The 115,343-nt window shown below is 73.3% G+C and carries 70 protein-coding genes, 1 pseudogene and 2 riboswitches (1 of these 73 running past the window's edge); of the genes and pseudogenes, 49 read left to right on the forward strand and 22 right to left on the reverse strand.

The window, feature by feature from the left end; translation table 11 throughout:
* Positions 1-703, reverse strand: a 703-nt coding sequence (locus ADK41_RS35910) for a maltotransferase domain-containing protein (protein WP_030828598.1), incomplete at its 3' end; no start/stop codon positions are given.
* 981 nt (positions 704-1,684) lie between these two features.
* Between ADK41_RS35910 and ADK41_RS35915 the strand changes: the two genes are divergently transcribed.
* Positions 1,685-4,303, forward strand: coding sequence for a glycosyltransferase family 1 protein (locus tag ADK41_RS35915; protein ID WP_030828601.1), 2,619 nt, complete (start codon positions 1,685-1,687; stop codon positions 4,301-4,303).
* A 331-nt stretch (positions 4,304-4,634) separates the two neighbouring features.
* Here ADK41_RS35915 and ADK41_RS35920 read toward each other — a convergent pair whose 3' ends face one another.
* The 8 genes from ADK41_RS35920 to glgX all read right to left on the reverse strand — a co-directional run bounded on the left by ADK41_RS35920 (position 4,635) and on the right by glgX (position 19,358).
* On the reverse strand, positions 4,635-5,156 hold the full coding sequence (locus ADK41_RS35920; protein WP_030828604.1) for a DUF1990 family protein: 522 nt from the start codon (positions 5,154-5,156) through the stop codon (positions 4,635-4,637).
* A gap of 121 nt (positions 5,157-5,277) precedes the next feature.
* A complete protein-coding gene (locus tag ADK41_RS35925) occupies positions 5,278-6,933 on the reverse strand; it encodes a M4 family metallopeptidase (RefSeq protein WP_030828607.1) in 1,656 nt (551 codons plus the stop codon).
* A 286-nt stretch (positions 6,934-7,219) separates the two neighbouring features.
* The gene (locus ADK41_RS35930; protein WP_030828610.1) at positions 7,220-9,259 is read right to left on the reverse strand and encodes a M4 family metallopeptidase; all 2,040 of its coding nucleotides are present in this window, start codon (positions 9,257-9,259) and stop codon (positions 7,220-7,222) included.
* Between the two features lie 378 nt (positions 9,260-9,637).
* A complete protein-coding gene (locus ADK41_RS35935) occupies positions 9,638-11,434 on the reverse strand; it encodes an ABC transporter ATP-binding protein (RefSeq protein ID WP_030828612.1) in 1,797 nt (598 codons plus the stop codon).
* Positions 11,431-13,152 (reverse strand): ABC transporter transmembrane domain-containing protein, encoded by a 1,722-nt coding sequence (locus ADK41_RS35940; RefSeq protein WP_030828614.1) that lies wholly within the window; start codon positions 13,150-13,152, stop codon positions 11,431-11,433. Before ADK41_RS35940 ends, ADK41_RS35935 begins: the two co-directional genes overlap by 4 nt.
* A gap of 29 nt (positions 13,153-13,181) precedes the next feature.
* The gene (locus ADK41_RS35945) at positions 13,182-15,032 is read right to left on the reverse strand and encodes an ABC transporter ATP-binding protein (protein ID WP_030828617.1); all 1,851 of its coding nucleotides are present in this window, start codon (positions 15,030-15,032) and stop codon (positions 13,182-13,184) included.
* Complete coding sequence (locus ADK41_RS35950; RefSeq protein WP_078662001.1) at positions 15,029-16,948, reverse strand: ABC transporter ATP-binding protein; 1,920 nt, start codon at positions 16,946-16,948, stop codon at positions 15,029-15,031. Before ADK41_RS35950 ends, ADK41_RS35945 begins: the two co-directional genes overlap by 4 nt.
* Before the next feature lie 148 nt (positions 16,949-17,096).
* Positions 17,097-19,358 (reverse strand): glycogen debranching protein GlgX, encoded by a 2,262-nt coding sequence (gene glgX, locus ADK41_RS35955; protein WP_030828623.1) that lies wholly within the window; start codon positions 19,356-19,358, stop codon positions 17,097-17,099.
* A gap of 186 nt (positions 19,359-19,544) precedes the next feature.
* Here glgX and ADK41_RS35960 point away from each other — a divergent pair, with 186 nt between their 5' ends.
* The 3 genes from ADK41_RS35960 to ADK41_RS35970 all read left to right on the forward strand — a co-directional run bounded on the left by ADK41_RS35960 (position 19,545) and on the right by ADK41_RS35970 (position 23,804).
* Complete coding sequence (locus ADK41_RS35960) at positions 19,545-20,780, forward strand: L,D-transpeptidase (RefSeq protein WP_030828626.1); 1,236 nt, start codon at positions 19,545-19,547, stop codon at positions 20,778-20,780.
* A gap of 150 nt (positions 20,781-20,930) precedes the next feature.
* Positions 20,931-22,181 carry a L,D-transpeptidase gene (locus ADK41_RS35965; RefSeq protein WP_199822394.1) on the forward strand — a complete coding sequence of 417 codons (1,251 nt, stop codon included), beginning with the start codon at positions 20,931-20,933 and terminating at the stop codon, positions 22,179-22,181.
* A gap of 354 nt (positions 22,182-22,535) precedes the next feature.
* Positions 22,536-23,804 carry an MFS transporter gene (locus ADK41_RS35970; RefSeq protein WP_030828631.1) on the forward strand — a complete coding sequence of 423 codons (1,269 nt, stop codon included), beginning with the start codon at positions 22,536-22,538 and terminating at the stop codon, positions 23,802-23,804.
* Between the two features lie 9 nt (positions 23,805-23,813).
* Here ADK41_RS35970 and ADK41_RS43745 read toward each other — a convergent pair.
* Both ADK41_RS43745 and ADK41_RS35975 read right to left on the reverse strand, forming a co-directional pair.
* Positions 23,814-23,970 (reverse strand): annotated as a pseudogene (locus tag ADK41_RS43745) (GntR family transcriptional regulator); the annotation flags it as partial.
* 177 nt (positions 23,971-24,147) lie between these two features.
* Positions 24,148-24,741 carry a DUF4291 domain-containing protein gene (locus tag ADK41_RS35975; RefSeq protein WP_030828633.1) on the reverse strand — a complete coding sequence of 198 codons (594 nt, stop codon included), beginning with the start codon at positions 24,739-24,741 and terminating at the stop codon, positions 24,148-24,150.
* Between the two features lie 233 nt (positions 24,742-24,974).
* On the opposite strand from ADK41_RS35975, the gene ADK41_RS35980 reads away from it, so the two are divergent.
* From ADK41_RS35980 to ADK41_RS35990, 3 genes are all read left to right on the forward strand, one after another.
* The gene (locus tag ADK41_RS35980) at positions 24,975-25,742 is read left to right on the forward strand and encodes an enoyl-CoA hydratase/isomerase family protein (RefSeq protein ID WP_030828635.1); all 768 of its coding nucleotides are present in this window, start codon (positions 24,975-24,977) and stop codon (positions 25,740-25,742) included.
* A gap of 168 nt (positions 25,743-25,910) precedes the next feature.
* Complete coding sequence (locus tag ADK41_RS35985) at positions 25,911-26,519, forward strand: ATP-binding protein (RefSeq protein WP_078662002.1); 609 nt, start codon at positions 25,911-25,913, stop codon at positions 26,517-26,519.
* A 154-nt stretch (positions 26,520-26,673) separates the two neighbouring features.
* Positions 26,674-26,886: an EF-hand domain-containing protein gene (locus ADK41_RS35990; protein WP_030828641.1), complete on the forward strand. Its 213-nt coding sequence runs from the start codon at positions 26,674-26,676 to the stop codon at positions 26,884-26,886.
* Between the two features lie 25 nt (positions 26,887-26,911).
* On the opposite strand, the gene ADK41_RS35995 is transcribed toward ADK41_RS35990, so the two are convergent.
* Entirely contained in the window at positions 26,912-27,469 is a 558-nt protein-coding gene (locus ADK41_RS35995) for a glycoside hydrolase family 25 protein (RefSeq protein WP_030828644.1), read from the reverse strand.
* 225 nt (positions 27,470-27,694) lie between these two features.
* On the opposite strand from ADK41_RS35995, the gene ADK41_RS36000 reads away from it, so the two are divergent.
* From ADK41_RS36000 to ADK41_RS36015, 4 genes are read left to right on the forward strand one after another with little or no spacing between them, the layout of a single operon-like run.
* Positions 27,695-28,732, forward strand: a complete 1,038-nt coding sequence (locus ADK41_RS36000; protein WP_051843220.1) for a sugar-binding transcriptional regulator — start codon at positions 27,695-27,697, stop codon at positions 28,730-28,732.
* A gap of 8 nt (positions 28,733-28,740) precedes the next feature.
* Positions 28,741-29,406 (forward strand): type VII secretion system-associated protein, encoded by a 666-nt coding sequence (locus tag ADK41_RS36005; RefSeq protein WP_063756548.1) that lies wholly within the window; start codon positions 28,741-28,743, stop codon positions 29,404-29,406.
* On the forward strand, positions 29,403-32,783 hold the full coding sequence (locus ADK41_RS36010) for a hypothetical protein (protein ID WP_051843222.1): 3,381 nt from the start codon (positions 29,403-29,405) through the stop codon (positions 32,781-32,783). The genes ADK41_RS36005 and ADK41_RS36010 overlap by 4 nt, the downstream gene beginning before the upstream one ends.
* A gap of 54 nt (positions 32,784-32,837) precedes the next feature.
* On the forward strand, positions 32,838-34,106 hold the full coding sequence (locus ADK41_RS36015; protein WP_030828654.1) for a hypothetical protein: 1,269 nt from the start codon (positions 32,838-32,840) through the stop codon (positions 34,104-34,106).
* Positions 34,107-34,160: 54 nt separating this feature from the next.
* On the opposite strand, the gene ADK41_RS36020 is transcribed toward ADK41_RS36015, so the two are convergent.
* Positions 34,161-37,493, reverse strand: a complete 3,333-nt coding sequence (locus ADK41_RS36020) for a right-handed parallel beta-helix repeat-containing protein (RefSeq protein ID WP_051843223.1) — start codon at positions 37,491-37,493, stop codon at positions 34,161-34,163.
* A 74-nt stretch (positions 37,494-37,567) separates the two neighbouring features.
* Between ADK41_RS36020 and ADK41_RS36025 the strand changes: the two genes are divergently transcribed.
* Positions 37,568-38,797: a S8 family serine peptidase gene (locus tag ADK41_RS36025; protein ID WP_234318857.1), complete on the forward strand. Its 1,230-nt coding sequence runs from the start codon at positions 37,568-37,570 to the stop codon at positions 38,795-38,797.
* Positions 38,798-39,065: 268 nt separating this feature from the next.
* On the opposite strand, the gene ADK41_RS36030 is transcribed toward ADK41_RS36025, so the two are convergent.
* The gene (locus ADK41_RS36030) at positions 39,066-43,046 is read right to left on the reverse strand and encodes a type VII secretion protein EccC (protein ID WP_037804490.1); all 3,981 of its coding nucleotides are present in this window, start codon (positions 43,044-43,046) and stop codon (positions 39,066-39,068) included.
* Between the two features lie 301 nt (positions 43,047-43,347).
* Here ADK41_RS36030 and eccD point away from each other — a divergent pair, with 301 nt between their 5' ends.
* From eccD to ADK41_RS36105, 14 genes are all read left to right on the forward strand, one after another.
* Entirely contained in the window at positions 43,348-44,745 is a 1,398-nt protein-coding gene (gene eccD, locus ADK41_RS36035; RefSeq protein WP_030828663.1) for a type VII secretion integral membrane protein EccD, read from the forward strand.
* A 17-nt stretch (positions 44,746-44,762) separates the two neighbouring features.
* A complete protein-coding gene (gene eccB, locus ADK41_RS36040) occupies positions 44,763-46,235 on the forward strand; it encodes a type VII secretion protein EccB (RefSeq protein WP_030828666.1) in 1,473 nt (490 codons plus the stop codon).
* A gap of 362 nt (positions 46,236-46,597) precedes the next feature.
* Positions 46,598-46,948, forward strand: coding sequence for a hypothetical protein (locus tag ADK41_RS36045; RefSeq protein WP_030828669.1), 351 nt, complete (start codon positions 46,598-46,600; stop codon positions 46,946-46,948).
* Positions 46,949-47,016: 68 nt separating this feature from the next.
* Positions 47,017-47,337, forward strand: a complete 321-nt coding sequence (locus ADK41_RS36050; RefSeq protein WP_030828671.1) for a WXG100 family type VII secretion target — start codon at positions 47,017-47,019, stop codon at positions 47,335-47,337.
* A gap of 28 nt (positions 47,338-47,365) precedes the next feature.
* Positions 47,366-47,812: a type VII secretion system-associated protein gene (locus ADK41_RS36055; protein WP_051843224.1), complete on the forward strand. Its 447-nt coding sequence runs from the start codon at positions 47,366-47,368 to the stop codon at positions 47,810-47,812.
* Positions 47,813-47,824: 12 nt separating this feature from the next.
* Positions 47,825-50,653, forward strand: coding sequence for an AAWKG family protein (locus ADK41_RS44440; RefSeq protein ID WP_432422511.1), 2,829 nt, complete (start codon positions 47,825-47,827; stop codon positions 50,651-50,653).
* Positions 50,654-51,214: 561 nt separating this feature from the next.
* Positions 51,215-51,727, forward strand: a complete 513-nt coding sequence (locus tag ADK41_RS36070; RefSeq protein ID WP_078662006.1) for a YbaB/EbfC family nucleoid-associated protein — start codon at positions 51,215-51,217, stop codon at positions 51,725-51,727.
* 2 nt (positions 51,728-51,729) lie between these two features.
* Positions 51,730-52,077 (forward strand): hypothetical protein, encoded by a 348-nt coding sequence (locus ADK41_RS36075; protein WP_030828680.1) that lies wholly within the window; start codon positions 51,730-51,732, stop codon positions 52,075-52,077.
* Positions 52,078-76,467 carry a lonely Cys domain-containing protein gene (locus ADK41_RS36080; RefSeq protein ID WP_037804491.1) on the forward strand — a complete coding sequence of 8,130 codons (24,390 nt, stop codon included), beginning with the start codon at positions 52,078-52,080 and terminating at the stop codon, positions 76,465-76,467.
* A gap of 40 nt (positions 76,468-76,507) precedes the next feature.
* Positions 76,508-77,077: a type VII secretion system-associated protein gene (locus ADK41_RS36085; RefSeq protein WP_234318858.1), complete on the forward strand. Its 570-nt coding sequence runs from the start codon at positions 76,508-76,510 to the stop codon at positions 77,075-77,077.
* A 192-nt stretch (positions 77,078-77,269) separates the two neighbouring features.
* Positions 77,270-78,511, forward strand: a complete 1,242-nt coding sequence (locus ADK41_RS36090; RefSeq protein WP_030828693.1) for a sensor histidine kinase — start codon at positions 77,270-77,272, stop codon at positions 78,509-78,511.
* Positions 78,508-79,200 (forward strand): response regulator, encoded by a 693-nt coding sequence (locus ADK41_RS36095; RefSeq protein ID WP_030828700.1) that lies wholly within the window; start codon positions 78,508-78,510, stop codon positions 79,198-79,200. The genes ADK41_RS36090 and ADK41_RS36095 overlap by 4 nt, the downstream gene beginning before the upstream one ends.
* A gap of 235 nt (positions 79,201-79,435) precedes the next feature.
* Positions 79,436-80,836, forward strand: a complete 1,401-nt coding sequence (locus tag ADK41_RS36100) for an MFS transporter (RefSeq protein WP_030828706.1) — start codon at positions 79,436-79,438, stop codon at positions 80,834-80,836.
* Entirely contained in the window at positions 80,833-82,053 is a 1,221-nt protein-coding gene (locus ADK41_RS36105) for an FAD-dependent monooxygenase (RefSeq protein WP_030828708.1), read from the forward strand. The genes ADK41_RS36100 and ADK41_RS36105 overlap by 4 nt, the downstream gene beginning before the upstream one ends.
* A 28-nt stretch (positions 82,054-82,081) precedes the next feature.
* Here the strand turns inward: ADK41_RS36105 and ADK41_RS36110 are convergent, their stop codons facing one another.
* The 4 genes from ADK41_RS36110 to gcvT form a co-directional block, all read right to left on the reverse strand.
* Complete coding sequence (locus ADK41_RS36110) at positions 82,082-83,449, reverse strand: L-serine ammonia-lyase (protein WP_030828712.1); 1,368 nt, start codon at positions 83,447-83,449, stop codon at positions 82,082-82,084.
* A 161-nt stretch (positions 83,450-83,610) separates the two neighbouring features.
* The gene (glyA, locus tag ADK41_RS36115) at positions 83,611-84,870 is read right to left on the reverse strand and encodes a serine hydroxymethyltransferase (RefSeq protein ID WP_030828715.1); all 1,260 of its coding nucleotides are present in this window, start codon (positions 84,868-84,870) and stop codon (positions 83,611-83,613) included.
* A gap of 15 nt (positions 84,871-84,885) precedes the next feature.
* Entirely contained in the window at positions 84,886-85,263 is a 378-nt protein-coding gene (gene gcvH / locus ADK41_RS36120; protein WP_030828718.1) for a glycine cleavage system protein GcvH, read from the reverse strand.
* 114 nt (positions 85,264-85,377) lie between these two features.
* Positions 85,378-86,511 (reverse strand): glycine cleavage system aminomethyltransferase GcvT, encoded by a 1,134-nt coding sequence (gene gcvT / locus ADK41_RS36125; RefSeq protein WP_030828722.1) that lies wholly within the window; start codon positions 86,509-86,511, stop codon positions 85,378-85,380.
* A gap of 73 nt (positions 86,512-86,584) precedes the next feature.
* A riboswitch (glycine riboswitch) is annotated at positions 86,585-86,716 on the reverse strand.
* Positions 86,717-86,817, reverse strand: a riboswitch (glycine riboswitch). It abuts the riboswitch before it with no gap.
* A 222-nt stretch (positions 86,818-87,039) separates the two neighbouring features.
* Between gcvT and ADK41_RS36130 the strand changes: the two genes are divergently transcribed.
* The 10 genes from ADK41_RS36130 (at position 87,040) to ADK41_RS36175 (ending at position 97,624) form a co-directional block, all read left to right on the forward strand.
* Positions 87,040-87,708: an AAA family ATPase gene (locus ADK41_RS36130; RefSeq protein WP_030828724.1), complete on the forward strand. Its 669-nt coding sequence runs from the start codon at positions 87,040-87,042 to the stop codon at positions 87,706-87,708.
* 53 nt (positions 87,709-87,761) lie between these two features.
* Positions 87,762-88,541, forward strand: a complete 780-nt coding sequence (locus ADK41_RS36135) for an enhanced serine sensitivity protein SseB (RefSeq protein ID WP_030828733.1) — start codon at positions 87,762-87,764, stop codon at positions 88,539-88,541.
* Between the two features lie 228 nt (positions 88,542-88,769).
* Positions 88,770-89,519, forward strand: a complete 750-nt coding sequence (locus ADK41_RS36140) for an enhanced serine sensitivity protein SseB C-terminal domain-containing protein (RefSeq protein ID WP_051843228.1) — start codon at positions 88,770-88,772, stop codon at positions 89,517-89,519.
* Between the two features lie 400 nt (positions 89,520-89,919).
* Positions 89,920-91,590 carry an ABC transporter substrate-binding protein gene (locus ADK41_RS36145; RefSeq protein ID WP_030828735.1) on the forward strand — a complete coding sequence of 557 codons (1,671 nt, stop codon included), beginning with the start codon at positions 89,920-89,922 and terminating at the stop codon, positions 91,588-91,590.
* 107 nt (positions 91,591-91,697) lie between these two features.
* A complete protein-coding gene (locus ADK41_RS36150) occupies positions 91,698-92,702 on the forward strand; it encodes an ABC transporter permease (protein ID WP_030828737.1) in 1,005 nt (334 codons plus the stop codon).
* Between the two features lies 1 nt (position 92,703).
* Entirely contained in the window at positions 92,704-93,663 is a 960-nt protein-coding gene (locus ADK41_RS36155; RefSeq protein ID WP_030828750.1) for an ABC transporter permease, read from the forward strand.
* 6 nt (positions 93,664-93,669) lie between these two features.
* A complete protein-coding gene (locus ADK41_RS36160) occupies positions 93,670-94,671 on the forward strand; it encodes an ABC transporter ATP-binding protein (RefSeq protein WP_030828753.1) in 1,002 nt (333 codons plus the stop codon).
* Positions 94,668-95,927: an ABC transporter ATP-binding protein gene (locus ADK41_RS36165; protein WP_078662007.1), complete on the forward strand. Its 1,260-nt coding sequence runs from the start codon at positions 94,668-94,670 to the stop codon at positions 95,925-95,927. The genes ADK41_RS36160 and ADK41_RS36165 overlap by 4 nt, the downstream gene beginning before the upstream one ends.
* A gap of 122 nt (positions 95,928-96,049) precedes the next feature.
* Entirely contained in the window at positions 96,050-96,706 is a 657-nt protein-coding gene (locus ADK41_RS36170) for a trimeric intracellular cation channel family protein (RefSeq protein ID WP_030828758.1), read from the forward strand.
* A gap of 60 nt (positions 96,707-96,766) precedes the next feature.
* Positions 96,767-97,624, forward strand: coding sequence for a thioesterase family protein (locus tag ADK41_RS36175; protein ID WP_030828761.1), 858 nt, complete (start codon positions 96,767-96,769; stop codon positions 97,622-97,624).
* 103 nt (positions 97,625-97,727) lie between these two features.
* Here the strand turns inward: ADK41_RS36175 and ADK41_RS36180 are convergent, their stop codons facing one another.
* Positions 97,728-98,375 (reverse strand): TetR family transcriptional regulator, encoded by a 648-nt coding sequence (locus ADK41_RS36180; protein ID WP_053670358.1) that lies wholly within the window; start codon positions 98,373-98,375, stop codon positions 97,728-97,730.
* Between the two features lie 112 nt (positions 98,376-98,487).
* Here ADK41_RS36180 and ADK41_RS41455 point away from each other — a divergent pair, with 112 nt between their 5' ends.
* From ADK41_RS41455 to ADK41_RS36190, 3 genes are all read left to right on the forward strand, one after another.
* A complete protein-coding gene (locus tag ADK41_RS41455) occupies positions 98,488-98,661 on the forward strand; it encodes a hypothetical protein (RefSeq protein ID WP_030828765.1) in 174 nt (57 codons plus the stop codon).
* A 52-nt stretch (positions 98,662-98,713) separates the two neighbouring features.
* Entirely contained in the window at positions 98,714-98,980 is a 267-nt protein-coding gene (locus tag ADK41_RS36185) for a hypothetical protein (RefSeq protein WP_030828769.1), read from the forward strand.
* Between the two features lie 70 nt (positions 98,981-99,050).
* Positions 99,051-100,220: a cysteine desulfurase family protein gene (locus ADK41_RS36190; protein WP_030828771.1), complete on the forward strand. Its 1,170-nt coding sequence runs from the start codon at positions 99,051-99,053 to the stop codon at positions 100,218-100,220.
* Here the strand turns inward: ADK41_RS36190 and ADK41_RS36195 are convergent.
* Entirely contained in the window at positions 100,217-100,921 is a 705-nt protein-coding gene (locus ADK41_RS36195) for an N-acetylmuramoyl-L-alanine amidase (protein WP_030828774.1), read from the reverse strand. The genes ADK41_RS36190 and ADK41_RS36195 overlap by 4 nt on opposite strands.
* A 60-nt stretch (positions 100,922-100,981) precedes the next feature.
* Here ADK41_RS36195 and mnmA point away from each other — a divergent pair, with 60 nt between their 5' ends.
* Together mnmA and ADK41_RS36205 are read left to right on the forward strand one after the other, a co-directional pair.
* Entirely contained in the window at positions 100,982-102,112 is a 1,131-nt protein-coding gene (gene mnmA / locus ADK41_RS36200; protein ID WP_030828777.1) for a tRNA 2-thiouridine(34) synthase MnmA, read from the forward strand.
* Between the two features lie 422 nt (positions 102,113-102,534).
* Positions 102,535-104,082 carry an adenosine deaminase family protein gene (locus tag ADK41_RS36205; protein ID WP_078662008.1) on the forward strand — a complete coding sequence of 516 codons (1,548 nt, stop codon included), beginning with the start codon at positions 102,535-102,537 and terminating at the stop codon, positions 104,080-104,082.
* A gap of 72 nt (positions 104,083-104,154) precedes the next feature.
* Here the strand turns inward: ADK41_RS36205 and ADK41_RS36210 are convergent, their stop codons facing one another.
* Both ADK41_RS36210 and ADK41_RS36215 read right to left on the reverse strand, forming a co-directional pair.
* Positions 104,155-104,934, reverse strand: coding sequence for an alpha/beta fold hydrolase (locus ADK41_RS36210; protein ID WP_030828783.1), 780 nt, complete (start codon positions 104,932-104,934; stop codon positions 104,155-104,157).
* 80 nt (positions 104,935-105,014) lie between these two features.
* The gene (locus tag ADK41_RS36215) at positions 105,015-105,338 is read right to left on the reverse strand and encodes a DUF427 domain-containing protein (RefSeq protein WP_030828786.1); all 324 of its coding nucleotides are present in this window, start codon (positions 105,336-105,338) and stop codon (positions 105,015-105,017) included.
* Positions 105,339-105,479: 141 nt separating this feature from the next.
* Between ADK41_RS36215 and ADK41_RS36220 the strand changes: the two genes are divergently transcribed.
* From ADK41_RS36220 to ADK41_RS36255, 8 genes are all read left to right on the forward strand, one after another.
* Positions 105,480-106,019 carry a TIGR00730 family Rossman fold protein gene (locus ADK41_RS36220; RefSeq protein ID WP_030828789.1) on the forward strand — a complete coding sequence of 180 codons (540 nt, stop codon included), beginning with the start codon at positions 105,480-105,482 and terminating at the stop codon, positions 106,017-106,019.
* Between the two features lie 18 nt (positions 106,020-106,037).
* Entirely contained in the window at positions 106,038-106,736 is a 699-nt protein-coding gene (locus tag ADK41_RS36225; RefSeq protein ID WP_078662009.1) for an SDR family oxidoreductase, read from the forward strand.
* A 173-nt stretch (positions 106,737-106,909) separates the two neighbouring features.
* Complete coding sequence (locus ADK41_RS36230) at positions 106,910-107,911, forward strand: methionine synthase (protein WP_030828796.1); 1,002 nt, start codon at positions 106,910-106,912, stop codon at positions 107,909-107,911.
* 14 nt (positions 107,912-107,925) lie between these two features.
* Positions 107,926-110,121, forward strand: a complete 2,196-nt coding sequence (gene ligA / locus ADK41_RS36235; RefSeq protein WP_030828799.1) for an NAD-dependent DNA ligase LigA — start codon at positions 107,926-107,928, stop codon at positions 110,119-110,121.
* Positions 110,122-110,381: 260 nt separating this feature from the next.
* Complete coding sequence (locus ADK41_RS36240) at positions 110,382-112,688, forward strand: putative bifunctional diguanylate cyclase/phosphodiesterase (RefSeq protein WP_030828802.1); 2,307 nt, start codon at positions 110,382-110,384, stop codon at positions 112,686-112,688.
* A 642-nt stretch (positions 112,689-113,330) separates the two neighbouring features.
* Positions 113,331-113,627, forward strand: coding sequence for an Asp-tRNA(Asn)/Glu-tRNA(Gln) amidotransferase subunit GatC (gatC, locus tag ADK41_RS36245; protein WP_006130840.1), 297 nt, complete (start codon positions 113,331-113,333; stop codon positions 113,625-113,627).
* 6 nt (positions 113,628-113,633) lie between these two features.
* Positions 113,634-115,130 carry an Asp-tRNA(Asn)/Glu-tRNA(Gln) amidotransferase subunit GatA gene (gene gatA / locus ADK41_RS36250; RefSeq protein ID WP_030824588.1) on the forward strand — a complete coding sequence of 499 codons (1,497 nt, stop codon included), beginning with the start codon at positions 113,634-113,636 and terminating at the stop codon, positions 115,128-115,130.
* Positions 115,127-115,343 carry the 5' portion of a hypothetical protein gene (locus ADK41_RS36255; RefSeq protein WP_030824592.1) on the forward strand. The gene runs 23 nt beyond the window's last position, so 217 of the gene's 240 nt are visible here — the first part of the coding sequence; it begins with the start codon at positions 115,127-115,129; its stop codon lies off the right edge, out of view. Before gatA ends, ADK41_RS36255 begins: the two co-directional genes overlap by 4 nt.

The raw sequence follows: 115,343 nt of genomic DNA on the forward strand, positions 1-115,343 counted from the left end.
CCAGCAGCGGCAGCGGGTCGCTGCCGCTGACCGGCTCCCGCAGCGGATGCGCGGCCAGCACCGCGTCCACCTCCGGCGTCAACGCCGCCGCCAGCCGGGACGCGGCCGGGCGGCTCTCGTCGCGCAGGGCGTCCACGGCGGCGAGCAGGACGCCCCTGGACCCGGAGTCGGGCACCCCGGCCGCCGCCCGCTCGTGCAGCCGCGCGCCCTCCTCCAGGACGACCTCGGTGTCCATGCCCGCCGGGATCTTGATCCCCGCGTGGTGCCGCCAGGTGGTGACCGGATCGCCCCACGCCTCCACGGCGTACGTCCACAGCCCCGGCTCCCCGGCGGTGACGGTCGCCCCCCACCTGTCCGTGCCGGGCGCGAGCTCCCGCATCGGCGTGAACGGCCCCGGACGCCCCTCGGGGTCCCTCAGCACCACGTCGGCGGCGACCGCGTCGTGCCCCTCGCGGAACACGGTCGCCGAGATCTCGAACGACTCCCCGGCCACGGCCTTGGCCGGCCGGCGTCCCTGCAGGACCATCGGCCGGACGTCGAGGACGGGGATGCGCCCCACGGCGGTCGCGGGGCCGGGCGTCACGGAGGGCGGCGGGGGGCCGGTCTCGGCCGGGCGGGCCGGAGAGGATCCGGCGCCGCGCTTCACGGGGGTCCGGGCGGCGCCTGGTGTCGGAGGGGAGGACGAGTGGTGCTTGGCGGGCATGACCGCTCCTGTCCGCGTCAACGTGGGTGGGCGGATGACTGTGGGGAGGTGGGTCCTGCGTGGTGCTGTCGAGGGAGTACCCGCAGGAGCCTTCCCACACTGTTCGGGTGGACAACCCGGCACTTTGTTAACTACTCACGCGTATGTCGACACACAAGACCGGCCTCGTCCGCGCGGGCCGGAGCCGGTCGCCGGTGGGCCCGCTCCCACGGCCGCGACGCCGTTCCGGGCGGTCGGCGCCGGGTGTCGCGCGGGGGCGCCGCCACGCGGGCGGAACCTGGGGCAGCCGGTTCGGCGAGCCGAGCCCACGCCCGGCCGCCTTCCCGCTCGCCGCGCCCGTGACCAGCGCGTTCGCCACCTGGGCCGGGGTCGCCCGCCGGTGTTCGGCGAGGTGCGGCGCCGCCGCGCCCGCTCCGTGCGGGGACGTCATCGGGGTACCGGAGCGGGTGGGCCGCGCGGTGGCGCCCGCGGTACGGACCGAGGGCCCGGGGTGGAGGGACCGAGGGCGGAACCGGAGCGGGAAAAGGCCGGTTTCTTGTCCTGCCGGCCGGTGGCGCCGACCGGGAGGGCCCGTTCCCACCCGCCGTCGAATACAGCGCGGCAGGCCCGCCCCCGTCGCCCGCGGCGACCGGGTACGTGACACCGGAGGCGAGGGAGGCGAGGGAGGCGAGGGAGGCGCGGACGGCGGCGTTCGGCCGCGCGTGCGGGGAGCCGCCGAGGCCGGCGGCCGCGGGCCCCCTCGGGTTCCGGGTGACCCGGCCGGCGCCGGCGGTCATCCGGGCGGTGGTGCCCGGGCCGGCGCCGTCCAGGACGCCCACGAGGGCGGAATCGGCCACACCCGTCCCGAGGTGAATCGTTTGACCGGGGGTACGGAGGTACCCGTGTCCCCCGGCTTCCCGCGCGACGCGTGTCCGCGCCGGTACTGTCGGCAACGATGCCCGGACGCACACCGCGTCTCTCACGAACCCGCCGAGGTGGCTTGTGAAGGCGATCCGTCGATTCACCGTCCGACCCGTGCTCCCCGAACCCCTCCGGCCCCTGAGCGATCTGGCCCGCAACCTGCGCTGGTCCTGGCACGCCGGGACCCGTGACCTGTTCCGCTCCGTCGACCCCGAGCGCTGGGCCGCCGCCGGCTGCGACCCCGTACGGCTGCTCGGCGGCGTGGCGCCCGAGCGGCTCGCCGAGCTGGCCGGCGACCGTGACTTCCTGGACCGCCTCGACGCGGTCGCCGGCGATCTGGACGCCTACCTGACCGGCGACCGCTGGTACCAGGCGCAGACCGACCGGCTGCCCGCCGCCGTCGCCTACTTCTCCCCGGAGTTCGGCATCACGGCCGCCCTGCCGCAGTACTCCGGGGGACTCGGCATCCTCGCCGGCGACCACCTCAAGGCCGCCAGCGACCTCGGCGTCCCCCTCATCGGCGTCGGCCTGCTCTACCGGCACGGCTACTTCCGGCAGTCCCTGTCCCGGGACGGCTGGCAGCAGGAGCACTACCCCGTGCTCGACCCCCACGAGCTGCCCCTGGACCAGCTCGAGCAGCCCGACGGCACCCCCGTCCAGGTCACCCTCGCCCTGCCCGGCGACCGCTGCCTGCGGGCCCGGATCTGGCTGGCCCGGGTGGGCAGGATCCCGCTGCTCCTGCTGGACTCCGACGTCGAGGAGAACGACCCCGGCGAACGCGGGGTGACCGACCGGCTCTACGGCGGCGGCAGCGAGCACCGGCTGCTCCAGGAGATGCTGCTCGGCATAGGAGGGGTCCGCGCGGTCCGCGCGTACTGCGAGCTGACCGGGCATGCCGCACCCGAGGTGTTCCACACCAACGAGGGACACGCCGGCTTCCTCGGCCTGGAGCGCATCGCCGAACTGCGCGCCGAGGGGCTGGACTTCGACACGGCGCTCGAGGCGGTGCGCGCGGGGACCGTGTTCACCACGCACACCCCCGTCCCGGCCGGCATCGACCGCTTCGACCGCGAACTGGTCGCCCGGCACTTCGGCCCGCACGCCGAACTGCCGGACATGGAGGTCGACCGCATCCTCCGGCTGGGCAGGGAGAGCTATCCCGGCGGCGAGCCCGGCCTGTTCAACATGGCCGTCATGGGCCTGCGCCTGGCCCAGCGCGCCAACGGCGTCTCCCTGCTGCACGGCCACGTCAGCCGTGAGATGTTCGCCGGGCTCTGGCCGGGCTTCGACCCGGAGGAGGTGCCCATCACCTCCGTCACCAACGGGGTGCACGCGCCCACCTGGGTCGCCCCCGAGGTGTTCCGGCTCGGCGCCCGGCAGATCGGCGCCCAGCGCACCGAGGAGGCGCTGAGCGTCGGCGACTCCGACCGTTGGGACTCCGTCGCGGACATCGCCGACCAGGACATCTGGGAGCTGCGCCGCTCCCTGCGCGAACTGCTGGTGCTGGAGGTGCGCGAGCGGCTGCGCGCCTCCTGGCGGCAGCGCGGCGCCGGCACGGCCGAGCTGGGCTGGATCGACGGGGTGCTCGACCCGGACGTGCTGACCATCGGCTTCGCCCGGCGCGTCCCGTCGTACAAGCGGCTGACGCTGATGCTGCGCGACCGGGAGCGGCTGACGGACCTGCTGCTGCACCCCGAGCGGCCGGTGCAGATCGTGGTCGCGGGCAAGGCGCACCCGGCGGACGACGGCGGCAAGCGGCTCATCCAGGAGCTGGTCCGGTTCGCCGACGACCCGCGCGTACGGCACCGGATCGTGTTCCTGCCCGACTACGGCATGGCGATGGCGCAGAAGCTCTACCCCGGCTGCGACATCTGGCTGAACAACCCGCTCAGGCCGCTGGAGGCGTGCGGCACCAGCGGGATGAAGGCCGCGCTCAACGGCTGCCTCAACCTGTCCGTCCTCGACGGCTGGTGGGACGAGTGGTTCCAGCCCGACTTCGGCTGGGCCGTCCCCACGGCGGACGGCGTGGGGACCGACCCGGACCGGCGCGACGCCATAGAGGCCGCGGCGCTGTACGACCTGCTGGAGCAGCGGATCACCCCGTGCTTCTACGACCGGGGGCGCGATGGGCTGCCGGACCGGTGGATCGAGATGGTGCGGCGGACGCTGGGCCTGCTCGGGCCGAAGGTGCTGGCCGGGCGGATGGTCCGGGAGTACGTGGAGCGGCTGTACGCGCCGGCCGCGCACGCGCACCGTGCGATGGACCCGGACGCCGCGCGTTCCCTCGCCGAGTGGAAGGCGCGGGTGCGCGCGGCGTGGCACGGTGTGACCGTCGACCACGTCGAGACGTCCGTGACGGGGGCCACCGCGGAACTCGGCAGCACGCTCGGGCTGCGGGTGCGGGTGGGGCTGGGCGGTCTGAAACCGGAGGACGTCGAGGTGCAGGCGGTGTCCGGGCGGGTGGACGGGGAGGACCGGATCGCCGACGCGACGGCGGTGCCGCTGAAGCCGGTGGGGGCGCCGGATCCGGAGGGACGGTGGGTGTACGAGGGGCCGCTGGCCCTGGACCGGACGGGGCCCTTCGGGTACACGGTGCGGATCCTGCCCGGGCACCGGCTGCTGGCGTCCGGGGCGGAGATGGGGCTGGTCGCGGTGCCGTCGGAGGACGTGGTGGAGGCGGCGGGCTTATTGATGAGGTGAGGTGGTGGCGGCCCGTCCGGCTGGACTCGGCCCGCCCGGCTGAACCCAGCCCCTCCGGCGTTTGAGGAGCGAGGGCCCGGGGGCAGCGCCCCCGGGGGACGGGAAGGGAAGGGGCGGCGGGGGCGACCGACCGGGGCGCGGCCTGCTGAGGCGGCGGCGGGGTGGTGGCGAGGCCCGCTGGAGGTGCCTCCCCCAGAGGGGGACCCCCAGCGCCCACCCTCGGCTGCGCTCGGGCGGGGGGACCCCCATCGCCCTGGGGGCACCTCCCAGGCCCTTGAGGCACTGGGGGAGGCACGACTGCCCGCAGGCCAGGGCGTTGGTATGGAGGACGTCAGTCCTGTTCGATGCCGCTCGTGGCCAGGCGGCGGAGGACCTTGCCGCAGCGGCGGGCGTACGCGTGCTGCATCGCGCGGGTGGCCGGGCCGCCCGCGCGGGAGTACCAGCGGGCCGGCCTGCTGAACGCCTCCACCGTCAGCCACACCGTCCCGTCGCCGGTGCGGTCCACGACGAACGACTCCTCGCCGCACTCGGGGTGCCCGTCCAGGGTCCCGTACGCCCAGCCGGCCCTGCGGTGCTCCTCCACCGTCCACACCACACGGCAGGGCGCCTTCACCACCCCGGCGAGGGTGATGGTGACGTCGACGTCCGGGGCCGCGCGGTCGGCGGCGGTCTCGACGCCGACCCCCAGCTCGCGGTGCAGCTCCCAGGTGAGCAGCGCCCGGGCGGCCTGCCGGAAGACGTCCTCGCCCTCACCGAGTCGTGTGCGCACGTGCATCGGGTGGAAGCCGGGAGGACAGAAGCCCCGCTCACGGGTCCCGCCGACGTGGTCGTAGGTGAAGTCCGCCGAAGACATGGGACCCAAGAGTAGAGGGGACCCGGGACCAGGGGGCCGAAGCCCCCGGGGACGCGGCCGGGGCGGCGCCCGGAGCGGGAGGAACGCTCCGGGCGCCGCCCGGTGGGCGAGGGGGACGGGATCAGCTGACGTTGATCGCGGTCCAGGCCGCCGCGACCGCCTTGTACTCGGTGCTGGTGGAGCCGTACAGGGCCGACGCCGCGTTCAGGGTGCCCGTACGGGCCGCCTTGTAGTTGGTCGTCGACGTGAAGTACGTGGTCAGCGCCTTGTACCAGATCTGCAGCGCCTTGGCGCGGCCGATGCCGGTGACGGTGGAGCCGTTGTACGTCGGCGAGTTGTAGGCCACGCCGTTGATGGTCTTGGAGCCGCTGCCCTCGGCCAGCAGGTAGAAGAAGTGGTTCGCGGGGCCCGAGGAGTAGTGCACGTCGACCGAACCGAGGCCGGAGGACCAGTAGTCCTTCGAGGCGCCGTCCTTGCTCGGCTTGTCCATGTAGCGCAGCGGGGTGCCGTTGCCGTTGATGTTGATCTTCTCGCCGATGAGGTAGTCACCGGTGTCGGCGGAGTTGGCCGCGTAGAACTCCGCGCCCGTGCCGAAGATGTCGCTGGTCGCCTCGTTCAGGCCGCCGGACTCGCCGCTGTAGTTGAGGCCCGCGGTGTTGGAGGTGACGCCGTGGCTCATCTCGTGGCCGGCCACGTCCAGCGAGGTCAGCGGGTGGGTGTTGCCGGAGCCGTCGCCGTAGGTCATGCAGAAGCAGCCGTCGGACCAGAAGGCGTTGACGTAGGAGCTGCCGTAGTGGACCCGGGAGTAGGCCGCCGCGCCGTTGTTCTTGATGCCGTTGCGGCCGAAGGTGTTCTTGTAGAAGTCCCAGGTCACCTGGGCGCCGTAGGCGGCGTCCACGGCCGCGGTCTGGTCGGTGGAGGAGCTGGAGGCGGTGCCGGTGCCCCACGTGTCGTCCGCGTCGGTGAACAGGGTGCCGGTGCCGGAGGTGCCGCGCGCCAGGTTGTAGGTCTTGTGGCCGCCGCGGCCGGTGTCGTACAGCTGGTACGTCGAGCCCGACTTGTAGGTGCCCAGGGTGACCGTGCCCGAGTACAGGCCCTTGCCGGTGCCGGTGTGGACGCCCTGCCACTCGTGCAGCTTCTCACCGGTGGCGGCATCGGTGATCACGTGCAGCTCGTTGGGGGTGCCGTCGTCCTGCAGGCCGCCGACCACGGTCTCGTAGGCCAGGACGGGCGTGCCGCCGGCGGCCCAGACCACCGTGCGGGGCGCGGAGTCGGCCTCCGTCCTCTCCGACCCGGCCGCCTCCGCGGCGGCCACCGCCTGCTTCTCGGCCTTGCCCGCGGCGATCTTCGGCGTCACGGAGGACACCTTGACGGCTGCCTCGACGGCCTTGGTCACGGTTCTGGCGCCGCCGGCGGCCGGCTCGTGCACGACCAGGTCGCCGCCGAGCACGGGCAGCCCGTCGTAGGTGCGCTCGTAGCGGGTGTGGACGGTGCCGTCGGCGTCCTTCACGACGTCCTTGACGACCAGCTTCTCCTTGGCGCCGAGGCCTATCTCGTCGGCGGTCCCGGTGGCCGACGCCTGCTGCTCCTGGATGAGGGAGGTGCGGGCGGCGGCGGACAGCGGCACCGGGGCGCCGGCCGGGGCCGGCTTGCCGGCGGGCGCGGAGTCGGCGGCTGCGGTACCGGTGGTCAGACCGGTGGTGAGCAGGGCTCCGGCCACGACGGTGGTGGCGACGGCCAGAGCGGTGCGCTGGTGACGCGCGTAGAGGGGAGTCACTCGAGCTCCTTGTGTCAAGTGGGGGCCCGGGCGGTTGGGGGCCGGCCGGGGTGGTGCGGTGGTGCGGTGGTGCGTCGAGCGAAGGAAGAGTGACATCAACGACGCGTACATGTCATGAGGGTCGAATGATGTTGGCCGAAAACAGTCGTCGAGGTGAACATTGCGTGCGGGTAAAACGGCCTGACCTCGGTAAAGGTCCAACCAGGGGAGTGCATGGGCTCGGCAAAAAAGGGACGTCGCCCCGGGGGTGCCTGACCACCCGGGGCGACGCTCTGACCACGGCTCTTTACGGGAAGGTGAGCTTCCAGCCGTTGATGTAGCCGGTGTCGTACCGCGCCCGGTCCTGTACGCGCAGCTGCCAGGTGCCGTTGGCGGCCTCGGAGGAGGCGTTGACCGTGAAGGTCTGGTTGATGTTGTCCGCGGAGCCGCCGCTGCGGTTGCGCAGGTTGTACACCGTGCCGTCCGGGGCCAGCAGGTCGACGACCAGGTCACCGCTGTAGGTGTGCACGATGTCGACCGAGACCTGGAGGTTGGACGGCGCGTTGCCGGTCCGTCCGGAGACGGTGATCGAGGAGGTCACCGCGGAGCCGGCGTCCGGGATCGACACGTCGGCGGTGTTCTCGAAGGACGTACCGCCGCCGCCGTCACCGGAGCGCGAGCCGACGTTGATGGCCGCCCACGCGTCCTGCACCGCCTTGTACTCGGCGCCGTCCGTGCCGTACAGCTCACCGGTCGCCGCCAGGGTGCCGGTGCGGGCGCCCGCGTAGTTGGTGGTGGAGGTGAACTTGGTGGTCAGCGCGCGGAACCAGATCTTCTCCGCCTTGGCGCGGCCGATGCCGGTGACCGGGAGGCCGTCCGAGGTGGGCGAGTTGTAGGTGACACCGTTGATGGTCTTGGTGCCGCTGCCCTCGCTCAGCAGGTAGAAGAAGTGGTTGGCGGGGCCGGACGAGTAGTGCACGTCGACGCTGCCGATGCCGGAGTACCAGCTGTCCTTGGACGCGCCGTCCTTGCTCGGCTTGTCCATGTAGCGCAGCGGGGTGCCGTCGCCGTTGATGTCGATCTCCTCGCCGATGAGGTAGTCACCGACGTCGGAGGAGTTGTTGGCGTAGAACTCGACGGTCGAGCCGAAGATGTCGCTGGTCGCCTCGTTCAGGCCGCCGGACTCGCCGCTGTAGTTGAGGCCCGCGGTGTTCGAGGTCAGACCGTGGGTCATCTCGTGCGCGGCCACGTCGATCGCGGTGAGCGGGTTGGCGTTGCCGGAGCCGTCGCCGTAGGTCATGCAGAAGCAGCTGTCGGACCAGAAGGCGTTGACGTAGTTGTTGCCGTAGTGGACCCGGGAGTAGGCGCCCACGCCGTCGCCGCGGATGCCGCTGCGGCCGTGCACGTTCTTGTAGTAGTCCCAGGTCAGCGCGGCCCCGTAGTGGGCGTCGGCGGCGGCCGACTCCGCGTTGGACGGGCTGCCGTTGCCCCAGACGTCGTCGGAGCCGGAGAAGAGCGTGCCGGTGCCGGAGGTGCCGCGGTTGAGGTTGTACGTCTTGTGCCCGCCGCGCGCCCCGTCGGTGAGGTTGTACGACGACCCGGACTGGGTGGTGGTCAGGTCGACGGTGCCGCTGTAGACGGTGTTGCCGGTCCCGTTCTGCACGGCCTGCCACTCGTACAGCTTCTCGCCCGTGGTGGCGTCGGTGACGACGTGCAGCTCCTGCGGGGTGCCGTCGTGCTGGAGACCGCCGACGACCGTCTCGTACGCCACGACCGGCTCGCCCTCGGCGGCCCAGATCACCTTGCGCGGGGCCCGGTCGACGTCGGCGCCCTCGGCCTTCTCGGCCTTCGCGGCGGACAGCGCCTGCTGCTCGGCCTTCGCGGCCGGCACCTCGGCGGTGGTGGTCGCGGGCTTCACCGCGGCCCTGGTGGCCTTGACGACGGAGTCGGCCGCGCCGGCCGTGTCGCCCTGGACGACCAGGTCGCCGCCGAGCACGGGCAGACCGTCGTAGGTGCGCTCGTAGCGGACGTGCACGGTGCCGTCGCGGTCCTTGAGGACGTCACGGACGACGAGCTTCTCCTTCGCGCCCAGGCCGAGGTCCTTCGCGGTCCGCGCCTTGGTGGCGTTCGCCTCGCGGATCAGCTCGGCGCGCTGGGCGGGGGTGAGCCTGACCGACTCCGAACCCGGCTTCGCCTTGCTCGCCGCCGCCGGCGTCCGCTCCGGGGCGGCGGTCGCGGTGCCCGACTGCACGGCCGTGGCGATCAGCGCGGCCACCCCGGCGAGGGCGACGGCGGCGGCACGGCGGTGCGTGGCGTGGGGGGTGCGTCTGTGGGACCTGCTTCTCAACGCTGACTCCTTCTGCGCGGCCGCGGGTCGCGCGGCCTGGGGAGACCGGACGGCGGGTGGGCCGCCCGGGCAGAACGGAAGTGCTGTGAGCCGTGACCGCCGGACAACGCTGCGATGACGCTGTGAGGTTGCTGTGGAGCGGCCGTGGGAAGAGTGGCAGGGGAGCGCGGTTCCTGTCAGGAGCGCGTCAGAACTTTGGCCGGAAACCGTTCGTTGTCCGGGAGTTCGCGTTCGGTATACGAACAGTTGAGGAGGCTGCCGTGGCCGTGACGGAGCGAAGGGGTGCGGGTCCTCGGATGCCGCCCCCGCCGCCCCTTCCCTTCCCGTCCCCGAGGGCCGTGCTCTTGGCCCCCCTTCGGCCCTGGACGGGCCTCGTCCTCAGGCTCCCCCGGAGGGGGCGCCCCCGGACGGGCCGGTCGTGCCGGACGGCCGGTCCCCGTGCCAGGAGCGCCACAGCGCCGCGTACGCCCCGCCGGCCGCCACCAGGGCTCCGTGCGCGCCGAGTTCGGTCAGGCGGCCGTTCTCCATGACGGCCACGCGGTCGGCGTCGTGCGCGGTGTGCAGCCGGTGCGCGACGGCGATGACCGTACGGCCCTCCAGGACGGCCGCCAGCGCGCGCTCGGTGTGCCGGGCGGTGGCCGGGTCGAGCAGGGCGGTGGCCTCGTCGAGGACCAGCGTGTGCGGATCGGCCAGCACCACCCGCGCCAGCGCGAGCTGCTGCGCCTGTGGACCGTCGGTGGTGCGACCGCCCTCGCCCAGCTCCGTGTCCAGGCCCTCCGGCAGCTCCCGCACCCACGCCTCGGCGCCGACCACGGCCAGCGCCGCCCACAACTCCTCGTCCCCGGCGTCCGGTTCGGCGATGCGTAGATTGTCGCGGACCGACCCGAGGAACACGTGGTGCTCCTGGGTGACCAGGACGACCTGCCGGCGCAGCCGCTCCGGGTCCAGACCCGCCACCGGCACCCCGCCCACGGTCACGCTCCCCGCGGTCGGCGCGTCCACGCCCGCGAGCAGCCGGCTCAGCGTGGTCTTGCCCGCACCGGACGGCCCCACCACCGCCAGCCGCTCGCCCGGCGTCACCGTCAGATCGACCCCGCGCAACACCTCGACGCCTCCGTCGTAGGCGTAGCGCGCCCCGGTCACGTCGATGCGGTCACCGGCCGGATCCGCACCGTCGCCCCGCCGGGCCGCGCGCGGAGCCCGGGCCACTCCCTCCACCCGGGCGAAGGAGGCGCCGCTGCTCTGCAACTGCTCCAGCCGCATCAGCACCTCGTCCAGCGGACCGCTCAACTGCAGCAGATACAGGGAGACGCTCACCACCGCGCCGAGGCTCACCGCGCCCCGCTCGTGCAGCACCCCGCCGATCAGCAGCACCCCGGCCACCGGCACGGCGTACGACACCTCGACCACCGGGAAGAACACCGAGCGCAGGAACAGCGTGCGGAACCGGGTGCGGCGGGAGGTCTCCAGCGCCTCCCGGCTCGCCCGGATCCGCCGCTCCTGGAGCCGGAACGCCTCCACCGTGCGGGCCCCCGCCGCCGTCGACGCGATGATCTCCGCCACGTCCGAGTTCGCCGCGCCCTCGGTGAGGTAGGCGTCCCGGGCCCGGCGCAGGTACCAGCGCACCGCGAGCCAGATCGGTGTGAGACACAGCAGCCCGAGGGCGCCGAGGAGCGGATCCACCACGACGACCGCCGCCATCACGAACAGCGACTGCACCCCGTTGACCAGCAGCGAGGGCCCGGCATCGCGCAGGGTCGTGCCGACGGCGGTCACATCGGCCGTCCCCCGCGCCGTCAGATCACCGGTGCCCGCCCGCTCCACCACCGACGACGGCAGCGCCAGGACCCGCTCCACGAAGCGTTCCCGCACCCGCGCCAGCGTCCGCTCCCCGAAGCGGTGCCCCACGTACCGGGCCCAGCGGGACAGCAGCAACTGCGTGACCGCGCACAGCAGGATCACCGGCGCCAGCCGGTCCACCACCGCCACCCCGCCCCCCTCGCGCACCTCGTCGACGATCCGCCCCAGCAGCCAGGGCCCGGCCAGCCCCGCCAGGGCCGCCAGCGCGTTCAGGACCAGGACGCCGGCGAAGGCCCGCCCGTCCGCCCGCACCAGTTCCGCCGACGCCCGGCGCACCTCGGCGGGCCCGGCGAGGGGGAGTCGTTCCCCGTTCATCCCACGACCTCCTCGGTGGCGCTCCGGGCGGCGTCCCTGGCCACCAGCTCCCGGTAACCGGGCTCGCCGTCGAGCAGTTCCCGGTGGCCGCCGCTCGCCACCACCTTCCCGTCGGCCAGGAAGAGCACCCGGTCGGCCCGGTCCAGTACCAGCGGCGAGGTGGTGGCCAGCAGCGTCGTACGTCCCTCGCGGGCGGCGCGCAGCCGGTCGGCGACCATGGCCTCGGTGTGCGCGTCGAGCGCCGAGGTGGGCTCCACCGCCAGCAGCACCTCCGGGTCGGCCAGCAGCGCTCGCGCCAGCCGGACGCGCTGCCGCTGACCGCCGGAGAGGCTGCGGCCCCGGGCGGACACGACCGAGTCCAGCCCGTCGGGCAAACCCTGCACGACGTCGGCGGCGGCGGCCGCGCGCAGCGCCCGCAGCACGTCCTCGTCGGACGGGTCACCGCGCCCGGCCACCACCTCCCGCAGCGGACCGGCGAACAGATCGGCCTCGGGGTCGGCGACCAGGATCCGCTCCCGCACCCGCGCGAGCGCGATCTCGTCCAGCCGGACTCCGCCCCAGGTGACAGCCGACGGCGCGTACCGGCCGAGGCGGTCCACCACGGCGAGCGCGTCGGCGGGACGCGCGGCGGCGAGCGCGGTCAGCCGGCCCGGCAGCACCCGCACCCCCGACTCCGGGTCCTCCAGCACGGACGGCTCGGCCGGCGGATCGGCGGTGGCGGCGTCGGCCGGCGGCTCGAGCCGCAGCAGCGCCGTCACCCGCCGGGCGGCCACCACACCCCGGCTCAGCTGGTGACCGCACTCGATGAGGAACATCACCGGCCACACCAGGGTGGCGACGTAGCCGTACACCGACACCAGCTCGCCCACGCTGATGTGCCCCTGCGCGGCCTGCCGCGCCGCGATCCAGGTCACCCCCGCGAGGAACAGCGTCGGCAGTCCGGCGGCCAGCGCCTCCATCCAGCTGGTCACCGCACCGACCCGGTAGCCCTGTTCCCGCAGCCGCCCCGAGTCCCGGCGGAACGCGTCGGCGACCAGGTTCTTCCCGCCCAGCCCGCTCAACACCCGCAGCCCGCCCGCCAGGTCCCCGATCCGCGCGGTCAGCACGCCCTGCCGCTCCCGGTACTCCGTCTCCGCGCCCTGCAACCGCCCCACCAGCGGCCCCACGACGAGGCCGATCACCGGCACCCCCAGCAGCACCACCACCGCCAGCAGCGGCGAGACCGCCAGCAGCAGTCCGGCCACCACCGCATACGCCACGACCGCGCCCACCCCGGGCCCGACGACCGTCAGCGCCCCGGCGATCGTCTGCACGTCGCCCACCCCGATGGTGACGACCTCCCCGGCCCCGGCCCGCCGCTCCAGCGAGGCGCCCAGCCGCACCGTCTGCCCGACGACCACTTTCACGGTGCGGAAGTTGGCGTCCATCCGCACCCGCGTCATCGTGCGGTGCCGCATCGTGCTCAGCCAGGAGTTGAACCCGCTCACCAGGAACAGGGCACCGGTCCACAGCGCCAGCGCGCCCATGTCCCCCGGCTCCAGCCCGTCGTCCACCGCCCGGGACATCAGATACGGCGTCGCCGCCAGCAGCACCATCCACACACTGCCGAACACCGCCCCCGCCGCACACCGCCCCGGCTGCCGCAGCACCAGCCACCACAGATACCGGGCCCCGCCCCGCCGGTCGGGCGTGCCGGGGTCCTCGTACGCGTCGATCACCGCTCGTTCCCCCCTGTACGCCGTCGCGGTTACGCCAGACTGTCCCGCCAGGCCCGGTGCAGGTCGGCGAACCTGCCCGTCCCGGCGATGAGTTCGGCCGGGCTGCCGTCCTCCACGATCCGTCCGTGCTCCATCACCAGCACCCGGTCCGCGATCTCCACCGTCGACAGCCGGTGCGCGATCACCACCGCCGTACGTCCCTTCAGCACCGTCGCCATCGCCCGCTGCACCGCCCGCTCACCGGGGACGTCCAGCGAGCTGGTCGCCTCGTCCAGGATGAGGACCGCCGGATCCGCCAGCAACGCCCGTGCGAAGGAGACCAGTTGGCGCTGGCCGGCCGAGATGCGGCCGCCCCGCTTGCGCACGTCGGTGTCGTAGCCGTCGGGCAGGGCGGCGATGAAGTCGTGCGCGCCGATCTCCTTCGCCGCCTGCTCGATCTCCTCACGGGTGGCGTCCGGCCGGCCGATCGAGATGTTCTCGGCGACCGTGCCGGAGAACAGGAACGCCTCCTGCGTCACCATCACCACCTCCCGCCGCAGAGCGCGTCCCGCGAGGTCGCGCAGGTCCACCCCGTCCAGCAGCACCCGGCCGTCGGTGGGGTCGTAGAAGCGGGCGAGCAGCTTCGCCAGGGTCGACTTGCCCGCGCCGGTGGAGCCGACGACCGCGACGGTCTGCCCGGCCGGGAGGGTGAGGCCGAAGCGGGGCAGCACCTCGCCGCCGGTGCGGTACGCGAACCGGACGTCGTCGAAGACGACCTCGCGGCCGGGGAGCCCGGTGCGCCGGGCCGGCAGCTCCCGGGGCGCCGACGGCTCGGGCACGGACGGGGTCTGCGCCAGCAGCCCGGCGATCTTCTCCAGCGAGGCCGCCGCCGACTGGTAGGAGTTCAGGAACATGCCGAGCCGGTCGATCGGGTCGTACAGCCGGCGCAGGTACAGCACCGCCGCCGCCAGCACGCCCAGCTCCAGCGACCCCTCCGCCACGCGGTAGGCGCCCCACAGCACGATCAGCGCGACGGTGGTGTTGGCGGTGACCCGGGAGCCGACGACGTAACGGGCCATCTCAAGGAGCGCGTCGCCGTTGGTCCGCTCGTGCCGCCGGTTCAGCACCGCGAAGTCGGCGTCGTTGGCGGCCTCCCGGCGGAAGGCGCGCACCGGCCGGATGCCGTTCATCGTCTCGACGAACTTCACGATCACCGCCGCGATGGCCGTCGACCGCTTCCGGTACACCCGCCCGGCCCGCCGCTGGTACGACCGCACGAGCAGGTACAGCGGCACGAAGGACGCCACCGCGACGGCGCCGAGCCCGAGGTCCAGCCAGAGCAGCAGCGCCGAGATGTAGACGGCGGAGAGGATGACCATGACCAGCTCCTGCAGACCCTCCTCCAGCAGCTCCCGCAGGGACTCGACGTCGGTGGTGGAGCGGGAGATGAGGCGGCCCGAGGTGTAGCGCTCGTGGAAGTCGACGCTGAGCGCCTGCGCGTGCCGGAAGATGCGGCCGCGCAGATCGAGCAGCACGTCCTGGCTGACCCGGGCGGAGGCGGTGACGAAGCCGTACTGCAGCGCTCCGGCCGCCCCCGCGCACAGCAGGTAGCCCACCGCCACCGCGATCAGCGGCCCGTTGTCGTCGTCGCGGAACGCGGGCACGGCCCGGTCGATGGCGTACGCCACCAGCAGCGGCCCGGCCTGCACGGCGGCCTGCTGGAGCAGCAGCAACAGCGCGGTGACGAGCACCCTGCCGCGCAGGGGCGACAGCAGGGAACGCAGCAGTACGCCGGTGGCGCCCGGGGGAGTGGGCAGCCGGTCCTGGTCGAAGGGGTCGCCGGACGGCGGGGTCCGGTCGTCGTCCTGGTCCCGGACGGGTGCGGTGGTGGCCGCCGTCATCGCTCGTCCTCCTGTTCCCCCGCGGGGGCGCCGGACATGAGGTGTGCGTACTCGGGGTTGTCGCGCAGCAGTTCGTGGTGGGTGCCGACCGCGGTGATCCGGCCGCCGGAGAGCAGGGCGACGCGGTCGGCGAGCAGGACCGTGGAGGGGCGGTGGGCCACGATGAGGGCGGTGGTGTCCGCGAGCACCCGGCGCAGGGCCGCCTCGACGGCGGCCTCCGTGTGCACGTCGAGCGCGGACAGCGGGTCGTCGAGGACCAGGAAGTCGGGGCGCCCGACGACGGCCCTGGCCAGCGCGAGCCGCTGCCGCTGACCGCCGGAGAGGCTGAGCCCCTGCTCGCCGACCTGGGTGTCCACGCCCCGCGGCAGCGCGTGCGCGAAGTCGGCCTGGGCGACGGCGAGGGCGCGCTCCAGGTCCGCCGCGCCGCTTCCGCCGCCCATCAGCACGTTCTCGCCGACGCTGGCGGAGAAGAGGGTGGGTTCCTCGAAGGCGACGGCGACGCGGGACCGCAGCTCCTCGCGGGACATCTCGGTGATGTCCGTCCCGTCGAGGGTGATCCGGCCGGAGGTCACCTCGTGGAGGCGCGGCACGAGGGCGGTGAGGGTGGTCTTGCCGCTGCCGGTGGCGCCGACGAGGGCGAGGGACTCGCCGGGGCGGATGTGGAGGTCGACGCGGTCGAGGACGGGCGGGGAGTCGGAGGGGGCGTCGGGGTAGCGGAAGCTGACGTTCTCGAACCGTAGGCCTTCGGTGGTGCTGGTGCTGGTGTCGGCCGGGGGGTGGATGCGCCGCTCGGCGCTGCGAGGTGCCGCCGCGCCCACCCGTGCCGCCCCAGCGGCACGACTGCCCGCGGCTGCGGGGGAGTCCGGTGCCGCCGCGCCCGCCTGTGTCGTCCCAGCGGCACGACTGCCCGCGGCTGCGGGGGACTCGGGCTCGGCGTCCATCACCTCGAAGTACCGTTCCGTGGCCGTCGCCGCCTCCTGGCTCATCGCCAGCAGGAAGCCGATCGAGTCCACCGGCCAGCGCAGCGCCAGCGCGGTCGACAGGAACGCCACCAGCGTCCCCGCGGACAGCGACCCGTCCGCCACCCGCACGGCCCCCAGCACCAGCGCCGCCCCGATCGCCAGTTCGGGAAGCGTCACGATGACGCCCAGGATCGTCGCCAGCAGCCGGGCCTTGTGCAGCTCCGTCCCCCGCAACTTCCCCGACAGCTCCCGGAACGCCCGCGCCTGACTGCGGTGCCGCCCGAACCCCTTGACGATCCGGATGCCGAGCACACTCTCCTCGACCACCGTCGTCAGGTCGCCCACCTGGTCCTGCGCCAGCCGCGCCGCCCCGGAGTACCGCTTCTCGAACACCACGCACGTGACCAGCACCGGCACGGCCGGGACCAGGATCACCAGCCCCAGCGTCCAGTCCTGGACCAGCATGATGATCACGCCGACAAGGATCGTCACCCCGTTGACCAGCAAAAACGTCAGCGGGAAGGCCAGGAACATACGCAGCAGCATCAGATCCGTCGTGGCCCGCGACAGCAACTGCCCCGACGGCCACCGGTCGTGGAACGCGACCGGCAGCCGCTGCAGGTGCCGGTACAGAGCCGCCCGCATCTCCGCCTCGACGTGCGACAGCGGACGCGCCACCAGCCACCGCCGGAGCCCGAACAGCAGCGCCTCCGCCAGTCCGAGCAGCAGCAGGTACAGCGCGCCGAGCCACACCCCCGCCGGGTCCCGGTCGGCGATCGGCCCGTCCACCATCCACTTCAGGACGAGCGGGATGACCAGCCCGATGCAGGAGGCGACGATCGCGATGAACGCGGCGGTGAACAGCCGCGCCCGCACGGGCCGTACGAACGGCCACAGCCGCAGCAGCGTCCGCACGGTGGAGCGGGATTCCGGGGGAGAAGGTGTAGTGGACATCAGCAGCGAGCCTACGGTTCGCCGCTGACCCTGCCCACCGGGTTTCGGCCGGACCGTTCTCCGCCGCCGGTCCTACGACCTGCGCCTACGGGAAAGCCGTACGCACGCGTCAACCGATCGGCCGATACCCGTTCGCGTGCACGGGCGGTCAGGCCCGCACCCGCAGCAGCAGCACCGTCCGGCCCGGCACCGTGATCCGCTTCCCCCCGCGGTGCTCCACGGCCGGGGCCCGGTCCTGTTCCTCCCGCGCGGTGTCGACGACCACCTCGTACCGCCTGGCCCACGGCGGCCCCGGCAGCTCGAACTCCACCGGCTCGTGCCCCGCGTGCAGGACGGCCAGGAAGCTGTCGTCGAGGACCGGCGCCCCGTCCTCGTCGCGCCCCGGGATGTCCCGCCCGGAGAGGTACATGCCGAGCGTGGCGGCCGGCGCGTACCAGTCGTCCTCGGTCATCTCCGTGCCGCGCGGGGTGAACCAGGCCAGATCGCGCAGCCCGTCCGCGGAGTGCGCCCGGCCGGAGAAGAAGGCCCGGCGGCGCAGCACCGGGTGCCGGTGGCGCAGGGCGATCAGCCGGGAGGTCAGCTCCAGCAGGGGCCGCCAGTCCGGGTCGTCCACGAGCGCCCAGTCCACCCAGCCGATCTCGTTGTCCTGGCAGTAGGCGTTGTTGTTGCCGCGCTGGGTGCGGCCCATCTCGTCGCCCGCGACCAGCATCGGCACGCCCGTCGACAGCAGCAGCGTGGTCAGCAGGTTCCGCAGCTGCCGCCGCCGCAGGGCCCGTACGTCCTCGTCCTCCGTCTCCCCCTCCGCACCGCAGTTCCAGGACCGGTTGTCGTCCGTGCCGTCCCGGTTGCCCTCGCCGTTCGCCTCGTTGTGCTTGCGCCCGTACGACACCAGGTCGCGCAGGGTGAAACCGTCGTGCGCGGTGACGAAGTTGACCGAGGCGTACGGCCGCCGCCCGCCCCAGGCGTACAGGTCGCTGGAGCCGGACAGCCGGTAGCCCATCTCCCGCACGTCCGGCAGCGCGTGCCGCCAGAAGTCCCGCACCGTGTCGCGGTAGCGGTCGTTCCACTCCGTCCACAGGGGCGGGAACGCGCCCACCTGGTAGCCCCCGGAGCCCACGTCCCACGGCTCGGCGATCAGCTTCACCCGGCGCAGCACCGGATCCTGCGCGATCACCGCGAGGAACGGGGAGAGCATGTCGACGTCGTGCATCGAGCGGGCCAGCGCCGCCGCCAGGTCGAAGCGGAAGCCGTCCACGCCCATCTCCGTCACCCAGTAGCGCAGGGAGTCGGTGATCAGGCGCAGGACGTGCGGCTGGACGACGTGCAGGGTGTTGCCGCAGCCGGTGTAGTCGGCGTACCGGCGGGCGTCCGGCTGGAGGCGGTAGTAGCCGCGGTTGTCGACGCCCTTCAGGGAGAGCGTGGGGCCCAGCTCGCCCGCCTCCGCGGTGTGGTTGTAGACCACGTCGAGGATCACCTCGACGCCGGCCGCGTGCAGGGCGCGCACCATCCGCTTGAACTCGCCGACCTGCTGCCCCCTCGTCCCGGACGCGGCGTACCCCGCGTGCGGCGCGAAGTAGCCGATGGAGTTGTAGCCCCAGTGGTTGCGCAGCCCCCGCCGCAGCAGGTGGTCCTCGTGCGCGAACTGGTGCACCGGCAGCAGCTCCACCGCCGTGACGCCCAGCCGCACCAGGTGCTCGATCGCGGCGGGGTGCGCGAGACCGGCGTAGGTGCCGCGCAGCTCCTCGGGGACGCCCGGGTGCCGCCGCGTGAAGCCCTTGACGTGCAGTTCGTAGATCACCGAGTCCGCCCACGGCGTCTTCGGCCGGCGGTCGTACGTCCATTCGTCGTCGGGTCCGCCGTCGTGGACGACCACGCCCTTGGGGACGTACGGCGCGGAGTCCCGGTCGTCGCGCACGGTGTCCGCGACGTGCTGCTCCGGCCAGTCGCGGACGTGCCCGTACACCTCGGGCGGCAGCCGGAAGTCCCCGTCCACCGCGCGGGCGTACGGATCGAGCAGCAGCTTCGCGGGGTTCCAGCGGGCGCCGGTCCACGGGTCCCAGCGGCCGTGCACCCGGTAGCCGTAGCGTCGGCCGGGCAGCACCCCCGGCACGAAGCCGTGCCAGATCCCGTGCGTCAGCTCGGTGAGCCGGGCCCTGCTCTCCCCGCCCCGCTCGTCGAACAGGCACAGTTCGACCCCCTCCGCCCCGCCCGCCCACAGGGCGAAGTTGGTTCCCGCCACCCCGTCCGGGCCGACCCGGAACCGGGCGCCCAGCGGCGTCGGCCGGCCCGGCCGCACCGCCACCGTGGGCACGGGCGGCGCGGACCGCGCGCCGTTCACGACGGCCGCCGGGCGCCCGTCCCCGGTGGCCCGCTCCGCGGCCACCGCCTCCTGCTCGGCTGCGCTGGACACCTGTCAGCCTCCCGCGGCTCGTGGGGGACGGCGGCGGACAGGGGTGCACGGCCCGTTCATCGGCTCGGCCGCGGCTCCCCGGCGCGTCGTCCTCCCAAGGTTCTGCCCAGAGGGCGCCTCGCACTCACGTTTCCCCGGGAGGCGGCATGGTCGTTTCCCGGAGGGAGGCCCGTCGTTGGGTACCGCGTGAGGTACGTACAAGGGCGCGCACGGCGCGCGAGGGCCGCGCTGGCCGCCGTAGTGACATGGGCAGGACTGCTGACCGGAGCCGCCGGCTGCACCGCGGACGGCCCCGTCGGCGGGGCGTTCGGGCCCCCGGCCGCCGAGGACGTCATCCGCGTGTCGCCCGACGACGGCAGCAAGGACGTACGCCCCGACGCGGCGCTGCGGGTGCGCGTGCCGGACGGGCGGCTGGAGTCGGTGAAGGTCGTCGCGGAGCAGGACGCGCGGGAGTCGCCCGTCCCCGGGCGGATTTCCGGCGACGGACTGACCTGGAAGCCCGACGACGCGCGGCTGGCGCCGGCCGCGAAGTACACCGTCGACGCGGTGGCCGTGGACGGCGACGGCCGCCGCTCCGCCCGGCACACCACCTTCACCACCCGCGTCCCGGAGGAACGCTTCATCGGCTACGTCGCGCCCGAGGACCGTTCCACGGTCGGCACCGGCATGATCGTCTCCCTGGAGTTCAACCGGAAGATCGTCCACCGCGCGGCCGTCGAACGCGCCGTCCGCGTCACCGCCCGCCCGGCCGTCGAGATCCGCCCGCACTGGTTCGGCGACTCCCGCCTCGACTTCCGCCCCGAGGAGTACTGGAAGCCCGGCACCGAGGTCACCGTCGACCTGGACCTGCGCGACGTCGAGGGAGCGCCGGGCGTCTACGGCCTCCAGCGCCGCACCTTCGCCTTCACCGTCGGCCGCAGCCAGGTCTCGGTGGTCGACGCCGCCGCGCACACCATGCGGGTGCGCAGGGACGGAGAGCTGCTGGCCACCGTGCCGATCACGGCCGGGGCGCGGAAGACGCCCACGTACAACGGCAAGATGGTGATCACCGAGATGCTCGAGGTCACCCGCATGAACGGCGCGACGGTCGGCTTCACCGACGACGACGGCAAGGGCGAGTACGACATCCCCGACGTCCCGCACGCCATCCGTCTGACCAGCTCCGGCACCTTCCTGCACGGCAACTACTGGGCCGACGCCGGCGTCTTCGGCGACTCCAACGTCAGCCACGGCTGCGTCGGACTGCGTGACGTGAAGGGCGGCGGGGCGGACACCCCGGCGGGCTGGTTCTTCGACCGCAGCCTCGTCGGCGACGTCGTCGAGGTCGTCCACAGCAAGGACGAGAAGGTCGCCCCCGACAACGGCCTCGGCGGCTGGAACATGAACTGGAAGAAGTGGAAGGCGGGCGGCGCGGTGAAGTGACTCCCCCGGCGGGCCGTTGAACTTGGAACGGAACGGTGACAAACCCGTCGCCCCGCACCCCTCTGGCCTGTGGTTACTATGCCCCAGCGCGCGAGGGGCGCGCGGGGGCGCGGGTCCGGCAGGGACTGGGCCCGCCGAGGGGAGAAACAAGTGAACGTGGGGCCCATATCGGGGGCGGCGCCGGGTGGCGCACGGGGGCGCGGCGGCAGGAGGCTGGCGGCGCTGGCGCTCGGCGTGATGCTGGCGGTGACCGCCTGCGGCGGCGGAGGCGCGGAGCCGGGAACCGGCTCGGGCGACGGCAAGGGCAAGGGCAAGGACTCCACCGCCGCGCAGAGCAAGCAGTCCGAGGCCGTGGTCGGCATCGTGCCCGAGGACGGCGCGAAGTCCGTCGAGACCAGCGGCGCGCTGAAGGTGAGCGCGAGCAACGGCAAGCTCACCGAGGTCGTCGTCAAGAACCCGGACGGCGACCGGGTCGAGGGCGAGATATCCGGCGACGGCGCCACCTGGACGCCGTCCACCCACCTGGCCGCCTCCACCCGGTACACGGTGCACGCGGTCGCCAAGGACTCCGAGGGCCGCACCGCCGCCGAGGACTCCGGCTTCACCACCCTGACGCCGAAGAACACCTTCATCGGGCACTTCACCCCCGAGGACGGCTCCAAGGTCGGCGTCGGCATGCCGTTCTCGCTCCGCTTCACCCGGGGCATCACCCACCCCGAGGACGTCGAGAAGGCCATCCGCATCACCACCGAGCCGGCCGTCGAGGTCGAGGGCCACTGGTTCGGCAACGACCGCCTCGACTTCCGTCCCGAGAAGTACTGGAAGGCCGGCACCAAGGTCACCGTCGACCTCAACCTCGACGGGGTCGAGGGCCGCGACGGCGTCTACGGCGAGCAGTCCAAGAAGGTCTCCTTCACCATCGGCCGCGAGCAGGTCTCCGTCGTCGACGCCAAGAAGCTCACGATGAAGGTGAAGCGGGACGGCAAGGTCCTCAAGACCGTCCCGGTCACCACCGGCGCGCCCGGCTACGAGACCTGGAACGGCAAGATGGTCATCACCGAGAAGCTGGCGGTGACCCGGATGAACGGCGAGACGGTCGGCTACGGCGGCGAGTACGACATCAAGGACGTCCCGCACGCCATGCGCCTGTCCACCTCCGGCACCTTCATCCACGGCAACTACTGGGGCGGCGACGCCTTCGGCAACCGCAACGCCAGCCACGGCTGCGTCGGCCTGCGCGACGTCCGCGGCGGCTGGGACAAGGAGGCGCCGGCCGCCTGGTTCTTCAACAACTCCCTGATCGGCGACGTCGTGGAGGTCAAGAACTCCAACGACGCCACCATCGCCCCGGACAACGGCCTCAACGGCTGGAACATGTCCTGGGAGAAGTGGAAGGCCTAGCCCCCGCGCGCGACGCGTCCGGCCCCGGTGCGAGGTACCGCACCGGGGCCGCTGTCGTCCCCGCGCGGGCCGCGTCCGGGGCGCGGGGTCGCACGGGGACTCCCGCCCCGGCGCTCAATCGGTTCCGTGCCGGGGGGCCGCGGGCTACTGTGCGGGCAGTGGATGCCCCACGAGGAGCGGAGAACATGGTCGGTCGCCCGAGCACGCGTTGACGCCGTGGGCCGTCGTCGGCCCGTCATCGCGTGCCGCCCCTGATCCGTGGCACAGCGAGCCCTTCCTCCGCCCGAACCGTCGGTGCGCCCTGTCGTGCGCCGGACGGCGGGCCTCGTCTCCTCGGCCACTCAAGGGGTCCGCGTGCCGTCCGATTCCTCCGCTTCCCGTCGCTCCCTGTGGCGGGACGCCGACTTCCGCAGGCTCTGGGTGGGCCAGAGCGTCTCCCAGCTGGGCGAGCACACGAGCCTGGTGGTGCTGCCGCTGATCGCCGTCCTGACGCTCCACGTCGACGCCGGCCGGCTGGGCGTCCTGCGCGCGGTGGGGCAGGCGCCGATCCTGCTGCTCTCGCTCTTCGTCGGCGCGTGGGTGGACCGGTGGCGGACCCGCACGGTGATGGTGCTGGCGGACGCCGGCCGGGCCGTGGTGCTGGGCGCCGCCGTCGCGGCCGGGCTCCTCGGCGTCCTCGGGCTGCCGTCCCTGCTCGTGGTCGCCTTCGCCGTCGGGGCCCTGTCCGTCTTCTTCGACGTGGCGTACCAGACCTCCCTGGTGCGGCTGGTGAGGCGCGATCAGCTGCTGCCGGGCAACAGCGCGCTGGAGGGCAGCCGGTCCGCGGCCCAGATCGGCGGCCCCGCTCTCGGCGGTGCGCTGGTGTCCCTGCTGTCGGCGCCGGTCGCCCTCGCGTCCGGCGCGCTGTTCTTCGTCCTGTCGTTCCTGTCGATCCGGCGGATCCGCCGCCCCGAACCGACGCCCGGACGCGGGGAACGACCCGCCAAGGTGTGGCGGCGGATCCAGGAGGGCCTCCGCTTCGTCGTCGCCGACCCCGCGCTACGGGCCGTGGGCCTCGCCTCCGCCGCCTTCCAGTTCTCCTTCGCGGCCATGACGACCGTCTACCTGCTCTTCCTGCCCAGGGAACTGCACCTGTCGGGCACCGCCGTCGGACTGGCGCTCGCGGCGACCGGGCCGGGCGCGCTCCTGGGGGCGCTGCTCGCCGCCCGCCTGCCGGGCCGGTTCGGCCACGGCGCGGTGCTCGTGTCCGCGGCGGCGCTCGGCGACGGCGTACTGCTGTGCGTACCCGCGCTGCACGGCCCCGCCGCGGTGACGGTCCCCGTGCTCGTGGCCGTCAACCTCGTGTTCGGGGCCTTCGGCCAACTGGTCAACGTCACGGTCATGGCCGTCCGGCAGGCCGTCACCCCGGACGGGATGCAGGGCCGCGTCGCGGCGACGATCACCTTCGCCGGCATGGGCCTGGCCCCGCTCGGCTCCCTGCTCGGCGGCCTCCTCGCCGAGCGGTGGGGCCTGCGCACCGGCCTCCTGGTGACGGCCGCCGGCATGCTGCTGTCCCCCGCGCTGATGGCCCTGTCCCCACTCGCCCGCCTGGGACGGACCCTGCCGGCGCCGCCATCGGCGTGAGGAACGGACTCAGCCAGGCGTGAACGCGTACCGAAGCTCGTACAGATGAACCGCCTTGACCGTGACGGTGGCTTCCGCTGGGCAGGTTCAGCGCCCGGTACTGCTCCTGGGCGGGGACCCCGGCCGAGATCCGGTCCACGCTCAGACGCGGTGAGGGCCCGGTCTCTGTGTGCCGGAGCCGGTGACGAACGCTCTGCCGCACGGTGTCCCGCCGGGGCGCGGATTCCTCCTGGTGCTGACCGGCGACGGCTTCCTCGTCCGTATCGAAGTGCGTGACGGCGACGAGGGGAGTTCACAGGTGAGGGATGCGAAGGCGGAGGGCCTCTCAACCGGTGGTCCCGGCTTATGTGCGCAGGCGGTCCAGGATCTCGTCGCTCACGGGGTAGGGGCGTTCACGCGGCAGGAGCCGCCGGGCGACGTCCAGTTCTCCGTCTCGTACATGGGCGTGGATCATGCGGGCCAGCGGTGTGACGTCGGCCATGGAGACGATCCACTCGTCGGCGTAGAGACGTGCGGCTTCACCGGTGAGGCCGAGTTGCAGCGACCGGTGGGCAAGCGGTTGAAGGCGCAGGTCGCGTTCGGGGTCCCATTGCACACGGGCAGGAGCCCGCTTCAGTTGGCGCTTCCACGTGGCGTGGTCACCGTGGAGTTCATGCTCGTAGTGGGACAGACAGGCGTGTCGCAGTGCCCATTCGAAGCCTTCCCGGGTGATCTCGACGGCGAGGACGCTCTCCTGGCCTTCCTTGCCGCTCCACCCGCAGCGGTACATCATCCACAGGAACGACGGCTTGATCCACGTCATCCGGTCCCGCTTCCACTCCGCCGGGAAACGGCCGTCCCGGGCCGCCGCCAGGCCGATCGTCGGCGGGTACGCCTGGTAGACGGTGATCGTGGAGTCCGTGTGCAGGGCTCGGATCCGGTGCTTGGGTTCTGTCACCGGATCAGGGTGATCACACGTCGTCGCGCGCGCCATCGAATTATCGCGGCGGGAGCCCGCCGGGTCCGCGGTGACGTGGGTCCTGGCGGGACCGGGTCGGGGGTGCCTTTCACGAACGGGACGCAGCCGACGGGACCGGGGGCGAGTCCGTGCGCGGTGGCGCGAGGCCCGGTGGAGGCCGGCCGGGCGGCCCGCGGTGTCCCCGCGTGTGAACGGCCGCTAACCTGCGGAGCATGACCGTACATCTGGAAGTCGCCGAAGGCGTCGGTACGCTGCGGCTGGACCGGCCGCCCATGAACGCGCTGGACATCGCCACGCAGGACCGGTTGAAGGAGCTCGCCGAGGAGGTCACGCGGCGCGAGGACGTGCGCGCCGTGGTGATCCACGGCGGGGAGAAGGTGTTCGCGGCGGGCGCGGACATCAAGGAGATGCAGGCCATGGACCATGCGGCGATGGTCCTGCGCTCCAAGGCCCTCCAGGACTCCTTCACGGCCGTGGCCCGCATCCCCAAGCCGGTCGTGGCCGCCGTCACCGGTTACGCGCTCGGCGGCGGGTGCGAGCTGGCGCTCTGCGCCGACTACCGGATCGCCGGGGAGAACGCCAAGCTGGGCCAGCCCGAGATCCTGCTCGGCCTGATCCCGGGCGCGGGCGGCACCCAGCGGCTGTCCCGGCTGATCGGGCCCTCCAAGGCCAAGGACCTCATCTTCACGGGACGCCAGGTGCGGGCCGACGAGGCGCTGGCGCTCGGCCTGGTGGACCGGGTGGTGCCCGCCGACGAGGTCTACGCACAGGCGCACGCGTGGGCCGCGAAGCTGGCGCAGGGGCCGGCGATCGCGCTGCGCGCGGCGAAGGAGTCGATCGACGCCGGTCTGGAGACGGACATCGACACCGGCCTCGCCGTCGAACGGAACTGGTTCGCTGGTCTGTTCGCCACCGAGGACCGTGAGCGGGGGATGCGCAGCTTCGTGGAGGAGGGGCCGGGCAAGGCGAAGTTCCGGTGAAGAACCCTCCGGAGTCTTGCCATTGACGCGATGTCTGATACGGGACCCTCGACGGGGCGGATTGTGGGAGCCTTGGGGCACCCTTAAGTCGCTTGTGTCGAGGGAGCCCGTCGATTGCCCGAGAGTGAGCCGTTTCCCCAGGCAGGAAAGGTTCTTGAGGGCTTCGACGTGCCACCGGCGCATGCCGTCGGCCCCTTGCCGGGCGGGGGTGCGAGGGGGGCGCGTTCCCCCGGAACGGCCCTCGGGGACTCCCCGGACGGCCATGATGGGGGCATGGCGGGGCTGGAGGGCGGGGAACAGCCGCGGGGAGACCGGCGTACGACCGTATCGCGCTGGTCGCCGACGGTCGAGGACGAACGCGCACTGAAGGCGCTGGAGTCGTTCGGCAATCCGACGGAGGCGGAAGTTCCGCTGCCGTCCCGGCCCGAGTCCGCCGCCACCGCCCGCCGGATCGTCCAAGTGGTCGTCCTGCGGGAGTGGGGTCTCACCGCCAGGACCGCCGAGGACGCCGTCCTGCTCGTCTCCGAACTGGTCGGCAACGCCGTGCGGCACACCGGAGCGCGGGCCTTCGGTCTCCGCATGCGCCGTCGGCGCGGCTGGATCCGGATCGAGGTCCGCGACCCCTCCCGCGGACTGCCCTGTCTCATGCCGGTCCAGGACATGGACGTCAGCGGCCGGGGCCTCTTCCTCGTCGACAAGCTCGCCGACCGCTGGGGCGTCGACCTGCTGCCCCGCGGCAAGACCACCTGGTTCGAGATCCGCGTGACGGACCGCTGAGGGCTCCCGCGGTGTGTCACCACCCGCGCTCCTCGGGTCTTCCCCCTCCGCGGGAGGGCCCACCGGTGGGTGGTCGCCGCGCCGGAGGCTCGGGCGGCCGGATAATCTGGCCCGCGTCAGCAAGACGGCACAGCACGAGACGAGGGGCGGACCGGTGGCGGACATCGAGGAAGCGCGCAAGCAGTTCGAGCGGATCGACACGGACGGGGACGGGGCCATCACCGCCGCCGAGTTCAAGGCCGCCCTGGCGCAGGGCGGTGACTGGAACGTCACCGAGTCGGTCGCCGAGGCCGTGATCAGGTCCCAGGACCTGAACGGCGACAAGGTCCTGTCCTTCGACGAGTTCTGGACGCACCTGAACAAGTAGGCGCGGTCCGGGAGCGGGCCGGGGGCTAGACGCCCTCGGCCCACTCCTGCAGCGCCGACCTGCTGGAGAAGTCCGCGACGTTCCTGTCCAGCGGGTCGTCGGTGTACTGGTGGAAGCGCCACTCCGCCTGGATGCGGGGCTCTCCCGCGGTGACGTAGTCGGCGATCCAGAGGCCGTCGCCCGCGTAGGACGTCGTGTCGACGGTCAGCCAGAAACTCCGATTGCAGTACAGGATCACCCTGTGGTGCGGCCGCAGTTCCTTCACCTTGCGGATGAAGCGGTCCTTCTCCGCGTTGCTCGCCCGCGTTCCCTCGCCCGTCGTCTCCCAGTCGACCGCGAGGACGTCGCCCCGCTTCTCCGGGGTCCTGCGCACGAAGTACTCCGCCTGGGCCGTGAGGTCGCCCGGCCAGAGGAAGTGGTAGAAACCGACGACCAGGCCGGCGTCGCGGGCCCTCCTCGTCTGGGCCGAGAGCTTGGGGTTGGTGTACGAACGGCCCTCCGTCGCCTTGACGAAGACGAAGGACAGGCCGTCGGTGTCGTACGAGGACGACTGGTACGCACTCACGTCGATGCCGCGCAGCATGGGGCTCCCTGAGGTGCCGGTGGGGGGAGGGGAGTCGGAATGATTTCTTCCCCGCCCTGGCACGGGCGACCCGTCCGGGACCGGGAAAGTCCGGTCCCGGAGGTCACTGACGTCTCCGGTGTCACTTCGATGTCGCTTCTCCGTCATGTTTCGCTCACTTCGTACAGATGAACTAGCCGGAGAAGTGGCGTGACATGACGAACGATGAGAGCGCGGAGAGAAGAAATGGCCGAACCGGTTGAGGCGGTGGCGTTACCCGCCCCGATCGACACGCTCCTCGCCGCCGCCGTCGCCCGGCGCTTCTACCTGGAGCAGCGGTCGAAGGTGGAGATCGCCAAGGAGTTCGGCATCAGCCGGTTCAAGGTGGCCCGCCTCCTCGACGCGGCCGTGGCCCACGACATCGTGCGCATCGACATCACCGTCCCGGCCGAGATCGACGTCCCCCTCGGGCGGGCGCTCACCGAGCGCTTCGGACTCCGGCACGGCGTCGTCGTCAACCTGGGCCGCGGCGAGGGCGGTGCGGCGGCGACGGCGGACCAGCGGCAGAGCGGTCGCTGGCTCGGTACGGCGGCGGCCCGGCTGATCTCGGAGATCGTCGAGGAGGGCGACGTCCTCGGGCTGGACGGCAGTCACGCGGTGGACGCGCTCAGCGAGGCGGTCACCCGGCTGCCGCTGTGCGACGTGGTCCAGCTGACCGGGGTGCACGGGCGGGACCTCGCCCGTGACGCCGCGATCACCGCGGTCCGCCGTACGGCCGCGGCGGGCGGCGGCCGCGCGTTCCCGCTGCACGCCCCGTTCCTCCTGCCCGACGCCGTGACGGCCGCCGTCCTGCGCAGCCAGCCCGCCACCGCCGAGACGCTGGACCGGTTCGGACAGGTCACCAAGGCCGTCGTCGGCGTCGCGGCGTGGGACGCCCCGCACTCCACGGTGTACGACGCCCTGTCCGAGCGGGAGCGGGAGACGCTCCGGGAGGCGGGGGCGTGCGCCGAGGTGGCCGGACACGTCCTGGACGCCGAGGGCCGGGTGGTCCCCACCGAGCTGAACGCCCGCACGATCGCCGTCAGCGCCGCGGAACTCCGGGGCGTCACGGAGCTGATCGGCGTCACGGCCGGTGGACGCGGCACCGGGGCGGTCCGCGCCGCGCTGAGGTCCGGACTGCTCACCGGAGTCGTCACGGACGCCGCGACCGCGCGCCGCCTCCTCTGGCACGACGACCCGGACGACCCGGCACGGACCGCACCGTCGTCCCGATCCACCGAATGAGGACAGCGATGAGCCAGCAGGACGAGGCGCTTCCGCCCGTTCCGGACGACATCCGCGAGGCGGGCCGCCTCGCCCCGGACCACTGGCTGGGGGTGGTCGACCCGATGTGGTCCGGGGAGGGGAAGCCCCCGGAGTGGGCGATGACCGGCCGGTGGCGGTCCGGCCTCGACGGGGAGATCGTCGAGTGGGAGGACAACCCCGAGTACCGGCCGTCCCCGCGCGCGCTCGGCTGGCCCGAGCCGCAGGACGAGGTGGACCGCGCCGTCCAGCTCGCGTCGACCGGGTACGGGCCCGGCGAGGCGGTGCCGACCGCGCTGGTGGGACGCGAGGTGGCCGTGCTGACGGCGCCGGACGGCGGCCCGCTGAGTGCGGCGGCGCCGGACGGGACGCCGGTCGTCCCGGTGTTCACCTCGTCGGTGTTCCTGCACACCGTGGGCCGTTTCGCGTTCGAACTCGTCGGCGCGGACGACCTCGTGGCGCGCGTCCCCGAGGGGCACGCGCTGTACCTGAACCCCTCGGCCGCGGTGAGCATGCTGCTGGACCCCGGCGCCGTGCGCGACGCGGTCCGAGGCGGCGCGGACGCGGAGGCGCGGACCTCCGCCGCCGCGCCCGCGGGCCGTACCGCGCGGGTGCTGACCGAGGCCGTCCACCCGGTGCGGGGGACGGACGCGTGAGCCGCTGGTCGTCCGTGATGCCGGGCCGGGGACGCAGGTCCGGCTCCGGTACGGGCCGCCGCGGCACGGCGCGCCCGGCCGGCGGCGCGAACGGCACGGGGAACGGCACCGCGAACGGCACCGGGAACCGGGGCGTCGGCGGCCCGCCGGTCGAGGACGTCGACGGCGTGCTGCTGGTGCGCTCGGTCGAGGACGACTCGTTCCCGCTGGACGTCGTGGCCGAGGTGGCGGGCGCCGTCGGGCGGGAGGAGGACGTCGTCACGGTGATCGTGGGCTCCGCCGCCGGGGGCGGGGGGCCCGACGCCGACCACTGGGCACGGCTGGGCGCGCTGCTCGACTCCCTCCGCGCGCGGGGCACCGAACGGGTCCGGCTCGTGATGTCCGGCGCCGGTGACGACCGGCCGGACCGGCCCAGCGTCGCCCGCCGGATCGCGGACGCCTGGGAACTGGAGGTGACGGCTCCGGACGGGGCCGTCCTGATCACGCCCGGGGGAGCGCTCTTCGTCCACGGCGACTCCCGCCCCGGATGCGCGTGGTGGCGGTTCGCGCCCGGCGCGGAGCCCCGGAAGGCGGGCCGGCGTGCCCCGGCGCCCGTCTGGGAGGAGGCGCTGGACGGGGTGCCCGCGCGCACGGCCGGCGGCTGTGTCGTGGACCGTGTCCCGGCGGGCGTGATGATCCGCCCGGCCGGGGCGCCCGGACCGGCCCCCGACGACCTGTGCTTCTCCGTGCCCGTCGACTTCGAGCGGCTGACGGTGCTGGTCGGCGCCCCACAGGCGGAGGACGTCGCCGCCGACGAGGTCGCCGCCGTCCTCAAGGGGCTGCCGGAGGAGGAGCGTGCCCGCACCCGGCTCGCGCCCGGCGGCCGGCGCGACCTGCTGCGGCTCGGGCAGTCGGTCGCCGATCTGCTGGGCGCCGAGGTGGAGGTGCTCACCGGCCTGCCGCTGCTCGACGACCACGCACCGCCCGGAACACCTCCCCGGCCGACGCTGGTCGGACTGGACGGCAGGCCGAGCTGGCGGCCGTTCGTGTCGTCCGTGGTCTGCGGCCCGGTCGACTCCGAGGGGCGGGCTCCCGTCCCCAGGCCGGTGGAGCTCCACCCGCCCGACTGGATCCTCGGCGGCGGCGAGCGGGGGACGGTACGGCTGACGGACCGCTGGCAGGCGACGGTGACCCGGGCCGGCCTCGCCCTGTGGACACCGGACGGCCCCCGGCCGGGGCCGCTCGGACCGGCCGTCGACCCGGAGGTGTGCGCCATCGAACTGGGCATGCCGGGGCAGCCGTTGGACGACTCCCTGCTGCCCGCGCTGTCCCGCCTGGTGCGCGGCCTCGGAACCGACGTCCGCTCACGCACCACCCTGCTGGTCCGCGGCAGGCTGCTGGCGGGCGACGGCGCCCTGCGCCGCCTGGCCGCCGAACACGGCATACCGGGCATCCGCTACGTCACCGCCGGCCGGCCCGCACGCCCCGGCCCGGCCGCCGGCCGGCCGGGCCCGACCGCGGAGCCCGGCCGCGTCCCACCGCCCGGGCGGGCGGCCCACGGGCCCGGCCGGGCGGTGCCGACCGTGGCCCACGGTCCCGGTGCGGCCGCCGCCGGGGTGGGCCGTGCTGTGCCGTCCGGTGCGGGTGCCGGTGGCCCGGGAGCTGTCGAGCCCGGCCGGACCTCGCCGGTCGGTGGGGTGGTTCGTGGGGCGGGTGGGGCTGCTGTTCCGTTGGTCGCGGGGTCCGGTGCCGGGGTGGGCCGGGGGCCCCGCGGGCCCGTTGTCGGTCCGTCGGCCGTCGGTCCCGGTGAGGCTTCGCCGGTCGGTGAGGCGGTCCGTGGGCCGGGGACGGCCGCTGCCGACCCGCAGGCCGGCGGACCCGGCGGGGCTCCGGGGCCCGGTGGGGTGGTTCAGGAATCCGGTACGACCCCTGCCCTTCCGGCCGCCGGGCCCGGCGCCGGAGCGGCCCGTCGGCGGACCGGTGCGGCGGTGAGCGGTCCGTCGACCGCCGGGCCCGGAGGAGGAGCGGCCCGCCCCGACGGCGTGCTCGCCGCCGAGCCGCAGGCTGCCGGGCCCGGGGTGCCGGCGCTCCCGCCCGTCGTGTCCTCGGGCGCCCCCCGGGACGGCGGGACCGCCGAAGCGAACGGTCCGTCGGCCGCCGGGCCCGTCGTGTTCCCGGAGGTCCGAGCGGACGTGGACGCCCCCGGCCGGCCGGTCGCCGGTGCCGGGGGACCTGTGCCGCCGGGATCCCCTCGGGAGGGCGGGCCCCTGCCCTCGCCGGATTCCCCTCCGGATCCGGACGGCGGGACCGCAGGCTTCGAGGGAGCGGAACCCGGGGCGTCCGTGCCCGCCGCGTCCTCGGAGTCCGGTCCGCGGGGGCGGTCCGCCGAGGGGGCCGCGACCTCCGAATCGCCGGAGGCCGGGGACGGCGGCGGGAGCGAGCGGGAGGCTTCCGGACCCGGTGCGGCACCGGAGGGCGGGACGCGCCCGGGGGCCACGGAGTCCCGGTCCGTCTCCTCGGTCGGGCCGCGCCCCGCAAGCGCCGGTGAGGGAAGCGGCCCGGCGCCGGACAGCGGCCGTGCCGGGACCGGACCGCGCGGGCGGAGCGGCGAGGCGCCCGCCCCGCACCGCGCCGCCCTTCCGTTCGCGCCCGGACACGTCAGCGGGGCCGCCGAGCGCGCCGCGTTCCGGGACGCCGCGGCCGGCGCCTGGGAGAGGCACGCCGCCGCCGTCTCCCGGGTGCTCACCCGGATGCCCGCCCTGCGCGGTCACGAACTGGAGGCGGCGCGCACCGACCTCGTCGCCGTGCACGCCTACCTCACCGCCGGGGAAGGGCCGCTGCACCACCGCGAACTGATCCGGGACCTGCACACCGGCGAGGGGCGCCTGCTGCCCTACGCCGGCTGTCTGGCGTCCGCCCTGCGCCGGCTGCCCTCCTACCGGGGCGTGGCCCTGCGCGGCGGGGACGCCGACGGTCCCGAACCGGCGGTCGGCACACTGCTGCACGACCCCGCCCCGGTCAGCACCCTGGCCGGGACCTCGGCGCTCCCCGCCGGGGCCCCCGTGCGCTACGCGATCTGGTCCGTCACCGGACGCAAGGTACGGCAACTGCTCGACCGGCCGGGCGGCTCCACGGAGACGCACGAGGAGATCGTCTTCGTGCCGGGGACCGGCTTCCGGGTGCTGGGGGTACGGACCGCGCCCGCGGGCCCCTCCGTCGTACTGCTGCGCGAGCTCCCCGGGAACGCGACCGCCTACATGGACGGGTCGGAGGAACTGAGCGGCCTGGACCTCAAGGCCCTCACGCACCTCGAGGAGGCGCTGGCCAAGGGCTTCCGCGTCGGTGACGGTCCGCAGTGGCCGGAACGCTGTTCCGGGCCCGTGGGCCAGGACGGATAGCGAGCGACGGGGAAGGCACCACCACCCATCCCCCCCCACAGTCCAAGGAGAACGATGGCAATACGCGATCAATCGCCCCCCGACGGGCCCGACGGCACGGGCGGTTCGTCCGTCCGCAGGGCCGTCTCCCTCGGGTCGGCGGCGGCCGACCCCGGCCCGATGCTGGCGCCGGCCGTACGGCGTACGGCCGCACCGGAGCCGGACGAGGGCGGCACCGGGGAAGCGGGGACCGCACGGCCGGCCCCGGCCACCGCCGGGAGCGAGGCAGCCCCCGAGCGGCCCGCCGCCACGGGCGGTACGGCCGCCACGGGCGGTACGGCCGCGACGGCCGCCGCCCCCGACGCGTCCGCCGCACCGCGGCGGCCGGAAGCGGAGAGCGGGAGCGCCGCCGAGCCGGCCACCGCCGTCCGGGCCGTCCCGGACGCCACAGCCGACGCGGCCGGCGGAACCGGAACCGCCGCCGCCGGCGCCGGTGCGGACGGGCCGCCGTCCGGGAAACCGAAGAAGCCCCTGCTCGCCGCCGCCGGCATCGCGGGCGTCGTCCTCCTCGCCGTGCCGCTGCTGATCTGGGCCACGGACGACTCGCAGCAGAGGAAGAAGGACGACGTGGCGGTGGCCGCCGGGTCCGACACACTGCTCGAGGAGGAGTCCCTGGAGGTGCCGAAGGGCGACTACGCCCCGGCGGAGCCCACGCCGGAGCCCTCCACGAAGAAGCCGTCCGCCGAGCCGAAACCCGTCGTCGAGAAGGCGGTTCCGGTGACGACTTCGGAGGCCCCGGTCAGCGAGTCGCCCAAGGCGACGGAGAAGAAGCCGGAGAAGAAGCCGGAGAAGGTGGAGACCCGGGTCGAGGAGCGCGAGGCTCCCAAGCTCCCGCCGAACACCGCCGCCTACGCCGTCCAGCGGCTGGCCGCCTCGGATTCCGGCCGGCACATCTGCTACCGGGTCCACAGGAAGGGGGCCGGCTGGACGAACCCGAGGTGCGACGGGGCCATGGCGGGCAAGGGGCTGCCGATCACGGCCATCAACATCGCGGTGGTCGGCGCCAAGAAGGTGTCCGCCAACGAGTACGTCCAGAAGGACGGCTGGACGACCCCGTGGTCGAGTGCGGCCGACGCGACGGACCTGACACTGGGCAGCGACTCCCCGAACGCGCCGAACCTCAGCGGCTACGCCATCGGCGTCGACGACGGCAACGTCTGCCACCACCACAAGCTCGGCGGGCACGACTGGGGCGCCTATCTGTGCGAGTCGTCCCAGGGCTGGAGGTTCGGCGGGTCGCTGAAGCCGGACGTGTGGCTGGAGAGCGTCAAGTTCAACCTCTGAGGGACGCGACAGCGCAGCGGACGCCCGCCGGCACCGGCCGGCGGGCGTCCGTCCTCACCGGGAGGACTGCTGACCCAGGCCCCGCCGGACGGGCAGATCCTCCGGCAGCAGGGTCGTGAGGTCGGCGAGGCTGGGCGAGGCCAGCCCGCCCAGCCGGCGGGCCTGGCTCGTCATCATCGTCTCCAGCAGCTGCCGGGCGAGCCGCGCGTTGCCGAAGGACCGGTCGCGCGGGATGGCGTCCACATGGGCGCGCAGCGCCTCGACGGTGGCGTCGGCGCACTCGTACCCGGAGGCGGCGGCGTGCCGGGACACGATGGTGACCAGTTCGTCCGTGCTGTAGTCCTCGAACGTCACGAACTTGGAGAACCGGGACGTCAGACCGGGGTTGGAGTCGAGGAAGCGCTGCATCTCCTCGGTGTAGCCGGCGACGACGACCACGATCTCGTCGCGGTGGTCCTCCATCAGCTTCAGCAGGGTGTCGACGGCCTCCCGGCCGAAGTCGTTGGACGACCCCTCGGGGGTCAGGGTGTAGGCCTCGTCGATGAACAGCACCCCACCGAGCGCGCTGGTGAAGACGTCCTTGGTGCGCTGGGCGGTGTGGCCGACGTACTGGCCCACCAGGTCCGCCCGCGCCACCTCCACCAGGGAGTCGCGGGGGAGCACCCCCAGCGAGTGCAGGAGCCTGGCGTACAGCCGGGCGACGGTGGTCTTGCCGGTGCCGGGCGGTCCGCTGAAGACGAGGTGGTTGCTGATCCGGGGGGCGGGCAGCCCCGCGGCGATCCGCTGCCGGGCGTTGGTCAGCAGACTGACCAGGTCGGCGACCTCCCGCTTCACGGCGGCGAGCCCCACCATGGCGGTGAGTTCGGCCATCGGGTCGGACGCGTCCTCGGCGTCCTGCGCCGTGCCGCCGCCGACGGCCGCCGCCTCCGCGTCGCCGACGTCCTGCGGCAGCAGCAGCGTCAGGTCGCTCTCCGCCGGGTCGGTCATGGCGGCGAGCCGGAACGCCTGCCGGTCCACCATGTCCTCGAACACGCCGCGGGCCGCACGGCCGTTGCCGAAGGTCGCGTCGCGCGTCATCTGCTCGAAGCGTACGGCGAGGGCCTCCCGGGTCAGCGGCCCGAGCTCGAACTGGTGCCGGTGGCAGAGGCTCTCGGTGATCGTCACCAGTTCCTCCACCGCGTAGTTGCCGAACTCGATGGTGCGGGTGAACCGGGAGGCGAGGCCCGGGTTGGCGGTGAGGAACGACTCCATCTGCTCGGAGTAGCCGGCCGCCACCACGACCACGTCCTCGCGGTGGTCCTCCATCAGCTTCAGCAGGGTGTCGACGGCCTCGCGGCCGAAGTCGTTGGACGTCCCCTCGACGGTGAGGGTGTAGGCCTCGTCGATGAACAGCACCCCGCCCAGCGCGCTGTTGAACGCCTCGGTGGTCTTGATGGCCGTACCGCCGATGACCTGCGCGACGAGATCGGCGCGGGCGACCTCGACCAGGTGTCCGCTCCTGAGCACGCCCAGGTCCGCGAGGATGCTGCCGTAGAGACGGGCGACGGTGGTCTTGCCGGTGCCGGGCGGCCCCGCGAAGATCAGGTGCCGGCTCATGGACGGGACCGGCATGCCGAGCCGGCGCCGGCGCTCCGCGAGCTGGTTCAGGTTGACCAGCGTACGCACCTGGTGCTTCACGTTCTCCAGGCCGGTGAGCGCCTCCAGTTCGGCCAGCGGGCCCTCGGGCTCCCGCTCCTTGCCGGGCCCGCCCGGGGCGCCGTCCTCGCCGGCCGTCCCGGCGGACTCGCCCCAGCTGTCCGGCAGGCCGTTGTCCGCGCTGGTCAGCAGCTCGACCGTGAGCCGTTCGCTCGCGAGGCTCTGGCGCAGTCCCGCGCCCCGGTTGTCGCGCACGACGCACCGGGTGACGTCGACCGGTTCGGCGCTGTCGACCCGTACGCCGTCGCCCGTGCTCCCGGTGATCTCACAGGCGTCGAGGACGGCCCGGCCGCCGCGCGACACCTGGACGCCGTGGGCCCTCGAACCGTGCACCCGGACCCGCTCCAGGGTGATCTCGGCGCCGTCCCGCACCCCGACCCCGGCGTCGGCGCTGTCGCCGATCTCGCAGTCCCGCAGGGTGCCCCGGCCGCGTTCGCCGACGAGCAGGCCCGAGCGGGCGGCGGAGCTCAGCACGGTGTCGCTGATCTCGGGGTCGGAGTCGTCGTCGATGTGCAGCGCGCAGCCGCCGGCGGACTCGATCGCGCAGTGCTCGAGCCGGCCGCGGCCGTCGTCGGTGAACTCGACGCCGTGGCCGCCCGCGCCGGTGACCCGGGCGTGACGCAGGAGGGGGTTGGCGGCGGAGCGCACGGAGACGCCGACCCCCGCCGCGTCCAGGACCTCCAGGCGTTCGAACTCGGCCGTGGAGTCGTCCCAGAGCTGCACCGCCCCGGCGGTGTCGGCGCAGTCGCTCACCACTGTGTCCCGCAGCAGCGGGGCGCTGCCCTCGACGACCCGCACGGCGCCCTCGGTGGAGCCGTGGAACGAGCAGCCCTCCAGGGTCCCGCGCGAGCGGTCCAGGACGAGCAGCCCGCTGGTCTTCGTGCGCCGGGTGACGCACCCGCGCAGCACCGGGTCGGCCCCGCCGGAGATGACGATGCCGCTCTGCGCGATGGACTCGAAGGAGGTCTCCTCGATCTCCGGGCGGGACATGCTGGTCACCAGCAGCCCCACCGAGGTGTGGTGCACGACGCACCGCAGCACCCGGGTCGAGCTGTGGCCCTCCAGGGCGATGGCCGGCTTGTCGGTGCCGGAGATGTCGCAGCCCTCCACGGTGCCCCGCGCCTCGCCGCTCGCCAGGACGCCGTTGGCCCGCGCGCCGCGGATGCGGCAGTCGCGGACCAGGGGTCCGGCGGTCTCGCCGATGACCACCGCGGAGGTGCCGAAGTTCTCGAACACGCAGTCCTCGACGACGCTCTCGGACTCCGAGGAGTCGACGAGCCCGGCGCCGCCGGGGTTGCCGATCCGGCAGCCGCGGGCGGCCAGCGAACCCTTGCCGCGGACCAGCAGCGCCGTCCACCCGGCGCCGGTCACGGTGCACCCGTCGAGGGCGGCCTGGCCGGCCGGCACGTCCACGACCGCGGCCTCCTTGTCGCGGCCCCGGAGGGTGAGGGCGCTGAGCATCACGGCGTCGGCCATGAGGGTGACGGCGGTGCCGTCCCGCGGGCAGAGCTCGACGGTGCCCGGCTCGCCCTCGCCGACGATCGTCACCCGGTGCCGGATGACGAGGTTCTCGGCGTAGCGGCCGGGACGGACCCGGATCACCGCCCCGGTACGGGCCTGGGCCAGTGCCTCACCGATCGTCCGGAATCCGTCCGACCGTTCCGGGCCGACCGTGAGTATTTGCCGTGCCACGCCTCGAACCTCCTTGTGCTGCTGCGGTAGTTGGCGTTGTGTGCCGTACATCTTGTGTGCCTATCATGCGGCTCATGCGGAATGTCATGAAAAGCCGGGGTGCGGGTTGCGTGCTGGCGATCGCCGTGGTCCTGCCGGCCGCCGGCGGGCCGGCCTTCGCCCTCCCCGCCGCCCCGGCCGCGCCGTCGGGGAGGCCCGGCGCCGGCGATCCGGGGGCCACGCTGCTGCCCCCGCTGCCCGTCCGGCTCGGTGAGGGCAACCCGTGCACCGGGGCCTCGGGGCGGACGGCCACCGGAGCGGCGTGGTCGCAGACGGCGCTCGGGCTGTCCCGGGCCCAGCGGATCTCGCGCGGCGGCGGTGTGACCGTCGCGGTGGTCGACACCGGTGTCTCCACCGGCGTCCCCAGCCTGTCCGGCAGGGTGGAGGCCGTCGACGCGGCGGCCGACGACTGCGTGGGCCACGGCACGTTCGCCGCCGGCCTGATCGCCGCCGCACCGGTGAAGGGCAGCGGCATCACCGGGGTCGCCCCGCAGGCGGAGATCCTCGCCCTGCCGGGCACCGACGACCGCGGAGTGCCCTCCGTGGAACGCGTGGCCGCCGGCATCCGGACGGCGGCGGACCGCGGCGCGCAGGTCATCTACGTCGGCCAGGTCCTGCGCACCGGCAAGGCCGAACTCACCGCGGCCGTCGCGTACGCCACCGGGCGCGACGCGCTGGTCGTCGCGCCCGCCGCCCCGGACGCCGTGCCCCGTGAGGAGCAGGGGCCCGACGGCGAGATGCCCGAGGGCCCGTACTGGCCGGCCGCGGCGCCCGGCGCGCTCGCCGTCGTGGACTTCGGCCCCGGCGGCGTACGGCAGAGGAACGCGCCGCCCGCCCACGAGCCCGACCTGTCCGCGCCCGGCGACGAGATGGTCAGCGTCGGCCCCGGGGGCGCCGGCCACTACATCGGCTCCGGCGCCTCGCTGGCCGCGGCGGGCGTCGCGGGCACCGCCGCACTCGTCCGCGCCTACCACCCCGACCTCACGGCGGCCGAGGCCGCCCGCCGCCTCCTCGACACCGCCTACCCCTCGGACACGCCCCGCCTGGACCCGTACGCGGCCCTGTCGCTGGTCCAGGACCGCGTGAAGCCCTCGGCGCAGGCCGCCGTCCCCGCACGGATGCCGCCTCCCGCCGACCCCGCTCCCCGCACCCGCTCCCTGACGATCGCGGCCGTGGGCCTGACCACGGTGCTCCTGCTCGCGGCCCTCGCCGCGGTGATCCCCCGGGGCCGCACCCGCAACTGGCGCCCCCCGAACGCCTCCTGAGAGGGCCGTCACCGCCGCTGTCCGCGGGCAGCCGTGCCTCCCCCGGCGCCTTGAGGGCCCGGGGGCGCCTCCCAGGGCGCTGGGGGTCCCCCCGCTCATGGCGGTCCCCCCGCTCGAGCGAGGCCGAGCGTGGGGGAGGAGCCGAGCGTGGGGGAGGTCCCCCGCGAGCACCGGGCCGCGCAACCCACCCCCGGCCCACCCCGACGCGGCGCACCCCGCGAGCACCGGGCTGTGCGGCATCCGCCGACGGCCGTCCGACACGGGCCCATCAGGACGCGTCCTCCACGAGCCCCGTCTGCACCTGCAAGGTCTTGCGCCGGGCGATCCGGACCGCCCGCCCCGGAATCAGCTCCCGCCCCTTCACGCTCCCGAAGAGGTACCCCTCGCTCGGCGGACACGACATCAGCAGCCCGGGCGTGTTGACCTCCTGCAGCCTCCGCAGCAACGCCTCGTTGAGCCCACGCCCGGCCCCCGCCGACGACCGCGCCACCACCAGGTGCAACCCCACCTCGTGCCCCAGCGCCAGATGGTCGAGGAGCGGGGCGAACGGCTGCGTCATCGGCCCGCCGCCCACCATGTCGTAGTCGTCGACCAGGATGAACAGCCGCGGCCCCTGCCACCAGTCGCACAACCGCATCCGCGACGGAGCGATGTCCTCCCCCGGAACCCGCTGCTTGACCGCCCGCGCCGCCCCGTCCACCAGGTCCCGCAGCATGTCCAGGGACACGGCGTGCCCCAGCCGGTACGCCTCGGGAACGCTCTCCACCAGCTCCCGCCGGTAGTCCACCGTCATGATCCGCGCCTCGGCCGGCGTGTACCGCTCGGTGATGCCGCGCGCGACCAGCTTCAGCAGGTTCGTCTTGCCGCTCTCCGTGTCGCCCACCACGATCAGGTGCGGGTTCTCGGCGAAGTCGTGCCACACCGGGGCCAGTTCGTTCTCGTCCAGGCCGATCGCGATCCGCAGGCCGTTCTCGCCCTCCGCCTCCGGCAGCTCCTCGACCGGCAGCTTCGCCGGCAGCATCCGCACCCGGGGCGCGGTCGGCCCCGTCCAGTTCTCGGCGATCGCGGCGACCAGCCCCGCGACCCCGTCCGCGAGGTCGTCGGCGTCCTCGACCCCGTCGACGCGCGGCAGCGCCGCCAGGTAGTGCAGCTTGTCCGGGGTCAGCCCCCGCCCCGCGCTGCGCGGGATCGTCGCCGCCTTCCGGGAGTCGATCTGGGAGTCCATCGGATCACCCATCCGCAGCTCCAGCCGGGTCCCGGTCTGGTCGCGCACCGAGGACGACAGCTCCACCCAGCGGGCGGTGGTGACGATCAGGTGGACGCCGTAGTTGAGCCCGCGGGCGGCCAGCGCGTTGAACGTGGCGATGTGCCGGTCGAAGTCCTGGCGCACGGTGGCCCAGCCGTCGATGGCCAGGAAGACGTCCCCGTGCGGCTCGTCGGGGAACTCGCCCGCCGCGCGCCGCTTGCGGTACGTCGCCATGGAGTCGATGCCGTGCTCCAGGAAGAACCGCTCCCGCCGGGCGAGCAGCGTGGTGACCTCCGCGATCGTACGGCCCACCCGCTCGGTGTCCACCCGCGCCGCGACCCCGCTCATATGGGGCAGCCCGTCCAGCGAGGCCAGCGTGCCGCCGCCGAAGTCCAGGCAGTAGAACTGGACCTCGCGCGGGGTGTGGGTGAGCGCCAGCGCGGTGATGAGGGTCCGCAGCAGCGTGCTCTTGCCGCTCTGCGGGCCCCCGGCGATGGCCACGTGGCCGCCGGCCGCCGACAGGTCCACGGTCAGCAGGTCGCGCAGCTGGTCGAAGGGCCGGTCCACGACGCCCACCGGCACGGTGAGCCGCCCCCGCAGCGGCCAGTCGGCCGTGGTCAGGCCGTAGCGCGGATCGGGCGCCAGCGGCGGCAGGATCTGGTCCAGGGTGGCCGGCCGGCCCAGCGGCGGCAGCCACACCTGGTGCGCGGGCGGCCCCGCCCCGCGCAGCCGGTCGAGCGCCACCGACAGCAGCGTCTCCCCGCCGCCGTCCCCCTCGCCCTCCGGCTCCGGCGCGTCGGGCTCGCCCGCCGGGTCCGGGTCCGCGGGCGCGCGCGGCACCACCCACTCCGCCGTCCACGGCACCACCTGACGCGCCACCTGCGCCTGCACGACGGCCCGGCGCCGCCGGTACGGCCCCGAGACGTACGCGGCCCGGAACCGGGTCAGCGCGTCGACGCCGCTCTTGAGGAAACCGGCGCCCGGCTGCGCGGGCAGCTCGTAGGCGTCCGGCACGCCCAGCACGCCCCGGCTCTCCATCGCGGAGAACGTCCGCAGACCGATCCGGTACGACAGATGGCTCTCCAGCTGGTGCATGCGGCCCTCGTCCAGCCGCTGCGAGGCGAGCAGCAGATGGACCCCGAGACTGCGCCCGAGCCGGCCGATCATCACGAACAGCTCCATGAAGTCGCGGTGCGAGGCCAGCAGTTCGCTGAACTCGTCGACCACCACGAACAGGCTGGGCAGCGGCTGCAGCGGCGTCCCGGACTGCCGCGCCTTCTCGTACTCCAGCGCGGAGGTGTAGTTCCCGGCGGCGCGCAGCAGCTCCTGCCGCCGGATCAGCTCCCCGTGCAGGGCGTCCTGCATCCGCGCGACCAGCGCCACCTCGTCCGCGAGGTTGGTGATGACCGCCGAGGTGTGCGGCAGCTCGTCGAGGCCGAGGAAGGTCGCGCCGCCCTTGAAGTCGACGAGGACGAAGTTCAGCGTCTCGGAGGAGTTGGTCAGCGCCAGCCCCAGCACCAGCGTGCGCAGCAGCTCGCTCTTGCCGGAGCCGGTCGCGCCGATCAGCATGCCGTGCGGTCCCGTGCCGCCCTGCGCGGACTCCTTGATGTCCAGCTCCACCGGCCGGCCCTCACCGCTCACCGCGATCGGCACCCGCAGCCGGGCGCTGCCGGTCGCCTTCTCCCACAGCGTGGCCGGGTCGTGCCGGTGCAGATCGGGGATGTTCAGCAGCGAGGTCAGTTCGACGTCGTCGGCGAGCGGCTTGGAGTCGTCGCCGCCCACGCTCATCCGGTACGGCGCCAGCAGCCGGGCGAGCGCGAGCGCGCCCACCGTGCCCAGCCGGTCGGGCCGGCCGAGCACCGTCGACTGCTCCTTGCGGTCGCGGTCGGTGCGCACCAGCGCGACACCGCCCTCGTCCACCTCCAGGCGCAGCGTGGTCCGGCCGGGCTTCCACGCGAGCGCCCCGGTGAGGTCGAGCACCACCGCGTTGCGGAACCCGTGGCCGTCGAAGCGGTGCCCGGCCGGCACCGTGCAGCCGTCGATCACGACGACCGTGTACGGCTCCTCGCGCCCCGGGACCGCGTCGGGGTCGGCGCCCGGCCGCTCCAGGAACTCGGCGCCGAGCAGGTTCTCCAGCTCGGTGAAGGCCGAGGCGATCAGGCGGGCCGGTCCGGCGCCGTCCTCCTCGTGCCGGTGCAGGCTGTGCGGCAGCCACTTCGCCCACTCCCACTCCGCGCGCCGCTCGTCCGAGACGCACAGCGCGATCCACAGGTCGTCGGGGGAGTGGAACACCGCCAACTGCGCGAGCAGGGCCCGGGCCTGGGCGCGTATTTGCTCCTCGTCCCCGCGGAACAGCACCTTCGACCAGGCCCGCAGATAGATCGCGATGGGCTGGTCCCGGACGGTGGAGTAGGCCCGGGTGAAGCTGCGCAGCGCGTGCGCCGACAGCGGCTCCAGGTCCTCGACGGGCTTGGTCGACAGCGGCGTCAGCTTCATCGCCAGCCGCTGGTCGCCCACGCCCATCCGCACCTCGGCGAAGTCCTCGTCCGACGACCGCCGTTCCCACAGCCGGGTGCTGCGCACCAGCGACGACAGCGCGTCGGGGTCCGGATGGCGCCAGGCGAGGGCGCGCTGCTGCTCGACGATGGACGCCCGCACCATGCGCCGGGTCTGCCGCAGGTACCGCAGGTAGTCGCGGCGCTCGCCCTTCATCCGTTGCTTGCGTTCGCCGTTGCGGCGCATGACCTGACCGAGCATCATGCCCGCCGACGCGATCACCATCACACCGAGCGCGATGTAGATGAACCCGCCACCGCCCTGGCTCATCCCCGGCCGCATGAACATCAGCATCATGGAGACCGACATCAGCGCCATCGGCAGATACGTCCACACCGCGGAACTGTCCGGCACGACTTCCGGGAGCGTGGGCGGCTCCTGGAGACTCAGTTCCCCCGACGGCATTTCCGGCCCTTTGCGGCGGGCCGGGCGGCGGAACAGGATCACGCTCAACGAACGTCCTCCTCAACGATTTCGGAAGGAATTCCGGGGAAACCTCGCGGGAACGTCGCGGGTTTTTCCGTAAAGAGACCAGAGTCCCGAGCGACGGCTTCGGGAAAATGGCCGGGAGGTGCCGTGACGCCGAACTCCCGGAGTGATGTTGCGAAAAGCCCGGCGTACGGTCAAACTCGTCGGCGCATGCCCCGTCCGACTTCTCCGTCGCGTTCGGCGACCGGCCGGTGTGCCGCTGCCACCTTCCAGCCACCGCGTATCGCGTGGTCCGCCAGAAAGTGTGAACCCCGAACCCATGACTGAGATTCAGACGGCGAGCCTGTGCCGCGTCACCGTACGTGCTCCGGCCAGAACCGTCGACCTGGCCGTGCCCTCCGACGTCCCCGTCGCCGATCTGCTGCCCACAGTGATCGGCTACGGAGGGGACGACCTGGAGGAGTCCGGCCTGGAGCACGGAGGTTGGGTACTCCAACGCCTCGGCGGTCCACCGCTCGACCCCGAGAGTACCTTGGACTCCCTCGGTCTGCGGGACGGAGAGGAGCTTTATCTGCGGCCGCGCACCGAGGCGCTGCCCGAGGTGCACATCGACGACCTGGTCGACGGCATCGCCGACGGCATGGGCCGCAGGCCGCACGGCTGGAGCCCGCAGGCCGGCCGGCGGCTGCTGCGCGGACTGGCCGCGGCCACCCTCGCGCTGGGCATCGTGCTGCTGGCCCTGCCGGGCACGGCGGGCTGGATGCGGGCCGTCGCCGCCTCGGCCGCCGGGCTGCTGCTGATCGCCGGGGCGGGCTCCGCCTCCCGCGCCGTCGGGGACGCCGGAGCCGGCTCGGTGCTCGGCCTCATGGCGGCTCCCTACTTCGCCCTGGCGGGCTGGCTGCTGCCCGGCGGCGACCTGGGCGGCGCCGACGGCGAGGCCGTCCTGGGCGCCCGACTGCTGGCGGCGTCCGCGGCCGGCGGCGCGGGCGCGGTGCTCGCCCTGGCGGCGGTCGGGGTGTACCCGGCGCTGTTCATCGGCGCGGCCTGCGTCGCGGCGGCGGGCGCGCTCGGCGCCACCCTGATCACCCTGGACCTGGCGCCGCAGCAGGCGGCCGCCGTGGTGGCCGTCGTGGTGGTGCTCTTCGGCGGGTTCGTCCCGTCCCTGTCGTTCCGGCTGGCCGGCATGCGGATGCCGCCCCTGCCGACCAACGTCCAGCAGCTGCAGCAGGGCATCGACCCGTACTCCTCCTCGGACGTCGACGCGCGCTCCGCGCTGGCGGACGGCTGGATGACCGCCCTCTACGGCGCCATCGGCCTGGTCTGCCTGCCCTGCCTGGTGGCGCTCATGGCCGCGCCGGGGCTCGCCGAGATCCTCACCGTCGTGGCCCTCTCCCTCCTGCTGCTGCTGCACAGCCGGGGGCTGGGCAACGTCTGGCAGCGCCTCGCGCTGACCGCCGCCGGGGCCTGGGGCACGGCCCTGCTGCTGTTCGTCTCCGCGCGCTCCCTCGCCCCGGCGGACCGGCTGACCCTGACGGCCGGCCTGATGGGGCTGGCCGCCGCGCTCACCATCGCCTCGTGGACCGTGCCCGGACGGCGGCTCGTCCCGTACTGGGGGCGCGCGGCCGAGCTGCTGCACTCGCTCGCCGCCCTCAGCATCCTGCCGCTGACGCTCTGGTCGATGGGCGTCTACGGCCGGCTCCGCGGCATCAACGGCTGACCCGGGAGAACGGCGACATGCACAGCAAGCGCGACCAAGTACAGGCGCACCTCTTCATCATGGGCCGGCTGGCATCGGCCATGCTGCGCTCGGAGCCCGACGCCCCGGAGAGCCCGCTGGGCCGGACCAACCGCGGCGCCGCGATCGGCGTGATCATCGCCGTGCTGGTGTGCGCCGGCGCCTTCGTCTTCGGACTCATCAAGCCCGGCGGCAACGACTCGTGGCGCTCGGGGGAGAACCTGGTCGTCGACAAGCAGACCGGCGCACGCTACCTGTACCTGGACGGGCGGCTGCGCCCGGTGCGCAACTACGCGTCGGCCCGGCTGGTCACCGGCGGCGACGTCGGCGTCACGACGGTGGGCACGTCCTCGCTGGCCGGCACCCCGCACGGAACGCCCGTCGGCATCCCCGACGGGCCCGAGGCGCTGCCGGGCACGGGCGACCTGGACCGAGGCCCCTGGCTGGTGTGTTCGGACGTCCTGCCGCGGACGACGGGCGTCGTCACGGCGACCACGACGCTCGCCCTCGGCGCCGACGCCCCGCAGGACGTGCCCGGCGGCAGGCGACTGGGCGAGGACGAGGGCATGCTGGTCACCGGCCCGGACGACGCCACGTACCTGCTGTGGCGGGGCAGCCGGCTGCGGCTGGACGAGCGGGCGAAGGCGGCCGAGGCCCTCGGGTACGGCGACGTCGCCCCGCGTCCCGTCTCCGCGGCGTTCCTCGACGCCTTCCCGCTGGGCCCCGACCTGGCCCCCGCCGACGTACCGGGCCGGGGCGGGAAGGGCCCCGAGCTGGCCGGGCGGAGCACCAGGATCGGGCAGCTCTTCAAGGTCGACGTGCCCGGCTCCGCCGCCCGCCACCACCTGCTCACGCGCGAGGGCCTGGTCCCCCTCACCGACACCGGCGCCACCCTCCTGCTGGGCGACCCGCGCACGCGGGAGAAGGCGTACGGCGGGGGCGCCGCGACCGTGGCGACGCTCGGCGCGGACACTCTGGCCGGGCACCTCGCACCCGACGCGCGGAGCGCGGAGTCGGCGAGGCTGCCCGCGACGCCGCCGAAGGCGGTCACCGTCGCCACCGGCTCGGTGGCCTGCGCCGAGGTCGACTCCGCGGACTCCGGCGTGCGGGTGGGCGCTTCGGTGCTGCCCGGGAGCGCCCTGCCCGAGCCCGTGCAGGCGCCGGCGCCCGAGGTCGAACCGGGCTGCCTGAAGGTCGACTCCATCGCCGTGCGGGCCGGAAAGGGCGCGCTGGTCAGGGCGTCGAGCGCGAGCGGCAGCGCGCTGGGCGACACCACGTACCTGGTGACGGACGAGGGCGTGAAGTACCGGCTGTTGTCCCAGGAGGCGGTGACGGCGCTGGGCTACGAGGGCGTCGAGGCGCGGACGATGCCGTCCCCGATGCTGGCCATGCTGCCCAGCGGCCCGGATCTGACTCCCGAGGCGGCGGCCGAGGGCGAGGCCCGGGTGACGCTGCGGTGCCCCGGGCGGTAGCGGACGGGAGGGGGTGGCCGGGCCCCCGCCGGTGATCGTCCGGAAGGGAAATTCTTGGCGTCCGCCCGGTCACTCCGCGTTAAGCCGGGCACCCGGCGGACGGCGCCGATGCCCGATCTGTCCGGCCGGACCCACCGCACCGCTCACATGAGCGGCGTGAATTCTGTTTCGTCGCTCAACTGAGCTTTCTCATGGGGGACTTCCCGCTTCGGTCGGTAATTGCCAAACAAGTTGCAGCCTGCATAGCATCTGGCCACCCCATGACTCCGGCGCGTCGTCCGCGATCGCGGGGAGCCCTGTCTGCCCGCAGGGTGAAGTGGGGGCCGCAGCCCGGTGAGTTGTGCCGAAAAGGGAGTTCTCTCATGGCCATGCAGCAGTCCGAAGAACGCGCGACCCGCAACGGGATCCTGGCGCTGGAGCAGGCCTTCTCCGGTGTTCAGCTCTGCCAGCAGGACGTGCAGAACACGTCGCACACGCTCGCCTCGAATTACGGCGGCGCGGACGGCGGAAAGTACAAGAAACTGCTGGAGCAGTGGGACGAGCACGTCGACACCATTCTGATCAACCTGGACCGGATGGTCGACGAACTCAACGGCACCCTCCGGGAGCACGGGCTGGTGCAGGGATCCAGCAACGACGCGATCGACGCGGAGTACTCGCGTTCCACGCAGGTCTTCGACGAGCTCAACGGCACCAACACGGCGTCGAACTGACCCTCGGCGCACCCGCCAGGCACTGATCCTTCCCCACTCGTCATTCTCCCGGTGAATCGAGGAATCCGATGGACTTCTCCGACGGCTACATCTACGTCGACTACAACCATGCCGAAGGCGCGGCGGACGACATGGTCAGCCAGTCCAAGGCGATCATGAGCATTCTGGCCAACCTGGAGATGGAGCTGGCCGAGCTCCGCAACAGCTGGATCGGTGACGACCGGGACGTCTACAGCGAGGTCCAGGCGAAATGGGACAACGCCGTCGAGAACATCAAGAACCTGCTCGCCAACCACTCCGGTCTGCTCACCGAGATCTCCAACAACTACCGGTACACGGAGCAGAACCTGTCGCAGCGGTGGGGCGACATCAGGATCGGCAGCCGCTGACGCCGGCCGGTGACGGAAGGGTGATCACGTGGCCGTCACGGTCCTCGACAGCACGTTCCTGAAGAATTTCATCAACAACCAGATCGACGGCTTCCGGACCTCCCTGGAGAACATCCTCAAGGACAGCCCGACCGCCGGACCGGCGATCTCGTTCATCGCGGACAGCATCTCGACCACGACGATCCTGTCCTCGAAGCCGCTCGTCCTCGGCCCCATGGGCGACGAGAACAGCTTGGTCGGCGGGGGGTCCCTGAACAAGGTCATCCGGCAGGGCGCGGGCGAGGTCGAGCGCATCCTGGAGGACCAGACGGTTCTCTTCGAGGACCTCGAACAGGCCTTGTGGGACACGATCGACGAACTGGCCAAGGCCCAGGGAAAGAATCTCGAGAACATCACCGCGGACGAGTTCATGGACATCTTCGAGGATGTCGACAGTGATCTCGACAATCCGGGTGGCACCGAAGAGGAAGAGTAGCGGAGTTCGGCGATGGCCAACCCCGAGGACAACAACGACGACTACTGGAAGAAAGCAGTCGACCTGCTCACCGGCTATGTTCTGCCGGAGCGGAAGACGTTGTTCGACACTCTCAAGGGCAACGACGACATCCCGATGATCCACGTCCGGGTGGAGGACGAGGGCGGTCCGGGCTATTCGTCGGGTTTCCTGTCCTCGGGTGGTTGGGGCACGCACAACACCAACTACACCATTCCGTACTACCAGCCGGCCGGAAACGGCACGGACGTCTCCGAAGGCAGCAACCTCTACCGGTACCGCGTGTACATCACCTTCCTCGCCACGCCCGCGGCCGCGCCGCCGAGCGGGGAGGACGTGATCGCGAAGTTCGAGAAGACGAGCAAGGTCCTGATGGACAAGGGCGGCTCGAACAGCGAGGGCGAGAAGCTCGACTGGGACACCAGCGCCCTGGTCCAGTACATCTACGGTTCCAAGGCTGCCCTCGACCAGTTGACGATGTGGCCCTACTCCACCCACGGATTCGAGAACCGCGGCATCAAGGTGGGCGACGGTACCTATGTCGACCTGCTCACCTTCACGAAGACGGCCCAGGCGTTCGACCGGGTGGTCAAGTTCTTCGAGGACAGCGCGGTCACCATCGGCACGTGGGACACCGAGAACATCGGAGAGGGCAGCGACTCCTGGGACGGTACGTCGGCCGCCATCTTCAAGGAGCTCATCCACAAGCTGGCCCGGAACTACGAGGGGTACGCCGACCAGCTCGACGGCAAGGGCACCGAGGGCTCCGCGGTCACCATCGACACGGTGACGGTGAGGTCCGAGCCGGCCCGGGCGCTGGCCGCGGCCCAGGGCGTCGTCCTCGAACAGGCGCAGAACCTGAGCGACGCCTGGGTGGCGTGGAGGGCCGAGAGCAATCCGCAGCGCTGGCTCTACGACATGCTGCAGGACGCCCGGCTGAAGCTCTTCGACACCCAGTTCGACAAGACGGACATCGACACGGTGTCCAGTGGCTCCGGGCCGTACACCACCTGGCACAACCACGTGGTGGCGACCGCCGGCTTCCGGAACGAGATCGTCATCGGGGAGAAGTCGTACGGCAAGCCGAGCGACATGACCACGTGGAAGGCGATCGCCGACGAGGCGGTGCGCCGGTGGGAGCAGTCCGTGCAGGACTGGCTCAGCACGAAGGGCGCCGAGGCCATCGTGGCCATCAACAAGGCGTTCAAGGAAGCCGAGAAGGCGTTCGACACCAGCATCACCGACAAGGACGACCGCCCCCTCTCCGAGATCTCCGCCAAGGAAGAGGCCGCCGCGGAGAAGAAGAAGGCGGAGGCCGAAGCGGCGGCGGCCAAGGCCCAGGCCGAGAAGGAGAAGGCCGAAGCCAAGGCGGAAGCCGAGAAGGAGAAGGCCGAGGCCAAGGCGGAGCGGGACAAGGAGAAGGCGGAGGCCGAGAAGGGGCCGAGGCCAAGGCGGAGCGGGACAAGGAGAAGGCGGAGGCCGAGAAGGAGAAGGCGGAAGCCAAGGCCGAGCAGGCCGCCGCCAAGGAAGAGGCCGAGAAGGAGAAGGCCGAGGCCAAGGCGGAGCAGGAGCGCGAGAAGGCCGAGGCCAAGGCCGAGCAGGCCGCCGCCAAGGCGGAGGCCGAGCAGGAGAAGGCAGCCGCCAAGGCCGAGCAGGAGGCCGCGAAGGAAGAGGCCAAGCGCGAGCAGGAGGCGGCCAAGGAAGAGGCGGCGAAGGAGAAGGCCGAGGCCAAGCAGGCGGCCTCCGAACAGCAGGCGTTCGTCCTCGCGCAGAACCAGAAGGCGCAGGACGAGGCGAAGAAGGAACGGGAACGGGCCGCGGCCCAGGCCGAAGCCGACCGCGCCGAGGCCAAGGCCGAGCAGGAGGCGGCCAAGGAAGAGGCGGCGAAGGAGAAGGCCGAGGCCAAGGCGGAGCAGGAGCGCGAGAAGGCCGAGGCCAAGCGCGAGCAGGAGGCCGCCAAGGCGGAGGCCGAGCAGGAGAAGGCCGCTGCCAAGGCGGAGCAGGAGGCCGCGAAGGAAGAGGCCAAGCGCGAGCAGGAGGCGGCCAAGGAAGAGGCGGCGAAGGAGAAGGCGGAGGCCAAGGCCGAGCAGGAGGCCGCCCAGGCCGAAGCGAAGCAGGAGCAGGCAGCCGCCAAGGCCGAGCAGGCGGCCGCCAGGGCCGAGGCGGAGCGCGAGCAGGAAGCGGCCAGGGCGGAGGCCGACGCCGAGCGGGAAGCCGCCAAGCGGGAACAGACCGACGCGCAGTCCAGGGCGGAGGCCCAGCAGGAGGAGGCCCGCCGCGAGGTCCTGCAGGAGAAGCAGCAGGCCCGGCTGGACGCCGAGAACGCCAAGGCCGACGCCCAGGCCGACTACGAGCAGCAGAAGGCCGAGGCCCGCGCCGAGCGCGACGCCGCCCTCCAGGAGGCCGACCGCCAGGAGGCGGCGGCGCGACAGGAGTACGAGCGGGAGAAGGCCGAGGCCCAGGAACAGCGGGACCAGGCGCGGCAGGACGCCGAGCAGGAACGGGCCGAGGCGCGCCGGGAGTACGAGCGCGAGATCGCCGGCGGCACCGACGAGAAAGAGGCCCGCGAGGAGTACGACCGGCGGATCGCCGAGATCGACGCCGCCGAACGGGAGGCCCTCGAACGGGCGGACGCCGCCGAGACCGAGGCCAGGAGCGAGTACGACCGGGCGAAGGCCGACGCCCAGGAGGAACGCGAGGAGGCGCGCACCGAGGCCGAGCAGGCGCGCAAGGACGCCAAGTCCGAGTACGACCGGCGCATGCGCGAGGTCCAGGCCGAGTACGACCGGATCAACGCCGACCAGAAGGACATCGACGAGCTGATCCGGCAGCGCATCGCCGACCTCCCCGAGCCCCCCGACCTCTCCGCCTACAACGGGGGCGGCTCCGCGGGCCCGTCGGGCTCCGCGTACTCCTCCGTGTTCGACGACAACCTCTACAACCAGGACGACCTCGCCTCGGCGCTCGGGCGTCCGCAGGGCGGCGACGCCCTGGCGGGCGCCTCCGCCGGCGGCACCGGCACCGGATCGGGGTCGCCGGGGATGTACCCGCCGATGACGCGCGGCATGGGCGGCGAGGCCGGCGGCAACTCCGGCGAGCGCACCCGGACCGTCATCGAGCCCACGGTCGGCCGCTCCGGCCGGACGGCCGCCACGAGGACCGTCGACGACGAGGAGCACCGCGTCGTCCCCAGGACCACGCAGACCAGCAGCAGCACGCCCTTCATGCCGCCCATGGGAGGCATGGGCGGTGCGGGGGACAGGCCGCAGACGGAGAGCGGGGACCGGGAACGGACCACATGGCTGGCCGAGGACGAGGACGTCTGGGGCACCGACGAGGGCGGCGCGCCGCAGGCGCTGGGACGCTGAGGGAAAGGGGAGCGGGATGAGTCAGCCGATGGAGGACCGGGTGGCCCAGGCGATGGCCCACCTCAAGGCGGCGGAGCAGGCCGCGGCCTCGGCACGCGCCGAACTGGACGCGGCGTCGGTCACCGCGCGTTCGGCGGACCGGTCGGTCCGGGTCTCCGTCGGCGCGAAGGGGGAGCTGACCAGTCTGGAGTTCCTCGACGGCAAGTACCGGACCATGGCCGCCGCCCAGCTCTCCGCGGCGGTGCTGGAGGCCGCGAACACGGCGCGGGCCGAGATGGCCCGCCGGGTCGTCGCCACGCTCGACCCGCTCACCAGGATGACCGCGCGCGGCGCCGCCCCGGAACGGATGGGCGTCGACTGGGAGTCCGTCTTCGGGTCGCTGCTCAGCGAGACCGCCGTGGCGAAGGGGCCCACGGCGATGAGCAGGCTCCGCGACGAGATCGTCGAGGACGACGAGGAACCCGCGGCCCCGCCCGGGGCGGCCCACGGCCGGGGCGACGGACGACGGGAACGGCAGGGGGGCGCGTAAGCATGGCCGGCAACTACTCCGCCGACATCCAGGCGATCCTGCAGGGTTCCCGGCACCTCGCCGACGCCGTGCGCTACGGCGACGAGATGCTGCCCCGCTTCGAGACCGGCTGCGCGGCGTACGCGGGCTGGTGGGGCGAGGAGGGCGGCGACGACGAGTTCGCCAACGCGGTCGGCGAGCAGGTACGGCGCGAACAGCAGCAGGTGGCGGACACGGTCCTGGCCATCACCAGCGGGTTCATGGCGCTGGTCGACGCGGTCGCCGCGGAGGCCGACCACGTGCAGCGGCCGCAGACCCAGGCGGTCGAGGACATCGAGACGCACGGCTCGGAGAGCGGGAACAGGCGCTGAATGGCCATCATGTTCCCGCCCGGCCTGCGGGAGTTCATCGAGGTCTGGGTGGGCGCGAACGTCGCCACCGGCAACGAGGACCGGGGCTTCGACAGCCGTAACCCCTACAAGCGGCTGGCCGACGACGTCAGGGACCTCTCCGACGCGATGAAGGGAGCGATCTCCACCGCCGGGAACTCGCTCCCGCCGCGGATCGCCAAGGAGTTCGTCGCCGCGATGAAGCTCTTCGTCGACGACAACGGCCAGAACCACCTGCAGAAGTTCTCCGACGAACTCCGGGACCTGGGCGCCCAGCAGGTGAACCGCTCCATCAAGCTGTCCGAGGCGAAGTACCAGATCCTCATCGAGTTCATCCTGATGAACATCGAACTGGCGCTGATCGCCGCGCTGGCCGTCTTCACCGGCGGTACGTCGCTCACCGAGATCGCCATCCAGAAGGCGCGCACCGCGCTCAGCATCCTGCTGATCCTCCAGCGGCTGGGACGGGCCATCCCCACGCCGCTGTCGGTGCTGCTGGAGGCGATCCAGGAGGCGTTCGTCGCCTTCGCCTCACAACTGGTCTCCATGACCGTGCCGGACAACCCGGACCGCCGGCGCACCCAGTTCGACTGGAAGGACATCGGGCAGTCGGCGGTCGCCGGTGCGTTCGCGGGACTCTTCGGGGGCATCCTCGGCGAGGTCGGCGGGAAGTTCATCAACAAGTACTTCAGGAACAACCACTTCTGGAAGGAGGCCTCCGAGCTCCCGTTCAGCTTCATCAACGAGGGACAGGCGGAGACCTTCGCCGAGGCCTTCACCGGCCTGATCTTCCTGGGCACGTTCACCCTCAACCCCGGCACGTTCCTGAGCGCCGGCCTCAGCGGCCTGGTCTTCGAAGCGGCCTCCACCGGGGCGGAGTTCGGCGGAAAGTTCGCCTACCACAAGTTCTTCCAGAACCTCGACTTCGGTCCCGACGGCGTCAACGACCTGCCGGGCGGCCGGAACCGGTACGAGGACGGGAACGAAAGCACCGGCCGGTACGGGGACGAGAACCGGTACGGCAAGACGTACGACGGCGGGAACACCTACCAGGACCTCTACGACGACCCGTCCAGCGGCACGTACAACGCCCCGTCCGGCGTCCCGTACACGAACAGCGGCACGGACCGGAACCCCTACGGCGACGCGTACGACGACTCCGCCCCCTCCGTCGGCGACAGCAGCGACACCGCGTCGGTCTTCAGCGACATCAGCGACGTCCCGTCGGTCTTCAGCGACACCAGCGACGTCTCGTCGGTCTCCTCCGTGTCCTCCTCGTCACTCCCGGACCACGACACGGTCCACGGTGCCGGCAACGGCATCGACGCGTACGGACTCCCGGGGGCGGCGGGCGCGGTCAAGCCGTCGTACTCCACCACCTCGCCGAACACGTACGAGGACCCCTACCGGGACTCCCTCGTGGACGCCCCGGACACCGACACCGTCTTCTCCGCCCTCAACCCGTCGGTGGCCAGGACCCCGGGGACCGACGGGACCGCCGGCACGGACGACACCCCGCCGGTCGACAGGCCCGCCACCGTCGGCTCCTCCGTCCCGGATCCGCCGACGACCCGGGCGGGCGGCGGCACCTTCACGCCGGACGGGACCGAACGACAGCGGTCGACGGACGACGACACGGCCCGGTCCACCGCCGACGGGCGACAGCAGCAGAACTCGCAGCAGAACCCGCAGGCACCCCTCGCGCCCGCCCCGCCGAGCACCACGTCCCCGGGTGGTCACGCCTCGCCGAACGCCACCCCGCAGTCACGGCCCCAGACCACCCCGTCCGGCGACCCGGCGGTCACCGCCGAGCCGTCGAACCCGGACACGGACACCGACACGGACGCGGACACGCTCGCCCCGGACGGCGTCCGCACCCCCGCGCCCGAGGAGTCCGGGCAGTCCCGCCCGTCCCCCGCGGCGCCGAAGGACGGGACCCGGACCGCGTCCGACGCCCCGGAGCCCTACCGGCCCGTGCGCACCGAGTCCGAGGAAGTGCCGGCCGCCACCGGCCCCACGGCGGAGCACGCCCGGCCCGTCACCGTCGACGAGACCCCGCTCAGCTCCCGGGCGCCGGCGGAGATCCCGACCGGGGAGTCCTCCACGCCCGGATCCCCGGACTCGGTCGACATGATCATGGACTGGGAGGACGACCAGGACGCGTCCGAGTCCGAGTTCGGTTCCGTGTCCGAGCCGGACCCGGCCACCGAGGCGCTGTACGACCGGCTGCTGACGGACGTGTTCGGTCCCGCGATCGCGACGAGCCCCCTCCATCCCGCCCTCCGCGACACCCTCGCGCACCTCGACCAGCTCCGCCAGGCCGTTCCCGCGCTCCGCGGCGGCCCGCTCGACCTGGACGCCGTGACCCGTCAGGTGCTGCTCCTGGACACCGCACACCCGGTGACCGACGCGCAGCGCGGCGAGCTGTTCCGGGTGGCGATGGCCCCGGAGACGGAGTCGGCGGGCAGCCTGGCCGCCCTGGCCGCCTTCCACCTGGAACTCCGCGGTGTGCTGTCCTCCACCCAGGCGTTGACCGGCGACGACGGCGCGTGGGGCCGCAACTGGACGACCGCCACGATCCCCGACCTCGACCTCACCGAGGTGGGGAAGGTGGCCCGGCAGCCCGACGGCACCCTGGGCCGCGGCGACGTGCGGCCCGCGCCCTGGCACCGGCCCGGTGAGCCGAAGCCGTACGTCGTCATGGCGGAGGGCGACCACCGGCGGATCGTCGTACGCGGCCACGACGGCGCCCCGCGCCAGGTGCCGATCGACGTGTTCGCCGAACTGCTGGCCCGCGACCCCCGGCTCGCGGCGCTGCCCCCGGGCACCCCCGTGGTGCTGCTCGTCCCCGACGCCGGCGCCCGCGGCCTGGACCTCCCGCGCGAGGCGGCGGACCGGATCGGCAGGGAGGTCTGGTCGGCCAACGGCGCCGTGAAGGTGTCCCCGCAGCGGGACCCGTCACAGCCGCACGTCGTCTCCCTGCTGTTCGGACAGGGGCTGCCGCGCGCCGACTGGATCCGCAGCACCCCCGGCCAGGTGCTCGACCCGGCGGAGCGGGAGAACGCGCCGGAGTGGGAGCGCGAGATGCTGTCGCACAGCGTCGTCGACGGGGGCGTCACCATCGGCAGGGGCGTGTTCGAGGACTCCGAGGCCCCGCGCCGGATCGCGGCGCTGAAGCTCGCGACGGAGTCGTCGGAGCTGTGGCACTACGACCCGGTCACCAAGGAGGAGACCAAGGACGACGAACCGGTCCCGTTCGCCGGCAAGCCGGTGTACGTCTTCGGCGGCCACGCCCGGTCGGGCGCGACCCGGGTGCCGACCACCACGGACCCGAGGCACCACACCCGCGGGCGGGCGACCGGCGGGATGCTCAGGCGGCGTCCGAGCCTGGCGCAGCTCCCCGAGGACCACGGCGTCCTGATGGAGGCGTGCTCGAGCGCCAAGCCGCCGGGGATCGTCCGCACCCGCAGGGGCATCGACGACACCTTCGTCCCCGACCCGCTGGCGGTCGTCAGCGAGAGCCAGCACGTCGCCAACGAGACCGGACGCACGACGTACGGCGGCACCCACATGGTCAGCTTCGCGACGCGACCGGACGGGACGTTCGTCCACCGCCTCTACACGGACTCGCGGGGACGGCGCGGGAAGTGGGTGGAGCACCGGCCGGAACCCGTCGGCGAACTGCTCGACGACCGCGCCCGTGCGGCCGGCCTGCACACCGACCCCGGGCAGCCGGTCACGGACGCCACCCGCGAGAGGACCCTGCGGCTGGTGCGCGCGCTGCGGCTGGCCTTCGGCGCGGCGATCGAGGACGACAGCCGCTACGGCGACCTCCTCGCCGGGATCGGCGCGCTGGAGACCATGCGGGCGGCCGACCCGGCCCTGCGCGACCTCGCCCCGTTCTCCATGGACCTGTTCGAACGCGCGGCCCATGCGGGCCGGCCGGGTGACACCGGCCCCGACGCCTACCGGGGCCTGCTCACCGATGCCGCCGACGCCGTGCACCGTCGGCCGGGCGCCGTGCTCTCCGACTTCGTCGCCCTGCCCCACGTCACCGCCGCCGCGCAGCGGCTGGACGGTCTGACGGACCAGGACCTGGACACCGAGGCCTCCCGCGTCCTGCACCTGGACGGGGGCCCCGCGGCCGTCGGGGAGCCCGAGCGGGCCCGGCTGTTCTGGGCGACGGTCAAGGCCCTGGAGTGGGAGAGCCGGACCTCCGACCCGGACGCCCTCACCGGCAGGGTGCTGCACCTGGACCGGCCCGACCCGGCCCGGCGGCCCGAACTGCTCGACCTGGTCGCCCGGGCGGCGGCCGTCGGCGTCGACGTGGACAATCCGGTCGAGCTGGGCGCGTTCCACCTGGAGACCCTGGGCGCCCTCTCGCCCCGGACCCAGTTGCTCGACCTCGACGGTGTGCCCACCGGGCGGCGCTGGTCCCCGACCCCGCCGGACGCGGCCACCACCACGCTCACCGACCGTGTCGTCGTCGCCGCCCCGCAACAGGGCGGCGGCTACCGGGCCGTGGGCCAGGAACGCCCGCCGTGGAGCGCCCCCGGCGGATCACCGGCCTACCTGGTGTGGGCGGGCGGCGGACCGGACCACCTCCTCATGACCCTGCCCGGCGGCTTCCGCGCCCGGGTCCCCTACGACGAGGTCGCCGAGCTGCTGGCCCGCGACCCGGTGCTCAACATCCGGCCGCAGGACACCACGGACATCGTCCTGGCCGTCCCGAAGGCGGCCCCGGCGGCCTCCACCGCCCCGGCCGGGGCCGGCACCCCGGGCCCCGATCCGCGGGCCGTCGTCGGCGCCGGGACCGGCCGTGCCGTATGGGCCTCGCAGGGCAGTGTGAGCCTGGCCCCGGCCGGGCCGTCACGGCCGTACGTCCCCTCCCTCCTGCCCAGCGCGCCGGGGCGTCCCGCGGCGGCCGACTGGGCGGCCGTCCGGCCCGGCGACGGCGGCACCGGAGCGGACGACGTCACCTTCGCGGACCGCCCCGCGACCGGGGTCCCGGCCGAGCCGCCCGCCGCGCTCGCCGACCTCCTCGATCCCGGGCCGGTCGGGGGCCTCGACACGCCGTTGCCGAACCTGGACGGCGTGCTGCACGGCTTCGACACCCCGCTGTCGGACCACCCGGACGACGGCGTGGACGGGGACCGGGCGCAGGAGCCGGCCCCGGAGGAAGCCGGGTACCGGGAAATGCTGGCGGACGTCTACGGCCCCGACGTCATGTCGAGCCCTCTGTACCCGGACATCCGCGACGGGCTCGCGCGCCTCGACCGGCTCCGCCGGACCGACCCCCTGCTGGACTTCGGCCCGCTCGACCTGGACGCCGTGGCCCGCCGGGTGCTGCTCCTGGACCCCGCCGATCCGGTGACCGACGTGCAGCGCGCCCGGCTGCTCGGGCTGGCCTCGGCACCGGAGGCACGGGCGGCGGGCTCCCTGGCCGCCCTCGCCGCGCTCCACCTCCGGCGCCAGGGCGTGCTGTCGCCCACCCACGCCCTGACCACCGGCCCCGACGGACGCCCCCGCGGCCGCGACTGGACCCGGGGCAAGGGCGGGCTCGACGACCTGGACCTCACCCGTACGGGAAGGACCGGGCCCCGGGCCGACGGCATCCTGTCCCGCGACGAGGTGGGACCCGCGCCCTGGCACCGCCCCGGCGGCCCGGACCCCTACGTGGTGCGGGCGGACGGCGACCGCGACCAGGTCGTCGTCCGCGGCCACGACGGCGCCCCGCGCGAGGTCCCCCTCGACGTGTTCGCCGAACTCCTCGCCCTGGACGCCGAGCTGAGCGGGCTCCCGGCGGACGTGCCGGTGCTGCTGCTCGTCTCCGACGCCGGCGGGGGCGGCCTGGAGCTGCCGCGGCGGGCGGCGGACCGGATCGGCAGGGACGTCTGGGCGGCCAACGGGGGCGTGGACGTCGCCGAAGGCCCGGACGGCAACGCCTCCCACCCGTACGTCGTGCCCCTGCGGACTGCCTGGGGCAGCGACCGCACCGATTGGATCCGCAGCTCTCCCGGCCTGCTGCCCGACCCCGCGGAGTCCGCCCGCGCCCCCTTCTGGGAACAGGACCTGCTGTCCCACACCATCGTCACCGACCAGGGGTCGATCGGCAGGGCCGTCTTCAGGGACGGCGACCGCGCACGGCTGCTGCGGGGGATCCGGCACGCGGCGACGGCGACCGAGCTCTACCACGTCAACCGGCAGGACGGGACCTGGGTCAAGGACGACGAGCCGGTCCCGTTCGCCGGCGAGCCGGTGTACGTCTTCGCCGGGCACGGCTTCCTCGGCGAGACGGAGCTGCCGACCCGGTCGAACCCCCGCCACCGGAAACGGGACCGGGCGGTGGGCGGCATGCTCGGGCGTCGTCCGAGCCTGGCGCGGCGCCCCAAGGACCACGCCGTCCTCATGCAGGAGTGCTTCGCCGCGACACCGCCGGGCATCACCCGCAGGCGCAAACTGGTCACGGACACGTTCGTCCCCGACCCGCTGGCCGACGCCAGCCAGAGCCAGCACGTCGCCAACGAGACCGGCCGCACCGTCTACGGCGCCACCCAGGAGGTCGGCTTCAAGTTCGGGAAGGATGGTGAGGTCGCCCACTACATCATCATGGATTCGCGGGGCCGACGCGGGAAGTGGGTGAAGCACCGGCCGGAACCCGACGACGCCGCGCTCGACGACCGCGCCCGCGCGGCGGGCCTGCACACCGACCCGGTGGGACCGGCGTCGGAGGAGGTCCGCGAGCGGACGCTGCGACTGGTGCGCGCGCTGCGGCTGACGTTCGGGGTGGCGATCGAGGACGACAGCCGCTACGGCGAACTCCTCGCGGGAATCGGCGCGCTGGAGTCCCTGCGCGCCGCCGACCCGGCGCTGCGCGACACCGGACCCTTCTCCCTGGACCTGTTCGAGCGCGCGGCCCGCGAGATCCGCGCGACCGAACACGGCGACCCGGACGGCGAGTTGGGACCCGACGCCTACGAGGACCTGCTGGCCAGGGCCGCCGACGCCGTGCACCGGAACCCCGGCGCCGTGCTCACCGACCTCGTGACCCTGCCGCACGTGATCACCGTGGCGGAAGGGCTGGACGGCCTCACGGACGAGGAGGTGAACGAGGAGGCGGCCCGATTCCTGGGGCTGGACCCGGACCGGACGGTCATCGGGGCGTCCGAGCGGGCCCGGTTCTTCTGGGCGACCGTGAAGGCCCTGGAGTGGGAGAGCCGGACGCCCGACCCGGTCGCCCTCACCGGCAGGGTGCTGCACCTGGGCCGGCCCGACCCGTCCCGGCTGCCCGACCTCCTGGACCTGGTGGCGCACGCGGCGGCCGTCGGCGTCGACGTGGACGACCCGGTCGCGCTGGGCGCGTTCCACCTGGAGACCCTCGGCGCCCTCGCGCCGGACACCCTGCTGCTCAACGACGCGGGCGCCCCGGCCGGCCGGGACTGGACGCCGGGCCCGCCGGGCGCGGCGGTGGACGTCGACGCCGCCCTCGTCATGGCGGCGACACCGGACGGCGGCCACCGTCCGGTGCGCCAGGCGAAGATGCCGTGGACCACCGACACCGCCAAGCCCGCCCCGTACCTGGTGCGGGGCGAGGCCGGGCCGGACCACCTCACCATGGAGCTGCCCGGCGGACTCCGCGTCGAGGTCCCCTACGAGGAGGTCGCCGAACTGCTCGCGGTGGACCCGGCGCTGAACGACTTCCCGCGCACGGCCGACATCGTCCTCGCCTCCGCGACCCCGGCCCCGGTGGACCCGGGAACCACCGATCGGCGGGCCCTCGTCGGCGCCGCGACCGGTCGTGGGGTGTGGACCTCGCCGGGAACCGTGGGCCTGCTCGCGCAGAGCGACCCGTCCCTGCCGCACGTCCTTTCCCTGCTTCCCCTGGCGGACGGCCGGCGCCAGCAGGCCAAGGACTGGTCGGCCGCCCGGCCGGCCCCCGCGTCCCCGGCGGACATCCGCCTGTCGCCCACCACGGCCACGGCCGGGGGCGGAACCGTGGCCCCTTCCGGCCCGCCCCGGCCCCCGGAGCCGGACCCGCCGTCCCCGGACGCCCCGCGCCTCGACCCCGCCATGACGCCCCCGCCGAGGCGCCGCGACCCGGCCCGGTTCGAGGGCGGCAGGCGGATGCCCGCGTACGTCGACGACCTCCCGTCGCTGCTGCCGTCCGGGCTGTCCCCCGCCGAGCTCGAGCAACTCCTGGCCAACCCGGTCACGTTCGGCCAGAGCACGGTCGTCCTGCGGGGCTACGAACAGGCCCTGGACGCCATCGACCGCGAACTGGGGAGCCGGCCGGAGGCCCGGCCCGCGGACGGCGCACGGCTGCTGGACGACGTCCGGCAGACGCTCCGCGACAAGCCGAAGACGCTGGCGGACGGCAGGGGACGCCCCTTCCCGTACGTCAACGCGGACGGAAAGAGACGCGTCCTGTGGATCAGAGCGCGTCACTACGGCAACTGGACCCCGTTCGACGACGGCATCGGCGACTCGACGAAGATCGACAGCATGCACCGGGCGGCCGCGGTCTTCGGGCTGACCAAGAACATGCAGGCCAACTCCCAGTACGGCCTCGGCGGACCGATCGGCCCGGTGGGCAGCGCGGTGTTCAGCGGCTTCGGCCGCATCGCCCTGCGGTTCGGCTTCATCAACAAGGTCGGCTACACCCTCACCGACCAGCGCATGAACCAGATGGAGACCCGCACGCTGGACAAGTCGCGGGCGTACCTGGACGACATCCACTACGAGATGAGCGTCACCGACGCCGCCGGGCGGGACATCACGGGCACCGACACCGAACCGGCCGCGCCCGCCCGGTTCGCCTTCGGCATCCGGGGGGGCCTGCGCGTGCGCCTGCCCGACAGCGTGACGAAGATGCCGGAGCCGGGCCGCGTCCCCCGGTCGATGACCCTGGACCGCGACGCCCAGTACCGCTTCGTCCGCATCGAGGGATTCGGCCCGGTCGCCGCGATCCGGGACTGGGCGGCCGCCCGGATCGGAGCCCTGCCCGGCAGCTCGGCCTACACCGAGCTGGACAGCTTCTTCTCCGGCGACAGCTTCCAGCGGCACGGCGGCACGATGGCGCGCGGCCGCATCACCACCCCGCCGCTGTTCGCCGACGACAGGAAGAAGTCACCGCTGGGCGCCTTCGTGGTGGAGGAGGTGATCCCGCAGGCGGCCGTACTCGTCGGCGAGACCGACCAGGCCGAGATGCGGGACATCAACACCTCGACGGTCCGCAGCGAGCGGAGCCGGGCCCACGGCAGGAGCCTGCTGCTGCAGGCCGTCGCCGGGCCCGCCTTCAACTTCCACGATCCCGGCGCGGCCCCCTTCGACCTGCGGCTCCAGGCCGGACCGACCCTCCAGGCCTCGTTCGCGAAGACCTGGTCGGCCGGGCTCGGCGGGGCCGGCACCCTCAAGTCGGCCGGACAGGTGAAGGGCCCCAGGACCGCCCTCTACCTGGTCGTGAAGTCGGTGCGGGTGCGCCGGTCCGGTGACGACGCACCGCCGACGCGCTTCCTCACCTGGAGCCTGGACCGGATGACCAGCTCCGAGGCGCGGCGGCTGGCCGGATGGGACGACGGAACCACCCTCGCCCTGCGCAACGGCGTCGCCCCGCCGTTCGTGCCCGCCTACCTGACCGTGGACCGGCCGCGCACCCTGGGCATGCACCGGGTGAAGGAGTTCGCCTTCGACGACGGCCGGCGCACCCGTGTCACGCCGGACGCGGCGGACGGCATCGGCCGCACCCTGCTGGACGCGTTCGCCGACGGCGTGGTCGACGCCATCTCCCACCTGCGCCAGGGGCTGGTGGTGCCCCTCGACCAGCTGCTGCCGCCGGACCTGCCGAAGGGCTGGCGCACCCGTTTCAACGACCTGCTGGCGCGCGAGCCCGACCAGGTGCTCCGGGCGGCCGAGAGCCTGCCCGTGCCGCCCCGGTGGACCGACCCCGTCACGTACCGGATCGCGCTCCAGAACACCCTGCAGGTCCTCGGCGTGCTGTCCCAGCAGAACGTCACCGCGAACCTGGAGGGGCTGACCACGGTCGGCCTGCCGATCAGGCTCACCGATCCCGACTCCGTCGGACAGACCTACTACACCGTCCGGGTGCACGGAACGCTGACCGGGCGGCGGTACGAGGGCAGGGACGACAACGAGGGCATGCGCTTCAGCGCCCAGGGCGTCGACCGGATCGACGGCCAGTCGAGCGCGAAACGAGGCCTGGACCTGGGCCTCGAGGGCACGTTCTCGGGCCGTGACAACACCGTCGACGACCTCGCGGGCCTGCCCCGGAACACACTCGGGCTGACCCTGGGCGTACGCGGGGGCTGGCAGTGGGAGACGGAGACCGGCTTCGGCTCGACCGTCACCAACGAGCCGATGTCGGTGAGCAACCAGCCCACCCACCTGTACCGCTACGACCTGTCCCTCACCGCGACCATGAGCGGTTACTGGCGGCCCCGCGGACTCCTCCGCGGTCTCGGCCTCGGACTGCCGGGTCTGCTGGTCCTGGACGAGCCGGTCAACGTGCTCTTCGGCCGGACGCCGCTGGGCCACCTGCGGGGCGGCGGCCCGAGGACCGGGCAGGTGCTCATCGGCGTCCCCGTACAGCACACCCCCGACGCGGACCCGCACGCGGACGGGGCGCTCAACCCCTACCTGTCCGACGAGTCCGTCCCCACGCACCTGACCACCGAGCGGGCCCTCGCCCTGGCGAAGGGCGACCTCGTGCTGCCCGCGGACCCCGGGGCGGGCCGACCCGCCGGACGGCTCGCCGACCGCGGGACGCAGCGGTTCAAGGACTTCCGGCAGCATCCGTTCGTCATCGTGAACATGGTGGTGCCACCCGTCCTCCTCGCGGAGGTGGACCGGGTCCTGGGGGCGGCGTCGGGCAACGCCTGGCAACTGACGAAGGAGGGCGCCGCCACCCGGGACGCGATCGTCCGCTCCTTCACCCCCCAGTCCCTGGCGTCGGGCTTCGACCAGAGCTCGGGGCCGCTGGGCCTGGTGGGCAGCGGCCTGCTGGGCAAGGGGCCGTACGGCGAGCTGTGGGGAACCTTCCGGTACGCCACGGCGGTCGGGGACCTGCGGGCCCTCACCCCGCCGATGTCCATGGACACCGAGATGACGCTCGGCGGCACCCGGCAGGCGGCCGGCAAGGTCAGCACCAGCACCGGCTTCGTCTTCGGCGGCCAGCTGGTCTACTCCGTCGCCCAGAACCCGGGCCACGGCCTCATGGGCGCGTACGGCCTCGTCGCCAACCCCCTTTCGGCGTCCCACGCGCGCAGCCGCAGCGTCGTGCGCACGGTCGTCGCGGACATGAACCGCAAGGGCTTCACCCACCAGGTGCTGGTGGCCGGCGACGTGCGGCACTGGTTCGCGCTGTTCACCAGTCGGCTGGGCACGGGCCGGATCGGAACGGCCGCGGCGGCCAGGACCTTCGTGCCGAGCCTCCTCGCCGGAGCGGCGGGGACCGAGCTGACCGACCGGGGCGGACTGCTGGGGCACCTGCCGGAGAAGAGCGCCCACCGGATGGGGCTGATCGACGACGGCATGGGCGACGTCCCCCGCTACACCGGCCGGAGCTGGACGCCGCAGCCCTGGATGCGCGGCACCGCCTTCGGCACGTACGCGGTGAACCCGCTGGACCCCACCGACGCACTGCTCGCGTTCGACAGGCGGATCGGGACACTGGGGCTCGACGGCGAGAGCCGGGAGCGGATCCGGCAGTTGGTGACGGCCCGCGCCACGCGGGCGCTGAAGGGGGAGATGACGACCACCGCTCCGTCGACGCCGGTCAGGGCCGGAGGCTGGGGCTGGGACAGCATCCGGATCGGCAGCCGGCAGGTGCGGGCGCGCGTCGAGCTGATCCCCGGGACGCCCGTGTTCGAGGGACTCGACCACAGCGCGGAGCTGGAGGAGAACCGGCGGGCCATCGAGACCGTCCAGCGGAACTCGGAGTCCTCCTCCGGGGCAGACGTGGGCCTGCTGACCAGCCAGCTGGTGTACACCGGCGACACACAGGTCCCGGCCTCCGGGCCCACGTACACCGAGAGCGGATCGAACCGGAAGACGGTCGCGTCCAGTCACACGGTCACCACCGTCACGATCTACCGGGCGGCGTCCACCGAACCGCACGCGGAGGTCGTCACCCCGTACCGGATGCGGATCACCCTGGAGGCCGACGACACCCCCCACGCCGGCACGCCGGCCGGAGCGAAGCCGGCGAAGGGGAAGCCCACGGCCCTCGACCGCTTCCGGGGCCGGCTGCGCATCGTCGAGGAGGGCGACGCCGGCGAGCTGCGCGAGCACGTGCCGCTCAGCCTGATGGAACCGGTGCGGTCGCGGGAGGACGAAGGGACCGGCCGGCTGCTGCCCGCGCCCGACCCGGCGGCCGACCCCGCCCTGGCCGCTCCGCCCCGGCCGGTGTCCCCCGCCCGGGCGGTGGAGGAACTGACGGTCCGGGACGGGGACGGTGTTGTACGGCCGTTCACCTTCCCCGAGAACGGCATGCACCCCCGCGGGATCATCGGCGTCGAGAACATCCGCACGGCCGGGGAGCTGCTCCTCACGAAGGCGTACGACGTCGGCTTCCCCCTTCAGGTCCTGGAGGCCGAGGACGGTCCCGACGCCACCGCCCTCACCGAGCTCCTCCGCAGGACCAGGCGGACCGGGCTGACCCGTCTCGGCACCGGATCGGCGCAGGCGCTGGAGGACGGCACCAGCTCCACGGCGGTCACGGCGTTCTTCCCGCGCACCACCGAACCGGGCGGCTACCAGGTGGCGGGGCTGACCGAGAAGTCCCTCGCGGGCACCGACACCGGACAGCTGTCACTGCGCTCGGCACCCGACTTCAGCCGCGCGCTGCTGCTGACGGTCGCCGACGGCAAGAAGCTGGAGGTGCTCAGACGGTACGGGGACAACGCCGGCACCTCGTCGTCCGTCGAGCACGGCCAGTCCTCGAGCCTCGGCGGCGCCTTCCTGTACGACTCCCCCGACGCCGGACTCAACCAGATCGGAGCCTTCGGTCCCGGCCCCAACGATCTCGACGGCGACGGCATGCCGGTCGGGGACGACCACCTGACCTCGCGCAACCTCAAGCCCAAGACGGGCCGGTCCTTCCTCTTCGCGGTCCCGGCCACCTGGATCGGCGTCGGCGACGTGCACCGGAACATCCTGGACTCGAAGCTCGCCAACCGGATCCGCGGCGGCACCTTCGCCAAGGCCAGGTCGGGTCCGCAGGCGATGAGGTCCCAGGCGTACGTCGTCACCTGGATCCGCGAGGACGTCGCCCGCGACCTGCGGATCATCACCGACACGAACTTCCCCGAACGCGTCTCGAAGGCGTGGGACGCGGTCGAGAAGGCGAGCAAGGCCTGGGTCGACGCCGACAAGGCCTACTGGAAGAAGCGGCGCGCCTCCGGCGGGCTGCGCGCGGACCTCGACGCCGCGCAGACCGCCCTGGACAGGGCCGAACGGGTCGCCCGCGCGGCCGGACGCCCGGTCGACCTGGCCCGGGCCGACGTCGACACCGCGGACACCGCCCTGCGGCAGGCCGAGAGCGACGCGCGCCGGGACCACCGGCTCGCGGACGAGTCCGTGGCCGCCGCGCAGGCCGACGTCGACGCGTTCGCCGAGAACGCGTACGGCTCCGCACCCGAGCACGACGGCTGGGCGGAGGTCCTGCGGGAGGAGGAGGACGCCGCGCTGGCCCGACTGGCCGCCGCCGAAGAGGCCGCCGGGACCCTGCGGAAGGAGGCCGACCTGCGGCTGGAGACCGCGCGCACCGGGAAGGCGGCGGCCGACGCGCGGCTCGACGCGGCCCTGCTGTCCGCGAGGGATCCCCGCCGGGCCCTCGACGAGGCCACCGCCCGCCGGGACGCGGCACGCGACGCCTTCGAGACCCGGCGCGCCGAACTGGACGCGCTCAGGAACACCGCGGAGAAGGCCGCGGCGGAGTACCACCGGGTGCGGGCCGGGGCGGACCAGCTCACCCGCTGGCACCGGCTCGCGGCCACCGCGGAGGGCCGCGAGGAGTTGGACGGTCTGCCCGAGCCGCCCGCGGTGACCTACCAGGCGCCGCCCAAGGAGCCCAAGGCCAAGCCCCCGGCCCCGCCCCGCTACACCAGGACCGGTACGGGGCCGGGCGCCGTCCTCACGTCCCCCACGAACGAGACGTACACGCTCCAGGACGTGCCGAGGGACGGCGACGCCTTCTTCCGCGCGCTCGCCCAAGGCCTCGAACACGCCGCCCCGGGGACGCTGGCCGCGCAGGGCATCGACCTCGACGATCCGCGGGCCATGTCCGACCTGCGCCGGAGGATGGCCTCCTGGCTCACCGACCACGCCGACGAGGACCTGCTGGCCGCCGTCGCCCCCGACCACACCGACGCCTTCAGCGCGGAGGAGATCGCCGCGGCGGGCCTGGACCTCGGAACGGACACCCCCGCACGCCGTGAGTTCGACGGCCTCGGCGGTCTCCTCCCGCACGTCGCCGACCTGCCCCCCGGGGTACGGGCCGAACTGGCGGTCATCCAGCTCCTCCGGCGGGGTGACGCCCCGTCGGAGGCGGGCTGGAACCACGGTGCGGCGGACCTGCTCCCGCTGCTCGCGGCACGCACCTTCGGCGTGCGCGTCACGGTGGTCGGGAGCGACGGCGGCTTCCAGGACTTCGCTCCCGAGGACCCGACGGGCGACCTCCGGGGGCTCGTCGGAACATCCGCACACCCCGGCGCCCACGTGGTGCTGAGCCTCGACGACCGCCACTACCAGCCGGCCCTGCCGACCAGCCCTGCTCCGAAGCCGGATCCGGAGCCGAAGCCGCTGGCTCCGAAGGCGGGTACGGAGCCGAAACTGGCTCCGAAGGCGGATCCGGAACTGAAGGCGGACCCGGAGCCGAAGCCGCCTGCTCCGAAGTCGGATCCGGGGCTGGAGCCGCTTGTTCCGAAGTCGGGCCCGGAGGCGAAGCTCCCGGCCCCGAAGCCGGACCCGGGAGCGAAGCCGCGGGCCTCGAAGCCGGACCCGGAGCCCAAGCCGCTTGCCCCGAGGCCGGACCCGTCTCCAGGGGACGGCGAGAAGGGTGCCGGGCCGGAGAGCGACAGCGGTCGGGCGAGGGGGCGCCGGGTGCCGGTGCCCGGCACGGGGGAGTGCCTCCTGTACTCCTTCATGGCCGGTGACCCCGTGCACATCCGCAGCCGTCTGGGCGGCCTCGCCGCCACCGACCGCGCCGCGTACGACTGGCTCGGGGACCCCGACGCGGTCCGCGGCGACCTGCGCCGCCAGGCCGCGACCGGCGCCACGACCGGCCCGTCGCGGACCGCGCTCCGTGCCATGCGGTCCTACCTCGAGGACTACGTGGGCCGCAGCGGGGGACGGCTGCATCCGCAGATCACCGGCCAGTTCCGGCAGACGGTCGCCGACGCGTTCGCCGCCCGCGTCCGGGGAATGGACCGGGCCGGGATGCTCGCCCTCCTCGACCACCACGGCGTGCGGCAGGTCCCCGTAGCCGAGGCCCTCGACCCCGCCGCACTGTTGAGGCGGTACGTCGACGCCCGCACGGCGGCGCTGCCCGCCGACCCGGCCGTCTCCCCGCAGGACGTCCGGGCCGTCGTGGAGGCGGAGGCCGAGGACCTGGGCCCGCGCCGGATGTTCGAGTACCTCAAGCAGCACGGCCTGCTGCCGACGCCCCGCGACCTCGACGACGAGGCACTGGGCCGGTTGCTCACCACCGCCTACACGCAGAGCGCCGCGCCGCTGGACGACACGGAGCTGCCCGGGCTCCTGGACGCCGTCGTCAACTGGGAGCGGCGCTGGGGGACGCCGGAGGGAGAGATCTTCCTGTTCCTCGCCGCGCACGCGTTCGACCTCCGGGTCGATGTGGTGCGGTCGCTCCCGTCGGGCCCCCGACGGGTCGGCGAGGCCGGGCCCGACAACGCCACAAGGCAGACGGAGGTCTACTACAACGGCGTCGACCACTACGACGGCAGCGACGCCGCACCCCGTGACCGGTTCGGCGCCCCGGTCCTCCCGAAGAGGATCAAGGACGAGGAGCGCGACCAGGACGGCGACGTACGGCTCAACCCCCTGTGGGTGCCGTTGGACGAGGTCGACCCCGACCTGCTGATCACCGGCAACCGGGACGCGGTGTGGCTCTACACGGTCACCGACGACGGGCGGGTGATCCTCGGTACGGAGGACCTGAGCGGGATCGTCACGCCGGAGCAGTTCGACGCGCTCCTGGCGGGGATGCGGGAGAAGGACCCCGACCTGACGGCGGAGGCGCTGCGCGGGACGCTGGACGGGCTGGGCCACACCGGCATCGCCGCCGGGTTCGTCGACGACGGCGGGGAGGCGGCCGGCCGGACGCTGCCGGGCCGCAGCCGGGTGTCCGGCGAGTTCCGCTGGAACAAGGACCTGAACTCCTGGGTGGTGAACGACAAGTCGGGCCGCTACATGAGCGAGACGGTCCGGCCGGGTCTGGACGCCGCGGAGGCCGCCGGCTGGCTGACCAACGTGGCGGCCCTGTTCAGCGACCGGCTGGGCGTCGTCGTCCGCACCGACCAGGTGAAGACCGCCGCCCCCGTCCCCGCCCCGGCCCTCGCCCCGCCTCCGCCGTCGGCCCCCACCGCCGACCCGGCCGGCCGCGCTGTCCCGGCCCCTCCGCAGGGGACGCGGCAGCCGGGCACGCCGTCCGGCGACGACACCGGCAGGCTGGACGTCGCGCGCCGGGTCGGCGCCGTGCTGCACGGCCTCGGCCACCCCGTGGTGCTGGCCGGAGCCGCCCGCGGCCGGGTGCAGTTCGGCCAGTCCCGGCCGCTGGGCGCCGTGGAGTTCCACCTGCCCGCGGTCTCCCCGCCCGCCGCCGACGGGATACGCGGGGCGCTGGAGCGGGAGATGCCCGGGGCGTCGGTGCGGGTCCGGCCCGGCACGGGCGGCGGCCGGGTCCTCGACCTGTCGGTGGACGGCGTCGACATCACGGTCACGGCGGTGGACCGGCCGGCCTCCGGCACGGTCACGGTCGACGGCTTCACCGTGCCGCGGCCCGCGGACTCCCTGGCCGACGCCGCCCTCGCCCTGGCCACCGGAACCGACCCGGAGCTGCGCGGACGCGACCTTCTCGACCTGCTGTGGGCGCTGCACCGCACCCCCGCCGACGGCCCCCGCACGGCCACGCCGGTCCTCGCGCGCGAGGACGCCTACCGGTCCGCGCGGCCCGCCGGCGCCGCCGGCTCCCTCGCCGTGCGGCTCAGCGAACTGCTCGACTCCGCCGCCCAGGACCCCGACGCCCTCACCCGCCACGAGGAGACCTGGCGCGCCCTCGGCGTCACCGACGCCGGCCTGCCCGCGCTGCGCGCCGAGCTGACCGCGCTGGCCGACGGGCTGCGGGTCCTCCCGGAGGTGACCGCGGACCCGGTCCGGGCGCTCGCCGCCCGGCTGCCCGGCCTGTCCGCCGCCGACCGTGACGCGGAGCTGGCGGCGCTGCCGCCCGCGGACCGTGAGCGGCTGGCCGCCGACCCCGTGCTCGTGGACGCCCTGCGCGCCGGGCGCGACCCGGCCGAGTTCGCCTCGGTCGCCGCGCGCCTCATGACGCAGGTGCCCGACGGGGTCGAACAGCCCGTCTCCGCCGGTGACCGGGCCCGTACCCAGATCGCCCGGATGTTGCGGGACCCCGACGTCGCGGCGCGGCTGCTCAAGCGCGGTTCGCGGGTCCTGGTGGTGCCCAGGAACGAGGCGCTGACCTCCCTGGACGCCTTCCGCTTCCTGCGGGGCGCCGTCACCGGCGACGGCCGCCCCTGGGACGACGTCCGCGGTGCCGGCACGCGCACCGCTGCCGTCACCGAGGAGAACCTGCTCGGCGAGCGCACCACCGTCGGCGCCGACAAGTCCGCCTACCCCGACGGCTACTCGTCCACCCTGCACGAGTTCGCCCACACCATCCACCTGCACGGCCTGGACCCCGTCGACCGGCAGCGCATCACCAACACCTTCCGCACCACCACACGGGCCGGCGAGGCGGGCAACTGGCCCGACGGCCCCCTCCACGGCTACGACGCCGACGGCCGCCGCAGCGCCCCCAACTACAGCAGCCGCAACGAGCTCGAGTTCTTCGCCCAGCTCACCAACGTCTACCTCATGGCCAACGGCGGCGACGACCCCTACACCGGGCTGCCCCGCAACAACGCCGGCCCGGAGTGGGTGCGCACCCGCCAGCCCGCCCTGTACCCCCTGCTGCGCCGGCTGTACGGAGAGGGCCCCCCGCCCCGGACCCGCCACCCGCGCAGCGTCGAACCCGCCCGCCCCCGCGGGGCGCGTCCCGCGGACGTCAACCCCGTCGAGGCCACCGACGCGGAGAACGAGGCGCTGGCACGGGCCCGTGCGCTGTGGGACGTCGCCGAGGGCGCCCCGGGCGACGGCAGCGACTCCCATGTGGCCGTGCGCGCCCTGTGGGACGGCGCCACCGGCGCGCACGCGCCGCAGCCGCACGCCCCCGCGCCGTTGCCGTCGCCGTTCCCCGCTCCGGCGCCGGAGACGCGGTCCGCCGCCGCGCCGCCGCCCGCCGACGGCGCGCTCCAGCAGCGCCTTCAGCAGCTGTGGGCGCTCGTCGACGCCACCTTCGGCTCCCAGCCGCTCTCGCAGGAGCTGCGCACCGGACTGTTCAACTCACTGCGCGTGGTCGAGGCGGTGCGCGCCCGGCACCCGCGCCTCGGCCGCGGCCCGCTGGACCTGGCCGGCATCACCCGGACGCTGCTGCACCTGCCGCCGGACGCGCCGGTGGACGCGGCCCGGCACTACGACGCCCTCACCCTCGTGAGCAGTGCCCACCGCCGGGGCCGCAGCGGCAGCCTGGACGCCATCGCCGCCTACGGGCTGACCCGGCAGGGCCACCCGGAGCAGTCCGCGCTCAGCGGGGACGACGGCACGCCGTACGGCAGGAACTGGACCGGACGTCCCGGCATCCACCTGCATCTGGACCTGGTCGCCGATCCCCGGGGTGTCCACCCCGCGCCCTGGGGTCCCGCCGCTCACGCGGTGCTGGCCGAACGGAACGCCGAGGGCATGGTGCTGGCGGACGGCGTACCGGTCTCGGACGAGGAGTTCGCCGAACTCGTGCTGCACGACCCGGGGCGGCGGCCGGACGTGCCCGTGGTGATCCTGATCGGGGAGGAGGACGGCCGCAACGAGGTCCTGGCACGGGTGATCGCCGACCGCACCGGCACCCGCACCTGGTTCACCTACGGCGACCTGCGGCTCGAGACGGCTCCGAGCGGCCGCCGGGTCCCGGTCCTGGCCGCGCCCGCCTCCGCGAACGATCCGGCCGGGACCTGGGTCCCCGCCGACCCGGGGCTGGTCCCGGACGACCCGGAGGCCCCCGTCAGGGCCTCGGACGGCACCGTCTTCCCCGACTCCGACATCCACACGTACCCCCTGGTCACGGTCGACGGACAGGCCCTGACCGGGCGGGTCTTCCTGGACGCGCACGACATGGCGATGCGGGAGGAGGCCCTGCGGGTGGTGTCCGCCATCCAGCACTACACCAACGTCGAGGAAGGGCTGCCCGGTGTGTACGCCGGACGGCAGAGCGGCCTGCTGCCCCTGCCGCGGGCCCTGGCCGACTCCTACGTCGTCGTCGGCCACGGAGACAGCGGACGCACCACCCTGCCCCGCCGCAGCACCGCCGCCAACCAGGCGGTCCACCCCCGGCAGTTGGGCCGGGTGCTGGCCCGGCGCAAGAGCATGCGGGCGCTGCCCCCGGACAGGCCGGTGTGGCTGCTGCTCTGCGAGCTGTCCATGACGCGCGCCGACCAGGACCTGCTCGCCCATCCCTCCTCCGCCCAGTACGTCGCCAACGAGACCCGGCGCACCGTCTTCACCGTGGACCGGCAGATCTCGCCGAGCGAGGCCGAGGGCGGTCTGCCGCCCCGCCTGGTCGTGTACGACGACCCGGACAACCCCGTGGGCCACATCGAGGAGTTCCTTCCCGAGCCCAGGACCGCCGCCCTCGACGCGCTCGCCGACCTGGGCGGGCTCCCCGCCGACCTGCCGGGGCGCACCGACCGCGCCCTGCACTGGGTGCGGGCCCTGCGGCAGACCCACGGCGTGCGCGTCGACTCCGACCCGGACCGCGAGGCGGAGTTCCACGAGCTGATCGAGGGCTTCGGCGCCCTCGAGAGGCTGCGCTCCCGGGCGGCCGGCGACGCCGACCCCGGACTGCTCACCTGGGGCGAACTCCGGCACGTCGTCGGCCGGTACGCCACCCGGCAGGGCTGGAACCCGTCGCTGACCGCCGGCACCCTGGCCCACCTGCTGCACGCCGCACGCACCGGCCGGCTGCACCCCTCCGAAGCCGCGCGACCCACCGCCGCCGCCGCGCCACCGGTCTCCACCGTCACCCTGGCCCCGACGGACACGGGCCTCGCCCTCGACGACGAGGCCGAGGCCGGGAGCGTGGCGGTGCCGGACGGCGACGGACCCGCCGAGCCCGCCCCGGAGCTTCCTCCGTCCCGGTCCCGGGACGCCTTCGAGCACCGCCCCCGGGACATCACCGACCCGGACCAGCGCGGGCAACTCGCCGACCTGGCCGAGCAGCTCGTGCTGTCCGGCCTGCGGGACCTCAGGGCCGGCCTCCGGCTCCCCCGGATCACGGTCACCGGTTACGGCAACGGCCCGCGCTTCGCGCTGTCCGGCGCCGCCGTCGAGCACGCCGGGACGGTCGGCCGGCAGCGGGCGGAGGCCGCGCGCGACTTCCTCCGCGACGAGATCCGGCGCCGGCTGGAGCTCAACGAGCGGGCCGTGCGCGACGTCGCGGACGTACGCGGCCGCACGGTCCGGGCCGAGGACTTCCCGATCACCACGGAGAGCGGCGGCCGGGACACCGGCGCCACCGGGAGGGCGGCACGGCGTCAGGTGGTCGTCACGGTCGACCGTTCCCCCCTGTCGGAGGCGGTCGCCCGGCTGGCGGAACTGAGCCCGGAGGACTTCGGCCCGGAGGACTACTTCGCCGGCCCGGACCGGCTCGCCAGGAGCCTCCTGCACCTCGACGACAACCCCGGGGACGACCCCGACTCGGACAGCGACTCGGACAGCGACTCGGGCAGCGACTCGGGCAGCGCGTCCACGGACCCCGCCCTCGTACCGGTGCGCTTCGACGACGACGACCTGTCGCCCCGCGTCCGCGGGCTGTACGAGTTGGTGGACGAGGCGATGGCGGCCGGCCGGGCGACCAGCAGGGAGGCGCTGACCGCCTACCACCTGGGCAGGCAGGGACTGCTGTCCGACGCCACCCGCCTGACCGCACCGGACGGCACCCCGCTGGGCCGCAACTGGACGGGCCGGCCCGCCCAGGACCTGGACACCTCCTCGTACGACGTGGTGGACGACGACGACCGGAGCCCCCGGCCGTCGCCGTGGACGCGCCGGCCCGGCGCCCCCCTCCCGTACGTGATCGGGACGAAGGACGGCGACCACACGAAGGTTGGGCTGGCCCTGCCGGACGGCGGCAGGCGGTGGCGGCTGTCGCCGGAGGAGTTCGCCGAACTGCTGGCGCAGGACGCGGAACTGGCGGGCCGTGAGGACGGTGCCGAGGTGGTGCTCGCGTCGAAGTACGCCGGCGCCATGGGGCTGGACCTGCCGCGCAGGGCCGCGGCCCGGGTGCGCAGGACGCTGTGGTCGCACAGCGGTGAGGCCGCCCTGAAGCCGCACCCCGACACCGGCCGCTCCCGCATCGAGGTGAGCGACGACCGGTCCTTCGGCGACGAGCCGCTGGGCGAGTGGATCGCCAGTGACCCCGACGACCTGGGGCCGGACGAGGGACGGCCCGAACCCGGGGAGGCCGTCCTGCGCACGATCGACGGGAAGACCCTCCGGGACGCGGACGTCCAGTCGGCCACCCTCACCGACGAGGGCCGGCCCGTCGGCCGCGCGGTGCTCAACGGCGCCGACCTGGTCCAGCGTGAGCGGTGGCTCCAGGACCTGGTCCGGTCGACGGAGTGGGTCGTCTACGACCCGGTCACCGGCGAACCGGTCGGCGCTCCCCGCCCGGTGCCGTGGAAGGGCCGCAAGCCCTACTTCTTCCTGGTCCACGGCGCGCCGGGGCAGACCCTCATGGTCGAGCACATGTTCCAGAACAACGTCCCGGTCCGGGGCACGGAAACCGGCGGCTACCTCCGACGGCGCCGCAGTGTGAGCCGGCTGGACCGGGACACCCCCCTCGTGTTCCTGTCCTGCTGGGGGAGCGGCCCGAAGGGGTACACCGCCGCCGCCCTGAAGCGGAGCCGCCCGTTCGTCCCCGACCCGCTCGCCGCCCCGTCGGTGGCCCAGGACGTCTCCAACAGGACACGGCGCGACGTCTACGCCCCGGACAGGGAGCACCTGAGCCGCCACGCGCACGGCAAGCTGTACGACCACGGCATCCCCACCACCCCGGTGAACGACCCGGTGGACATGGTGAAGCTGCGTCCCGAACCGACCCCGGACGAACTCGACGCCCTGGCCGCGCGGGCCGGCCTGGAGAGGTCCGCGGACCTCACCCCGGCGATGGCCCGGGACACGGCGCTGCGCCTGGTCCGCGCCCTGCGGGCCACGTTCGGCGTCGACGTGGAGGACGACAAGGACGTCCCGCCCGGCACGTACCACCGGCTGCTGCGCGGCATCGGCGCCCTGGAGGTCATGCGCCGCGGGGACGGGAACCTGCGGGAGCACGGCGAGCTGACGCTCGACCTGCTCGACCGGGTCGCCCGCGCGCACCACGGCCTGACGACCGCCCCCGGCACCCGGCCCGCGCCGCCGGACCCCGACGACGTACGGGCGGTGCTGGAGGCGGCGTCGGCGCGGCTGTCCGCCGACCCGGGATCCGCGCTGTCCGACTTCGTCCCCCTGCCCTCCGTGGACCGGGCCCGCGAACTGATCGCACGGCACGAGCCGGACCTGTGGGCCCGCCAGGTGCTGGGCCTGCGCCCGTCGGAGCAGGTCACCGCGGCCCACCGGCAGAACGCGCTGTGGGCCACGGTCAAGGCGGTGGAGGGCGTGGAGAACCATCCCGACCCCGACGCCCTGACGACGAAGGCGCTCCACCTGCCCGCCGGCGAGGACCCGGGGGACGAGGCCCTGCGGACGGACCTCCTCCTGATGGCCGCCACGGCGGCGGCCCTCGGACGCGACGCCTACGACCCCACGGCCCTCGCCGCGTACGACCTCGAACGCCACGGCGCGTTGGACGACCGCACCCTCATCACCTCCGTGAACGGCAAGGCCTCCGGCCGCAGTTGGACGGGGAAGCCCGCCCCGAGCCGCCTGTGGGCGGACCGCTACGTGATCTCGCCCGACGGCGGCCTGAACGACAGCCGCGGGGCACTGGCGCCCTGGCACCGGAAGAGCGCCGGGAAGAGCGACCATCCCGGCGGGTACGTACTGGACCTGAGCGGCACCACCCCGGGCCGGGTCGACATGCCCCGGCCGGACGGCACCACCCGCCCGGTGCCCTACGACGAGATCGCCGAACTGCTCTCCCACGACCCCGTCCTGGCGCAACTGGACCGGGACGTCACGGTCGTCCCCGTCGGCGCGGGGACGGGGGACGCCGCCCTGGCCGAGGCGATCGCCGCCCGGAGGGGAGCCGCCCGGACGGTGTGGCTGCCGACGCGGCCCCTCCGGCTCCTCGACCGGCGACCGGCGGTGGACGAGAGCCTCCTCGTGCTGACCTCGCCCCAGGACGACACGGGGGCGCACTGGTCGCGGACCGGTCCGCCCGCGCTGACGGACCCGCCGTCCGGACCCGCCCCCGACGTCATCACGGCCGGCGACGACACCCCGCTCCAGGAACCGCCCTCCGAGGAGGCCCGACGCCGGTGGCTCGCCGGCCGGGTGGGCGCGGACGACCTGCCCGGCACTCCGCCGGGGTTCACCGGCGGCGAACTCGTCACCCTGGACGAACTGAGGGACGCGGGCGTCGGGATCACCCCCGGCATGGACGTCGAGGCGCAACTCGGCGGCGGCGTGCGGGGCGGCGGGCTGGCGCCGCTCGACCAGGTGCGGCTGCTGCTGGCCCGCCCCGGCCCGTGGCCGGACGCCCTCGACGCCGTCGCGGCCACGGTGTCGCGCCGGATCTGGCGCTCGGCGTTCACGGACTTCGCGAGCACGACCGCGCACCCGGACGCCGCCCGGGCCTGGGACACGGCCCTCGGGATGCTCCTGCCGGGCGACCCGGACGCCGTGCTCGCGGACTGGCGGTACGCCGGGGAGGCGTACCGCGACGCGGTGCGCCGCCTCGCCGACCTCCTGGCGGCGGAGGGGACGGACCCCCGGGCGCTCGCGCGCCTGGCCGCCCGGTTCCGGGAGATCCTCGGACTGCCACCCCTCGGGAAGGCGGACACGGGTGAATGAGATGAGGGCGAATGAGATGAGTGAGCGGAGCGGGACGGCGATGCCCACACCCCCCGATGACATCGTCGAGGCCGCACGGCTCGCGCCGGAGCACTGGATCAGCATGATCGACCCCGGCTGGGACGGCGAGGGCGTGCCGCCGGACCGGGTCGTGGTCGGCCGCTGGCGCACGGGAACGACCGGCGAGATCGAGGAGTGGGAGGACAACGAGGCGTACCGCCCCTCCCCGGAAGCGCTCGGCTGGCCCGAGCCCACCGACGACGTCGACCACGCCCTCCAGCTCGCGGTCACCGGCTACGGGACGGTCGAGGACGCCCTGCGCGCCCTGGCCACCGCCGAGGTGGCGGTGCTGACCCTGCCGGACGGCTCCCCGGTGACCGCCGCGGTGGCGGACGGCCGGCTCGTCGTCCCGGTCTTCACCGCCGCGCCCCACCTCGCCGGCGTCGGCGCCTTCGCCTCCGAACGCGTCACCGTCCCGGCCCTCCTGGACCGCCTGCCACCCGGCCACGCGCTGTACGTCAACCCGGCCGGCCCCGCGGGCACCGTGCTGGAGCCCGGCCGGCTCGCGGGAGCGGACCCGGGCGGGACACGATCGGAGGACGCCGATTGACCGGACGGGGCCGGCGCCCGGCCCACCCCTGCCGGGGTGTCACTCCCGACGTGGCTCCCCGGTGTGACGCCCCGTCCTCCTCCGCCGTCCTGCCCTCCTCCCCGTCACCGGTCACGAGACGGAGGGAGACGGACGGATGCGCCGCTCCGGGACGACCCCGGACGCCGCCTTGCCGTGCCTAAGCTGGGGCCCATGACGTCGGTGGAGGGGGAGCCCCCGCGCGCGCTGCTCGCGGGGGCCTCACGTCGGTGGGTGCGGCTGCTGCCGTGGGGCGTGGCGTTCGTGCTGAGCGTCGCCCTGCTGCCCACCACCCTCCAGGTGCTCACCGCCGACTACGGCCTGAACGGCGGCATCGCGAGCGTGCTGGCCGTCGCACAGGCGGCGCCCCTGCTGCTCGCCGTCGTCCGTCCGCTGCCGGCCTGGTGCGTGGTCTTCGCCGCGGACGTGGCCGGGGCGCTCGCCCTGCTCACCGTCGACTTCGAGGAACGGCTGCTGTGGCCGTTCCCGCCCATGGAGATCGTCGGATACCTCGGCCTCTGCCTCGCCCTCGGCCTGCGCGAGCGGCGCCGGACGCTGCTGCTGGTGTGGCTGGCGACGGCGGGCGCGAACACCGGCCTGGGGTTCGTCGCACCCCACGGCACGAGCGCCATGGAGGTGCTGCTCACCCTCCTCAGCGGCGTCGCGCTCCTGCTCGCCGCCGCGCTCCGCGAGCGGTACGAGGCCCAGCGCAGGCTGACCGAGCAGGAGACGATCAGCGAGGCCGAGCGCGGCCGGCGGACGCTGCTGGAGGAACGCGCCCGCATCGCACGCGAGCTGCACGACGTGGTGGCGCACCACATGTCCGTCATCACGGTGCAGGCGGACACCGCGGCGTACCGTCTCGACGGGCTGCCGCCGGACGTGCGGGAGGAGTTCACGTCCATCGCGGCGACCGCGCGCGAGTCGCTCGGCGAGATGCGGCGGCTCCTCGGCGTACTGCGCGACGAGGAGGCGCGCGGCGAGCTCGCGCCCCAGCCGGGTCTGACACGGATCGGGCAGCTGGTGGAGGCGATGGTGCGGGCGGGCACGCCGGTGGAGTTCACCCCCTGCGACGCCGCCGTGCCCGAGGCGGTGGGCCTCTCCGCGTACCGCATCGTCCAGGAGGCCCTCGCGAACGTCGTGCGGCACGCGCCGGGTGCTCCGACACGGGTGTCGGTGTCGTCGGTGTCGGAGTCCGTCGCGGAGGACGGCGCGTGGCTCACCGTCCTCGTCGTCAACGGGCCGCCGCCCGAGCCGCCCGCCGCGCCGCTCGAGGAGGGCGGCACCGGGCACGGCCTCGTCGGCATGCGCGAGCGGGTGCGGCTCGCCGACGGCACCCTCGACACGGGGCCGCTGCCGGACGGCGGCTTCCGGGTGGCCGCCCGACTCCCCTTCACCGAAAGGAACCTCACGTGACGACGCGCGTCATCATCGTCGACGACCAGGCCATGGTGCGGGCCGGCTTCGCCGCGCTGCTGGCCGCCCAGAGCGACATCGACGTGGTGGGCGAGGCCCCCGACGGCGCGCAGGGCGTCGAGCTGAGCCGGCGCACCCGTCCCGACGTCGTGCTGATGGACGTCCGCATGCCCGAGATGGACGGCCTCGAGGCCGCGCGCCGCATCCTCGCGCCCCCGCCGGGCGGCGGGGACACCGCCCGGGGGGACCACCGGCCGCGCGTCCTGATGCTCACCACGTTCGACGTCGACGACTACGTCTACGAGGCGCTGCGGGCGGGCGCGAGCGGCTTCCTGCTGAAGGACGCGCCGCCGGCCGACCTCATCTCGGCGGTACGCGTCGTGGCCTCGGGCGACGCACTGCTCGCCCCCTCCGTGACGCGCCGCCTCATCGCGGACTTCGCCCGGCAGCGTCCCGCCGGCCGGGGCAGGCCCGCGCTGCGGCTCAAGGCCCTGACGGAACGCGAGACCGAGGTCCTCACCCTGGTGGCCCGCGGCCTGTCCAACGCGGAGATCGCGTCGACGCTGGTGCTGGCCGAACAGACGGTGAAGACGCACGTGAGCCGCGTCCTCACCAAGCTCGACCTGCGCGACCGCGCCCAGGCGGTGGTCTTCGCGTACGAATCGGGGCTGGTGACCCCGGGCGAGTAGGACGCTCCCGGCGGAGGGCCCGCCCCTCCTCCACCCCCTACCGCGGTAGCACCTCCCCTTTGGCTCCCGGGTATGACGCCCGGCGCGCAGCCGTCCCCGCACCCTCCACCCATCGGCAAGAGAACGATGCGGGAGGACGGACCATGAGGTTACGCAGCGGCAAGTGGCGGAAGACGGACGACCGGCCGGAAGCCCCGGCGCCCTCACCCGTCCGGCGACGAGGGAAGGGCCGCTCATGACCGCGATCCAGGCTCCTCCGGCGGCCCCCGTGGGGAAGGCCGCCGTCGCGGCTCTCGGCCTGCTGGCACTCTCCACCGGCGCGCTGGAGTCGGTGGTGACGCCGACGCTCCCGCTCCTGCAACGCGAGCTGGACATGAGTCCGGCCGAAGGGGCGTTACTGAGCATCGTGCTCCTCGTCACCGGCGCGCTCGTCACCCCGCTGGCGGGCAGGTTCGGCGACCGCTACGGCGGGAAACGGATCCTGGTCCGGCTGATGGCGGTGGTCTGTGCCGGGGGCCTGGTCTCCGCCCTGGCGCCGAACCTGCCCGTGCTGCTGCTCGGCCAGGTACTGCAGGGGGCGATGGTGGGCGCGCTGCCCCTGTTGTTCGTCGTGGTGCGCGCACACCTCCCCGCGGGAGCGTCGAAGGTGGCCATCGGGACGGTCGGCGGACTGTTCGTCGGGGGCGGCACGGTGGGCATGCTGGCGGCCGGGCCCGTGGCGGAGGAGCTCTCCCGGCACTGGATGTTCGCGCTGCCGACGATCGCGGTCATCGGGGCCACCCTGCTGGTGAACCGGCTGATGCCGGACGACCCGCCGGGCCGGCCGGACGGCGCGGGGATCGACTGGCCCGGCCTGCTCCTGCTGAGCGGGACGCTGGTCACGCTCATGCTCGCCCTCGCGCTGGCGCCCGACCTCGCCTCCCGGCCCCTCGTGCTCTGCGCCCTCGTCGTGGCGCTGGCCGCCTTCGTCACCGGATGGGTGGCCGTCGAACGGCGTGCGGCCGCACCGATGATCGACCCGCGCATGCTGGCACGGCCCGAGATGTGGAAGTCGTGCGTACTGACGTTCGTGATCTGCGCCGGTACCTCGATGGCGGTCTACCTCGTTCCGCAGCTGTTCGACGAGACCGGCGACGGGTACGGATTCGGGGCCGGCGCCACCGAGATCGGTTTCTTCCTGCTGCCCGGCGCCGTGGCCGCGTCGCTGGCCGGGCCGCTCGGCGGGATCGGGGACCGGCGCTTCGGCTCGCGCGCCGTGGTCACCACCGGAGTCGTCGTCATGGCCGCCTCCCTGCTCGCCCTGGCGGCCGTACACACCGAGGTCTGGCACCTCGTCGTCGGCAAGGCACTGATCGCGCTGGCCAACGGCCTGTGCGTCACGGCGATGATGACCAGCACCGCCACCTCCGTCGACCGGAGCGCCACCGGCGTCGCCACCGGCCTGATCCTGGTGACGCGCGTGCTCGGCTACGCCGTGGGCGGACAGCTCGGTGGTGCGCTCCTCACCGCCAAAACCCCTTCCGGGTCGGACGTCGCGGCCGAATCGGCCTACGTCACCGGCTTCCTCATCGCCGGCGCCGTCACGGCGTCGGCTCTCCTCGTCACCCGCACCATGAGCAAAGGAGTCAGGAAATGACCCGCACCGATCACCCGGCAGGCGCCGGTACCGTGCCGAGGCCCGAGGTCCTGATCTCGGGGGCCAGTATCGCGGGTCCCGCCCTGGCGTTCTGGCTGAACCGCCACGGATACGCGGTCACGGTGGTCGAAAAGGCGTCCACGCTCCGCGGCGGTGGTTACCCCGTCGACGTGCGCGGCACCGCACTGGAGGTCGTCCGCAGGATGGGGATCCTGCCGCGGCTGCGGGACGCGCACATCGACCTGCGCCGGCTGACCTTCCTCGAGGGCGACGGCGCCGAAGTGGCCTCGCTCCACCCGCACCACGTCACCGGCGGTGTCACGGGGCGGGACCTGGAGGTGCGGCGCGGGGATCTGGCCGACGCCCTGTACGCGGCGGTCCGTGACGACGTGGAGTTCGTGTTCGGCGACTCCGTCGCCGCCCTCGACCAGTCCGGCCACGGGGTCGACGTGACCTTCCGCGGGGGCGGCCGGCGCACGTTCGCCATGGTGTTCGGTGCGGACGGTCTGCACTCGGCCACCCGGGAGACGCTGTTCGGCCCCGAAGAGCGGTTCCACCACTACCTCGGCCACTGCTTCGCCGTGTTCACCCTGCCCAACACCTTCGGCCTCTCCCACGAGACCGTGATGTGGAACGCTCCCGGCAGGGCCGCGGCGCTCTACGCCGTGGGGGACGACGGCGACGTGCACGCCTTCCTGAACTTCGCCCACCCGGAACCACCCTCGGACGCGTTCCGCGACCCGGAGGCCCAACGGGACCTGCTCGCCTCGGTCTTCGCCGACGCGGGCTGGGAGGTCCCGGGCCTGCTGGCCGCCCTGGGCGACGCGGACGACCTGTTCTTCGACGCGGTCGGCCAGATCCGCATGCCCCGCTGGTCCAGCGGCAGGGCCGCGCTGGTGGGCGACGCCGCGTACGCGCCCTCGTTCCTCACCGGACAGGGCACCAGCCTCGCACTCGTCGGCGCCTACATGCTCGCCGGCTCCCTGGCCCGCCAGGACCACGCCACGGGCTTCGCCGCCTACGAACACGGCACCCGCGCGTTCGTGACCCTGAACCAGGCACTGGTCGGCAAGGGCGGCGCCACCCTCTTCCCGGCCACCCCCCGGGCCCTGGCGGAACGCAACGACAGGCTGCGCAGGCTCACCGCCCTCCCCTCCGCCGAGCAACGACCGGCCCACTCGGCCCTCACCCTGCCGGACTTCACGCCCGGGACGTGAGCCCGGGATCCGCGCGCCTGCGACGTCGTCAGCACTCGATGATGTTCACCGCGAGCCCGCCCCGGGCCGTCTCCTTGTACTTGACCGACATGTCCGCGCCGGTCTCCTTCATCGTCTTGATGACCTTGTCCAGGGACACCTTGTGCGAGCCGTCGCCGCGCATCGCCATCCGGGCCGCCGTGACCGCCTTCACCGCGGCCATGCCGTTGCGCTCGATGCACGGGATCTGGACCAGGCCGCCGACGGGGTCGCAGGTCAGGCCGAGGTTGTGCTCCATGCCGATCTCGGCCGCGTTCTCCACCTGCTCGGGGGAGCCGCCCAGCACCTCCGCGAGGGCGCCCGCCGCCATCGAGCAGGCGGAGCCGACCTCGCCCTGGCAGCCGACCTCGGCGCCGGAGATGGAGGCGTTCTCCTTGAAGAGCATGCCGATCGCGCCGGCCGCCAGCAGGAAGCGGACGACGCCCTCCTCGTCGGCGCCGGGGACGAAGTTCATGTAGTAGTGCAGGACGGCAGGGATGATGCCCGCCGCGCCGTTCGTGGGCGCCGTGACGACCCGGCCGCCGGCCGCGTTCTCCTCGTTCACGGCCATGGCGTACAGGGTGATCCACTCCATGGCGAGCGCCTGCGGGTCGCCCTCGGAGCGCAGCTTGCGCGCGGTGTTCGCGGCGCGGCGGCGGACCTTCAGACCGCCCGGCAGGATGCCCTCGCGGGACATGCCCCGGTCCACGCAGGCCCGCATCACGCGCCAGATCTCCAGCAGCCCCTCGCGGATCTCCTCCTCGCTCCGCCAGGCGCGCTCGTTCTCCAGCATCAGCGCGGAGATCGACAGGCCGGTCTCCCTGGTGAGGCGCAGCAGCTCGTCGCCCGTGCGGAAGGGGTACTTCAGGACCGTGTCGTCCAGCACGATGCGGTCCGCGCCCACCGCGTCCTCGTCGACGACGAAACCGCCGCCCACCGAGTAGTACGTCTTGGCCAGCAGCTCCGCGCCGGAGGCGTCGTACGCCCGCAGGGCCATGCCGTTGGCGTGGTACGGGAGCGCCTTGCGGCGGTGCAGCACCAGGTCGTCGTCGAAGGAGAACGCGATCTCGTGCTCGCCGAGCAGCCGGATCCGGCCACCGTCCCTGATCTTCTCCACCCGCTCGTCGGCCGACTCCACGTCCACCGTGCGCGGAGAGTCGCCCTCCAGGCCCAGCAGCACCGCCTTGGGCGTGCCGTGGCCGTGGCCGGTGGCGCCCAGGGAGCCGTACAGCTCGGCCCGGACCGAGGCGACGGAGTCCAGCAGGTCCTCGTTGCGCAGCCGCCGGGCGAACATGCGGGCCGCCCGCATCGGGCCGACCGTGTGCGAGCTGGACGGGCCGATGCCGATCGAGAACAGATCGAAGACCGAGATGGCCACGGGAGGACTCCTAAGGGTTCGGCGGACGACGCTGTCCACCGGGGAAGGGGTGGTTCACCGAAGAGGAAACGTTCATGCGGGGTGCATGGTGCGGGGCACCGCGCCCACTGACCCAGTGTGCGCGATGCCCCTGATGTCCGTACGGAGGAAAGCGTACGGAATTACCGCAGACCGGGGTACAGCGGGTGCTTCGCGGCGAGTGCCGTCACCCGGGCCCGGAGCGCCTCCACGTCGAAGGACGGCTTCAGCGTCTCGGCGATCACGTCCGCGACCTCGGTGAAGTCCTCGGCGGTGAAGCCGCGGGTGGCCAGGGCGGGCGTGCCGATGCGCAGACCCGAGGTGACCATCGGCGGGCGCGGGTCGTCGGGGACCGCGTTGCGGTTGACCGTGATGCCGACCTCGTGCAGCCGGTCCTCGGCCTGCTGTCCGTCCAGCTCCGAGTTCCGCAGGTCGACCAGGACCAGGTGCACGTCCGTGCCGCCGGACAGCACGTCCGCGCCCACGGCCTTCACGTCGTCCTCGACCAGGCGCTCGGCCAGGATGCGGGCGCCCTCCAGGGTGCGGCGCTGGCGCTCCTTGAACTCCTCGGAGGCGCACACCTTGAACGCGACCGCCTTGGCGGCGATCACGTGCTCCAGCGGGCCGCCCTGCTGGCCGGGGAAGACCGCGGAGTTGATCTTCTTGGCCAGTTCGGCCGTGGACAGGATCACACCGCCGCGCGGGCCGCCGAGGGTCTTGTGCGTGGTGGTCGTCACGACGTGGGCGTGCGGCACCGGGTTCGGGTGCAGGCCCGCGGCCACCAGGCCGGCGAAGTGCGCCATGTCGACCATCAGGTACGCGCCGACCTCGTCCGCGATCCGGCGGAACGCGGCGAAGTCCAGCTGACGCGGGTACGCCGACCAGCCGGCGACGATCAGCTTCGGCCTGCTCTCCTTGGCCAGCCGCTCGACCTCGGCCATGTCGACCCGGCCGTCGTCGCCGACGTGGTACGCGACCACGTCGTAGAGCTTGCCGGAGAAGTTGATCTTCATGCCGTGGGTCAGGTGCCCGCCGTGCGCGAGGTTCAGACCCATGATCGTGTCACCGGGCTTGAGCAGCGCGAACATCGCGGCCGCGTTGGCCTGCGCGCCGGAGTGCGGCTGCACGTTGGCGTGCTCGGCGCCGAAGAGCTCCTTGACCCGGTCGACGGCGATCTGCTCGATCACGTCGACGTGCTCGCAGCCGCCGTAGTAGCGGCGGCCGGGGTAGCCCTCGGCGTACTTGTTGGTGAGGACCGAGCCCTGGGCCTCCATGACCGCGACCGGGGCGAAGTTCTCCGAGGCGATCATCTCGAGGGTGGACTGCTGGCGGTGCAGCTCGGCGTCGACCGCGGCGGCCACGGCCGGGTCGAGCTCGTGCAGGGGCGTGTTCAGAACGGACATGCGGCTACAGGCTCCTCAGCCGGCGATTTCGGCGTCGTACTCGGCGGCGGTCAGCAGGTCGGCCGGCTCGTCGGTGACCCGCACCTTGAACAGCCAGCCGCCCTCGAAGGGGGCCGAGTTCACCAGCGACGGGTCGTTCACCACGTCCTCGTTGATCTCGGTGATCTCACCGCCGACCGGGGAGTACAGGTCGCTGACCGACTTGGTCGACTCCAGCTCGCCGCAGGTCTCGCCCGCGGTCACGCTGTCACCGACCTCGGGGAGCTGGACGAAGACCACGTCGCCGAGCGCGTTGGCCGCGTGCTCCGTGATGCCGACCGTCGACACGCCGTCCTCGGCGGCCGACAGCCACTCGTGCTCCTTGCTGTAACGCAGCTGCGTGGGGTTGCTCATGGCCTGGATTCTCCTGTACGGGGGAACTGCGGATGACTGAGGGGACTGCGTACGGCGCCCGTGAGCAGGCACGACGTGCTCACTTCACGCGCGGAGAGCCGTCTGCCGACGGTGTCACTTCCGTCGCTTGTAGAACGGCAGCGCCACGACCTCGTACGGCTCGTGGCTGCCGCGGATGTCCACGCCGACGCCCTCGGCGCCGGGCGCCGCGTGCGCCGGGTCGACGTACGCCATGGCGATCGGCTTGCCCAGGGTGGGGGAGGGGGCGCCGGAGGTGACCTCGCCGATCACCTCGCCGCCGGCCACGACCGCGTACCCGGCGCGCGGGACGCGGCGGCCCTCGGCGACCAGGCCGACCAGGACGCGGGGCGGCCGCGCGGCGGCCCGCTCGGCGGCCTCGGCCAGGGCGGCGCGGCCCACGAAGTCGCCCTCCTTCTCGAACTTCACCACCCGGCCCAGGCCGGCGTCGAAGGGCGTGAGGGCGGTGCTCAGCTCGTTCCCGTACAGCGGCATGCCCGCCTCCAGGCGCAGCGTGTCCCGGCAGGACAGCCCGCACGGGACCAGGCCCGCGCCCTCGCCGGCCTTGGTCAGCGCCTGCCACAGCTCCACCGCGTGTTCCGGCTTCACGAACAGCTCGAAGCCGTCCTCGCCGGTGTAGCCGGTACGGGCGATGAGCGCGGGGACGCCGGCGACCGTGCCGGGCAGACCGGCGTAGTACTTCAGGCCGTCCAGGTCGGCGTCGGTGAGCGACGCGAGGATCGCCGGGGACTCGGGGCCCTGCACGGCGAGCAGCGCGTACGCGTCGCGGTCGTCGCGGACCTCGGCGTCGAAGCCGGCCGAGCGCTCGACGAGCGCGTCGAGCACCGTCTGCGCGTTGGAGGCGTTGGCGACGACCATGTAGTGAGAGGACTCCGCCTCGGTCTCGCCGAGCCGGTAGACGATCAGGTCGTCCAGGATGCCGCCGTCCTCGCGGCAGATCATGGTGTAGCGGGCGCGGCCGGGCTTGACGCCCCCGATGTTGCCGACCAGGGCGAAGTCGAGGAGCGCGGCGGCCCCCGGGCCGGTGACCGTGATCTCGCCCATGTGCGAGAGGTCGAAGAGGCCGGCCTTCGTGCGCACGGCGTTGTGCTCGTCGCGCTCGGAGCCGTAGCGCAGGGGCATGTCCCAGCCGGCGAAGTCGGTCATCGTCGCGCCGAGCGACCGATGCAGGGCATCGAGCGCGGTCCGGCGGGGTTCGGTACTGCTCATCGGTCGGTCTCCCAAGGGCGATGGGGGTCCCTCCCGCGCGAGTTCATTCGAGCGTGGGGGAAGGCGAGGACGTTCCTCCCCATCTGTCATCGGAACCTGAGAGGTTCGCCATGACGCCCACGCGGGGACGGTCCTGGCTTGCACCTTGGGTGGAGCCGCCGGAGCACCGCTGGATGCCCTTCGACGGCCCGCTTTTCAGATGTGCCTCGCCCGCGCGGTAACGGGGCCTGAGAGATTCAAGGGAGGGACTTGCTCCTTCGGCGCCCCGGCGGCAAACGGTGCCGGGGACTCTCCCGCGCGGATTCAAACGGCCGGTATGCAGTTGGCGCGCACATCATTGCACGCATCGCGGAGGCGCGGCAGGGGGACCCTTCCCAGGGGATGCACAGGGCGTGCGGACGCCGTCACGGGGAGCCGTGACACACCTGTTCCAGGAAACGGACGGAAATGACAGACCCTGGCATTACCTTCTCTTTACACTCGGCGGGGATCGGTACTCGTACCCGGCCCCAGGGGAGGACGATCACGGTGAACAGGACCACGGCGTGCGCCGCCGCCACGGGCGTCACGCTGCCCCAGCAGCCGGCCGCCCAGGCCCGTCGGGCCCGCGGCGCGCTGCCGGCGCCCGTCGTCCGCGATCTGCGCGCGCGGGCCGGCCGCAGCCCGCGCGCCCTGCTCTTCGGACCCGGGGACCTCGTCGTGGTCACCGGGCTGCCCGGCAGCGGCAAGTCCACGCTGATGCGGCGCACGGTGCGCGGCACCCGCGTCGATTCCCAGGACGCCCGGGACCGCTGGGACCGCCGCGTGCCGCGCCTCCTGCCGTACGCGGTCTACCGCCCGCTGGTCCGCCTCGCCCACTACGCCGGGCTGCGCCGCGTGCTGCGGACCGGAGGACCGGCCGTCGTGCACGACTGCGGTACACAGGCCTGGGTGCGCCGCTGGCTGGCCCGCGAGGCCCGCCGCCGGGGCGCGAGCCTGCACCTGCTGCTGCTCGACGTCACCCCGCAGCAGGCCCTGGCCGGCCAGCGCGAACGCGGGCGCGGCGTCTCCCGGTACGCGTTCCTGCGCCACCGCGCGGCGAGCGAGCGGCTGCTGCGCGCGGTGGAGCGGGGCGCCCTGCCGGCCGGCTGCGGTTCGGCGATCCTGGTCGACCGGGACGCGGCGGACACGCTGCGCCGGATCGGCTTCACGGGCTGACCGGATAGCCTTTCCAGCCACAGCAGTGGTTCCAGGCGGCAGGCGGTAGGCAGATGGACTTCCCGGCGGACTTCCCGGCGCAGGCGCACCCCCATCCGCACGGCGGATGGCCCGGCAACGAGTTGGAGGAGGTGCTCTCCGCCTCCCTGGGCGTCCCCTCGGCGGGCGGCAGGATCGTCGAGGTGCTGGGCCGCAGCGCCGTCTGGGTCCCGCTGCCGAACGGCGGCGGCCCGGACAGCGGACCGCTGGACCTGCCCACCCTGGAGATCGACGGCCAGGCCTACGTCCCCGTCTTCAGCTCCGAAGAGCAGTTCCGCCAGGTCGTCGGCTCCCACCTGTCGTACACGATCGCGCCCGCCGTGGAGTTCGCCCGCGGTCTGCCGCCGCAGGCCGGGATCGCGGTGAACCCCGGTGGCGTGGTCGGCATCCCGCTGCCGCCGCCCGCCGTCGCCGAACTGTGCCGGGCCGGACGCACCCTGCTGGACGGCCCGGCGGCCGGCGGCCGGGTCCGGCTGTTCGAGCCCGACTGGCAGGACGACCCGCTGGACTTCCTCGCCGCCGCCTCGGCGGAGTTCGACGCCCTCGGCGTGGTGACCACCGCCCGCCGCTGCCTCGCCGCGATCGAGACGGCCGACCCGGTCCTCTTCGTCGGCGTGGAACTCTCCCGGTGGGAGGACGACCCCCGCACCCTCCCGCTGAACGCCCTGGGCCGGGCCCTCGGCCGGACCTCCGCCCCCTGGCCGGTCAACCTCATCGTCCTGGACGTGGCCCAGGACCCGGTCGGCGACTGGCTCCGCACCAGGGTCACCCCCTTCTACGAACGCCGGCAGTAACCCCGTGAAGGGGCGCGGGGCCGTGTCGGTGTGCGGCTCCGCCGTGCGGGCGCGACAAGCCGCAACGGACCCGCACCCGTCCACGGCGCCGAAGCCCGGACTCTTCCGTGCTCGCCGCACCGCAGCCCGCCGCACGGCGTCGGCTTAAGCTAGGTCCATCCGCTGGCGAGGTACGGAGGGGCGATACAAGTGAGCGCTGGCACCGCGGCGGCCGGACAGGTCGAGCACATGCTGCGCCAGGTGACGCCCGGGCGTTACGACGCGTACGAGGCGTTGCTGCGCGCCCTCGCGACCCCTGCCTCCGGCCAGGTCTGGATGCTGCTCTGGCACGGCCAGGCCGGCTCCCCGGACGCCCAGTACGGAAGCATGGAGGTCGACGGCCTCGGCTACGCGCCCTGCGTCACCTCCGCCCAGGAGCTCTCCGCCAGCGGCTGGAACCGGTCGTACGAGGTGGTCGACGGCCTCGAAGTGGCCCGCGCCCTCTACCCCGACCACTACGGGCTCTGGCTCAATCCGCACGCCCCCGGCGGCGGCGTCGGCATCCCCTGGCCGGACCTGCGCCGGATCGCCGGCGGTCTGGACAGCCGGCCCGCCGGCCCGCTGCGGCTGTCCGAACCGGCCATCGAGATCCCTCAGTTCTACGCCCTCCTCGCGCAGAACGCCCACCGCACCCCTGCCGTCCGCACCCTGCGCCGCGCCTGGGTGCAGCCCGCGCTGGGCGCCCCGTACCTCGCCATCGGCCTGGACGTGTACGACGCCTCCCCACCCGCCGTGGACGCCGTGCGCGCGATGATGCAGCAGTCCCTCGGCGCGGTCCCGGACGGACTGCCCGTGTCGACCGTCGTGATGTCCGACGAGCACGACCCGGTCGCGATGTGGCTGCGCGCCAACTCCCGCCCGTTCTACGACCGTGAGGCCCACGGCGCCGTGCCGTCCCCCGCCACGGCCTACGGCTACCCGTCCGCGCACCGGGGCTGACCGGCCCGGACGCCGTCATGGTCACGGAGCGTGACCGTCCGTCAGGTGGACAGCGAGACGAGCCGGAACCGATGCGTCCGACCCGGCCCGCGGCGCATCGTTGATTTCCCGCCACATTTTCGGCCATGCGCACTCAGCGACAATCCGTTGACCGCCTGTCACCTGCGGTTTCACCCGTTCTCCACGCCGCCCGGCGCCACCTGGGCGTCCGTCGGGAAGACACTTTTGTGTCCGGCGGGTTAAATCCTGACGGGGGGACGCCTGAACCGTCCCTTATGTCAACTGTTCAGATCTCAGGTAGGTATCACCGCTATCCGGACTGTTCCTGACCCACTGTGAACGTCTGTAGTGTTCGGCCGGTCAAGATGCATCCACATAGCGGACCCGGAGTGGCCCCAGTATGCGCATATTCAAGTCCCGACCCGCTCGGGCGATCACGGCCGCGGTGGCGGTCGGTCTGATCGCCACGGGCTGCTCCAGCGAACGGGACGCTGACAACGAAAGCAGCGGCAAGAAGGACACCTTCGTGTTCGCCGGTGCAGGTGACCCGGGTTCCCTGGACCCTGCCCTCGCGAGCGACGGTGAAACCTTCCGCGTGACGCGTCAGGCGTTCGAGGCCCTGCTCGAGCACGAGTCCGGCGGCACCAAGCTGGTCGGCGGCCTCGCCGAGACCTGGTCGAGCAACGACCAGGGCACCGTCTGGACCTTCAACCTCCGCAAGAACGTGAAGTTCCACGACGGCGAGGCGTTCAACGCCGCGGCGGTCTGCGCCAACTACGACCACTGGTTCAACTGGAAGGGCACCTACCAGTCCAGCGCGGTCTCGTACTACTGGCAGACCATCATGGGCGGCTTCGCGAAGAACGAGGACGAGGAGACGCCCGAGGCGAACTACAAGTCCTGCACCGCGAAGGACGAGAACACCGCCGTCATCGAGGTCAAGAAGCCCTCCGCCAACCTCCCCGGCGGCTTCTCCCTCCAGGCCCTGGCGATCCACTCGCCGAAGGCCCTCAAGGAGTACGAGAAGGAAGAGGCGACCGCCAAGGGCGACGCCATCACGTACCCCAAGTACAGCCAGGAGGCCGGCACGGTCGCCGGCACCGGCCCGTACAAGATCACGAAGTGGAACAAGGGCAACAAGGAAGTCAGCCTGACCCGCTTCGACGACTACTGGGGCGAGAAGGCGAAGATCAAGAACCTGGTCTTCCGCACCATCGACACCGAGGAGGGCCGCCGCCAGGCGCTCCAGGCCGGTGACATCGACGGCTACGACCTCGTCGCCCCGGCCGACGTCAAGACCCTCGAGGACCAGGGCTACGTCGTCCCGACCCGTGGCGTCTTCAACCTCTTCTACGTGGGCATGAGCCAGGAGGCCAACAAGGCCCTCAAGAAGAAGGAAGTCCGCCAGGCGATCGCGCAGGCGATCGACAAGGAGAACCTGGTCAAGACCCAGCTGCCCGAGGGCGGCAAGGTCGCCGACCAGTTCATGCCGGACACCATCGCGGGCTACTCCAAGAACGTCAAGAAGTACCCGTTCGACACCGCCGCGTCCAAGTCGCTCCTCAAGAAGGCCGGTGAGGAGAAGCTCAAGGTCGAGTTCTGCTACCCGACCGAGGTCACCCGCCCGTACATGCCTGCCCCGCAGGACCTGTTCGAGCTGATGAAGGCCGACCTGGAGAAGGCCGGCATCACCGTCACGCCGAAGGCCATGAAGTGGGCCCCGGACTACATCGACGCCACCGAGGCGGGCTCCTGCGACCTGCACATGCTCGGCTGGACCGGTGACTTCAACGACGGCTTCAACTTCATCGGCACCTGGTTCGCCGGGTACGACAAGCAGTGGGGCTTCAAGGACAAGAAGGTCTTCGACGCCGTGAACGCCGGCTCGAAGCTGGGCAAGGCCGAGGAGCGCACCGCCGCGTACGAGAAGGCCAACGAGGCCATCATGGAGTACCTCCCCGGTGTTCCGATCTCGTCCTCCCCGCCGGCCATCGCCTTCGCCAAGAACGTGAACCCGCCGAACGTCTCCCCGCTGACGCAGGAAGTCTTCTCCGAGACCTCCTTCAAGTAGGCGAGCAGCGGTAGGAAACCAAAACGGGGGGTCCGCCCGGTCGTCGCAACTCGGCGGCCGGGCGGGTCCATTCATGTAAGACATCACGTAAGAAAGGGGCATGCGGGGTGCTGCGTCTCGTCGTACGAAGACTGCTCCAGCTCATACCCACGCTGCTCGGCCTGTCGGTTCTGCTCTTCCTGTGGCTCGACCGTCTGCCCGGTGGACCCGCCTCAGCGATCCTGGGGGAGAAGGCCACCGATGCCGATGTGGCGCGCATCAACCGTGCGCTCGGGCTGGACCAGCCCGTCTACGTCCAGTACTGGCGCTTCCTGAAGCGCATCTTCCAGGGTGACCTCGGCACCTCCGTCCAGACCGGGCAGCCGGTGTGGGACGAGTTCGTCCTGAGGTTCCCGGCGACGGTGGAGCTGTCTCTGCTGGCCATGATCATGGCCGTGGTGGTCGGCATTCCGCTCGGCTACCTCGCCGCCCGCAAGCGCGGTGGCTGGGTCGACATCGGCGCGGTCTCCGGCTCCCTCGTCGGCATCTGCATCCCGGTCTTCTTCCTCGGTCTGGTCATCAAGGAGATCCTGGCCGTGAAGCTCGGGTTCTTCCCCAGCTACGGGCGCATGGACACCGGCATCAACGCCACCGACGTGACCGGCTTCGCCGTCCTGGACGGCATCCTCACCGGTGAGTTCGACGCCTCCTGGGACGCGCTGCACCACCTGATCCTGCCCGCCGTCACGCTCGCGTCCATCCCGCTCGCGGTCATCGTGCGCATGACCCGCGCCAGCGTCCTCGAGGTCCAGGACGAGGACTACGTCCGCACGGCCGAGTCCAAGGGCCTCAAGAGGAGCATCGTCCGCGGCCGGCACGTCCTGCGCAACGCGCTGCTCCCCGTGGTCACCTCGGTCGGTCTGCTCACCGGCTCCCTGCTGTCCGGAGCGGTCCTCACCGAGTCCGTGTTCTCCTTCAACGGCATCGGCAACTTCGTCAAGACGTCGATCGACGGACGCGACTACCCGGTGCTCGTCGGGTTCATCATGTTCATCGCGATGGTGTACGTCCTGATCAACCTGCTGGTGGACGTGGCGTACAGCATCATCGACCCGAGAGTGCGGGTGCACTGACATGAGTGTCGCCACCAAGACCGACAAGATCCAGCGCCTCGCGGAACTGACGGCCGGCAGCGAGACCAGCACCGGCGCCAGTCTGTGGCGGGAGGCCCTCGGCCGCCTGAAGACCAGCAAGATGGCGATCATCGGCGCCGTGATCATCGCGGCGTTCGTCGTCGTCGCGATCGTCGGACCGTTCCTGGCCCCGCACTCGCCGAGCGCCCAGATCTGGCGCGGTGAGGTGTTCCCGAACAAGGGGGAGTTCGTCGGAGCGCGCGGAGAGAACTGGTTCGGGCTCGACCACCTCGGCCGTGACCTGTTCTCCCGCATGCTGGTCGGCGCCCGCCAGACGCTGCTCGTCGGCATCGTCGCCACGCTCATCGGCCTGGTCGCCGGCTTCGTGATCGGCATCGTCTCCGGAGCCGCCGCCACCCTCGGCGGGGAGACCGGGCAGCGCGTCGACTCCGTCATCATGCGCTTCATCGACATGATGCTGGCGCTGCCGTCGCTGCTGCTGGCCGTGTCCATCGCCGCGGTCATGGGCCAGTCGCTGACCACCGTGATGATCGCCGTGGGTGTCGTCCAGGTGCCGGTGTTCGCCCGGCTGCTGCGCGGCGCCATGCTGGTCCAGGGCGGCGCCGACTACGTGCTCGCCGCTCAGTCCCTGGGCGTCCGCAAGCGCCGGATCGTGCTCTCCCAGATCCTGCCCAACTCGCTCAGCCCGGTGATCGTGCAGGCCACGCTCTCCCTGGCCACCGCGATCATCGAGGCGGCCGCCCTGTCCTACCTGGGCCTCGGCAACCCGGATCCGGCCATTCCCGAGTGGGGCGTCATGCTCGCCCAGGCGCAGCGCTTCTTCAGCTACGCCCCCATGATGGGGGTCTACCCCGCCGTCGGCATCATCATCACCGCCCTCGGCTTCACCCTCCTCGGCGAGGCCATGCGGGAAGCCCTCGACCCGAAGCTGAAGGGCTGAACCACCATGTCTCTGCTCACTGTCGACGAACTGACCATCACCTTCGGCGGCCGCGGCCGCAAGGAGTCCCGGGCGGTCGACGGCGTCTCCTTCGAGGTCGACCAGGGCCAGGTCGTGGGCCTGGTCGGCGAGTCCGGCTGCGGAAAGTCCGTCACCTCCCTGGCCCTGATGGGCCTGCTCCCGAGCAAGGGCGTCACCATCGGCGGCCGTGCCGAGTTCGACGGCACGGACCTGTTCACGATGAGCCCTTCCGCCCGCCGCGACCTGCGCGGCAGCGAAATGGCGATGATCTTCCAGGACCCGCTGTCCTCGCTCAACCCGGTCGTGCCGATCGGCGTGCAGGTCACCGAGATCCTGGAGCGCCACCGCGGGCTGAAGGGCGAGGCCGCCCGCAAGGAGGCCGCCCACCTGCTGGACCGGGTCGGCATCCCCGACCCGACCCGGCGGCTCAAGGAGTACCCGCACCAGCTCTCCGGCGGTATGCGCCAGCGCGCGCTGATCGCCATGGCGGTGGCCTGCGCCCCGCGCATGCTCATCGCCGACGAGCCCACCACGGCCCTCGACGTGACGATCCAGGCGCAGATCCTGGAACTGCTCAAGGAACTGGTGGACCAGGAGGGCACCGCCCTGCTGATGATCACCCACGACCTCGGCGTGGTCGCCGGCCTCTGCGACCAGGTCAACGTGCTCTACGCGGGCAAGACCGTCGAGTCCGCCGGGCGCCGCGAGCTGTTCGGCCACCCGACCCACCCCTACGCGCACGGACTGCTGGGCTCCATCCCGCGTCTGGACGCTCCCCGGGGCGAACCCCTCACCCCCATCCGGGGTTCCATCAACGACCGCATCGCCTGGGCCGACGGCTGCGCCTTCGCGCCCCGCTGCGACCGGTACGAGATGGGCTGCCTGACCGGCACCCCGCAGCTCACCGAGCCGCGTGCGGCCGGCCACCAGGTGCGGTGCGTCAACCCCGTACTCGACGACGCGAAGGCCGAGGAGGTCACCGCATGAGCCTGCTCGAACTGGACGGCGTCAAGGTCCACTTCCCCATCAAGAAGGGCATCTTCGTCGACCGCACGGTCGGTCACGTCTACGCCGTGGACGGGGTCTCCCTGAAGGTCGAGGCCGGCGAGACCTACGGTCTGGTCGGCGAGTCCGGCTGCGGCAAGACCACCCTCGGGCGGTCCGTGCTGCGGCTGGTGGACATCACCGAGGGGTCCGTCGTCCTCGACGGCACCGACCTGGCGAAACTGCCCGGCGAGGAGATGCGCCGCTTCCGGCGCCGGCTCCAGATGGTCTTCCAGGACCCGCTGGGCTCGCTCAACCCCCGGCAGAACATCGAGTCCATCCTGTCCGAGGGCATGATCGCCCACGGCATCGGCAAGGACCAGGAGGAGCGCCGGGAGAAGATCAAGTCGATCCTGGACAAGGTCGGCCTGCCCTCCAACGCGCTCTCCCGCTACCCGCACGAGTTCTCCGGCGGTCAGCGCCAGCGCATCGGCATCGCCCGCGCGCTGGTCCTCGAACCGGACGTGATCATCTGCGACGAGCCGGTCTCCGCGCTCGACGTGTCGGTCCAGGCCCAGGTCATCAACCTGCTGGACGAGCTCCAGGAGGAACTCGGCCTGACCTACCTGGTGATCGCCCACGACCTCGCGGTGGTCCGGCACATCTCCGACACGATCGGCGTGATGTACCTGGGATCGCTGGTCGAGGAGGCGCCGAGCGACGCGCTGTACGCCGAGCCGAAGCACCCGTACACCAAGGCCCTGATGTCGGCCGTGCCGGTGCCCGACCCGGAGGTGGAGGACCGGCGCGAGCGCATCCTGCTCACCGGCGACCTGCCCTCCCCGGCCAACCCGCCCAGCGGCTGCCGCTTCCACACGCGCTGCCCCTGGGCCCAGGCCGAGCGGTGCGCGACGGAGCGGCCGCAGCTGCGGGACCTCGGTGACGGCCACCGGGTGGCCTGCCACTTCGCCGAGGAGATCGCGTCGGGAGAGCTGGCGCTGACCCGGCCCACGGGCATCGAGGCCGTCACGGAGGGCGAAGGCGCGGTGGTCGAGCAGACCGAGGACGAGGCGAAGGTTCCCGCCGTCCTCCTGCCGGCCGACTCGACGACCAAGCCGGACGCCACGGCGGTCAAGGAGAAGGTGCCGTCGGCGGCCGAGGCCCCGGGCGACCGGACGGCCGGCGCCGTCGCGAAGGACCTCGACGCCGCGGGACCGGACGCGTCCGACTCCGACAAGGAGCAGGACAAGACCGGCTGACGGACCGCGGTCCTTCCCGGGGCCTCGTACGGCTCCGCTGAACGGCTTGCGGACAGCAAGTTCACATCACCCCTCGCCTTGGTTTGCAAGGCGAGGGGTTCTTGCTGGGTGAGAATATGAGGGTGCTCCAGCAACTGTTCAGTCCGTCCGTCCTGCACACGCTCGATCTGATCGGCATCTTCGTCTTCGCGATCTCCGGCGCCCTGCTGGCCGTCCGCAAGAACTTCGACGTCTTCGGCATCGCCGTGCTCGCCGAGGTCACCGCGCTCGGCGGCGGACTCTTCCGCGACCTGGTCATCGGCGCCGTACCGCCCGCCGCCTTCACGGACCTGGGGTACTTCGTCACCCCGCTGCTCGCCACGGTCCTGGTGTTCTTCCTCCACCCGCACGTGGAGCGCATCCAGATCGGCGTCAACGTGTTCGACGCGGCCGGCCTCGGTCTGTTCTGCGTGGTCGGCACGACCAAGGCGTACGACTACGGCCTCGGCCTGACCGCCTCCGCCTGTCTGGGCCTGGCCACCGCGGTCGGCGGCGGTGTGCTGCGCGACGTGCTCGCCAACGAGGTGCCGTCGCTGCTGCGCTGGGACCGCGACCTGTACGCCGTCCCGGCCGTCGTCGGCGCCGCCCTGACCGCGCTGTGCATCCGCTACGACGTGCTGAACGCGGGGACCAGCAGCCTCGCCGTGGTCACGGCCTTCGTGCTGCGGCTGCTCGCGATGCGCTACCACTGGCGGGCTCCCCGTGCGTGGCACCGCCGTTCGACGGTCCAGGAGGAGTAGTCCCACCGGGGCGCACGGGCAAAGCTACCGCTTAGTATCATCTTCTTGTACTGTTCAGCCATGCCAGAAGCAGCCTCCGCCCAGCCCGTCCGGGCCGCCATCGGCGCCGGCGAGTTCGACCGCGACACCGCGCTCACCCCGCGTGCGCCCGGCGTCTACGACATCGACCTCTCCGCCGGCTGGACGATCATCAACGCCGTCAACGGCGGCTATCTGCTGGCCGTCCTGGGCCGCGCGCTCGCGGACGCCCTGCCGCACGCCGACCCGTTCACCATCTCCGCGCACTACCTGACCGCCTCCCGGCCGGGCCCGGCGGTCGTCCGCACCGAGACCGTGCGCACCGGACGGACGCTGTCGACCGGCCAGGCCTCCCTCTTCCAGGTCGACGGGGAGGGCCGCGAGGTGGAGCGCATCCGCGTCCTCGCCTCCTACGGAGACCTGGACTCCCTCCCCGACGACGTCCGTACGACGGCCGAGCCGCCCGCGATGCCGCCGATGGAGCAGTGCCTCGGCCCCGAGGACGGTCCCGCCCCGGTCGACGGCAGTTCCGCCATCACCGAGCGCCTGATGCTCAAGCTGGACCCCTCGACCCTGGGATGGGCGCTCGGGCAGCCCTCCGGCAAGGGGGAGATGCGGGCCTGGTTCGGTCTCGCCGACGGCCGGGACCCCGATCCGCTCTCCCTGCTCCTCGCGGTGGACGCCCTGCCGCCGACCGCCTTCGAGCTGGGCCTGTCCGGCTGGGTCCCGACGGTGGAGCTGACCGTCCACGTCCGCTGCCGTCCGGCTCCGGGCCCGCTGCGCGTCTCGGTCACCACCCGCAACCTCGCCGGCGGCTTCCTGGAGGAGGACGCCGAGGTCTGGGACGCCGCCGACCGCCTGGTGGCCCAGTCCCGCCAACTGGCCCGGGCCCGCCTTTAAGTCCGTCCGGCGAAATTCAGCCCCTCCGGCGTTTGAGGAGCGGGGGTCCGGGGGCAGCGCCCCCGGGATGGGACGGGTAGGGGCGGCGGGGGCGAAAAACCCCTCACCCACCCCCACCCACCCCGCCCTCCAGCCAGTGCGCACGCCCGATCCCGATCAACCGCATCCGACGCACCGCCGTCCGGAACACCCGCTCCCGCGCCCCCACCCCACTCACCGGCGCCTCCAGGAGCGCCGAAGCGGTCACGAGCATCTGATCGACGTACAACTGCGCCAGCATCATCAGATCCTCCTCCCCCCACCCCGCGGACACCGGATCCTCCGCCAGCGCTTCCCCCACCTCCACGGCGAACAGCGCCAGCTGATCCCGTATCGCCTCCCGCACCACCTGCACCCCGCCGTGCCGCTCCCGGGCGATGAACCGCACGTGCGCCGGGTGCGCGTCGACATGACGGGCGATCAGCCCGATCGCCCGCACGATGCGTTCCTCGCCGTCCCCGGTCGTGGACACGATCGTCCGGATCATCGGGTGCAGACTGCCCAGTGCCTCCTCGACCAGCGCCACCCCCAGATCCTCGACGGAACGGAAGTGCCGGTAGAAGGCGGTCGGCGCCACCCCCGCCGCGCGGGTGACCTCACGCAGCCCGAGGCTGCTCAGACTCTGCTCCTCGAGCAGTTCCAGCGCCGCGTCGAGCAGCGCCCGCCGTGTCTTCTGCTTCTGGGCCTGCCGGACGCCGAGGGTGTGACTCATGCCATCCAGTCAACAGCTGTTCTCCGACGTTGGGAAGTCATGACCCGCGCTAGGCTGGGAACTCAGTGAACAACTGTACCTACAATCGTTCACCGACCTGGGGGATCCACTCATGCTGTTCCTCGTCGCCGCGCTGATGCTGCTGGGCGTCGCCCTGGGCACCGTCGCCCACGCCCCGCTCTCCTTCTCCGTCGTCGCGGGCGCCGTCATCGCCGTGTGGCTCGGCGTCTTCGCCCTGCGCGAGCGCCACGGCCATGGTCGTGGACGCGGCAGCTCGGCGCACTGACCCGCACCGGGCCGTCCGTACCCCGTCCCTCCGACCGTGGGAGCCGATCATCATGCACCTGACCGCACCGGCCGCCCGGCGCACCGGTCTCCGTGACGCCGACGGCATGGCCGTCGCGTCCTTCGTCCTGGGCCTGCTGGGCCTGCTCGTCCTCAACGTCTTCCTCGGCCCGACCGCCATCGTGCTGGCGGCCGTGGCGCTGTGGCGGGGCACGGCCCGACGCGGCCGCGCCTTCCTGGGGCTCGGCCTCGGTGTCGCCGACCTCCTCGTCCTGGCCGCGTTCATGCAGGTGGACAGCACGGTCTCGTGGAGCTTCTGAGCGGCCGGCGCGTCCCCCGTCGGCCGTGATCCGTGGCCGGTGCACGGGGCCCCGTAGAATCGGCCCCACCATGGCTTACCTCGACCACGCCGCGACCACCCCGATGCTTCCCGAGGCAGTCGAGGCACTCGCCGCGCACCTGGGCGTCACCGGCAACGCCTCCTCCCTCCACGCGGCCGGCCGCCGCGCCCGGCGCACCGTCGAGGAGGCCCGCGAAACCCTCGCCGAGGCGCTCGGCGCCCGGCCCAGCGAGATCGTCCTCACCTCCGGCGGAACCGAGGCCGACAACCTCGCCGTGAAGGGCCTGTACTGGTCCCGCCGCGACGCGGACCCGGCCCGCACCCGGGTCCTCGCCAGCCCCGTCGAACACCACGCCGTCCTCGACGCCGTCCACTGGCTCGGCGAGCACGAGGGCGCCACCGTCGAGTACCTGCCGGTCGACCCCCACGGCCGGGTCCACCCGGACGCCCTGCGCGAGGCCATCGCCCGCAACCCCGACGACGTCGCCCTCGCCACCGTCATGTGGGCCAACAACGAGATCGGGACGATCCTGCCGGTCCGCGAACTCGCCGGAATCGCGGCCGAGTTCGGTGTGCCGCTGCACTCCGACGCGGTCCAGGCCTTCGGGCAGGTCCCGGTGGACTTCGCCGCGTCTGGGCTCGCCGCGATGACCGTGTCCGGCCACAAGATCGGCGGTCCGTACGGCATCGGCGCGCTGCTCCTGGGCCGCGAACACACCCCCGTGCCCGTCCTGCACGGCGGCGGCCAGGAACGCCACGTCCGCTCCGGCACCCTCGACGTCCCCGCCGTCGCCGCCTTCGCGACGGCCGGACGGCTCGCCGCCGAGCGGCAGGAGTGGTTCGCCCGCGAGATCGGCAGGCTGCGCGACGACCTGGTCGCCGCGGTCCGCGAGGCCGTGCCGGACGCCGTCCTCGGCGGCGACCCCGCCCCCGGGGGGCGTCTTCCGGCCAACGCGCACTTCACCTTCCCCGGCTGCGAGGGCGACTCCCTGCTGCTCCTCCTGGACGCCCAGGGCATCGAGTGCTCCACCGGCTCCGCCTGCACCGCCGGCGTCGCCCAGCCCAGCCACGTCCTCCTGGCCACCGGGGTGGAACCCGACCTGGCCCGCGGCACCCTGCGCTTCTCCCTGGGTCACACCTCCACGGAGGCCGACGTGGAAGCCGTGGCCAAGGCCATCGGCCCGGCGGTGGAACGGGCCCGCGCGGCGGGACTGAGCTAACCCGCCGTGGCGGACGGGGAGCCCGAAGGGCCGGTCCGGGCCTGTTCCGTGCGGGCCCGCCGGACCAGCTCCATGTAGCGGTCCCAGTCCCAGTGCGGGCCCGGGTCGGTGTGGTCCGTGCCCGGGACCTCGACGTGGCCGAGGATGTGATCGCGGTCGACGGGTATGTCGTAACGGGCGCATATGCGGGCCGTGAGGCGGGCCGAGGCCTCGTACATCTCGTCCGTGAGGTCCTCGGGGCGGTCCACGAAGCCCTCGTGCTCGATGCCGACACTGCGCTCGTTGTAGTCGCGGTTGCCCGCGTGGTACGCCACGTCCAGCTCGCGGATCATCTGGGCGACCCGGCCGTCCTGGCCCACGATGTAGTGCGAGGCGGCCTTGTGCCCCGGATCCTGGAACGCCCGCACCGCGCTGTCGAAGCTGCCCTGGGTGACATGGACGATCACCATGTCGACGCCGAAGTCGTCCGGCCGGTCCGCGCGGCGCCAGTTGGCGTCCGAGGCCGCCACCCAGCGGGCGCCCGCGTAGTCGACGGCGCCCGGCTCACGCGGTTTCTCGACCCCGGGCACGCGCCACCACAGCCGCGCCAGTTCGTCCCGCGCCAGCGCCGCCGTGCCCGCCGCTGCCGCCACCCCGCCCACGATCAGGGCCCGCCGCCCGATGCGCCGGTCCCCGTCCTCGGATGCTCTTCTCGCCCCCATGTGATCAGGAACGGATACCCGGCGGCCGTGGTTCCCGCACCCCCGTACCCTGGAGGGGTTATGACTGAGACCTCGCAGCGCTCCCGCCCCCTCCGCGTCCTGGCCGCCATGTCCGGCGGAGTCGACTCCGCCGTCGCCGCCGCCCGCGCGGCCGAAGCGGGCCACGACGTGACCGGCGTCCACCTCGCGCTCTCCGCGAACCCGCAGTCGTTCCGTACCGGCGCGCGGGGCTGCTGCACCATCGAGGACTCGCGCGACGCCCGCCGCGCCGCCGACGTCATCGGCATCCCGTTCTACGTGTGGGACCTCGCCGACCGCTTCCGCGAGGACGTCGTCGAGGACTTCGTCGCCGAGTACGAGGCCGGCCGCACCCCCAACCCGTGCCTGCGCTGCAACGAGAAGATCAAGTTCGCCGCCCTGCTGGACAAGGCGCTGGCGCTCGGCTTCGACGCGGTCTGCACCGGCCACTACGCCCAGGTGATCCTGCGCGAGGACGGCACCCGCGAACTGCACCGCGCCTCCGACATGGCCAAGGACCAGAGCTACGTCCTCGGCGTGCTCGACGACCGCCAGCTCGCCCACGCCATGTTCCCCCTCGGCGACACGGTCACCACCAAGGAGGAGATCCGCGCGGAGGCCGAGCGGCGCGGACTCGCCGTCGCCAAGAAGCCCGACTCGCACGACATCTGCTTCATCGCCGACGGCGACACCCAGGGCTTCCTCGCGAACCGTCTCGGCAAGGCCGAAGGCGACATCGTCGACGAGTCCGGCGCCAAGGTCGGCAGCCACGAGGGCGCGTACGGCTTCACCATCGGCCAGCGCAAGGGCCTGCGGATCGGCACCCCCGCCCCCGACGGCAAGCCCCGCTACGTCCTCGACATCTCCCCGGTGACCAACACCGTCACCGTCGGCCCCGCGGCGGCCCTCGACGTCACCGCCCTCACCGCGATCAGGCCCCGCTGGTGCGGCGCCGCCCCCACCGGCCCCGGCGCCTACACGGCCCAGCTGCGCGCCCACGGCGGCGAGACCGAGGTGAGGGCGGAACTCGTCGACGGCACCCTGGAGGTCTCGTTCACCGAGCCGGTCCGCGGCGTCGCCCCAGGCCAGGCGATCGTCCTGTACGACGGCACCCGCGTGGTGGGCTCGGCGACGATCGCCTCGACGGTGCGGGCGACGGCCGGCGTGGCCTGACGGCGCTCCTCCAGGCCCGGTACGGGAAGAGCGCGGTCAACGTTCGCAGCTGGGTCGACGACTCGCCGGCCGCGAAGCCGCAGAACGTGCGCGCGCATGTGTGCGGAGGTGTGCCGAAGGCGGAGATCGACGCGCAGAAGGAGGCCTTCGAGGCCTACGGTGCGGACCGCCACCACGAGCCGCGCGGCGAATACACGTACGGGGCTCCGGCCCGGCGGGCGGTCTCTGCCCGAGGCCACGGGCATCGGCGCACCGACGCGGCGCCGATGCCCGTGTGAGCGCCGGGACGCCCCCGGAGACACGGGGTTGAACCTGATGGCGTTCCGTTCCGCGCGGTCCGGTGCCGGCCCCCGCGGTACGGCAGCCGGCGGTACGCGTTCACGGACACACGATTCCCCCACCCGGGTGATCCCTCGGCGCGCATCGCCCCGGACCCGTGTCCCAGGCGTCCGCTCCGGCGATCACCGGGTGTGACTCATCGGATCTCCGGCCTCTCGCGCCGTACCCGCACCGCCGCCGAGGCGGACACGGCCGCCCGGCTGGACGCGATCCGCGACGCCCCACGCCTGGCCGAGGACTTCTTCCGCCGACTGCCCAAGGGCGGTGACCTGCACAACCACCTCTCCGGCGCGGTCTCCACCGAGTACCTCGTCGAACTGGCCGCCGAGGACGGGCTGTGCGTCGACACCTCGACGATGACCGCCGTCGCACCGCCGTGCGGCGAGGGCACCCGCCCCGCCGCGGACGCCCGCACCGACCGTGCCTTCCACGACGCGCTCGTGCGCGCCTGGTCCATGCAGGACTTCCCGGCCGACGGCAACGGCCACGACCACTTCTTCGACGCCTTCGGCAAGTTCGGCGAGGTGACGTGGCGCCACCGCGGGAAGCTGCTCGCCGAGGTCGCCGACGACGTCGCCGCGCAGAACCAGTTCTACCTGGAGACCATGGTCACCCCGGCCTCCGACGGGGCGAAGCAGCTCGCGGCGGAGGTCGGCTGGGACCCGGATCTCGCCCGGCTGCACGAGAAGCTGACGGCCGGGGGCAAGCTGGACCGGCTGGTCGCCGAGGCCCGGAAGGAGTCCGACGACGCCGACACCGAATTCCGCACCGCCGCCCGCTGCGACACCGGCAGCCCCCGGCCCGCCTGCCGCCTCCCGGTGCGCTGGATCTCCCAGGTCTCGCGCGGCAGTTCACCGGAGCGGGTCTTCACGCAGATGGCGCTCGGCATGCGCCTGGCCGAGCGCGACCCCCGGTTCGTCGCGGTCAACCTGGTCCAGCCCGAGGACTCGGAGAGCGCACTGCGCGACTACAGCCTCCAGATGCGCATGCTGCGGTACCTCCGGGGCGTCTACCCCGGGGCGCACGTCACCCTGCACGCCGGTGAGCTGTGGCCCGGCCTGGTGAAGCCCGCCGACCTCGCCTTCCACATCAAGGAGGCCGTGGACGTCGCCCGCGCCGACCGCATCGGTCACGGGGTCGACCTCCTCCACGAGGACGACTGGCAGCGCACCGCGCGCACCATGGCCGTCCGCGAGACCGCCGTCGAGGTCCCCTTCACCAGCAACGCCCAGATCCTCGGAGTGCGCGGCGCCGACCACCCCTTCGAGACCTACCGCGCCTACGGCGTGCCCATCGTGCTGGCCACCGACGACCCCGGCGTCAGCCGGATCGACATCAGCCACGAGTACCGGTATGCCGCCGACACGTACGGCCTGTCCTACCCGGAGTTGAAGGACCTCGCCCGCGCCTCCCTGGAGTACGCCTTCCTCCCGGGCGCGAGCCTCTGGCGGGGCAACCCCACCCGTGACGGCTACCGTCCGGCCGCCGACTGCCGGAGCACCGAGCTCGGCACCGCCCGCCCCGGCGCGGACTGCCGGCGCCTGCTGGACGCCAGCCCGAAGGCCGCCGCACAGTGGAAGCAGGAAAGGGCCTTCCACCACTTCGAGTCGAAATTCCGCGCCCACTCCTGACCCGCCCCCGATGCCGTGAGTCCCCACGCGCCCGCGCCGCGGGGACTCACGGCCCTGGTGGCGCCCCCTCGCTCACCGGGCGAAGAACTCCGCCAGGACCGGCGCCAGGACGTCCGGCTCCACCATGTGGGTCTGGCCCCCCAGGGCGCGGTACGTGCCCCGGGGGACGGACTCCGCGATCGCCCGCGCGGCCCCGCGCATCCACGCCGGGCTCGCGTCGCCCGCGATCGACAGCACCGGCACCCGGATCGACGCCAGCAGCTCGCGCGGGACGCTCCCGTCGCCCATCACGGCGTCGTCGTACGCGAGGCTCGGCGCGATCGACTCCATCCCGGCCCACAGCGGTGACTGCCGCGCGCCCCGGATGACCTCCTCGCCCAGTCCGGTCAGCCGCAGGAAGAGCTCCACCGCGTCCCCGCGCCGCCCCTCGGCGAGCGCCGCGGTCAGCTGCTCGGTGTACCGCGCGCGTTCCTCCAGGGCGTCGGACGACATCGCGTACGGCGTCTCGTACACGGCGACGTGGCGCACCGGGAGTCCGCCCGCCGCCGCCCTGAGCGCCAGCGCGCCGCCCGAGGAGACGCCGTACAGCGCGGCCTCGCCGCCCACCGCCTCGATCAGCGCCGCCAGGTCCTCGACCTCGCGCTCCACCGCGTACGGCGCCGCGTCCCCGCTGGCGCCCCGGCCCCGGCGGTCGTACACGACCACCCGGAACCGCTCCGAGAGACGGGCCGCCAGCGGGGCCACCGTGCCGCCCGTCGACATCGCGCCACTGACGAGAACGATCGTGGCGCCCCGCCCGGCGCTCTCGTACGCCAGGGAGGTGCCGTCACGCGAAGCAATGTTCTTGTCCATGTCACGCCAGACTGCCGCACGGGGCGGCGTTCGTCGGTGAGGCGGGCGGCGCGTTCGACCATCACAACCCGTTCAACTGATCAGCCGACTTCCACCTCGTAGAAGCAGAGGTGGTCCTTGATCCGCGCGACGTCCGGCTTCGGCTCCGGGTACGCCCAGGCCAGATCCGCCGCGTCCGGCAGCGACCAGTAGGACGCGGTGCCCTTGAAGGGGCAGCGCGTGTGCGTCCCGGAGGGCGTCAGCAGGTCGAGCCGGACGTCCGCCGGCGGGATGTAGTACCGGTCGGGACACCCCGTCTCCTTCAGCAGCAGCGCCCCGTCGCTCTCCGCCAGCACCTGCCCGCCGTGCACCACGCGCACGTGCCGGTCACTGGCCTCGATGGTGATGCGGTGGCCTGTGGTCACGATCGTTCCTCCTCGGATGGCCGACTCCACGAGTACAGCGCACCCCGAAGCGGACTTCTTCCCGAGGAGGACCCGGCTGCCGCACCGGCGGTCGAGGACGCGGCCGGCCGCGACGTCCGACCGGGCCCGTACTGTGGGTCCGTGAACATCTGTGTCTTTCTCTCCGCCGCCGACCTCGACGAACGCTACACACGCCCCGCGCGGGAGTTCGGGCGGCTGCTCGGCAAGGGCGGTCACACACTGGTGTGGGGCGGTTCGGACACCGGCCTGATGAAGGTCGTCGCCGACGGGGTGCACGAGGCGGGCGGCCGGCTCTGCGGCGTCTCCGTGGAGTTCCTCTCGGCGAAGGCCCGCGACGGCGTCGACGAGATGGTGATCGCCAAGGATCTCGCCGAGCGCAAGCGGCTGCTGCTGGAGAAGGCCGACGCGGTGGTCGTCATGGTCGGCGGCACCGGCACCCTCGACGAGGCGACCGAGATCCTGGAACTGAAGAAGCACGGACACACCGAGAAGCCAGTGGTCCTGCTCAACACCGCGGGCTTCTACGACGGGCTCAAGGAACAGTTCCGCCGCATGGAGGACGAGGGCTTCCTGCCCCGCCCGCTGACCGACCTGGTGTTCTTCGCCGAGGAGCCGGTGGGCGCGCTGGCCTACCTGGAGGAGAGCCTGGGCATGGAGTGAGCGCCCGATGATGCGAGCATGGCGGGCATGGCTACACATGTGATCACCGGAGCGGGCTCCGGCATCGGAGCGGCCGTCGCCCGCCGTCTGCACGCGCGCGGGGACGAACTCGTCCTGCACGCGCGCGACGCGGGCCGGGCGAAGGAACTGGCGGCCCGGTTCCCCGGCGCCCGCACCCTCGTCGGCGACCTGGCGGACCCGGACAAGCTCTCCTGGGCCTTCTCCCACCAGCCGCTCCCGGACCGGGTGGACTCCCTCCTCCACGTCGCCGGCGTGGTCGACCTCGGTCCGGTCGGCGAGCTGACCCCGAAGACCTGGCGGCACCAGCTCAACGTCAACCTGATCGCCCCCGCCGAGCTGACCCGCCACTTCCTGCCCCAGCTCCGCGCGAGCCGGGGCCACGTGATCTTCGTCAACTCCGGCGCCGGCCTGGCCGCCCACGCCGACTGGTCCGCGTACGCCGCTTCCAAGCACGGCCTGAAGGCCCTCGCGGACTCCCTGCGCCACGAGGAGCACGGCAACGGGGTGCGCGTCACCTCGGTCTACCCCGGCCGCACGGCCAGCCCCATGCAGGCCAAGGTCCACCAGCAGGAGGGCAAGGAGTACGACCCGGCCCGGTGGATCGACCCCGAGTCGGTCGCCACGACCATCGTGACGGCCCTGGACCTGCCGGCCGACGCGGAGATCAACGACCTGACGGTCCGACCGGGGCGGTAGCCGCACTCCGTCCGCACCCTCCCACCCGTCCGCACCCTCCCACCCGTCCGGCACCATCCAGCCCCTCCGGCGTTTGAGGAGCGGGGGTCCGGGGGCAGCGCCCCCGGGGACGGGAAGGGAAAGGGCGGCGGGGGCGAAACACCTCCGGCGCCACCCCTGCGTACGCTTCACCCGTGAACGACAACCTTCGCTTCGGCCCCGCCACCGGCATCGGCTCCATGCCGGGCGGGGACGCCCGCGAGGCCGCCAGAACGGTCACCGGCAGCTTCGAGACCTTCCCCCACCTCCCCGAACTCCCCGCCCGCGGCCCCGGCGCGGACATGATCGGCCGCACCGCCGGCCTGCTCGTCGAGCTCTACGCCCGCGTCGAGCCCAGCGGTTGGCGTCTCGGCGACCGCCCGGGCCGCGACACCAGGCGCGCCCGCTCCTGGCTCGTCGAGGACCTCGACGCGCTGGAGGAGTTCACGCAGGAGTACCAGGGCCCGCTGAAGGTCCAGGCGGTCGGCCCGTGGACGCTCGCCGCCGCCCTGGAGCTGAGGAACGGCGAGGCCGCCCTCTCCGACCCCGGCGCCTGCCGCGACCTCGCCGCCTCGCTCGCCGAGGGGCTGCGCCTGCACCTCGCCGAGGTCCGGCGGCGCGTCCCCGGCGCCCAGGTCGTCCTGCAGCTCGACGAACCCTCCCTCACCGCCGTGCTGCGCGGACAGGTGAGGACCGCCAGCGGCTACCGCACCCACCGCGCGGTGGACCGGCAGATCGTCGAGGCCACGCTGCGGGACGTCGTCGGGGCGCACGGCGGCGGGCCCGTCGTGGTCCACTCGTGCGCACCGGACGTCCCGTTCGCCCTGCTGCGCCGGGCGGGCGCGGCGGCGATCTCCTTCGACTTCTCCCTTCTCACCGAGCGTGACGACGAGGTGATCGGGGAGGCGGTGGAGAGCGGGACCAGACTGTTCGCCGGTGTCGTCCCGGGGACGGACGGCCCGTTGTCGGACCCGGGCGGTAGCGTCATGGGTGTCAGGACGCTCTGGCGCAGGCTGGGGCTGCGGCCGGGACTCCTCCCGGAGGCGGTCACGCTCACCCCGGTGTGCGGACTCGCGGGGGCCTCCCCGGAGTACGCGCGCAGGGCCCTCGCCCAGTGCGTCCGGGCGGCGAGATCACTCGCGGACAACCCAGAGTAACGGGAGGACACACGGTGGCCGGCGACAAGCAAGCGGAGACGACGAGCGTGCCCGCCGAGGCACGGGAGAAGCACGCCCGGCTCGCTGAGCGGATCGAGGAGCACCGCTTCCGGTACTACGTGAACGACGCCCCCGTCATCAGCGACGCCGACTTCGACCGGCTGCTGCGGGAGCTGGAGGCGCTGGAGGAGGAGCATCCCGAGCTGCGCACCCCCGACTCGCCGACCCAGAAGGTCGCCGGGGCGTACGAGACGGAGTTCACCTCCGTCGAGCACCGCTCGCGCATGCTCTCCCTCGACAACACCTTCAACGACGACGATCTCGCCGCCTGGGTGGAGCGCATCCAGCGGGAGCTGGGCACGCAGAAGTACCACTTCCTGTGCGAGCTGAAGGTCGACGGCCTCGCCGTCAACCTCACCTACGAGAAGGGCCGGCTGGTCCGCGCGGCGACCCGCGGCGACGGCCGCACCGGTGAGGACATCACGCCCAACGTGCGCACCATCGCCGAGATCCCGGACCGGCTGAAGGGCGACGAGGTGCCCGACGTCGTGGAGATCCGCGGCGAGGTCTACTTTCCGATGGAGAAGTTCCAGGAACTCAACGCGCGGCTGAACGCGGCCGGCGACAAGCCGTTCGCCAACCCGCGCAACGCGGCGGCCGGTTCGCTGCGGCAGAAGGACCCCCGGGTCACCGCCACCCGCCCGCTGCACATGGTGGTGCACGGCATCGGCGTCCTGGAGGGCTACCAGGGCATGACCCGCCTCTCCCAGGGTTACGACCTGCTGAGGACCTGGGGGCTTCCGACCTCCCCGCACAACAGGGTGGTCGACGACCTGGAGGGCGTACGGGAGTTCATCGCCCACTACGGCGAGAACCGCCACTCCGTGGCGCACGAGATCGACGGCGTCGTCGTCAAGCTCGACGAGATCCCGCTCCAGGGCCGCCTCGGCACCACCTCGCGCGCCCCGCGCTGGGCCATCGCGTACAAGTACGCGCCCGAGGAGGTCAACACCAAGCTGGTCAACATCCGCGTGGGCGTGGGACGTACGGGCAGGGTCACGCCGTACGCCCAGGTCGAACCGGTCACGGTGGCCGGGTCCGAGGTCGAGTTCGCCACGCTGCACAACCAGGACGTGGTCAAGGCCAAGGGCGTCCTCATCGGCGACACGGTGGTGCTGCGCAAGGCCGGTGACGTGATCCCGGAGATCCTCGGGCCGGTCGCCGACCTGCGGGACGGCAGCGAGCGGGAGTTCGTGATGCCGGCCGAGTGCCCCGAGTGCGGTACGCCGCTCAGGCCGATGAAGGAGGGCGACGTCGACCTGCGCTGCCCCAACGCCCGTACGTGCCCGGCCCAGTTGCGGGAGCGGCTGTTCTACCTGGCCGGGCGCAAGGCGCTGGACATCGAGCACTTCGGCTATGTCGCCGCGGCGGCGCTGACCCGGCCGCTGGAGCCGGAGGAGCCGCCGCTGAAGGACGAGGGGGACCTGTTCGACCTCACCGTCGACCAGTTGCTGCCCATCAAGGCGTACGTGCTCGACCAGGACAGCGGGCTGCCCAAGCGGGACCCGAAGACCGGCGAGGAGAAGATCGCCACCGTCTTCGCCAACCAGGAGGGCGAGCCGAGGAAGAACGCGGTCGCGATGCTGGCGAACATCGCGGCGGCCAAGGAGCGTCCGCTGGCGCGCGTGCTGACCGGTCTGTCGATCCGTCATGTCGGGCCGGTCGCGGCGGAGGCGCTGGCCCGCGAGTTCCGCTCCGTCGACCGCATCGAGCAGGCCACCGAGAAGGAGCTGGCGGAGACCGCGGGGGTCGGCGACATCATCGCCGCCTCCGTGAAGGAGTGGTTCGCCGAGGACTGGCACCGCGAGATCATCCGCAAGTGGAGGGCGGCCGGCGTACGGATGGAGGAGGAGGGGTCGGGGGAGGACGAGGGGCCGCGTCCGCTGGAAGGGCTCACCGTCGTGGTGACCGGGACCCTGGAGAACTTCACCCGGGACGGCGCGAAGGAGGCGCTGCAGAGCCAGGGGGCGAAGGTGACCGGGTCCGTCTCCAAGAAGACGTCGTTCGTCGTCGTGGGGGACAGTCCCGGGACGAAATATGACAAGGCGATGCAGCTCAAGGTGCCGGTTCTGAACGAGGACGGCTTCACCGTCCTCCTCGAACAGGGCCCGGAGGCCGCGGCGGAGGTCGCCCTTTCGGTCGAGGAGTAGCGGTTGAAGACCGACCGATCGGCGCATATCAGATGCATACGGGTGGCTGGGGCGTATTCGGGCAACCGTCGGCGACCGGTGCCCGTACAGGCCCTGTGCGGCCTACTGTTGAGATGTGCGCCTGCCGTGCCCAGCTGCGGTCGGGGCGACCCCGTACTCGTGAGGAGTCGGGGGTAAGGGCTTTCCACCGCGGAGCCGCTGAGGGTCGTCGGGCATCGGGCCGCGTGGCGTGGGCACCGCCGGCTGGGAGAGGGACGGGAATGGAACCGACCGAGAGCACCGCCCCGGGCTCACGGCCGCGTCTGCGTCGCGTGGCGGTCGCATGGCGGCGCGGCCGTGAGGACGGGCGGCCCGCGGGACGACCGGGCGCGATGGGGCGCACCGGGACGCGTACCGCGGACGCGCGCGGTGCGGACGCGCGCGGTGCGGATGTGCGCGGTGCGGATGTGCGCGGTGCGGATGTGCGCGGTGCGGGGCAGCCGGTCGCCGGGCACGGTCCCGGGCTGGCCGAGGCGGACGCGGAACGGCACCCGTCCTGGCCCGCGCTGCCCACGGCGGTCGTCGCCGCCGCCGGGTTCGTGCTGGGCGCCGGCTTCCTGCGGGCGTTCACCGGAGGGCACGCGCTCTTCCCGTCCGGGACCGTCGGCTGGTCCCTGGCCGTGCTGACCGGGATCGTCGTCGGCCATCTGGTGATGCTGGGCCGCTCCCGGTGGTGGGGCGGTACGGGTTCCGGCGCCGCCCTCACCCTCGCGGTGCTGCTGCTGTACGGCTGGCTCCCGGCCGGGATGGTCAGCCTCACGGTCGTCGTGCTGGTCGGCGTGGCCCGGCGGGGCCGCTGGCGACAGGGCGTGCTGCACGGCGCGGTGGACCTGCTCGGCATCGGCGCCGGCGCGCTGGTGCTGGCCGCGTTCGGCTGGGTGCCGTCCGTCGAGTCGCCGTCGGCTCCGGACACCTGGACGCTGTACACCGCGCCGGGCGTGGTGCTGGTCGCCGTCACGTACCTCGTGGTCACGCGCGCGCTGCTCTGGTACCTGCACACCCCGCGCGCGGGGCTGCCCACCGTGGCCCGCACCGCTCTGGTCCGGCAGGGGCTCGTCGCGGTCGCCCTGTTCGGCATAGCGCCCCTGGTGTGCGTGGTCGCGGTCGCCAAGCCGGTGCTGCTGCCGCTCTTCTCCATTCCGCTGATCGCCCTCGACTCCACCCTGTGGATAGCCCGCGCGCGGGCCGAGGAGCAGTTGCGCGATCCGCTGACCGGACTGCCCAACCGGCAGTGGCTGCTGGAACGCATCTGGACGGCGCTGGACGACGCCGAGCGGATCGGCGCCCGTGCCGCGCTCATGCTGATCGACCTGGACCGTTTCCGGTCGGTCAACGACACCCTCGGTCATCTCGCCGGCGACCGGCTGCTGCTGCAGATAGCCGACCGGCTCAGAATCGCCCTGCCGCGCGGGGCGGAGGCCGCGCGGCTCGGCGGTGACGAGTTCGCCGTCTTACTGCCCGTCGCCGACTCCACGACGTCCGCGACCCGCGTCGCCCGCGGCCTCGTCACCGCCCTCAGCTCCCCGCTCGACCTCGACGGGCTCACCCTCGTCCTGGAGGCGAGTGCGGGGGTCGCCGTCTTTCCCGACCACGCGGACGACGCGGAAGGGCTGTTGCGGCGGGCGGACGTGGCGATGTACCAGGCCAAGCGGGACCGCACGGGGGTCGAGGCGTACGAGTCCAAGCGGGACTCCAACACCCCTGACCGGCTGGGGCTGCTGGGGGATCTGCGGCGGGCGCTGGACGCTCGTGAGGTGCAGCTGCACTACCAGCCGAAAGTCCGTTTCGACGGGCAGGTCGCGGGGCTCGAGGCGCTGGTGCGATGGGTGCATCCGGAGCGGGGGAAGGTGCCGCCGGACGAGTTCATAGCGATCGCCGAGTCGTCCGGGCTGATGCCGCACCTCACCGAGTACGTGCTGGAGACCGCGCTGGGGCAGGTCGCGCAGTGGCGCGCCCAGGGGCTCTTCGTGCCGGTCGCCGTGAACGTGTCCCCGCGCGATGTGCACACGCCCGGTTTCGCGGGCTCCGTGGCGGCGCGGCTGGCCCGGCACGGGGTGCCGGCGGGGGCGCTGCAGCTGGAGATCACCGAGCACGTGCTGCTGGAGGACCCGCAGCGTGCGGCCGACACGCTGAACGCGTTGACCGGGCACGGGGTGAAGATGTCGCTGGACGACTTCGGCACGGGGTACTCGTCGTTGGTGCATCTGCGGCGGCTGCCGGTGAGCGAGCTGAAGATCGACCGGTCGTTCGTGGCCCGGCTGGCCCTGGACGCCGAGGACGCGGAGATCGTGCGCTGCACCATCGACCTGGCGCATTCCCTGGGGCTGCTCGTCGTCGCCGAGGGGGTGGAGGACGACGAGACGTGGGAGCGGCTGCGCGATCTCCGCTGCGACGCGGTGCAGGGCTGGCTGGTGGCCGCGGCGATGCCGCCCGAGGAGACGACGGCCTGGCTGCTGGCCCGCGATTCCCGCGGCTGGCAGCGTCCGGCCGCCGCGCTCCCGGCCGCGACGACCACGGTCGACGAGTAGCCCGCCGGTCCGCGCCGGGTGGGTGGGACGCCTGCGGCGCAGGGTTCGGTCCGGTGGGGGCGGGCGTGGCGCCTGCGGTCGGTGGGTGGGTCGGGGGCGTGTCGGTGGTGTCCGTCCTCGGACCGGCGCGGATCACGTGTCCCGGGAGGGCGAGGGCGCGGACGCGCCGGCCGCTGCGGGCGGCCACCCCCGCCCCGCCCCTCCCCGCCGTACGCGACCACCTGCCGCCGCCCCCCACCGGCAGCCGCATGCCGCGTCAGCGGCCCTCCGCGGGCAGCCGCATGCCGTGTCAGCCGCGGGCAGTCGTGCCGCTGGGGCGGCACGGGTGGGCGCGACGGCACCCCGCAAGCGCCGGGCCGCGCGAACACCCTCCGGCCCACACCCGCGCGGGGCATCCGGCGAGGCGCCGGGTCGCGTGGGCGCCCCCGGCCCACATCCGCGCGGGGCGCCCGGTAAGGCGCCGGGCCGCGAGGCCACCCCGCTCAGCGGCGACGAGGGGAGCTGCCCGTCCTTTCGTCGCGGGCGGAGGAACGCCGTACGGCGTCCGACGGGGCGGGTCGCCGGGAAGGGTTTCACGGGCACGGCCCGCCGCCCCATAGGATTGGCCCCAAACCACACACACTCACCCCAGAGGATCGCTGCATGCCTGGCATTACGCGCGAGGAGGTCGCCCACCTCGCCCGGCTGGCGCGTCTGGAGCTGAAGCCCGAAGAGCTCGACCACTTCGCGGGCCAGCTCGACGACATCATCGGCGCGGTCGCCCGCGTCAGCGAGGTCGCCGACCAAGACGTACCGCCGACCTCGCACCCGCTCCCGCTGACGAACGTCATGCGCGCGGACGAGGTCCGTCCCTCGCTCACCCCCGAGCAGGCGCTCTCCGGCGCCCCGGCCCAGGAGCAGCAGCGTTTCAAGGTGCCGCAGATCCTGGGGGAGGAGTAACCCGCCATGAGCGATCACATCATCAGGCTCACCGCCGCCGAGACCGCCGAGAAGATCGCCTCCGGCGAGCTCACCGCCGTGGAGGTCACCGAGGCGCACCTGGCCCGGATCGAGGCCGTCGACGAGAAGGTGCACGCCTTCCTGCACGTCGACCGCGAGGGCGCCCTCGCCCAGGCGCGCGCCGTCGACGAGAAGCGGGCCCGCGGCGAGAAGCTCGGCCCGCTGGCCGGCGTCCCGCTCGCGCTCAAGGACATCTTCACCACCGAGGGCATCCCGACCACCGTCGGTTCCAAGATCCTCGAGGGCTGGATCCCGCCGTACGACGCGACGCTCACCAAGCGGCTGAAGGCCGCCGACGTCGTCATCCTCGGCAAGACCAACATGGACGAGTTCGCCATGGGGTCCAGCACCGAGAACAGCGCCTACGGGCCGACCGGCAACCCGTGGGACCTGACCAGGATCCCGGGAGGGTCCGGCGGTGGCTCGTCCGCCGCGCTCGCCTCCTTCCAGGCCCCGCTCGCCATCGGCACCGACACCGGCGGTTCCATCCGCCAGCCGGCCGCCGTCACCGGCACCGTCGGTGTGAAGCCGACGTACGGCGCCGTCTCCCGGTACGGCATGGTCGCCTTCTCCAGCTCCCTGGACCAGGGCGGACCCTGTGCCCGTACGGTCCTGGACGCGGCCCTGCTGCACGAGGTGATCGCCGGGCACGACCCGATGGACTCCACCTCCATCGACGCCCCGGTCCCGCCGGTCGTCGAGGCCGCCCGCAACGGCAGCGTCGCCGGCATGCGCGTCGGCGTCGTCAAGCAGTTCCGCGGCGAGGGGTACCAGGCCGGTGTCGTCCAGCGGTTCGACGAGTCCGTCGAGCTGCTCAAGGAGCTGGGCGCCGAGGTCGTCGAGCTGGACTGCCCCTCCTTCGACCTGGCGCTCTCCGCGTACTACCTGATCGCGCCCTCCGAGTGCTCCTCCAACCTCGCCCGCTTCGACGGCCTGCGCTACGGCCTGCGGACCGGCGACGACGGCACGCGCTCCGCCGAGGAGGTCACCTCGCTGACCCGCGAGGCCGGCTTCGGCGACGAGGTCAAGCGCCGCATCATGCTCGGCACGTACGCGCTCAGCTCCGGCTACTACGACGCGTACTACGGCAGCGCCCAGAAGGTCCGCACCCTCATCAAGCAGGAGTTCGAGCGGGCGTTCGAGCAGGTCGACGTGATCGTCTCCCCGACGACCCCGACCACCGCCTTCCCGATCGGCGAGCGCGCCGACGACCCGATGGCGATGTACCTCGCCGACCTGTGCACCATCCCCACCAACCTGGCCGGCAACGCGGCCATGTCGCTGCCCTGCGGCCTCGCCCCGGAGGACGACCTGCCGGTGGGTCTGCAGATCATCGCCCCCGCCATGAAGGACGACCGGCTCTACAAGGTCGGCGCCGCCGTCGAGGCCGCCTTCGTGGAAAAGTGGGGCCACCCGCTGATCGAGGAGGCACCGTCGCTGTGAGCGCACTGTCCAAGGCCAAGGGATTCAAGAAGTCCAAGTCCGGTCTGTACGTCTCCATGGCCACCTCGGCGTTCGGCGCCGTCGGTGTGTACAAGCAGATCAAGAAGGCGCGTGGGGAGAACGACACGCTGCGGCTGATCGACGCCGTCGTCACCGGTGCCGCGGTCGTCACCAACCTCGCCATCCTCTACCGCGAGCTGAAGAGCCTCGGCG

The sequence above is a fragment of the Streptomyces caelestis genome (assembly GCF_001279005.1).
Taxonomy (GTDB): Bacteria; Actinomycetota; Actinomycetes; order Streptomycetales; family Streptomycetaceae; genus Streptomyces; species Streptomyces heliomycini.

Bases quoted from the DNA above. Each gene is read 5' to 3' on its own strand.
- ADK41_RS35920 (WP_030828604.1), bottom strand. From the start codon at position 5,156: ATGTCTTCGGCGGACTTCACCTACGACCACGTCGGCGGGACCCGTGAG.
- ADK41_RS35935 (WP_030828612.1), bottom strand. From the start codon at position 11,434: ATGAACGGGGAACGACTCCCCCTCGCCGGGCCCGCCGAGGTGCGCCGG.
- ADK41_RS35945 (WP_030828617.1), bottom strand. From the start codon at position 15,032: ATGACGGCGGCCACCACCGCACCCGTCCGGGACCAGGACGACGACCGG.
- ADK41_RS35950 (WP_078662001.1), bottom strand. From the start codon at position 16,948: ATGTCCACTACACCTTCTCCCCCGGAATCCCGCTCCACCGTGCGGACG.
- ADK41_RS35980 (WP_030828635.1), top strand. From the start codon at position 24,975: ATGACCGTACATCTGGAAGTCGCCGAAGGCGTCGGTACGCTGCGGCTG.
- ADK41_RS35995 (WP_030828644.1), bottom strand. From the start codon at position 27,469: ATGCTGCGCGGCATCGACGTGAGTGCGTACCAGTCGTCCTCGTACGAC.
- ADK41_RS36000 (WP_051843220.1), top strand. From the start codon at position 27,695: ATGGCCGAACCGGTTGAGGCGGTGGCGTTACCCGCCCCGATCGACACG.
- ADK41_RS36005 (WP_063756548.1), top strand. From the start codon at position 28,741: ATGAGCCAGCAGGACGAGGCGCTTCCGCCCGTTCCGGACGACATCCGC.
- ADK41_RS36015 (WP_030828654.1), top strand. From the start codon at position 32,838: ATGGCAATACGCGATCAATCGCCCCCCGACGGGCCCGACGGCACGGGC.
- ADK41_RS36025 (WP_234318857.1), top strand. From the start codon at position 37,568: ATGCGGAATGTCATGAAAAGCCGGGGTGCGGGTTGCGTGCTGGCGATC.
- eccD (WP_030828663.1), top strand. From the start codon at position 43,348: ATGACTGAGATTCAGACGGCGAGCCTGTGCCGCGTCACCGTACGTGCT.
- eccB (WP_030828666.1), top strand. From the start codon at position 44,763: ATGCACAGCAAGCGCGACCAAGTACAGGCGCACCTCTTCATCATGGGC.
- ADK41_RS36045 (WP_030828669.1), top strand. From the start codon at position 46,598: ATGGCCATGCAGCAGTCCGAAGAACGCGCGACCCGCAACGGGATCCTG.
- ADK41_RS36050 (WP_030828671.1), top strand. From the start codon at position 47,017: ATGGACTTCTCCGACGGCTACATCTACGTCGACTACAACCATGCCGAA.
- ADK41_RS44440 (WP_432422511.1), top strand. From the start codon at position 47,825: ATGGCCAACCCCGAGGACAACAACGACGACTACTGGAAGAAAGCAGTC.
- ADK41_RS36070 (WP_078662006.1), top strand. From the start codon at position 51,215: ATGAGTCAGCCGATGGAGGACCGGGTGGCCCAGGCGATGGCCCACCTC.
- ADK41_RS36075 (WP_030828680.1), top strand. From the start codon at position 51,730: ATGGCCGGCAACTACTCCGCCGACATCCAGGCGATCCTGCAGGGTTCC.
- ADK41_RS36080 (WP_037804491.1), top strand. From the start codon at position 52,078: ATGGCCATCATGTTCCCGCCCGGCCTGCGGGAGTTCATCGAGGTCTGG.
- ADK41_RS36085 (WP_234318858.1), top strand. From the start codon at position 76,508: ATGCCCACACCCCCCGATGACATCGTCGAGGCCGCACGGCTCGCGCCG.
- ADK41_RS36090 (WP_030828693.1), top strand. From the start codon at position 77,270: ATGACGTCGGTGGAGGGGGAGCCCCCGCGCGCGCTGCTCGCGGGGGCC.
- ADK41_RS36100 (WP_030828706.1), top strand. From the start codon at position 79,436: ATGACCGCGATCCAGGCTCCTCCGGCGGCCCCCGTGGGGAAGGCCGCC.
- ADK41_RS36105 (WP_030828708.1), top strand. From the start codon at position 80,833: ATGACCCGCACCGATCACCCGGCAGGCGCCGGTACCGTGCCGAGGCCC.
- glyA (WP_030828715.1), bottom strand. From the start codon at position 84,870: ATGTCCGTTCTGAACACGCCCCTGCACGAGCTCGACCCGGCCGTGGCC.
- gcvH (WP_030828718.1), bottom strand. From the start codon at position 85,263: ATGAGCAACCCCACGCAGCTGCGTTACAGCAAGGAGCACGAGTGGCTG.
- gcvT (WP_030828722.1), bottom strand. From the start codon at position 86,511: ATGAGCAGTACCGAACCCCGCCGGACCGCGCTCGATGCCCTGCATCGG.
- ADK41_RS36135 (WP_030828733.1), top strand. From the start codon at position 87,762: ATGGACTTCCCGGCGGACTTCCCGGCGCAGGCGCACCCCCATCCGCAC.
- ADK41_RS36140 (WP_051843228.1), top strand. From the start codon at position 88,770: ATGCTGCGCCAGGTGACGCCCGGGCGTTACGACGCGTACGAGGCGTTG.
- ADK41_RS36145 (WP_030828735.1), top strand. From the start codon at position 89,920: ATGCGCATATTCAAGTCCCGACCCGCTCGGGCGATCACGGCCGCGGTG.
- ADK41_RS36155 (WP_030828750.1), top strand. From the start codon at position 92,704: ATGAGTGTCGCCACCAAGACCGACAAGATCCAGCGCCTCGCGGAACTG.
- ADK41_RS36160 (WP_030828753.1), top strand. From the start codon at position 93,670: ATGTCTCTGCTCACTGTCGACGAACTGACCATCACCTTCGGCGGCCGC.
- ADK41_RS36165 (WP_078662007.1), top strand. From the start codon at position 94,668: ATGAGCCTGCTCGAACTGGACGGCGTCAAGGTCCACTTCCCCATCAAG.
- ADK41_RS36175 (WP_030828761.1), top strand. From the start codon at position 96,767: ATGCCAGAAGCAGCCTCCGCCCAGCCCGTCCGGGCCGCCATCGGCGCC.
- ADK41_RS36180 (WP_053670358.1), bottom strand. From the start codon at position 98,375: ATGAGTCACACCCTCGGCGTCCGGCAGGCCCAGAAGCAGAAGACACGG.
- ADK41_RS41455 (WP_030828765.1), top strand. From the start codon at position 98,488: ATGCTGTTCCTCGTCGCCGCGCTGATGCTGCTGGGCGTCGCCCTGGGC.
- ADK41_RS36185 (WP_030828769.1), top strand. From the start codon at position 98,714: ATGCACCTGACCGCACCGGCCGCCCGGCGCACCGGTCTCCGTGACGCC.
- ADK41_RS36190 (WP_030828771.1), top strand. From the start codon at position 99,051: ATGGCTTACCTCGACCACGCCGCGACCACCCCGATGCTTCCCGAGGCA.
- ADK41_RS36195 (WP_030828774.1), bottom strand. From the start codon at position 100,921: ATGGGGGCGAGAAGAGCATCCGAGGACGGGGACCGGCGCATCGGGCGG.
- mnmA (WP_030828777.1), top strand. From the start codon at position 100,982: ATGACTGAGACCTCGCAGCGCTCCCGCCCCCTCCGCGTCCTGGCCGCC.
- ADK41_RS36210 (WP_030828783.1), bottom strand. From the start codon at position 104,934: ATGGACAAGAACATTGCTTCGCGTGACGGCACCTCCCTGGCGTACGAG.
- ADK41_RS36225 (WP_078662009.1), top strand. From the start codon at position 106,038: ATGGCGGGCATGGCTACACATGTGATCACCGGAGCGGGCTCCGGCATC.
- ADK41_RS36240 (WP_030828802.1), top strand. From the start codon at position 110,382: ATGGAACCGACCGAGAGCACCGCCCCGGGCTCACGGCCGCGTCTGCGT.
- gatC (WP_006130840.1), top strand. From the start codon at position 113,331: ATGCCTGGCATTACGCGCGAGGAGGTCGCCCACCTCGCCCGGCTGGCG.
- gatA (WP_030824588.1), top strand. From the start codon at position 113,634: ATGAGCGATCACATCATCAGGCTCACCGCCGCCGAGACCGCCGAGAAG.